The sequence below is a fragment of the Burkholderia sp. SRS-W-2-2016 genome (assembly GCF_001931485.1).
Lineage (GTDB): Bacteria > Pseudomonadota > Gammaproteobacteria > Burkholderiales > Burkholderiaceae > Paraburkholderia.
The window spans coordinates 229,156-310,720 of the sequence record NZ_MSDV01000012.1 but is presented as its reverse complement, the minus strand read 5'-3'; the positions used below and the strand labels follow the sequence as shown (position 1 = coordinate 310,720).

Here is an 81,565-nt window from a genome sequence, read left to right as displayed (position 1 = left end):
CGGTCAAAATTGCCGCGCCGCGGGGATGTCGCCGCACGCCGGGCACTGGCTGGTTCGATGCGGCATGCGCGGCTGGCCGTTGTTCGGGTAAAATACCGCGCTTTTCAACGCGCATGGCTGTCCGGCCGGACGGATATGCGCGATGGGCAAGAAACGTCGGCAAGCTTCGCCCGACCGGTCTGAGCCGGCACGCGGCGATTCGCGAGTGCGCGCGGAACGCGCCAGCCGCGCATGCCGCATCGAACCAGCCAGTGCCCGGCGTGCGGCGACATCCCCGCGGCGCGGCAATTTTGACCGCCTAGAATAGCGACCGTCGGCCCCCGGCCGGCCCTCGTCGAGTCGAAGCATCACGACGATCAGTTTGATCCAGGAGAATCATGAAGAAGTTCGCACTGTGCGTGGCTTTGGCCGTCATGGCCACCGGCGCGATGGCGAAAGAATGGAAAACCGTGCGCATCGGGGTCGACGCCAGTTACCCGCCGTTCGAATCGAAAGCGCCGAGCGGCGAGATCGTCGGCTTCGACGCCGATCTGACTCGCGCGCTGTGCGCGAAGATGAACGTCAAGTGCGTGTGGATCGAGTCGGATCTCGACGGCATCATTCCGGCGTTGAAGGGCAAGAAATTCGACGCGATCATCTCCTCCCTGACCGTCACCGACAAGCGCCGCGAACAGATCGACTTCTCCGACAAGCTGTTCGACGCGCCCGCGCGCATGATCGCGAAGGCCGGCTCGCCGCTGCTGCCCACCGCCGAATCGCTGAAAGGCAAGCGCGTCGGCGTCGAGCAGGGTTCGACCCAGGAACACTACGCGAAGGTCTGGTGGGAGCCGAAGGGCGTGACCATCGTGTCGTATCAGAATCAGGATCAGGTGTACGCGGATCTCGCGTCGGGGCGCCTCGACGCCGCGCTGCAGGATCAGTTGCAGGCCGACGCCGGCTTCCTGCGGACCCCGCGCGGCAAGGGCTTCGCGTGGGCAGGCCCGGCCGTGCAGGATCCGAAGACGATCGGCGAAGGCACCGCGATCGGCCTGCGCAAGAGCGATACCGATCTGAAGGCGATGTTCAACCGCGCGCTCGCCGAGGTTCATCAGGACGGCACGTTCAGGAAGATCGAGAAGCAGTACTTCGACGTCGACATCTATCCTGAACGCCAGACCAGGGCGAAGTAAGTCAGGTAACACCGGGCCGGCGCAAACCGGCGCAAGCAGCAGTGGTTGTGGCAGTCGCAGCACCCGGCAGTAGATTCACAATAATTCGAGACCACAGTCCACGAGACGAAAGTCCAAACGCGCGCTGCGGGACCGGCAACGTTCCCGCGGCGATGATTTGCACAGCGGCATGCTGTGCGCCGCCAGGCACCGCGAGCCGAACGCTCGCGGCTAAACGCGGCGCAACACGGGCCGCGTCTTTCGCGGTGCGCGAACAGCGCATCGTCAAGGACTACCTATGTTCCTTCAAGGCTACGGCCCGCTGCTTCTCAGCGGCACCTGGGCAACCGTCAAGCTGGCGGTGCTGTCGCTGGTGCTCGCCTTCGTGCTGGGCCTGCTCGGCGCGGCGGCGAAACTGTCGAAAAACCGCGTCTCCAACGGCGTCGGCACCGTCTACACGACACTCGTGCGCGGCGTGCCCGACCTGGTGCTGATGCTGCTGCTGTTCTACAGCATCCAGATCTGGCTGAACAACCTGACCGACGCGCTCGGCTGGGATCAGATCGATATCGATCCGTTCGTGGCCGGTGTCGCGGTGCTCGGTTTCATCTACGGCGCGTATTTCACCGAGACCTTCCGCGGCGCGTTCCTCGCGGTGCCGCGCGGCCAGCTCGAAGCGGGCGCGGCCTATGGGATGACCAACTGGCAGGTGTTCACGCGCATCATGTTCCCGCAGATGATGCGCTTCGCGCTGCCCGGCATCGGCAACAACTGGCAGGTGATGGTGAAAGCGACCGCGCTGGTGTCGATCATCGGTCTGGCCGACGTCGTCAAGGCCTCGCAGGATGCCGGCAAGGGCACGCTGCGGTTCTTCTTCTTCACGCTGCTGGCCGGCGCGATCTATCTCGTCATCACCACAGTGTCGAACTTCGTGCTGATGTACCTCGAAAAGCGTTATTCGACCGGCGTGCGAAAGGCGGATCTATGATTGAGATCATTCAGCAGTACTGGCGCAACTATCTGTTCACCGACGGCTATCGCTTCACCGGCGTCGCGATCACGATGTGGCTGCTGGTGGTGTCGATCGGCCTGGGCTTCTGTCTGTCGATACCGCTCGCGGTCGCGCGGGTGTCGAAGAAGAAATGGCTGTCGCGGCTCGTCTGGCTCTATACGTATATCTTCCGCGGCACCCCGCTCTACGTGCAGCTGCTGCTGTGCTACACGGGCCTCTACAGCCTCGAGATGATCCGCAACAACGAGCTGACCAACGCGTTCTTCCGCGACGGCATGCACTGCACGCTGCTCGCGTTCACGCTCAATACCTGCGCGTACACCACCGAGATTTTCGCCGGCGCGATCAAGGCGACGCCATACGGCGAGATCGAAGCGGCGCGCGCGTACGGGATGTCGTCGTTCACGCTGTACCGGCGCGTGATTCTGCCGTCGGCATTGCGCCGCGCACTGCCCTACTACAGCAACGAAGTGATCCTGATGCTGCACGCGACCACCGTCGCGTTCACGGCCACCGTGCCGGACATCCTGAAGATCGCGCGCGACGTGAACTCGGCCACGTACCAATCGTTCAACGCGTTCGGCATCGCCGCGCTGCTGTATCTGTGCATTTCTTTCGCGCTGGTGTGGCTGTTCCGCCGCGCCGAGCGCCGCTGGCTCGCTTATCTGCGACCGCAAGGCAAGTAACCCGGACCACACGCCTCGCGGGCGTGCCAGCCGATCAAGGATCGTGATGAATTCCATGAAGCAGAAGCTCGTCGTCGACGACCTTCATAAAAAGTACGGCGATAACGAAGTCCTCAAGGGCGTGTCGCTGAAAGCCAATGCCGGCGACGTGATCAGCGTGATCGGTTCGTCCGGCTCGGGCAAGAGCACGATGCTCCGCTGCATCAACTTTCTCGAACAGCCGAACGCCGGGCGTATCTTCGTCGACGGCGAGGAAGTGCGGACCCAGACGGCGAAAGACGGCGCGCTGCGCGTGTCGGACCCGAAGCAGTTGCAGCGCGTGCGCACCAAGCTCGCGATGGTGTTCCAGCACTTCAATCTGTGGTCGCACATGACGGTGCTCGAAAACATCGTCGAGGCACCGGTTCACGTGCTCGGTCTGAAGCGCAAGGAAGCGGAAGACCGCGCGCGCGAATATCTGGAGAAGGTCGGTCTCGCGCCGCGCCTCGAAAAGCAGTACCCGTCGCATCTGTCGGGCGGCCAGCAGCAGCGTGTCGCGATTGCGCGCGCACTGGCGATGCATCCCGACGTGATGCTGTTCGACGAACCGACTTCCGCGCTCGACCCGGAACTCGTCGGTGAAGTGCTGAAGGTGATGCAAAAGCTCGCCGAAGAAGGCCGCACGATGATCGTCGTGACCCACGAAATGGGTTTTGCGCGCAACGTGTCGAACCACGTGATGTTTCTGCACCAGGGCCGCGTCGAGGAAGAAGGCCATCCCGACGAAGTATTCCGCAATACGAAGAGCGAACGCCTGAAGCAGTTTTTGTCGGGCAGTCTCAAATAATAAAATTACCGCCCGGTCAGTTAATATTTGGCCGCGTCGAAAATGTAGTCAATGTAGTTTTACAAGGCGCTTACGAGCGCCTTTTTTATTGTCCCGCCGCCTCTCCTCGCGCTGTCACGAAACGCGCCAAAGCCCCCTAAAAGCCCCTCCAGACGGGCTTTTCACCCTCTTTTACGCCCTAACCCGCCGCTTTTGAATCGTCAATAGTGGCAATCCTTAATACGACCCCTTACAGGCCCTGAATCCCTTGTCGGACAAGGCGTTGCGCGATTTTCCGGGGGACCGCGGCGGGTCCCGGCGCACATTGGTATTGCAATTTGGCGACACCGAGTGGAAGGGCTACCAATTTCTTCTCCCAGTTAAAGTTATTTTTGATAAATTGGTAACCAAAGTAGCAAAACAAAGTTGATTAAAAGTAGTTTCACTTCAAAGCAACGAGGAGAACCGGTCGGCGAGGGATCGGCAAGACGCGGGGAAAGCGCAACGCTACGCGTCACGGCAGGAGACCCTATCCACCCGCCAACTCTCCCTTGGTACCGCTTTCTGTTCGGTGCAGATCGCGTCCGAACACCACTCGCAGTACTGGGTTTCACTTTTTGACAGGGTATGGAGGAGAAGATGAAGAAAGCATTGCTCGCCGCTGCGCTGATGTCCGCCGGCGTTGTTGCACACGCTCAAAGCAGCGTGACGCTGTACGGCCGTCTGGATGCGGGCCTCGAGTACATGTCGGGCGTTCCGACCAACCCCAACGCGGCCGGCTCGGCCACCAACTCGGGCAACCGCTTCAAGGCTGAAAGCGGCGACTGGGGCACCAGCCTGTGGGGCTTGAAGGGTGTCGAAGACATCGGCGCCGGCAACAAGGTGCTGTTCCAGTTGGAAGGCTCGTTCAACACGATGACGGGCCAGGGCCCGGGCGGCGGCGGTCTCTTCAATCGTTGGGCAACGGTCGGTCTGTCGAACGCACAGTACGGTACGTTCACGATGGGCCGCATGCTCTTCATCTCGAACGGCGTGTGGGACTTCGACCCGTTCGGTCAATCGTCGTGGTCGTCGGCATCGCTCGTGCGTGGCCGCAACTGGCCGCAGTCGAGCAACAACTTCGCGTACCAGTCGCCGAAGATCGCAGGCTTTGACTTCTACGGTCAATACGCGCTGTCGAACGCGACGAGCTGGAACGGCAACGGCACGACCGCACAAGGTCGCGAAGCCGGCGCTCAGGTCACCTACACGAACTCGCTGTTCCAGATCCGCGGTCTGTACGACGAAATCCGCAACCCGACGACCGGCGGTCTGTGGGGCGGCAATGTCGCCAACGGCGGCGTCAATACGGCTAACACCGGCAACGGCGTGTTCTCGGCATCGCGCGAGTACTCGGCTCTCGTGAACGTGTTCCTCGGCCAGTTCAAGATCCAGGCGGCTTACCAGGCAGTCCGTTCGGCAGGCGCAACCGGCGGCGTCTACGGTCAGCCGACCACGCTCGATCACGAATGGGGCGGTGTGACGTGGCAGGCAACGCCGGCTGCTGCACTGATCGCGGCGGTCTACCACGTGAACGGCAACAACGGCGCGGGCAATGCGACGATCTACACGGTTGGCGGTTCGTACAACCTGTCGAAGCGCACGCTGCTCGACCTGCAGGCAGCGACCGTGCGTAACAGCCGTGCCGCGAACTTCGGTCTGAACGCGAACAACGCCGGCAATGGCGTCGCAACGGACAACCCGCTGCAAGGCCGTCAGCAAACCGGCGTGTACGCTGGTATCCAGCACTCGTTCTAAGCGGGTGTTCCCCGAGGGCGTGACCCTCGGGGCGTAATACAGAATTCTCCAAGAGAATCTTTTTCACGCTGCTGCGAGAGGCGCGTATCGGTGCAATATCCGCAAGGGTATTGCACCGTTTTTTATTGGGCGTGCAGTTTCTCGATGCACGTCGCGCACCGTTGCGGTGCGCTGCCCTTCTCCGATCCGCTTAAACCGCGGCTTCGTTCTCTTCGCCGGTGCGAATCCGGATCACGCGCTCGACGTCCGCGACGAAAATCTTGCCGTCGCCGATCTTGCCGGTGCGCGCCGCGCCGATGATCGCGTCGATCACCTGATCGCATTGATTGTCCGCGACCACCACTTCGATCTTCACCTTCGGCAGAAAGTCGACCACGTATTCCGCACCACGATAGAGCTCGGTATGCCCTTTCTGGCGGCCGAAGCCTTTGACTTCGGTTACGGTCAGGCCGGTGAGGCCGACTTCCGCGAGCGCCTCGCGCACTTCGTCGAGTTTGAACGGTTTGATGACTGCGGTGATGCGCTTCATGGCGAACCTCTTCTCGTGATTGGGGAGAGTGAAAGGGAAATGGATGATTTTTATTCTACGCCGCACCGGCTGCATTGCGGCAACCGGGCGGACTTGCGGGTTACGGCTCGAAGCGGCGCCGCATGAATCGATACATCACGCGGCGCATCGCGGCAACTATTTCGCCGCCGTGTCTCACTCCACCGGCTCGGTATAGCGCGACGTAATCGGATAACGCCAGTCGCGACCGAACGCGCGATGCGTGACGCGAATGCCGATCGGCGCCTGGCGACGCTTGTACTCGTTGATCTTGATCAGACGCGTGACGCGCTTCACGTCGTCGACCGCGTAGCCGGCCGCGATGATTTCCGCGAGCGAGCGATCCTCTTCCATGTACATGCGCATGATCGCGTCGAGCACGTCGTATTCGGGCAGGCTGTCCTGATCGGTCTGGTTCTCGCGCAACTCCGCCGACGGCGCGCGCGTCAGAATCCGATCGGGGATCGGGTCGCGCGTCGCGAACGTGGTGGCTGCGTTGCGGTAGTGGCACAGCCGGTACACCAGTGTTTTGGCAATGTCCTTGATCACCGCGAAGCCGCCGGCCATATCGCCATACAGCGTGCAGTAGCCGACCGCCATCTCGCTCTTGTTGCCAGTGGTCAGCACGATCGAGCCGAACTTGTTCGACAGCGCCATCAGCAGCGTGCCGCGAATACGCGCCTGGATGTTCTCCTCCGTCGCGTCTTCCGCGCGGCCCGCGAACTCTTGCGCGAGCGAGCCGCGGAACGCGTCGAACATCGGCGCGATCGCGATTTCGTCGTAGCGCACGCCGACGCGGCGCGCCATCTCGGCGGCGTCGGTGGTGGAGATATCGGCGGTATAGCGCGACGGCATCATCACCGCGCGCACCTTGTCGGCGCCGAGCGCATCGCAAGCCACAGCCAGAACAAGCGCGGAATCCACGCCGCCCGACAAACCGATCAACGCGCCGGGGAAACCGTTCTTGCCGATGTAGTCGCGCACGCCCATTACGAGCGCCGCGTACACCTGCGCTTCGATCGACTGCTCCGGCGCGATCTCGGCCGCCAGCGGCTTGCCGTTTTCGAACTCGACGATCGCCGTGGTTTCCTCGAACTGCGCGAGCTTCGCGACCAGTTCACCCTGTGCATCGAGCACGAAGGAGCCGCCGTCGAACACCAGTTCGTCCTGGCCGCCGACCATGTTCACATAGACCATCGGAATGCCGGTCTCGCGAATCCGCGCGCGCAGGATGTCGAAGCGCACCGCTTCCTTGTTCAGGTGATACGGCGAGCCGTTCGGAATCAGCAGTACTTGCGCGCCGGCCGCCTTCGCCATCTGCGCGGCCGACGCATGCCATGCGTCCTCGCAGATCACCACGCCGTATTTGATGCCGTCGAGTTCGAACACGAACGGCTGCGGGTCCGCCGCGAAGTAGCGCTTCTCGTCGAACACTTCGGTATTGGGCAGATCCTGCTTGCGATAGGTACCTTTCACTTCGCCGTCGACGATCAGCGACGCCGCGTTGAACGTATCGACCGGCGGCACGCCGCGCTCGATCGGCGCGTTTGCATTACCATTGCCGTTCGCCGACGCGTGCGCGACGTCGCGCAGCGGATGACCGACGATCACATGCAACCCGCTAAACGGCTTCAATTGCGCGGCGAGATCGGCCAGCGCCGCGGCGCTCGCGGTGTAGAACGCGGGACGCAGCAGCAGATCTTCGGGCGGATAACCCGATAGCGCGAGTTCAGGCGCGATCAGCAGCTTCGCACCATCGTTGTGCGCGGCACGCGCGGCGGCGACGATCTTCGCGACGTTGCCGGCGAAATCGCCGACGGTGACATTGATTTGAGCAAGAGCGATTCGGGTCTTCATGGCAGGATCGACAGGCAAGCCTCAATGGCTCGCGGATACCGCGGCTGGGATGGCGCGACGGAATTGGACAAACCGGATAAACGAACTTAACGAATGACGCGGCCACATGTTGTTGATAGCCGCGTCGTTCATTGCAAACAATCATTCAGATTGAACCAGCAACGCATCGATTATCGCACGGGCATTCTGGCCTCGCCGTCCGAGGTGGACGCCGCCGAGTGGAACGCACTGCTCGCCGCGCAGGCGCAGCCGACGCCGTTTTTGCGGCACGAGTTTCTGAGCGCGCTCGCCGCGACCCAGTGCGCGGTCCCCGACACCGGCTGGGCGACGCAGTTCGTCACGCTGACCGACGCGCGCACCGGCAAGCTCGCGGCGGCCGCGCCCGTTTATCTGAAGGGACACTCGTACGGCGAGTACGTGTTCGACTGGGCGTGGGCCGATGCATATAAACGCAACGGCCTGCCCTACTATCCGAAGCTGTTGTGCGCGGTGCCGTTTACGCCGGTACAGGGCAATCGTTTATTGTCGACTAACGAACATGCACTGCGCCATCTCGCGGCCACGTTGATGGCATTCGCCGAGCAGGCCGAAGTGTCGTCGCTGCACGTACTGTTTCCGACTCAAACGGAAGCAGAGGCGCTGACCGACATCGGCATGATGCAGCGCGAAGGCGTGCAGTTTCACTGGCTCAACGACGGCTATCGAAACTTCGACGACTTTCTCTCCACGCTCGAACAGAAGAAGCGCAAGAACATTCGCGCCGAACGTCGCAAGGTCCACGATGCCGGCATTACGATGCGGCGCATTCGCGGCGAAGACATTACCGATGCCGAGTGGCGTTTCTTCAGCAAGTGCTATCGGCAGACTTACCGCGAGCATTTTTCGAGTCCGTATCTGAACCTCGATTTCTTCCGGATGATCGGCGCGTCGATGCCGGAGAACCTGCTGCTCGTGATCGCCGAATACGAGGGCAAGCCGATCGCGAGTTCACTGGTCGTCTATCAGCGCGACGAGAAAAACGGCGGCACGCTGTATGGCCGCTACTGGGGCGCACTCGAACACGTGCCGTGTCTGCACTTCGAAACCGCTTACTATCAGCCGCTCGAATTCTGCATCGAGGAAAAGCTCGGCGCATTCGAAGGCGGCGCTCAGGGCGAGCACAAGATGGCGCGCGGTTTTCTGCCCACTGTGACGCGCTCGACGCACTGGCTCGCGCATCCGGCCTTCGCCGATGCGGTCGGCCATTTCCTCGACAACGAAAAGAACAGCATCCACGCGTACGTGGACGAGCTGCGCGAACACAATCCGTTCAAAGGCTAGAAGCGCGGTTATGGCGTGGTTTCTTTATCTGCTCGAATGCTCGGACGGCAGCGTCTATACCGGTATCGCGACCGATGTCGCCGCGCGTTTCGATAAACACGTGAGCGGCACCGGCGCGCGTTATACGCGTTCGCGCAAACCGGTGCGGGTGTTGGCGTCGTTCGAGCTGGCGGACCGGTCGAGCGCGTCGAAGGCCGAGTACTGGGTCAAGCGGCTCACGCCCGCGGATAAGTGGGCGTTGGCGGCAGGGGTGTTTTCGTTGGAGTCGGTGTTGCCGGTGGTGGCTGCGCTCGATGCCGATGCTGAAGCCGAAGCAGATACCGATGCCGAAGCCGGCGACAAACCCGCCTCGCCCTAACCCCGCGCCTCACGCATCCGCTCCGTCAACAGCCGATGCATACGCGCCAGCTCACCAACCACATCCGCTTCCAGCGACGTCAACTGCTCGCGCGCCGGCAACTCCAGCCGCATCGTCACCAGCGTCCGGTTCAACGCGGCCTCGATCGCCTCGCTCATCGCCGCGACCCATGTGTCGAGTTCCGAATGCATGTCGCGCCGATTCGCGCTTAGCCGCAATTGCGTCGCGGTCCCGGCCATTCTGCGCAACAGGCTCAGCACCGTCAGCGTCACCGTATCGGCCATCGAGTCTTCGAGTTTTTCCAGCCGCACGCGACCGAGCGCTTCTTCCGCGTTGTTGCTGGTGAGCCCCGCCGCGCGCCGCAACTGTTCGATCTCCTTGCTATCGTGCCGGGGTGCATCGAGCGATGCCCGCAGATACGCGAGATTCGCGCGCACCGCGTTGCCGAGATAGACGCGCAGATCGAGTTTCTCGCGCGTCGGCCATAGAACGAATGTTGCGACTAACGCGAGCACGCAGCCCAGCACGTTGTTGCCGAGCCGCGTCAGCGCGAACGAGAATTCGTTGGCGCCCGGCGTCGCGAAGTCGGCGACCAGCACGAAGGCGGGAGTCAGGAACAGCACGAACAGGCTATAGCTGACCGGCCGCAATGCCATCGTCGCCATCACCAGCGGAAACACCGCGAGCGAAATGCCGAGCGGCGAATGAATCGCGTAGCCGATCGCCGCCGCCAGCACGCCGCCGACGATACTGCCCGCCGCCCGCTCGATACTGCGCGGCCACGTCGCCGCAATCGACGGCTGCAAAATCAGCAGCGTCGCCATCGTCGCCCAGTAGCCGAACGGCAGACCGAGCGCCTGAATCACGACGAAGCCAGCAGTGGTCGTCACGCCGACGCGCGCCGCATGCCGCAAGCCGACCGATTGCCACGACAGATTCGCCTTCAGCGTCGACCACGCGCGCGTCGCATACCGCGCAACGCACGCACTCCATGTTTCGGCGTGCACCTCGCGCGGCGCGAAATCGACCAGCTCGAAACCGGATTGCAGCTTCACCGGTTCGAGCAATGCGCTTTCGAGCCGATGCGCGAAACGGCGCAAACGCTCCTGCAAATCCGCGAGACGTTCCCAACGCGCGTCGCCGGCCGCCGTGCCGATATCGCTGAGTACTTCGCCGATCGCACCCAGCAAACGCGCAGTGCGTTGCGAACGATGCGGCTCCGCCGGCACTTTCTCCGCCGCGCCGGAAACCGCGATCAGATACGCAAACAAAGCCTCGCCGTCGGTCAGCAAGCCGAGCAGCGTATCGTACGCGGCCGCGCCGCCCGCTTTCGACGCGGGCACGTTGGCGAGCGCATCGCGTGAACGTTCGATCGCCGCGCGCGCATCGGCGCGAAACTGCGCGGCATGCGTGGCCCACTCGCGCGGCGCCGCGCGTTGTTCGACGAGGCGCGCGCTATCGAACGCGACATCGGCAAGACGCAGATACACCGCGCGCAACGACGCGCGGCTCGCGGCAAACGGATGAATACGCCATACCGTCAGACTCAACACGATCGCGAACAGACAGCCGATCAGATAGACGCCGAGAAACGCGAGGCCGGAGCGGATGTCGTGCATCGGCCGGTCGACCATCACCACGCACGCGGTCGCAGCAAGGATCGTCACCTGCGAGGTGGCCGCGCCCCAGATGCGGCCAAACGCGCCGAGCGTCGTGAAGGCGAGCACCGCAAGCGCGGCGAACGCGGCGCTCTGCGCGGACGCGAACGACGCAATGCCGCCGCATAGCGTGGACAGCAGCGCGAAGCCCATCATCGACATGAAGCGCGCGCGATTCGAACCGGCCGCATCGGCGAGGCAGGTCCAGAACGCGCCGATCGCGGCCCACGCGAACACCGGATCGTGCAGCAGATTGCCGAGCGCGAGCATCGCCGTCGATGCGCACGCGGCCCGCAAGCCCTCGGACAGATTCGCCTCGCTCGCCGCGAACGACACCATCCACACCGGCCGTTTGCGATAGATCGCGGTGACGACCGAATGCAGCCGGGTCGACCAGCGCGACGAGTTCGAGTGGGACTTGCTGCGGTTCATCATCCGGTGCGTGAGTTAGGAGTGAGTGGGTGCGAGCTTGTGCGGCGAATGATAAGGGTTAATACCTAAATATAAAAATGCGTTCGATGCATCCGGCCGATGCGTTCCAGTTATGCACCCGAACCCATAAAAAAACCGCGCGGTCCTTGCGGACTCACGCGGTTTTTTTTCGTGCGCATTGGCATGCTGCACAGGCCGTGCGGGCTCACCCGCGACGCGCTGACTCTTACTTCTTGTAGTTCGCGACGCCTTCGGTGATTTCCTTGTGAGCGGCATCGATACCTGCCCAACCTTCGACCTTCACCCACTTGCCCTTCTCGAGCGCCTTGTACTGCTCGAAGAAGTGCTTGATCTGGTCCTTCAGGTAAGCGGGAACGTCGTCGACCGACTTCAGGTCCGCCGTCATCGGGCAGATCTTGTCGTGCGCGACTGCGATCAGCTTCGCGTCGACGCCCGATTCGTCAGTCATTTGCAGCATGCCGAGCGCGCGGGCGCGGACCACCGAGCCTGCCAGCAGCGGGAACGGCGTGATCACCAGCACGTCGACCGGATCGCCGTCGCCCGACAGCGTCTGCGGAATGAAGCCGTAGTTAGCCGGATAGCGCATGCCGGTGCCGATGAAACGGTCGACGACGAGCAGGCCCAGATCCTTGTCCGCTTCGTACTTCACCGGATCGCTTTGCGCCGGGATTTCGATGATGACGTTGAAATCTTGCGGAAGGTCTTTGCCTGCGGGAACGTGATTGAAGCTCATGAGCACTCTCTGAACTGGATGGAAGTCGGAATGCGGCGTACGGCGCGCGGGTTTGTGGCGCAGCGCACCGCACAGTGCGGAATGCGCCATTATAGCCAATCGGCGGGTGGCATCCCGCGCGGGATCGGCGCGATAATCGACCAGCGTGTCCCGTTTCCGCGTGGGACCTTGAGTTGAAAGTGCTTTGGTTGTGGTTTGACTGCTTTGCCTGTCGTCCCGGTTTGTGAACAGCGCGCAGCTGAACTGCGGCTGCGCGTCAACTGAAGGAGCATGCATGGAAGAAGCCCGGCATTTCATCGGCGGCGAGTGGTGCGCCGCTTCTGGCGGCGAAACGATTGCCGTACTCGATCCGTCGGACGGCCAGCCGTTCACGGGCATCGCGCGCGGCACCGCGGCCGACATCGACGCGGCCGTGCACGCGGCGCGCCGCGCGTTCGAAGGCCCGTGGGGCGCGCTGAGCGCCGCCGAACGCGGCCGCATTCTGTACCGGCTGTCGATGCTGGTCGCCACGCGCCAGGAAGAGCTCGCGCAGCTCGAAGCGCGCGACACCGGCAAGCCGCTCAAACAGGCGCGCGCCGACGCCGCCGCCCTCGTCCGCTATTTCGAGTTCTACGCCGGCGCGGCCGACAAGCTGCACGGCGAAACCCTCCCCTATCAGGCCGGCTATACGGTGCTGACGATTCGCGAGCCGCACGGCGTGACCGGCCACATCGTGCCGTGGAATTACCCGATGCAGATTTTCGGGCGCAGCGTCGGCGCGGCGCTCGCGACCGGCAACGCGTGCGTGGTCAAACCGGCCGAGGACGCATGCCTGTCGGTGCTGCGGGTCGCCGAACTCGCGGCCGAAGCCGGCTTGCCGGCCGGCGCGCTGAACATCGTGACCGGTTACGGACACGATGCGGGCGCCGCGCTCGCGCGTCATCCGGGCATCGATCACATCTCGTTCACCGGCTCGCCCGAAACCGGCAAGCTGGTCACGCAGATGGCCGCCGAAAACCACGTGCCGGTCACGCTCGAACTGGGCGGCAAGTCCCCGCAAATCGTCTTCGCCGACGCCGATCTCGATGCCGCGCTGCCCGTACTCATTTCCGCGATCGTGCAGAACGCCGGTCAAACCTGCTCGGCCGGCAGCCGCGTGCTGATCGAGCGATCGATTTACGAGCCGCTGCTCGACCGGCTCTCCAGTGCGTTCCAGGCGCTGCGCGTGGGACCGTCGCAAGCCGATCTCGACTGCGGTCCGCTGATCAGCGCGAAGCAGCAGCAACGCGTGTGGGACTTTCTCTCCGATGCGCAGCACGACGGCGTGGCGATGGCCGCGCAAGGCGAAGTGATCGCCGAAGCACCGGAAAGCGGCTTCTATCAGGCCCCCACTCTGCTGCGCGACGTGCCCGCCAGCCACCGCCTCGCGCGCGATGAAGTGTTCGGCCCGGTGCTCGCCGCGATGCCGTTCAGCGACGAAGCCGAAGCGCTCGCGCTCGCGAACGGCACGCAGTTCGGCCTCGTCGCGGGGATCTGGACACGCGATGGCGCGCGCCAGATGCGGCTCGCGCGACGCGTGCGCTCCGGTCAGGTGTTCATCAACAACTATGGCGCGGGTGGCGGCGTCGAGTTGCCGTTCGGCGGGGTCAAGCATTCGGGACATGGCCGCGAAAAAGGCTTCGAAGCGCTGTATGGCTTCACCGTGTTGAAGACGATTGCGATCCGGCACGGCTAGCGAGCCGCGCGGCGGACGCATCGCCGAGCATCGTTCGATCCATCACATGTACATGTGCATCACGGATGCATCACTAATAACGGAGACATCATGCGGTTGACAGGTAAAACGGCCATTGTCACGGGCGGCGGTTCGGGTTTCGGCGAAGGCATCGCGAAGACCTTTGCGCGCGAAGGCGCGAACGTCGTGGTCAACGACCTCAACGGGCCGGCGGCGGAACGCGTCGCGAGCGAGATCGCGCTGGCGGGCGGCAAGGCGATCGCGGTGGCCGGCAACATCGCGCAACGCGACGACTGGCGCACGCTGCGCGATGCGGCGATCGAGGACTTCGGCAGCGTGCAGATCGTCGTCAATAACGCGGGCACCACGCATCGCAACAAGCCGGTGCTCGACGTGACCGAGGCCGAGTTCGACCGCGTCTATGCGGTCAATGTGAAGAGCATTTACTGGAGCGTGCAGGAGTTCGTGCCGTATTTCCGCGAGCAAGGCGGCGGCAGCTTCATCAATATCGCGTCGACGGCGGGCGTGCGGCCGCGCCCGGGCCTCGTTTGGTACAACGGCAGCAAGGGCGCGGTGATCGTCGCGAGCAAGTCGCTCGCCGTCGAACTCGGGCCGGACCGGATTCGCGTGAATTGCGTGAATCCGGTGATCGGCGAGACCGCGCTGCTCTCCGAGTTCATGGGCGTCGAGGACACGCCGCAGAACCGGCAGAAGTTTCTGGCCGGCATTCCGCTCGGACGCTTTTCGACGCCGCAGGATATTGCGAACGCGGCGCTGTATCTGGCTTCCGATGAAGCGGAGTTCATCACCGGCGTGTGCCTCGAAGTGGATGGCGGGCGCTGCGTGTAGCGGTTCTTTCTGCAGGTGTTTCTGGTAGCGGCGCGGCCTACCCGGCCCGCGTCGCGATCAGTATGAAGTTAGTGTTTTCCCCCAATATCGATTCGTCGTGCAAATGATCCAACGCGGATAGAATCGATCGATGGCGGTACTTCAATTCCACAAGAAAAGAGGAGACACCCGATGGCCAGTCCAGCAAATCCGCTTCATCCCGGCGCAGGCGCGCCGCCTTCCACTTTTGAAGAGGCGACCTATCGCAAGGTCACGTGGCGGCTCGCGCCGCTGTTGATGATCTGCTATATCGTCGCGTATCTGGACCGCGTGAACGTCGGCTTCGCGAAGCTCGGGATGAGTACCGACCTCGGCTTGAGCGATGCGGTGTACGGGTTTGGCGCGGGGATTTTCTTTGTCGGGTATTTCATCTTCGAGATCCCCAGCAATGTGATCTTGCATAGGGTCGGCGCGCGGGTGTGGATCGCGCGGATCATGGTGTCGTGGGGCGTGATCTCGATGCTGACGATGTTCGTCACTACGCCGACGATGTTCTATGTGATGCGGTTTTTGCTCGGGCTCGCCGAGGCCGGGTTCTTTCCTGGGATTATTCTTTATCTGACCTACTGGTATCCGGCGCATCGGCGCGGACGGATGACTACCTGGTTCATGACCGCGATTGCGCTTTCGGGTGTGATTGGCGGGCCGGTTTCGGGGTTCATTCTCAAGAACTTTAATGGCACCAATGGGTGGCATGGATGGCAGTGGCTGTTTCTGCTCGAAGGGATTCCTTCGGTGCTGGTCGGGATCGTCGTGTTCGTGATGCTCGATGATCGGATTGCCAAGGCCAAGTGGTTGACCGATGAGGAGAAGCGGTTGCTCGAGAGTCAGGTTTCCGCTGAAGAGGCGACCAAGCACGATATGCCGATTCGGGAAGTACTCACTAGTGGGCGGGTGCTGATGCTTAGCCTGACTTACTTCTCGTTTGTGATGGGGCTTTATGGGGTTAGCTTCTGGTTGCCGACCATCATTAAATCTACTGGGGTTACCGATGCGTTTTTGATCGGGTTGCTCTCGGCTGTGCCGTTTGCTGCTGCGGTTGTGGCGATGGTGTTTGTGGCTCGGAGTGCGGATCGGACGAGGGAAAGGCGGTGGCATATTGCTTTGCCTGCGTTTTTGGGCGCGGTTGGGTTGGTGCTTTCCGTTGTCTGGACGCATAACACTCTGCTTGCTATGGCCGGGCTCACGCTTGCGACTATGGGGATTCTTACTACTCTTCCGTTGTTCTGGAGTTTGCCTACTGCGATTCTTGCTGGGACCGGGGCTGCTGCGGGGATTGCGATGATTAATTCTATTGGGAATCTTGCCGGGTTTCTTAGTCCTTATGCTGTGGGGTGGCTGAAGCAGGCTACTTCGGCTAATGATTCGGGGATGTATATGCTTGCTGCGTTTTTGGTGTTGGGGGGGTTGTTGGCGATTAGTGTGCCGGCGCGGATGGTTAATAAATAAAACAGTCTTTTGATCTGCATGCCCTAACGTTAGCTTCTCGTTAGGGCGTGAGCATCGCTGGATCAAGGACTTCCCCCTTGAATATGCCTTTCACATAATCTGCGTTGACGCGCAACGACTGTTCGTTGCTTTTCCGTCATTCGCACCAGCGCCAATATCTGACAGACTCCTCTAATTCATCAAATGGGCCGTACCAGCGCATAACGAAACAATTAGCATCATCGACAGTCCATCGCATGCACGCAGCGGCCGATAAATGAAGCTCGCCCGAGTTATTTTGGCCGAACTCATGAGAATCAAACGCCTTCGGCCGCTCAAACGACTTTCACTGAACCGCATCTCGCCAGCAGTACTTCCTTATTCTCTCTCGATCCGGGTGATTCGCCCTAGCGCCCGCAAGGTTTACCGATTACATTAGGCACGCGGCTTAGAACCAGAAACTTTTACTACGCCGCGCAGTGCCTGCATTCATCAGCGCCACCTACCCAACCATACCGATTAAAACTGAGAGACAAGTGGAAAATTTAATTCTTGACGCCATTAAAAATAAACAACTTATAGAGTTTCATTATAGAAATCTTCCTCGGATTGCCGAGCCACATGTATATGGCATCAAAAACGGGGTGTTGCAAATTCTCTGCTATCAAACGGGAGGACAAAGTAGCAACGGTGGAATCCCTGATTGGCGGCGTTTCGACCTTGACCAAATGTCACGGCTCACGATCCTCGCTCATAACTTTCCAGGGTGTCGTCCCATACCGTCCGGAAAGCATAGCGCTTGGGATTCACGTTTAGCCGTCGTTGGTTAGACCTTTCGCGAGGCGCTTAACGGCCTACAAAGCGCGATAGAACTGAAAGTTCATAAGCTGCCACGTCGCATCGTTATTCAACGGTGTAATGCGCCGCCGCGTAACTGCTCTCGAGGTTAGGCGTACAGTAGGGCCGCGAGAAGAGAGCAATAGCAAATCTGGCGGAACATGCAGGTTCGTGCCCAAAAGTTTGGGAATCAGTTGTATGGAACGGATCCGGGTAGCGGCTTCACGCTCGCTGCGGATGTTGTGGACATCGCTAACTCCTGTGCATTGCAGTTGATATGTCTGTTTACCGGTCGTTCGCCGGGAGCCAAAGACGAACGACCGCCACCAAAGTCACGACTGCGCTTTCCACCACTTCACCCTTCGGTGCGCTCGGCTTCTGCGTCAGCGTCCACTATGGATCGTTTCGCTGCGAAACTGTCAGCTAATCCTTGATACCGCCAACCAAAGTTCATCTTTAGATTGTGTCATTTGATTCATAAGCGCCCGGACTCGCGGAGTCAGACTTCGATTAGGCAAAAATAACTGATCACTCGTACCTTTGAACCGAGAGCAAAATTTTTGTTGAATTAACGAATTTATGACTTTCTCACAGATTTTCTTCGTGGCAGAGTCGCCATACCCCTTGTACATACTGCTTTCCTTTCGCCCTGCTCCTGGCTGAAGAAAGAGTTTGCGGAGACTGCTTAACAAAAATGTCTGAGCAACTGTAAGCCCAGCATGCCGAATTGCTGCGAGCGTGTTGATCGCTTGATACTGCCCCACCAGTGGATTAACGATCCACTCCGGCAAGTGCTCTTGGGAAGCCACGCCGTCAAGCCTATCGATAACAGAATCAACGACTTTGACGCCGGTCGGCGCCGCGTCCGTCACATCAAGATCGCCGATGTAGCAATCCAGCAACTCAAAATTGATAACATTTTGATTGGAGAATGAAACACTTCTAAATCTCCCTTGTGTCAATTGCAATCCACCAAGATCAGAAACTCCGCTTTCAGTCAAAAATAACGCCGAAACAAAATCAGAGACCAGAACTTTATTATTTATATCTTTATGTCTTTTAATAAATGCGATAAATCCCGGAACTTGCTTAATACTCTCAACCCTAGCACCGAGATAGAACGATCCAAACGATTCGATCGGATGCCTCCACTCCATCTTCAAAACGGCCTGATCCCCGCTCTGATAGATAGCCAATACGTCCTCAGCTTTCAGTCCATCCAATATATATGAATCGACAAACTGCCGATCAAGGCTCTCAGCACCGACTCGGCTCAGTCCGGGTAAGCGTTGAAGTATGATGGCCGACTCGTCGGTAGGCGGACGCCCCGTAACGGACTCAAACGCTTCATTGATATCCTTGATCGCAACGGGGCCAAGAGCGCTTGACGTCATGCGAGAAAGTCTGCCGATTCGTGAATAAAGAGCCCTAATAATTGTCGGATCGAGTATCGGGTTGATGTTTGCTTCGCGCTCACAAAACGTAGTCAATAGCATGTCCCAAAAATCAATCTGACCCGTGCTTGTCGAAAACAGCGCGTCAATAGATTCAGGTTCCATGTCACGAATGATGGTTCCTATGAGCGGCTTTTTCGGAACCCAAGACGGCAAGTCAACGATAGGGCGCCCGACCATCTCTGTAAATTGGTTAGGATCAAGCTCTTGATTACAGCGCAGTACAAGCACATCCTTCGATCCGAGCCCGAGACACTCAATCATTTCGGCATCGTCGTTGAAGTAGTGCTCACGTCCGGTAATCAGCGCTCCACCTTCGGTCCTTTGAATTATTTCTTTAATTCCAACGAGCGACTGCTTCCGGATTTCTTTCAATTTCGTCGGATCGTCACTCCACGTCTGCGCACCGATCTCATCAAATCCGTCGAGTAGATAAACGATCCCCTTAGAAAAGGCTGTTTTGAGCATATCTTCAACCAAATCACCTAAACCCAAATCCGTGAAATGGCGAGTTATAACCTCAGTCGCACGCTTCAGCCCCCAATTTTCTCGCAAATTGATAGCTAACGGATACCGATAGTGAGTCGGACGTGTTTCATTGACGTATCCAAAAATTTCCTTTACGCACCGGCTTTTACCAGATCCATAATCACCTATCAAAACAACCGTTTTCCCTTTAACTATCTCCCCAGCAATTTTTTCAACGCTATACGGATGACCATCATCTGAAAAATAATCTACCGAAACGTATTTTTTTTGATCTGGTTTCCCCGAATATAAATCTACAGCGGACCCGAAAGCATGTGTTTTTCTCGCAGTCACATACTTGTCGTGGCCAAGTAAAAAATTGAAATACTGCTCCATCGAAAAGACTGAAACAAAATTCTCTTTACCGGTTGCGATAAGCGGGGGCGTAGGCGCGCCCAACGTTACGAAGAAACATCGGGGGAAAATATTTCTTTGAAAAAAATATGGCCTTATCGAATTGAACTTTGCGAGATCTACTCGAAGCTTTTCCACCGTGTCGCTTTTACTTATCTCAACAATCACAGCACTTCCGTCATCCAAGCGTATTACACAATCGCACTTCACACCTGCAATATCTTCGGCACGTGCCGGCGCACCAAATTTTACCTCCGAAATCATTCGAACCAAACGTTCAAGGTCTTGCCAAGCCATCCCTGAATTCTCGCCTTTCAACGGCTGGCGTTTTTTCTTTTCTTGTTTCATTCCGGATCCGTAAAAATTTTTTCGATAAAAATTCGCGTGGGAACATGTATCGTAACTAAGCCGTTATTCTCGCAACAATGACGCCGTTCGATTCACTGAACCTAGTTCTGTTACAGCCTGCTCACTCTAGGGCCACTTTCCGTTCGGGGAAGATGCGAAGTTCAGGCAGAGCAACTGCAACCGACTCAGAGGACGAATAGAGAGGCTACCTGTTATGCGATCTATCGTGAGCAATTCCTCGATGACTCCGCTCTGTTCAGCGTTTTCTTTTAATGGGCTGCCTACCGCGTTCCTATCCGCTTTGCCCGATAGTCCCCGCACCTCGCCTTACGGCCGCAGCGAGCTAAACTTAATAGCCATCCAGCTGAATTTCGTGGTTATTTTTTAGTCGCAATCTGCCACAACAATCACGCCAATGCGCAAGTCGTTGTTATTTATAAATAAATCCAACTTTTTTCGTGATCAGCATCGTTCGGTTCAACGCACCGAAAATCTACCCTAGGTCCTTCACTACCATTCAAGCTGAAACACATTAACAAATTAGAATTGAGTGAACACTCGAAAAAGACGAAACGCCGACGATATCGACTAGTCGACCGCAACAAGGTCGCGAACTGCATCAATCATTCAAATCGCATATATTGTCGGCCTGATTCGCGTTCCAAGCCGAGTAGAAATTAATCACCGCAGATGGTGATGGAGAATGCAAAAACGGCGCCAATGACATCGTTTTGCATAGCAGCCCAAAGCCGACCGCATTGGCTTTCAATGTTCTAACGGCTAACAGCCAGAGCAGCTCCCATGCCGTCGGCCTTAATCATATAAAACGCGTCGAAAGGCGGTTCTGCATCTTGGGGATCAAAGCCACCCGCAGATTCGCGCGCAGTCAGCCGGATCGTTGATTCCGAGTCGGCTTCAGTTGTAATCGGTATACGCCGCCGTCTATCTTTAAGGTCCCTCATGGCATCCACAGCGTTCCGCACAAAGTTCATGCTGACTCGCTGAGCCTGCATCCGCACGGCCGGCAGCAGGAAAAGCGTCCGCCAACTCCGTGTGCAACATGACCCGCGCATGTTCGAGGTCACTCCGCATCAGTGTAATGACCTCTTGTGCCGCGCCGCTCAAATCAACCGGTTCGATTCTGACGATCCGCTTGCCGAAGAGCGCGCACAATCGAGAGATGACGTCGGCGGCTCGCTTGCCGTCGCGAATCGTACGTCAAGGTGCTTTCCCGTGCCCCCGATATCGGGTGGCTCAGCAGCCAACATGGGAGGGCACTTGCTGGCATTGGTGACGATCCGCGTTAGCGACGGTTGACTTGATGGACGATCGGCGTTGTCAACGCGCTCAGGCTCATGACCCTTGCGACGTGCACTAGCTCCGAACGCGCCTTCTCGCGAGCCTCTTCCGCGAGCAATGCTTCGCGCGTCACAACTCACCCTCGGCGCGTTTGAGATCGTTAATGCCGATATTGATTCCGTACGTTCCCAGCATCGGAATACTGCGTTTGGACGTTTGATGATCTGCGTAAGCGATAAAGCAGATCGGTCAGGGCCAACGCGGAATTGTCGTCCCGCCGGTAGATCCCCCAAACATCAGGGATACTCACTCGCGCCCGACTTACTGCTTTGCGGAAGAAGCAGCATACCGGCTGTTAGCAACCCTACAGTCACGCGCGACGAAAGATACCTACGCCAAAGCGCTATCCCATATTCGACAACCACAAACTCAAGTCCGCAGCTCGACTGACGATTGCATCCGACTTCGCTCTCGGTACATCGCTGACCCAGCAACCGAATGGATGCAACGTTTAGCCATATTTTTAGCCCACTTACGCTCGCTGATTTCTCGTTCAGCTTCTCGAAATGACTTAGCACGTTTGCATTCGCCGAACCGTCGATACCACGCGGCTTCTACCGAGATATCTAATAAATAGTTAAGAGTCGCACCGCAACACCAGCTCTGCGAAAACAGCGAACTTTGACTTTCTACTCCTCATCTCTTTTATCGACTACCGCTCCCCCGTCACTCGACAATGACCCGGCGAGTGAAACATCGTTGGCGCAGCAATCGCGCATGCCCATACATCAGCAACCGATCATCGATGCCACGACGTACCTCACCCGCATCGCTATTCGGAGGCTCAATGTCGGACATGTTTGTGAAGATCGATGGAATCGCAGGCGAATCCAAGGACGAATTCCATCCAAACGAAATCGAAGTCAGTAGCTGGCGCTGGAAGATGGAACAGCTATCGTCCCTGTTGACCGGGGCCAGCACGGGCGCCGCCAAAGAAACGGTTGTCGATCTCCAGTTCGTTCATCAGATCGACCGCTCCAGCCCGGACCTGATGCGTTATTGCCTGACCGGCAGTGTTATTCATGACATGGGGATTGAGCGGAAAGAAGCTCCGGGGACGCCGCGAATCACAAGCCGGTCGCAAAGCTGCGTGGACACCATTTCAAGCGCGGCGATCACGCGCTTCGGGACCGAAGGGGATCTTGCACAGTGAACCGAACACCAAATTATTTCGCGTTAGTACTCGGGCTATGCCTTTTATTGATCACTGCTTTTGCCGCCGATGAAGCGATCGAGTTCTACAAGTCATCGGCAGTGACGGAAGGTCAAATAGTTCGACTCGAATTCGGCGGACATCATCCGCTAGTGGCGTTCGATGCAACTGACGGAAAGCGCTACGAAGCGTCAACGAACACCTGGCGCTCCGTTGAAGTCGGTCAACTGGTCCCCGTTCGCTATAGGCCAGACAACCCGAGACGTTCGGCCAAGCTCGATCGATTTGTCGATCTATGGAAACCCACAATGTTCCTCGCATTGCTGACGTCTCTTTGCGTTATCGGAGGTCTCAGCGGAAAGCCGTTTAAAGGAGGTCGCTACTAATGATTCTGAGAGAAAGCCAGTGGGAGTTCGTCACAAGCGCAGGAGCCGGAATCGGCTTCGACTCTTTTACCGCGGATGCGGGCATGTTCGTTGTGCGCAACCGCGCAGGGCTTAAACATCAATACAAGTACAGCGGGTTTGGACCGGGTTTTACCAGTACGTTGACATCGTTGCTGCGCATTCCAAAGTTCGCGTTACCCAAAATTGTCGTGCAGAAAGGCGAGTTGGGTGGCGCGGGTGCCACGTCCGACTTTGATGCCGCCGGCAAGCTGTATTTGACGAGCTCGTTCAAAGGCGCAGATATAGAGAACCCTAAGAGTCTCGAAGGCGGAACCATGTACCTGGAGGGCGCAGCCGGGTATTTGTTCGGTGGAACCGGCTCGTTCATGCTGCTGGGTGTCAACCGGTACCTGCTTATGTTTGGAATAGTTCGACCGGAATTCATAGGAAGAGCAATCCAGAGCGCGGCCGCTGCCCTGGTAATGGCATCAGATAACGCGGGACTACAGAACAGCATTGGCTTCAGTTTCAAGGTGGGGCAAATCGCCTACAGCGGCTTGTATCCCGACGACCCCGGCCAATAGCTCAGAGCCGACACGCACACTGCTCGTCGCCCCTCACTCCACCCGCCCCCAAAACCCAGCAATCCTCTCCCACATCACCACCGGATTCGAATACATCGGAAAATGCCCGCAATTCGGGATCTCGGCCAGCTCTACACCCTGTTCGCGAATATGGCTAAGGTACGAAAGCGAAGCATTCTGCTCGCCGTACATAAACATCCGCGGAAACGGTAAGCCAAGAAATTTCGTCATCAGATCGCCGTGATCCGACAGCTCGACCATCGAGCGAAAAATCCCGCCGACAGCTTCGGCACGCACCTTGTGCGACAGACTCGCCGCATAAAGCGCGCTCGCATAAGCCGGCGCGAACCGTGCCCGCTCGATAAAGTCACGGAAAAACGCTCGCGCATCATCGCGCGGATAGTCAACGATCTGGCGACTAAGAAAACAATCCTCCGGCGCGATATTGCCTTCAATGTCGACAAAGCTGATCACCCGCTGCGGATAGTTGTGCGCAAGCATCAGCGCCGTCAAACCGCCCATCGAATGCCCGACCAGATGAAAGCGCTCGAACCCGACCCGATCGAGTACCGCAAGCGCCGTTTCCATCAAAAACGGAATGCTGATCTTCGACATATCCGCACAATGCGTCTCGCCGCAACCCGGCGCGTCATACGCGACGAACGGATGACCGGCGAATTGCGCATGGCGGACGATATCGGCGTAGTCCTCCTTGGTCGATCCGAATCCATGCAGGAACACGATCGGCGCCTTGTCGCCGTCGCGATGGATCGCCGCCACGTCCAGCGCGGTGCCATCGATGGAAAACTCGAACTGCGCGCGGTTAAATTCTGCAGGCATCTTCTCTACTCTTCGAATAAGAATCGCGTCGCGCGAATCCCGATGCAATAACCACGCTCGAGACCGACCAGCGACGCAAAGTGTTCAACTCGTCAGCGTACGGCAAAAATCGCCGATCGCCGTACACGCGCGCGTCAACGACGCGTCATCGAGAGCATACGCAATGCGGATATAAGGACCGAGACCGAACGCGCTGCCATGCACGGTCGCGACGCCCATTTCGTCGAGCAACGCATTGACCACCGCTTCGTCGTCAACAAGAAGCGTCCCGGCCCGCGTCGTCTTGCCGATCAGCCCTTCACACGACGCAAACGCATAGAACGCCCCCTGCGGCACCGCGCAATGCAGGCCCGGCGCCTGATTGATCTGCGCGACCACCAGATCGCGGCGGCGCTGGAATGCGTCGCGCGAATGCCGGATAAAGTCCTGCGGTCCCGTCAACGCCGCGAGTGCCGCGTACTGCGAAATCGTCGACGCGCCGGACGTTTGCTGTCCCTGCAACTTCTCCATCGCTTCGATCAGCCAACCGGGGCCCGTGCCAAAGCCGATGCGCCAACCCGTCATCGCGTATGCCTTCGACACACCGTTCATCGTCAGCACGCGCTCTCGCAAACGCGGCTCGACCTGCGCAATCGTGAAGAACTGCAGATCATCGAAGATCAAATGTTCATAGATGTCATCCGACAGCACCAGCACTCGCGGATGCGCAAGCAGTACTTCAGCCAGCGCCTGTAATTCCGCGCGGCTGTAGACCGCGCCGGTCGGATTCGACGGCGAGTTCAGAATCACCCAGCGCGTGTTCGACGTAATCGTGGCCTGCAATGCATCGGCCGTCAGTTTGAAATCGCTGCCCGCACCGCACGGAACGATCACCGATTGCGCGCCGCATAGCTGCACGATCTCCGGATAGCTGACCCAGTATGGCGCCGGAACGATCACCTCGTCGCCTTCGTTCAGCGTCGCAGCCAGCGCGTTGAAGATCACCTGCTTGCCGCCGCTGCAAACGAGCGTGTCGCGCCAGTCGACGTCGAGACCGTTTTCGCGCTGGAATTTCGCGGCAATCGCTTCTCGCAATGCACGCAGTCCGGCCACCTGCGTATAACGCGTATGGCCCGCACGGATCGCGGCGATGCCGGCTTCGCGAATATGCTCCGGCGTGTCGAAGTCCGGCTCGCCCGCACTCAGCGAGATTACCGCGGCACCGCTCGCGCGCCGTGCGGCGACGCGATCCATCACCCTGTATGTCGCTGACGGGCGCGCCCCGGCGAGAAAGCGGTTCAGACCTTCAGCCAACCCGCTCATTGCTCCGCCCTCCACTTCGTGAGCCCCATCAGTTCCAGCGTGCTGCGGCCCGCGCGCAGAGCGTCCATCATCGTCGCCTCCTTGTCGGCGCGTGCCTGACCCTGAGCCAAAGTTCGTGCGACGTGCGCGGCTGGAATCACGAGCACGCCATCGTCGTCGGCAACCACTAAATCCCCGACCGCCACCGGCGTGCCCGCGAAACTGATCGGCCGGCCGACCGATGGCGAACTCGCTTTGATCGTGCCGCGCATGCTGATGCCGCGCGTGAACACCGGAAAGCGTCGCGCGGTCAGCGCCGCGATATCGCGCACGCCACCGTCGATAACCAGACCGACGACGCCCGCCGCTTCGGCCGCCACGGTCAGCACCTCGCCCCAGTAGCCGGCGACGAAACCGCCGGCCGAGATCACCAGCACGCTGCCGCGCGGCACCTTTTCCATCGCGATGTGGATCGACAGGTTATCGCCCGGCGCGCATTCGAGCGGATACGCCGGACCGGCGACCGACACGCCCGCCCACACGGTGCGAATCGCGGCATCGACGGCGCTGGTCGGCAGCCCCGCTGCTTCATACAACGTGGACGTGCCGAGCCGGCACGCTTGCGCGATTACAGATGAATCGTAGGAATCCGTAGCGGTCATCGTTTAGCCCCGGCTTTGCAGCGTGTGATAACCCAACGCGGCACGCGCGTCGCCCAACGACTTGCCCAGCGCGATCTGTTCGCGGATGCGCGACTCGACTTCCTCGATCCCGCGCGCGGTCTCGGCCACTTCGCGGGCCCGCGCGCGTGGCACGATGACGACACCGTTCGCGTCCGCCACCACGATATCGCGCGCAGCCACGCGTACCGCGCCAATCGCGACCGTCGTGTTCACCGCCTCGACCTGCACGCGGTCCTTGCCCGTGCGCATGAAGCGACCCGCCGTGAATAGCGGATAGTTGTCGCCGAGCGCCCGGTTCACGTCGCGACAGACGCCGTCGATCACCGTGCCGGCAATGCCGCGCAGCCCCGCGTACTGGGTCATGATGTCTCCCCACACCGTGCAGTCGGTGCGGCCGTCGTTGTCGATTACGACGATGTCGCCCGGCGCGACGTTATCGATAAAGTCGCCGACCGTGCCGGGCGGATCGCTCGCCGGCACGTATTTGACGGTGAACGCGGGACCGACCACCACGGTCGTGTAATTAGCCAACGGCATGATGCCAAGCGCCTGACCGTGCAGACCGAGCCGGTCCAGCGCATCGGAAACGCCCGGCGTGTCCAGGCCGGCGAACAGCGCGACCAGTTGCCGATCTTCGGCGCTCATGTACTTCGGATTCGACATCTCAATCACTCCACCAAAAGTTCTCGGCTCAACGGACCGCAATGGCCTCGAATTCCTTGTCATGCATGACCTCGGCAACGGAGCGCCCGGCGCGCACCGCAGCGACCATGCCTTCCTGACGTCGCGCGATCCGCTCGCCGAGCGTCAACACTTCGTCTATCCGGGCCACCGGCACGAACACCGTGCCGCAGCGATCGGCAATCACGTAGTCGTCCTCATGTACGGTGACGCCAGCCATCACGACCGGTTTGCCCGAGTCGATCTGGATCACACGGTTGCGTGCGCTGATCATCGTCACGCCGCGACCGAACACCGGATAGCCGATCGACTCGCTGCCTTCGATATCGCGACTCAGCCCATCGATAACCGAGCCGCGAATCTGCTTCGCGGTGGCCGCATTGGCGAGAATGTCGCCCCAGCACGAAATGCCCTCGGCGCCGCCGGCGATCACCAGCACGCGGTCGTCGCTGGTCACCGCATCGACCACCGGCGAAATCAGATGCACGGTCGGCTTCGCATCGGTTTTCGGTCCGAGCTGGATCGTGCTCGCGCGGCCGACGATCTTCGGGCACTCCCATAACGGACGCAGTCCGTAGGTCGCGCCGGGCAATGCGAGAAAGTCGAGCGCGTCGGAGACCGTGTTGGTGTCCAGCGACGCGAGGCGGTCGAGTATCGAAGTCGGGTTCATTACGCGGGTGTCCTGTGGAAAGTGCGACAATCCTCGCGTCACCGGTCTGATATGTAAATTCGTCATTTCGTATCTCGTTGATACGATTTACGGAACAGGCCTTCTCATCGCTCCACGACTCTCTCCCGAGGCCAGGCACGCCCATGAGCAATACGATCGACTTCAGGCTGATCCGCCAGTTATGGATGTTTCTCGCGGTCGCCGAGGAACAGCACTACGGTCGCGCGGCGAAGCGGCTGAACATGTCGCAGCCGCCGCTGACCGAGCAGATCAAGGTGCTCGAACAATCGCTGAAGCTGCAGCTCTTTCATCGCTCGCGCCAGGGCACGCAACTGAGCCCCGCGGGCGCGGCGATCCTGCCCGCTGTCCGGCAATTCGCGGGACAGGTCGAGCAACTCGAACGCGTGATCCGGGAAGTCGCGGCCGGCCAGTCGGGCGTATTGCACGTCGGCGCGATCACCTCCGCGATGCTGGACACGGTGCCGTCGGTACTCGAAGCACTCAAGCGCGCTCACCCGCATCTGACCGTATTCGTGCGCGAGATCGACAGCGCCGAGGCCGTCCCCGCGCTGGAAACCGGCGAGCTGGATCTGGCGTTCGTGCGTGTCGACGGCGAGGTCGGCGGCGGCATCGCCACGATGCCGCTCGCCGAGGACCGGTTGGCGGTCGCGCTGCCGCGCGATCATCCGCTCGCCGCGCAAACTAAAGTGCGTTTGCAGTCGCTCGCGAACGAGCAGTTGGTGATGTCGTCACGCAAGGTCAGTCCGGTTTATTTCGACCTGCTAACGTCGGTGTGCCGCGCTCATGGATTGACGCCGCGTGTGACTCACGAAGTACGTTCGGTGACGTCGCAGATTGCATATGTGGGCTGCGGACAGGGCGTGGCGCTGGTGCCGGCGTCGATACGCAAGCTCGCGCCCGAGAACGTGGTCGTGCGTCCGCTGAAAGAAAAGGTGATGGTCGTGACGGCGGCCCTGTTATGGAATACCCGACGTCATCACCCAATGGTCGATGAAGCCGTATCCTGGCTGGAAAACAGCCGCAAGAAAAAAGCGCCGCGCGAAACGGGCTTGAATTAGACTTGCTCGACATGACCCGTGAGCGCATTGCCGGCCACGAGGTCATGCACGCTCGCCGCATTGGCGAGACGAAAATCCAGTAAGGGAGTGAGAGCCATGAGTGAACCTTGCATTATTTCCGTCGCCATCACCGGCTCGGTTCCGCGCAAGAAGGACAATCCGGCTGTACCGGTGACGATCGCGGAGCAGATCGAAAGCACCCATGAAGCGTACGAAGCCGGCGCATCGCTCGTTCATCTGCACGTGCGCGACGCACAGGAAAACTCCAGTTCCGACCGCTCGAGTTTCGCCGCTTTGCAGGAAGGCATCCGCAAGCACTGCCCCGACATCATCATCCAGTTCTCGACCGGCGGCCGTGGCCGTTCTTTCGAGCAACGCGGCGCGATGCTCGACCTGCGCCCGGATATGGCATCGCTCGCAACCGGCTCGGTCAACTTCCCGACGACCGTCTATGAGAACCCGCCCGACTTCGTGCGTACGCTTGCGCAAACGATGCTCGACTACGACGTCAAACCCGAAATCGAAATCTTCGATCTGGCGATGTTGTACAGCACCGTCGATCTCGTTCAGCAGGGACTGCTGAAATCGCCGGTACACGTGCAGTTCGTGATGGGTGTGAAGAATGCGCTGCCCGCGCGCCGTGAGATTCTCGAATTCGAGGTCAAGCAACTGAAGGCGCTGCTGCCCGATGCGACGTGGACCGCCGCGGGTATCGGCCGCCATCAGTTGGAACTCAATCACTGGACGCTCGAAATGGGCGGCCACTGCCGCACCGGTCTCGAAGACAACGTGCGCTGGGACAAGGACACGCTGGCGAAAAGCAATGCGCAACTGGTCGAGCGGGTCGCGAAGTTGTGCGGCGACTACGGCCGGCCGGTCGCGACCGCTGCGCAGGCGCGTGAAATGCTGAATCTTCCGGCCGTCTGATCCGGCGCGAAAACTGCCGCATTCGCCGCCGCACTACCCGCCGCATTCGCCGCCGCGCACAACGGCGGCGCCACGCTTTTCCTATGACGATCCCGATCGGGCAGATTCGAGTCGCCCGGTCAGGATCGCTCCCCGCGAATCCCGCTCAGTACTTGATGTCCCGTGCCGTCTGCCGGCCGCCCTGTTTCGTATTTCGCTTATCCTGGCGGCATTGAGCATTGCTGCTCTGATTAGCGGCGCGGCAATCCTGCTTGGTGTGGCGTGCGCCCTGGCGCGTTTCCTGCCGTACGTCTCGTCCGGCACGGCGTTGCTGGGCCTGTTCCGTGGACCATGCGTGAGCGGAAGCAAGCGCCAGAAAAACCGCAACCAGGCCGGTTGCGAACCCGCGAATTGCGTTGTTTGCTGTAGACATCGCACGGACCTCGTTTCGGAAAGTGACCACTTCATGCATCACTTCGAGCATCGTTCCTCGTCCTGAATCAACACAATCGGACCAAGGTCCTACCCATCGCAGCGATTGACTGTATAAGCCGCTTCAATCATTTCGCAGCGCACCCGGCACTTTGCTTAGCGTCCGCTTAACGCCTAAAACAAAGAATGTCCGGCAGTGTTCTTCCCGGCCGGATGAAAACGGCAGTGGAGGCGCAAATGAGCTATCAACTGATGGGCAGCATCCTCGAAGTGTGCGAATGCAAAGTGCTATGTCCGTGCTGGATCGGAGAAGATCCCGATAACGGCGTCTGTCGCAGCGCGCTCGCTTACCACTACGAAAAAGGCGCGATCGACGGCATCGACGTGTCCGGTCTCACCGTCGCATTCGCGGCGTTCATTCCCGGCAATGTACTGAAAGGCGGCTGGCGCGTCGCGATGTTCGTCGACGAACGCGCGAGCGACGCGCAATTCGATGCGATCGTCGTCGTGCATAGCGGCGAGCACGGCGGACCGCTCGCGGATCTCGTGCAGTTGATCGGTGAAGTCGTGTCGGTGGAACGCGCGGCGATCGAATATACGGTGGTCGACGGCAAGGGCAGGATGAAAGTCGGCGAAGCGATCGACGCCGAACTGGAGCCCTATCGCGGTCCGACCGGCGAGCCGACCAAACTGGTCGAAAGCATCTTCTCGACGATACCGGGGTCCCCTGCATTCGTTGGCAAAGCGAACTATTTCCGGCTGCGGCACGACAAGCTCGATCTCGACCTGTCGTTGAGCGGACATAACGCCATTCAGGGTTCGTTCAGCTTCGCGTCGTGAAAGTACTTGCACGCTCGCGGTTGTTCGCGCCGCTGTTCGTCGCATTGACGGCCAGCGCGTGGGCCGCGCTATGGCTGTGGGACGCCGGACCGTATGCGCGCTATCTGCGTCACGCGAGCTGGACCGAGTTGCCGCTGATCGGCGCGCTATGCCGCGACGCACCCGGCGCCGGCCTCACGCTCGCGGCGTTGCTGCACAGCGCGGCGTGGCTGCTGATGATCGCGGCGATGATGTTGCCGACCGCTTTCCCGCTGTTCGATACATTCGCGCGCATGACGAGCGCGCGCGAGAACTCGCGCGCGTTGATGCTTTTGTTGATCGCCGGTTACGCGAGTGCATGGGTGTTGTTCGGCCTCGTCGCGCACGGCTTCGACGCGACGCTCCATCGGTTCGCGGATCGATCGCCGGCCTTGCTCGCGAACGGCTGGCTGATCGGCGCGGCGATCGTCGCGCTGGCGGGCGCCTATCAGTTCAGCCGCCTCAAGCAGCGCTGTCTCGACAAATGCCGCTCGCCGCTGATGTTCATCGCCGAACATTGGCGAGGCAGGAGCGCGCGCCGCGAGAGCTTTCTGCTCGGCGTGAGTCACGGGGTGTTTTGTATCGGCTGCTGCTGGGCGCTGATGCTGGTGATGTTCGCGGTCGGTACCGGCAGCGTCGGCTGGATGCTGGCGCTGGGCGCGATCATGGCGATCGAGAAGAATTTCCGCTGGGGCCGCGCGATCGGCACGCCGCTCGGCGTTGCGTTGCTGGCGTGGTCGGCATGGATCGTTGTGCAGAATGCTGGGATCGCGTGACGTCAGTCGTCGCCGGGCGCCCCGCTCCGGTCCGCCGCCGGCATCCGGCGATAGATAGTATTCCTCGACACCCCCAGCGCGCGCGCCGCCGCCGATACATTCCCGCCGAAACGCGCCAGCGTCGCCGCGACCACGGAAGCCGCGACATCGTGCAAGCGCGCGCCGTCGTTCGCAGACGCATCGCCGGCGGCATGAGCAGGAGCACGCACATCCGCCACCGGAACGGCCGAGCCAACCGAATCGGCGAGCACACCGTCTTCCGCGCAATAACCACCTACCGCCCGGACATCGTCGAGAAAATCGTCCGGCAGGTGCTCGCAACGAATCTGCGCATCGTCGTCGACCATCGCGGCCGCGGTGCGCAGCAGATTCGCCAGTTGCCGGAAATTGCCGGGCCACGTATAGCGTGCGAACAGCGCCATTACATCGAGCGCGACAGTCAGCGGCTGGCGGCTTCCACTCGCGAGCGTTTCCCGTTGCAGGATCTTCTCGACCACCACCGCGACATCGCTTCTCTCACGCAGCGACGGCAGACGCACGGTGAGCCCATTGAGCCGGTAGTACAGATCCTCGCGGAACTGGTTCTGCGCGATCATCTCGCGCAGATTGCGGTGCGTCGCGCAAATGATCGCGACATCGACCGGCACCGCGCGCGATGCGCCGAGCGGCGTCACGAGCCGCTCCTGCAATACGCGCAGCAGTCGCACTTGCAGCGCGTACGGCATGTCGCCGATCTCGTCGAGAAATAGCGTGCCGCCATTCGCCTGCATCAGCTTGCCGAGCGAGCCTTTGCGACGCGCGCCGGTAAAGGCGCCCTCCTCATAACCGAACAGCTCGCATTCGATCAGCGTCTCCGGAATGGACGCGCAGTTGACCGCGACGAACGGCCCGTCGGCGCGCGGCGAATCGTTGTGGATCGCCTGCGCGAGCAGTTCCTTGCCGGTGCCGGTCTCGCCGGCAATCAGAATCGGAATGTCCTTGCCGAGTACTTTGCGGACTTTCGCGAGCAGCGCGCTCACGCGTGCGTCGCCGGTGTCGAGATCGGCGAGCGTTGAAAGTCCCTCCGCCTGCGCCGCATTCGTGCGCGCGGGTTGCGGCGCGGTACGCGGTGCATCGAGCGAATCGCCCGCTTGCGCCAGCGACGCCCGCCGGAACTGCGCACGCGCGCACACCACCGCGCCGTTATACAGATTCAGCGTCAGATGCGGCGCGCTGCGATGCATCGAGCGATCGATCAGTTGTGCATAGGTAATCTGGAACAGCGACGCGAGCGTATGCGTGCGCAGCGCGGCGAGCGACATGCCGAGCTGAAACTGCGCGCTGCGATTCGCGGACAGAAATCGGCCATCGTGCGTAAAAGCGATGATCCCTTCCATCAGCGTGCCAATGAACTCGGGGCGCCCGTGAAAAGACACCTGCAGCACGTCATTGAAAGTTGTCGAGAACAGATGGTTTTCGATCATCTGCACCGACATCTTCGCGAGCGCCATCGTGTGCTGGTGATAGCTGCGGTAGTCGCCGGTCACGTCGAGCACGCCGATCAGATCGCCGTACGGATCGAGAATCGGCACACTCGAACAGGTCAGGAAGCGGTTCGCCGCCAGATAGTGCTGATCGCCATGCACGACCATCGCGCAACCCTCGGCGAGCGATGTGCCGATCGCGTTGGTACCCTGGCGATCCTCAGCCCAGTTCGCGCCGGGCCGCAGCGCGACTTTTTCCGCGCGATGCAGGAAATCGTCGTCGCCGATCGAATGCAGGATCAGCCCTTCGGCATTGGTCAGCACGATCATGCTTTGCGTGTTGACGATCTGCTCGTGCAGCGTTTCCATCACCGGCATCGCATGGCCGCAAAGCACCTGGTTCTGTTCGCGCTTCAGCGCGAGACCGCTGTCGGAGAGGATGTCGTAATCGGGCCGCAGCGTGGCGTGCAGGCCGAACGTCGCGGAGCGTTCGTGTGACTTCAGGATTGCCGGCGCCGGCGAACCATTGGACCGGTTGGCCGCCGCAAGGGTGACCGGCTGAACGTCGTCGCGCATCGTCTCCTCCAGAATGGGTCCGGCTCGGGCCGGACGCTTCGATAGGTGTGCACAGGATACTCTGTTTGCCGCCCTGCCCCGCTTCACGTCAGGCGACCGGCGCGCATCGCTGGATCGTTTCTGAACAGCGCTGCCCGCCCGACTGTTGCGAAACGGAACACTCCCGCATGCGCAACACCTCCCGACAACGGAAATTTCGCACTTCGATGCATTGGTACGGTTCGTGCCTTATAGGCCGCGGGTAGAGCAACGACCCTACAACAGTCGTCCCAGACAGAATCCGACTCACGAACCGGAGACACGTGATGAACCCGTTTGACCTGAAAGCCCTCGGCCTCGACATCGAATATCCGTACCGGCAGCGTTATGAGAACTACATCGGCGGCAAGTGGGTGGCGCCGGTCAGTGGCGACTATTTCGACAACGTATCGCCGATCAACGGCCAGCCGTTTTGCAGCGTGCCGCGCTCGAACGCCGCCGATATCGATCTCGCGATCGACGCCGCGCACGCGGCGCGCCGCAAATGGAGCAAGACCTCAGTAGCGGAACGCGCAAATCTTCTGCTCGCGGTCGCCGAACGGATGGAAAAGAATCTGAAGCTGCTCGCGGTCGCCGAGACGATCGACAACGGCAAACCGCTGCGCGAAACGATGGCCGCAGATCTGCCGCTCGCGGTCGATCATTTCCGCTATTTCGCCGGCTGCATCCGCGCGCAGGAAGGCGGCATCTCCGAGATCGACGACAACACCGTCGCCTATCACTTCCACGAAGCGGTCGGCGTAGTCGGCCAGATCATTCCGTGGAATTTCCCGCTGCTGATGGCCGCATGGAAGCTCGCGCCCGCGCTCGCGGCCGGCTGCTGCGTGGTGATGAAGCCCGCGGAACAGACGCCCGCGTCGGTACTGGTGCTGATGGAATTGATCGGCGATCTGTTCCCTGCGGGCGTGATCAATATCGTCAACGGCTTCGGCAAGGAAGCGGGCGAAGCGCTCGCCACCAGCAAGCGCATCGCGAAGATCGCGTTTACCGGCTCGACGCCGGTCGGCAAACGGATCCTGCACGCGGCGGCGGACAACCTGATTCCGTCGACGGTCGAACTCGGCGGCAAGAGCCCGAACATTTTCTTCGCCGACGTGCTCGATCGCGACGACGCGTTCCTCGACAAGGCGCTCGAAGGTCTCGCGATGTTCGCGCTGAATCAGGGCGAAGTGTGTACGTGCCCGTCGCGGGTGCTGGTGCAGGAATCGATCTATGAGCGTTTCATCGAGAAAGCAGTCGCGCGTGTGGAACGTATCAAGGCCGGCCATCCTTTGAATCTGGACACGATGATCGGCGCGCAGGCCTCGCAGCAGCAACTCGACAAGATCCTGTCGTATATCGACATCGGTCGCGACGAAGGTGCGCGCTGCCTGACCGGCGGCGGACGCGCGACACCGGCGGCCGATCTCGGCACCGGGTTTTACGTGAAACCGACGATGCTGTTCGGCACCAACGAAATGCGCGTGTTCCAGGAGGAAATCTTCGGGCCGGTCGCGTCGGTGATGACGTTCAAGAACGAGCAGGAAGCGATCGATCTGGCGAACGACACGTACTACGGTCTCGGCGCCGGCGTGTGGACGCGCGACGGTACGCGCGCCTACAAGATGGGTCGCGAGATCGAGGCGGGACGGGTGTGGACGAACTGCTATCACCTGTATCCGGCGCACGCGGCGTTCGGTGGTTATAAGCAGTCGGGTATCGGGCGCGAAACGCACAAGATGGCGTTGTCGAACTATCAGCAGACGAAGTGCCTGCTGGTCAGCTATCAGGCGGAGGCGTTGGGGTTCTTCTAAGTAGGGAACGCGCGTCGCCAAAAAGCGACGCGCTTTTGAATGGATCGAGCCACGACGACACCATGGCCCGCGACGCTCAACTGAACAACCGCGGGTCGAGCTTGAAGGGCTCTTTGGAAATCACGCGTACGTTGGCCATTTCCGCGTGCATCGGGTTCAGCAGCAGGTTGGCGTCGCTCGGGCACACGACCGACGGCACCACCATCGCCAGTTGCTCGCCCGCTTCGAGCCAGCGCCGACCAATTTCAGCCACGCTGGGCGGATCGCGCGTTAGATCATCCCAGTCGGACGGCAACTGCGGTTGATAAGCGGCTTCGAATGCCGCATCCGGCACGTCGAGCGTGACGAGAAAAAAGCCCCCGGCGGGAAGCAGTCCGGCCATGTGAACGAGTGCTTCGAGTACCGCGGTCGATGCGTGGCAACAGGTGTACAGCACGCGCATCCCACGCGGATTCCACCTGCCGCCCGCTAACGCCGCACCGTTGCCGCTCAGATCGTCCGCCAGATAGTGCCCGCGCTTTTCCTTCGCCAGCCGGTAGACCCTCATGCGGCGATACCGAAGGTAGCGCGCAGCAGGATATCGCGAACCCGGTCGTAACCGGGCTGGGAATCGAGTACTTCGAGCGGTTTTAACCCGCCGAGCTCGGCGTTGGGCCGTCGCATCCATTCGGCGGCAAGATTCGGGTCCTCGAACACTTCGTGCGCCTGCTCGAAGATGTACAACACGCGGGCTACCCGATCCGATTCCGAGCCGGAAAGCCGCTCCTCCTTCGAGATTTTTCGCAGAATCGTTGAGGATGGCAGACCAAGTCCCGCCAGCAGCGTTTGCAGCGACACCTGCAGCAACTCCTTGGCTATCCGCTCGACGATCATCGCTTGCATCCCGGCGCGAATGATCTGCCGCTGCGCGAGCGGGTCCATTGTCCGGAAGATTTCGAAGTCCTGCGGTTGCGCGCCGAGCCCGTGGCTTTCGACGAACTCACGCGCGGCGCGCGTGGCCGCATGCTTTGCGCGGCCCCCATAGTGAGACTGGGTCGTCATTTACTCACCTCTCATGTGAGAAACCTATATTCCCATATGATAGGTCACTCCCATTTGAAAATCAATGTTGTCTCAAATGAGAGGACAGCAGCCAGATCAACGACCGTCGCCGCTACAAATAAAAAAGGCGCGCCGTCTCGCAACGGCGCGCCTTTCCCACTCCTAACCGGTCATCAGGCTGCCGCGGTCTCCGCGTTCAGCTTCGACACCGCGCCCGTCTTCTCGTCGTAGGTGTAGCCCAGCTTCTCGAGATGAGCGTTGATCGTTTCGACGATCACCTGCTGCTGAGCCGCCTTCTGCAGCAATTCATGCTCCGGTTTGACCAGACCCAGTTCAGCCGAAAGACGGCGGCTCAACGTCGCTTCGCCCGCGCCGCGCGCCATCACGACCATCATCTTTTCGTTCGCCTGCGTCAGTTGCTGCTTCAGCGCATTCGAGTATTCCGACCACTTCTTGACGGTCTCGCGTGCTTCGGCAATCGCGGCCGCATGCGCTTCCGCGTCGCGTGCGATCTGCGCCTTCAATGTCTCGATCTCTTCCGAGTCGGCCGCCGCTGCCGAAGCCGGTGCCGAAGCCTCCGCCGGCTCCGCGCTTTCAACCGGCTCGCTCTCCGCCGAGCTGTCCGCCAGCGCGGCAGCGCGCTGCTGCTCCGCTTCGGCGCGTTCCTGCGCTTCGGTCAGGCTCGCCGACAGCCGCGCGATTTCCGACGCGTCCGCGTTGCGCTCGTCGGTCAGCGTGGTGATCTGCGCCTGCGCGTTCTGCAATTCCAGTGCGGCGGCATCGCGCTCGGCCTGTGCACCCGCAGCCTCTTCCCGCTGCGCCGCGTGCGCGTCCTGCTCTTCCTGCAGCTTCGCGCGAATCGCTTCGAGTTCGCCTTCGAGGCGCGCGACCGCTTCCGCATGCGCCGCTTCCAGCGCCACGCGCTCCGCTTCGCTATCCTGAGTATCGACAACCGCTTCGGCCGACTCGCTCGCCACCTCGTCCGCCACTTGGGCGCCGGTCGCCTCGTGCGACGACGCTTCACGCCGCGCGGTCAGTTCCGACAACGCGCGCTCCAGCTCCGCTTCGAGTTGCGACACGCGCTCCGCCAGTTCCTGCGCGCGCTTTTCCGCTGCGTCGGAGCGTTGTACCGCCTGTGCGATATCTTCCGCGAGACCCGCCATCGCATCGACCTTCTGGTCGTAGGCGGTGCTCATCTGATCCAGTTGCACTTGCAGCGCATCGAGTTCCTGGACCGTCGTCTGCAATTCGGCAAGCGCGTCGTCGCGTTCGGTGCTGGCATCCTCGACGCGCTGGCGCATCGTCGCCAGACGTCGCGCCACGGCCCGTTCGGCTTCGTCCTGCGCCGACGTCCACAACTGATCGAGCGCGCCGCGCATCGTGTCCGCCACCGCCTCCGGCAACGCCGGCCGCTCGACCACTTGCGGCACCCGCGGCGCGCGCGTTTCGCGCCACTTGCGCAATGCCGCCGACACCGCGACCACCGAACCGGTATGCACTTCGTTCCAGATGGCTACGGGAGACACCTTCTGGCCCTCGTCAGCCATCCGGTCTGCGATTTCAGCTACCAGTTCGTCCGTGATCGTGATGTTGCTTTGCATGTCTGCCTCGACAAAGTACGCGTGATGACGAATTCCGTTTCGTCGTTCCGGAGGGAGCCGCGCCGTTGGCGCTCGCCTCGCATAGCTACGCATTGTCGGGTAACCGCCCGGTGGTCAATCGTTCGAAAAGCCGAGGTTACCGGGAGGTATTCAACGGATTGCGCGTCGGCTGGGCGATTTCGCTCGCCGGCACGACCGCAATGTAATGAACGGCGCCGCCACAATGAAAGGAATACGTAAGACACGCGTCGAACCTCGAACCCCAGGCGCGATACGTCTTGTTATAGCCCGGAGGGTCCAAACGGCTTGACACGCACGCTCACTGCCTACACTGCGATTACGCGCGGACGGCGTAAGGGTCGCACTATCGCAATTGTTCCCGCCGGCCGGCTCGCGCGTGTGAATGCCATCTCGTGCTATTCGTAAGGGGAATCATCATGTTGACGTATGTGGTTCTTGCACAATTCACCGACCAGGGCATCCGTACGGTCAAGAACAGTCCGCAGCGGGCCAACCAGGCGGCGGAGCTGGCCAGATCTTTTGGCTGCGAAATGAAGCAGATCTACTGGACGACGGGAGAGTACGACATCGTCACCATCGTCGAAGCCGCCGACGAGGCAAGCCTCATGTCCTTCGGATGCGCGCTCGGCTCCGCGGGCAATATCCGCACGCAAACGCTGCGCGCGTTCACGAAAGACGAATTCGCCGCGATCGTCGGCAAACTCCCATAACATCGGCTAATCACGCGACCGGCGGCCGGTCCACCCTATTTCGTCAGTTGTCCGGATGACCCGCGATATAACTCACGAAGGCGTTATACGGCTGGTTCAGCGTGACGCCGTCGATCATCAATCCGTAAGTCGCGTCACCGCTATCGAGGTCGTAGTACATCGCGGACTGGATGTTCTTCGTCTTGCGCGCCTGATAGTAGCTCGCATAGCGCGAAGTAATGTAATCCGCGCGATATGACTGGCTCTTCTCCGGGCCCGTATTCCACTCGGTAATCAGAAATGGTTTGCCGTAGCGCGCCTTGCAATAGGTCGGCAGATCGAAACCGGGCCCGGAACCGTCGGAGCCGATATTGAAGAGATCGCCATAGACCTCGTAGTTGTGCCACGTGGTGAGATCCCAGCGCACGGTCGGGTGTCCGCTGGTGCCGTCGGGCTGCACGCCATCCCACAACGCGTCGGACGCGGCGACGTCCGCGACGCAGAAGTTGATCCCGCATTGCGCGCTCGGCTGCACCGATTTCACGCCGTCGATCATTCCGCGCATGACCCCGCGCATCAGCGGCCAGTTCGCATTATTGAAGTCGACGAGTTTGGTCCCCGCGGTGGTGGAGTCGCGAATGATGGCCGAATCGCGCGTCAATTCGTTGCCGCACTCGTACATCGTCACGCCGTGCGGCGCGAGCGCCGCGGCGATCGCCGCGCCGTTTTGCTGGCCCCACGTGTAAGCGGCCGATTCGCTCGTGAACAGTACATTGTTGTCGTCGCGGATGCCGAGGTCGATCAGCGCGAACACATTCAGGCCCGCCGGCTGGAACGCCTTCGCGAGGTTGACCACCGCATTGAGCGGCGCGGCATCGTTCGTCACGCCGAGCCGATAAGTGGAACAGCCGAGGTTCCGCATGATCGACACGAGTGCCGTGATCGAGTAGCGGTAGTCGTAATGGCCGTTGATACCGTGGAACGTGCCGCTCGTCGCCGCGACCGGGGTGCGCGGATCGCTGCACGGCAGCCACTGGTCGGAATCGGTGTAGACGTAAAACTGACCGCCGGTCGATTGGTACCAGAGCTTGCCGCCGTACCACAGCAACAGCGCCACATTCGATGTCGTGCCGACCGCCGAGTTGCTGCGAAGCACGACGCCGTTCGCGACGGTCCAGATCGCGCCGACCTTGTCGATGATGTACGACGCGTTCGGAATGGTGGTGCCATCGGCGGACGTGCCGCCGAGCCGCGGATCGTTGGTGGCAAACCAGTTCGAACCGTTCCAGCCGTAGAACTGGCCGCCGGTGCCTTCGTGATAGATCACGCCGCCGTACCAGATCAGCATCGATACGTTGTACGTATTGCCTTCGGCCACGCCGTTGCGGTAGACGGAGCCGTTCACGACCGTCCAGACGGCGCCCTGGTTGTCGGTGATCGACGTTGCCGGCGGGATCATCGTGCCGTCGGGTGATCCGGGCGTTGTGGTGCTTGAACCTGTCTCGTTGGAAGTGCTCGACGAGTCGGAGCCAGTGTTGTCGCTGCCGGTGGCTGGCGTCGTGGACGCGTCGCCGGTCGTTGTTGTGGTTGCTGTTGTCGTCGACGTGCTGCCGCTGGTGGCGCTGCTTGTGTTCGCGACGGACGTGCCGGGTGCTGAAGTAGTTGAGACAGTCGAGCTGGTCGCGCTGGTTGTATTGGCTGCGTTCGTTGTGTTGGTTGAGTTCGTCGCATTGGTCGCGCCGCCGTCGCCGTCCGAACCACCACCGCCGCCACCGCAAGCACTCAGCACGACACTGCCGCCGACAGCAGTCAGCAGGCCGAGAAATTCACGTCGTTTAACCATGACAAGACAATCCAACGCCGGGCACGGCCGGACAAAAAAGCGATAGGGGGATGCGGCAGATGAGCGATCGACGCAGGTCGCCCGGTGGCTTATTCGTTGGAATCCTTATCAATCGACGGCTTGCGTCGATGAAGAAAAGCTTCGCGAATAAAGGGGCTCGGTAAATCTTCCCGTCACGTTCGTTCAGACATTGCAGCGAATGTCTGGATGTCGGCAGCGATCGGTGGTTTGCGTAGGGTTCTTGCGAAATAAAACGGGAGGCCGGCTCAGCGTGGTCACTGCTGACGCGGGATATGGGTTGGCTTGTGCGCAGCGCGCCTGTCGCGCCCCGGGCAGTTCTGTACGCGGTTGCCAGGCTGATTAATCAACGCGATGCTTGCTCTATCTCAAGCAAATCGCTTTAGCAACCAAACTTTTAGGCTGATTTGAGTTGATACTGCGGATGCACTTTCGATACGTTCGTCACTCGCATACTCAAACCATTTCAGGACCGCACTTTGGAGATTGCCGGCGACGTGGAAATCCGCGCTCAATCCAACAGGACGTTCGATATTCATGCTGTGGACCAATGCAGCCGCGCGTATGAACATGCGGACGCCAGCCGGAAACTGATTACTCGCCTGGCTCCTGCTTCTTCTCGCAATGCTGACGACACCGGTTCAGGCGGGAGGCGATGAGATGCAACATCCCATGCAGAAAAAACAGATGACTGCCGCGCAGCAAGTGCAACTACTGCATTTCACCGAGATCGGCCTGAAATGGGTCGCCGGGCAGATCAGTTTCGATGACGTGATGCTGCGCATCGGCAAACCGCAATATCGGTCGCAACAGATGGATCTGAGTCGATACGTGTACGACTACGAAGATGTCATGTCGCTCTACTTCGTCTATAACAAGCGCGGTCCCGTCGACGAGACACCTCACATTGATTCGTTCGTGCTTAAAGTCAGTAATGACGTTCGCACAGACATGCCCTATCAAAGCTTCGAAGGTCTGGGCCTGCATCGTCTGGTTCGAGGTGAATCAATAGACGGCATTCGTACCGAACGAGGCGAGTTTTTCGTACCGGTCGGAGTCGCCGACGCATCGAGGTTCTATGCCGACAATCTATTCGGATTCAACTATCGATTTCCGATGCCGCCCGCCTCGACTTTCGATGTGTACGCGAGTCTCGGCTATCCAGGCGAATGGAGAGCCGAAAGTGCCGGGACAGAGGAGCTTGCGCGCGTCGGAAAGGCCGTTGATTTACGCAAGCTCGGCATCAGCCGTCACTACCTGACGCCCAATGAACTGGACCAACGCCGCCTCGCGAAGCGTCAAAAGTACGGCGCGATGGAACTGCGCAGCGGCATGGTATGTCCGGAAACGGGTATGTGGGAGTGCTGGACGCAAGCCGGCGTGGTAGGCAAAGAATTCGTGCAAGCCGGCAATAGATTCAAACAGGCTCTACACCCCAATGCGCCGGCTGTCGACGCACGCTGGATGTGGTCCGGTGACTTTGCTCAGCAAGAGCAGCGCTAACGCTGGGCTCGCATCGCGATCGGTCGTTGGACAGCGGCACATTCTCGATCTGTATCCTGCCCCTAGCTGCGCCCCGGCAATGCATCCCCCTCCCCACCCACAAACTCATCCACCGCACTACTCACCGTAGGATGAAAGCACCGATCCTCGAGCAGATCGGTCAACTCGAAGCGCCTGAGCTTATCGCGCACCGGATCCTTCATCTCCGCGAAATGCAGCGCAATCCCCTGCTCCGCAAGCGAGCGGGTCAGCTCGCGCAGCATATCGGCGGACGTCACATCCACGCTCGTCACCGGCTCGGCCGCCACCACCACGCGCCGCACCGGCCCCGGCGCGGCGGCGACCGCTTCGCATAAGCGCTCCTGAAACTGCTCGGCATTCGCGAAGAACAGCGGCGCATCCCAGCGAAACAGCACGAGCCCCGGAATCCGTTCCGCGTCCGGATAACGCTGAATGTCGTGATAGCCGCGCAAACCTTCCACACGACCCAGCACCGCGTAATGCGGCCGCCAGCCGTCCCACAGAAATTCGATCACCGCGATCACCACCGCGAAACAAATCCCCGGAATCGCGCCGAAAATGGCGACCCCGGCAAAACAGGCAATCGACAGCCAGAACTCCCATTGCTGAATCCGGTAAATCCGCTTCAGATCGTTGATTTCGAAAAGACCGATAGCCGCCGCAATCACCACCGCCGCCAGCGCGCTATTGGGCAGATACCGCATCAGATTCGGCGCGACCATCAGCAATAGCGCAACCGCAATCGCGCCGACCACGCCCGTCAATTGCGTCTTCGCGCCGGCCGCTTCGGCGACCGGCGTGCGCGACGAACTGCTGCTGATCGGAAAGCCGTGAAAGAGCCCCGCCGCGAGATTGGCCGCGCCGAGCCCGACCATCTCCTGATTCGGATCGACACGACTGCGAAAACGCGCGGCGAAAGTACGCGACAACACGCTGGTATCCGCAAACGAGATCAGCGCGACCGCGCAACCGCCGAGCAGGATCTTGAGCAGATCGGCGTCGCTGACCCACGGTATGGCGAACGTCGGCAGCCCCTGCGGAATCTTGCCCAGTACCTTCACGCCGACGCTGTCCAGATGGAACACGGTCACGCACACCGTCGCGAGAATCACCGCGATCAGAATGCCCGGGATTTTCTCGAAGCGTTTCAGAAACAGAATCAACACGAGACTTCCCGCGCCTACCGCGAAGCTGTACCAGTTCGCCTTGCCGTCGCCGATCGCCTGCGCGAGGCCCATGATGTCGCGCAGCGGTCCCTGCTCTTCCATCGAGATCGCAAACAGCTTCGGCAACTGGCTGATCAGCACCGCGAGCGCAATGCCGTTCATGTAGCCGTAGCGAATCGGCTTCGATAGCAATTCGGTGATGAAGCCCAGTTTCAGCAAGCCCATCACGATGCAGAACAGACCGGAGACGATCGCCATCATGCTGGCCACCGCAATCGCGCGCGCCGGGTCGCCCCCGGCGACCTGCACGACGACGGCGAGAATCGGCGCCGCCAGCGCGGAGTCGGGACCGAGCACCAGAATCCGGCTCGGGCCGAACAGCGCATACGCGAGCAGCGGCACGATCGTCGCGTACAGACCGTACACGCCGGGCACGCCCGACGCGGTCGCATACGCAATACCGACCGGCACCAGCATCGTCGTCAGAACGATGCCGGCCGTCAGGTCGCTCGGCAGCCATGCAAGCTGGTATTGCCTGAATGCGGTCACGCCCGGCAACCAGCGCAGCCAGCGGCGTGCGCCGGGCGCGGTTTGGGGGTCGCGAGGAAGCGGACTGTGCGCGTGCATTTGTCGAATGTTTGTCGTCGAGCACACCGCGACACGCAATGTGTAACGGCGCCGTCATGGACAGCATAGTCCACGCCTTCGAGCAACGACAGCCGATCGTCCGCGCCGCATGCTCATGCACTCAGACGCGCTTGCCGTTGCAAGATCAAATGCCGGAAAGAATTCGCAAAGCGACTTGAGCCGTGAGCGGGTCGACCTGATGGAACGTACGTTACCGCACAGACGAAGACGACATGGCTTGATCAACTCGAATCGCTTCATTCGGTACGGTTTGTCCACACCCGCGACCGATATGCCCTCCTACTCGCGCTGCGACGCGTCAACCGCGGCTCCACGCGCCGATTCGCTGCCGGATTCGCCAGAACAGCCAACCCGTACGTCCCCTCTCGCCTCCTGATCGACGAGGTGCCTCCATGAACTCATATACCGTTGCCGCGGCACTGTTGGCGCTCGCCGGTTGCGCCGCGAACCAGACTACCGTCAGCGATACCTCCGGACAAAACACCAGCAGTTGCAAGCCCACGTCGAACGATGAAATCGCGGCGCTGTTCGAGCGCTGGAATCAGTCGCTGCAAACCGGCGATCCGCAAAAGGTCGTCGCCAATTACGCGGAGCACTCGATTCTTCTGCCGACCATCTCCAACAAACCGCGCCTGACGGTGGCCGACAAGGAAGACTATTTCCATCACTTTCTGCGCGATCGCCCTTCCGGCAAGATCGATTTCCGCTACCTCGAACTCGGCTGCAATTCCGCCGTCGATGCAGGTCTCTACACGTTCACGTTCGCCAGAACGGGCAAGGTCGTAAAGGCGCGCTACACCTACACGTATCGCTGGGACGGCGTGCAATGGCTGATCACCAGCCATCATTCGTCGATGATGCCGGAGAAGCCTCAGAAGCCGGAGAAGCCGGCGAAGCGGTGACGTACAAAGCGGTGACGTAATACGCGCGTCCCGCCGCCCGTCACCGCGCCGCTTCGTTCTGCATCACCACGTTGTCCTGCGCGGTCACCGCGCCCTTCAACGCGGGGATGCAGCGAATCACCAGCTTCTCGAGTTCCACCACGAGGAAAAACACGATGCCGCCACCGAACAGCCACAACCACGCCGACCCCGGCAGCCCTTCCGTATCGAAGATCAGATTGAACGGCAGCGCATAGGTGAACAGCAGTTGCAGCACCACGACCCCGGCGATCCCGTACCACAGGTAGCGATTACCCATATGCGCGCGTACCGACAGCGACGAGTCGATCAGGTAGCGGATATTCAATAGATAGAACACCTGACCAAGCGTGATCGCATTGACGGCCGCCGTGCGCGCCATCTGGTCCGACGCGCCCTGCCCCTTCATCCAGAAGAACGTCGCCAGCGTATAGATCACCAGCGCCGCGCCGACGAACAGGATCCGCCAGATGCCGAAGCGCGTGACGATCGGCCGGTCGACCGAGCGCGGCAAACGGCGCATCACGTCGGTCTCGTGCGGCTCGAACGAAACCGTCAGGCCGAGCGCGACTGAAGTGATCATGTTGACCCACAGAATCTGCGGCGCGGTGATCGGCAGCGTGAACGCGAACAGGATCGCCACCGCGATCACCGCGCCCTGCGCGATATTGGTCGGCAGCATGAACAGCATCGCTTTTTCGATGTTGTTGTAGACCGTGCGCCCTTCCTTCACCGCCGCCGAGATCGACGCGAAGTTGTCGTCGGCGAGAATCATCCCGGCCGCCTCCTTCGTCACTTCGGTGCCCTTAATACCCATCGCCACGCCGATGTCCGCCTTCTTCAGCGCGGGCGCATCGTTGACGCCGTCGCCGGTCATCGCGACCACCTGGCGGTTCGCCTGAATCGCCTTGACGAGCCGCAGTTTGTGCTCGGGACTCGCGCGCGCGAATACGTCGACATCGCGCACGCATTCCTGCAACTGCGCATCGTTCATCGCCTCGATCTCGGTGCCGGCCACCGCCGTCTTGCCGTCGCCGATGCCGAGCATCCGTGCGATCGCCGCCGCGGTGATCTTGTGATCGCCGGTGATCATCGTCACGCGGATGCCGCCGCCGTGGCATTCGCGCACCGCGTCGATCGCCTCCTTGCGCGGCGGGTCCATCAGGCCAACGAGGCCGAGCAGCACGAGATGGCGCGGCAGGTCCTGCGGTCCGAGGCCGCCCGCCGGCAGGCCCGGCTCCGGCAGCCACGCGAGCCCCAGCACGCGCTCGCCTTGCGCGGCGAGCCGGTCTCCCTCGCGCCCGAAATAGCCGCGATCGAGCGGCACCGGACCTTGCGCGCTCTGCTGCCGGTCGCAGTGTTCGAGGATCACTTCCGGCGCGCCCTTCACCAGCAGCATCTCGCCCTCGGACGAGCGGTTCAGCGTCGCCATGAACTTGTGCTCGGACTCGAACGGAATCGCATCGACGCGCGGCGCGGCGCCGGCTTCCGCCGCGCGGTCCATCCCCAGCTTGACCGCGAACGGATAGAGCGCGCCTTCGGTCGGGTCGCCCTCCACTTTCCACTTGCCGTCTTCCTCGAACAGTTCGGCGTCGTTGCACAGCAGCGATACGCGGCCCATCAGCTTCAGCACTTCGGGCGCGGTGTCGAGCGGCTTGCCGTCCGCCCTGACTTCGCCCTCGCATGCATAACCGTCGCCGGTCACGTCGTAGCCGCGCTCCGCGGTCACGACCGACGTCACCATCATCTCCATCAGCGTCAGCGTGCCGGTCTTGTCCGAGCAGATGCGCGACACCGCGCCCAACGTTTCGACCGCGGGCAGCCGCCGGATGATCGCGTTGCGCTGGGCCATCCGCTGCACGCCGATCGCGAGCGTGATCGTGATCAGCGCCGGCAAGCCTTCCGGAATCACCGACACCGCGATCCCGACAATCGCCTGGAACAACTGAACGAAAGTCATGTGGCCGAGCCAGTGTCCCCACGAGAACAGCAGCACGCTGACGCAGGCGATCACGATCGTGATCACGTAGCCGAACTTCTTGATCTGGCGCAGCAGCGGCGTCTCCAGCACGCTGACTTCGGCGAGCATCTGGTTGATGCGGCCGAGTTCGGTCTGACTGCCGGTCGCGACGACGATGCCGCTCGCCCGGCCCGACAGCACCATCGTCCCGCAGAACGCGATGTTCTCGCGATCGCCGACCGTCGCCTTCGCGGCGACCGGCGCAGTGATTTTTTCGGCCGGCACCGATTCGCCGGTGAGCGCCGCTTCCTCGGTGCGCAGATTCTTCGCTTCGACCAGCCGCAGGTCGGCCGGAATCCGGTCGCCCGATTCCAGCAACACGACGTCGCCCGGCACGAGTTCCTCGGCGGGCACCAGCCGGACCGCGCCGCCGCGCAGCACGCGCGCTTCGGCGGACAACATGTTGCGGATCGAATCGAGCGCTTTCTCCGCGCGGCCTTCCTGCAGGAAGCCGAGCAGCGAGTTGAGGATCACCACGGCCAGAATCACCGAGCCGTCGAGCCACAGACCGAGCATCAGTTTGACGAAGCCGGCCACCAGCAGCACGTAGATCAGAATGTTGTTCAGTTGTGCGAGGAATCGCGCAACCGGTCCTTTCTTCTTGCCTTGCGGCAAGCGGTTCGGCCCGTACTTGCCGAGGCGCGCGGTCGCCTCGGTCGCGGCCAGACCCTGCGCGGGGTCGACGTCGAACTGCCGCTCGATCTCGCTCGCCGGTAACGCATGCCACGGCGTCGCGTCGGTTGCAGAAGCTGCCTTCTCAACTGCGCTCATCCTCGTCTCTCCGGTTGCGGTGTTGCGGTTGCGGTTGCCCTTCTTCGGCATTCAGTTCATCGCGCGCCACGGCGAGATCGTCGAGCTGCTGTTGCGTCGCCCGCGGATATTCAAGGTCGAGCTTCTCGACCGCCTCGACGATCGCCGCCGCGACGACCAGGCGCGTGAACGGTTTATTGTCGGCGGGCACGACGAACCACGGCGCCGCCTCGCTGGCGGTCGCGCGAATCGTCTCCTCGTACGCGTGCATGTAGTCGTCCCAGTAACGACGCTCGCGAATGTCCGCGGCGGAAAACTTCCACTGCTTGTCGGGCTTGTCGAGACGTTCCATGAAGCGCTTTTTCTGCTCGCCGCGCGACAGGTTCAGATAGAACTTGAGGATGACCACGCCCTGGCGCGTCAGATAGTCCTCGAAGCGCGCGATGTCGGCGAGCCGCTCCTGCCAGAGATCGGTGCCGGGCCGCGCGGGCGGCAGCTTCTGCGCGTCGAGCAGATGCTGATGCACGCGCACGACCAGCACTTCCTCGTAGTACGAACGATTGAAGATACCGATCTTGCCGCGCCGCGGCGCGTTCACGTGATAACGCCACAGGAAGTCGTGGGCGAGGTCTTCGGCCGACGGCTGCTTGAACGACACGACCTCGCAGCCCTGTGGATTGACGCGCGACATCACGTGCTTGATCGTGCCGTCCTTGCCGGCCGCGTCCATCGCCTGAAACACCAGCAGCACGGACCACGAATCCTGCGCATAGAGAATTTCCTGCTCCATCGCGAGCCACTTCGAGCCGCGCTGCAGCAGTTGCACCGCCTCTTCCTTATGCATCTTGAGTCCCAGCGTATCGCCGGGATCGAAATCCTTCAGGAAGAACTCATCGCCTCGGGTGACGCGAAACGGCTCCGTGTACGGACGCAGCGCATCCAGGATTTCTGTGCGAACCATCGCCCTTCCTCCACGCCATCTGCACTCGATCGCGCGATTCGCGGATTGCCGTCCGGGCCGTTGAAGCATTGCGGAACTGGGGGCCGGTCAGGCAGCATCGCAACCGCAGTCGTATTACTCACAACTTTTGATGATAGATCACGCTTGTGTCGCCGCTATGGATATTTCACGGGGTTTACGGTCGACGGGCGTTGCCGGCGGAAGGAAGGAAGAAAGAACGAGCGCGAAAAAAATGGCCGCAGCATCGGCTGCGGCCATTCTCTGGAGATTGCTAGCGATCCGCGGCGGTTTCAGAACCGCGCGTCGCCTTCAGACGCATCACTAACTGCAAGCCACCATCACGTCACGTTCATCGACAACGCGCTTTCCCGGTAGTGCTGGCTAGCCTTGTCGGTATCGCCGAGCTGCTCATGCAGACGGGCCAGCGCGCGATGCGAACGGATCTTCAGCGTTTCGTTGTCGGCCAGCTTCAGCGCGCGTTCGAGGAACGACTGCGCCTTGCCCCACAACTGCTGATGCAGACACAGGCGGCCCAGCGCGAACATCAGGTCGGCATCTTCCGGCCGGTCCTTCTGCCATGCCTCGGCCTTCTGGATCAGCGGCAGCGCGTCGCCGGCGGCGGTGTCCGGATAGCGTCGCAACAGACGCGCATCCCAGTTCTGCGCCAGCGCTTCCTCGACGATCTTGCGCGCGTCCTGCGGCCGGTTCAGCGCGACCAGCAATTCGGCGGCGACATCGGCCAGACGCGGCGAATGACGCTCGGAAGCGGACAGTGAACTCCACAGTTCGAGCAGCGCGTCCGCGTTGTGACGCCGGTCGCGCAGCAGGTTTTCCGCCGCCTGCTGGCGCAGCCGCACCGCGACCGCCGGGTGAATCGCCTCGCGCTTTTCCAGCATCTTCACGAGCTTCAGCACTTCGCTCCAGTTCTTCAGCTGCTGCTGCGCGCGCAGCGTGATCTGCTGCGCGTGAATCCGGCGCGCGCCCTGCGATTGCATTTCGGTCAACGCAGTCAGCGCGCCGTCGGCGTCGCGGCCATCCGCGCGCATGTCGGCGGTGGCCATCAGGCGCGCGTCCTGCCAGTCGGCGTCGTCGATCTGCGAGAGCCATTCGTCGCGCCGCCCGTATTCATGCATCCGATGCGCGGCGGTGGCCGCGATCAAACCGGCCGCGCCCTTGTTGTCGCCGTTCGCAAGCGCGTTCTTCGCGGCCTTTTCCGCGCGCGAGAAACGCCCCGCGTACAGGTTGCCGATCGCGTCGCGCAGCGCCGCATGCGCCTTCGCCACGCGCTGGCGCGCGCGATACGCGGCGACCCGCTGCGGCATGCGCCAGATGTTGCGGATGATCCGCAGCAGCGCATACAGCACGATGAACAGCACCACCAGCCCGACGACGAACAGATTCAACGACATGTCGACGCGGTACGGCGGATAGATCAGCATGATCTGGCCGGCGTCGAAGCGGCCGCCGACCGCGAGCAGCACCGCGATGGCGAATAGCGCCGCGAGCCAAAGAAGTCCCCGGATCGCCATGATTAACCCCGGTTCCGGTATTGATTGACGGCCTGCAGGCTCGTGTCGAGGTTCGGCAATGCGACCGCGGCCGAACCGGCGTCCACCTGTTTGACCAGATCGATGACCGTCTGCGTGTCTTTCGACGACGCGTCGAAGTAACGCGTCAGCGACGCCTCGGCGGCCTGCAGATCGGACTTCAGCGTGCTCTGGTTGCGCGACAGCAGCGCGAGGCGCGCGGACAGCAGACGCAGCTTCAGGTTCTGCCGCACGAAGTAACCCTGATCGGGCGTGGTCAGCATCGCGTCGGCGTTATCGATCCGGCGCACCTGCACGAGGCTCTTCAACTGATCGCCGATGCCGTGCGTGACTGCGTCGAACCACACTTCCCAGCGCGGCTTGCCGGTCGCGGCGGCGACCTTCGCGGTGTCGGCCCACGAGGCCGCGTGCGGCGTGGCATGCGGGATCGGCGCTTCGCCGGACAGCGGCAGGCTGTCGACGTGGTCGATCGCGTTGTCGAGTTTGATCGCGAGGCCGGTCAGGTCGGTGGACGGCGCGGCCTTCAGTTTGTCGATGTCCAGCGCGATCGCCTTGCGCACCGCGACCGCCTGCGGGCTGTCCGATGCCGCGAGTCGCGTGTCGGCGCTTTGCAGCGCGAACAGCGCGAGCTGGGTGTTGCCGGTCAGTTGCAACTGCTGGCTCGCCGCCGACAGCATCTGGCCGACTTCAGCAAGCGTCCAGTCTTCGCGATTGCGCGCGAGATCCGCGTACTGCTGTTGCAGCGCCTGTTGCGCGGCTTGCGCGTCGGCGAGCTTGCCTTCGAGCTGCGCGACCTGCGAGTCCGATTGATGCACGGTGGCGAGCGCCTGTTCCATCTTGATGCGCAGTTCGTTGGCCTGCGTGTCGTTGGCCTGCTGACGCTGCGTGAGCTGCTGCTCGGTACGCACCACCTTGCGGTTCAGCGCATAGCCGCCCACGCCCGCCGCGCACGCGATCACCACGATGACCAGCCACAGCAGCGGTCCGCTCGCGCTTTTGCGCTTTTGCGCTTCGTACGGCGTGAAGGGTTGATTCGGCGGCAACGGTGCGGTTGCGGACGGCTGGGGTGAGGCGTTCGTGGATGCGTTCGTTTCAGTCATGCGTGATTTAGCCGGTGAATGAGCCGGGTTGGACGATACCGGTGGTACGACGGTCGGCACGGCGGCAACGAGTTCGACGACGGCGCGCACGATCCGCTCGTCGCCCGCGCCGGACACCGTAATCCTATCAAAACCCAATGCCCGCGCGGTCTGCGCGATACGCGGGTGCGGCGTGACGAGCGGCGCGTGTTTCAGTTGCGCGATCTCGCCGGCGGTCAGGTGGTCGTGCGCGAGTTCCTGCAGGTTGCGCACGCCTTCGGAGCTGGTCAGAAGCCACACATGCGGCGCGCCGGCGAGCAGTTCGTGCACGCGCGCCCATGCACCGATCGACGGCTCCGGCACGATCCGCCGGTAGGCGGCGACCGTGTCGACCTCGGCGCCCGCTTCGCGCAGCCGCTCGGCGAGCCATTCGCGGCCGCCGTCGCCGCGCACGATCAGCACGCGCCTGCCTTCGAAGCCGGCCTCGCCGAATGCGGCCTCCAGCGCCGTGTACAGGCTCTCGGAGTCGAAGCTGGTGGATTCGTCGTCAGCGCCGGCGGCCGGGCTGATTACCCGATGTTCGGGCGCGGCGATCCCGTGGCGCTCGAGCGCGCGCACGCTGCCGGGACCGACTACGCCGATCGGCAGCGCATGCGGCCAGATCGCGTCGTGGCGGGCAAACGCGTGATCGACCGCGTTCGGCGACACGAATACGACCAGCGCATAGCGTTCGAGCGACGCGAGCGCGTCGCACAACGGCGCGTCGTCGGCCACCGGGGCGATGTCGATCAACGGGAAGTCGAGGGTTGCGAGGCCGGCCGCTTCGAGCTGTTCGACCAGCTCGCTCGACTGACCCGCCGGCCGTGTGATCACGACCGTGAAGGGCGCCCGGTCCGGGGTGGCGGCGCTCATCACTCGCCGGTCGCCGCGCCGGGCGCGGACGGGGTTGCCGCGCCCGCGGCGGGACCGCTCGCGGTGCTCAGCGCGCGCACGATTTCGAGCGCGCCCTGCTGCACCAGCGCGTCGGCGACCTCCTTGCCCAGCGCGAGCGCGCGCTCGACGTTCGGCGCCGGCGACGACGCCTGCGCGCTCAGCACGCGCTGACCGTCCGGCGTCGCGACGATGCCGCGCAGATGCAGCGCGCCGTCGTGCCACGTGGCGTGCGCGCCGAGCGGCACTTCGCAGCTGCCGCCAAGCGCGCGCGAGACCATCCGCTCGGCTTCGACGGCCGCCGCCGTGTGCGGGTGATGCAGCGGCGCGAGCCACGCGGCGACGTCCGCGCGATCGGCGCGAATTTCGATGCCGAGCGCGCCCTGCCCCGCGGCCGGCAGGCTGTCTTCGGGATCGAGCAGCGCGCGGATTCGCTCGGCCAGACCGAGCCGCTTCAGACCGGCGGCGGCCAGAATGATCGCCGCGTAATCGCCGCGATCGAGCTTGCCGAGCCGGGTATCCAGATTGCCGCGCAACGGCCGCACTTCGAGATGCGGATAACGCATCCGCAGCATCGCTTCGCGGCGCAGGCTCGAGGTGCCGACCACCGCGCCGGCCGGCAGCGCGGCGAGCGACTCGTACTGATTGGAGACCAGCGCGTCGCGCGGGTCCTCGCGTTCCATGATCGCCGACAGCGCGAAGCCTTCCGGCAGTTCCATCGGCACGTCTTTCAGCGAATGCACCGCGAGATGCGCGCGGCCGTCGGCGAGCGCGGCTTCGAGTTCCTTGACGAACAGACCCTTGCCGCCGACCTTCGACAACGTACGGTCCAGAATCTGATCCCCCCGTGTCGTCATTCCGAGGATTTTTACGTCACAAGATGGATATAATTTGTGCAGCGCACATCGCACATGCTCGGCCTGCCACATGGCAAGGCGGCTCTCTCGCGACGCTATGACCAGCGTGTGGGGTGGCGCGGAAAACGTCTCGGTATTCATTGGCTTGCTGCTTGAATTCGGGATGGAATAACAATCAATGTTAGCACGCGCCTTTGCTTGCGCCCTTGTATTGGCGGGGTATGCAAAGGTGCCCGTGCTAAAGCGGTATCGACGGAGGAGACGGGCTTCGCGTCACAGGCGAAGACCCCCAGTCCCGGCTTGCCACGTACGGTCGTTCGCGCACCGCGCGGCGGTTTGCGGGATGATGCAGTGCGGCGTAACGTGCTTTCGCGGCACACTCAACGCATTCGGTGCGGGCCGGTGGCCTCGCCGGCTCCCTTCTCCTCTATCGGTTTCGCGGCATTGCGCGGCCGCTTGCACGCGCGCGGTGCACGGTGCTTCGATCGTTATCCTTGCGGATTGCTTTCGTCTCGCCGCGCCGGCAGTCCCTTCGCAGTCCCGTTGCATGCAGTTCACGTTGCAGTTGCTGGTTGCAGTTCCGCAGTCGCAGTTCATCAATCAACAGGCTTCCCCGAGGAAACCCATCGTGACGTCTTCCGGATCGGCGCGCGCCGCGCGCCGCAACACTGCTTCGCCCACCGCTCGCCCGGCCGACGCCGCGGCATCCGCCGCCCACGCCGACGCTGCCGCCGGCACCGCCTCTGCCGCGCCCGGCACGCCGCCGGCCGCCGCCGACCGCGCGACCACCCGCAGCGGCCAGCGCACGCTCGCCGCCAAGGCCACGAAATCCGCGCAAACCTCGGTGCCCGTCAAGACGGACAAGCCGAAGAAAACCGCCAAAGCCGGCAAGGCCGCGCAAGCCGCCAGCGCCGAAGCCGGCACGGCCAAAGCGCGCAAACCGGCCAAGGCCGCGTCCGCCGCAACGCAAGCGCAGACCCACGCGCTCGCCGGCGAGGCCGCGCCGCCGCGCGCCGTGAAAAAGGCGAAGCTGCAAGCGGTGCCGCAAAACGCCGTCGAGACCGTGCCGGCTAGCGCCGAAGCGGAAGCGGCAACTGAAGCGGCAACCGCATCGCCCCCCGCCCGCACCCGCGAGAACAAGGACCACCCGCTGTTCCAGGACATCCGCTATCTGGGGCGTCTGCTCGGCGACGTGCTGCGCGAGCAGGAAGGCGACGCGGTATTCGACGTGGTCGAGACGATCCGCCAGACCGCGGTGCGCTTCCGTCGCGAGGACGACAGCGCCGCCGCGCAGACGCTCGATAAAAAGCTGCGCTCGCTGACGCCCGAGCAGACGGTCAGCGTGGTGCGCGCGTTCAGCTACTTCTCGCATCTCGCGAATATCGCCGAGGACCGTCACCGCAACCGCCGCCACCGGATTCACGCGCTGGCCGGCTCGGCGTCGCAGCCGGGCACGATCGCCCACGCGCTCGAACGGCTCGCGCAAGCCGGCGCGGCCGCGACCCCGGTGTTGCAGCAGTTCTTCAACGACGCGCTGATCATGCCGGTGCTGACCGCGCACCCGACCGAGGTGCAGCGCAAGAGCATCCTCGATGCGCAGCACGACATCGCGCGTCTGCTCGCCGAGCGCGACCAGCCGCTCACGCATCGCGAGCGCTCGCACAACGAAGCGATGCTGCGCGCGCGCGTCACGTCGCTGTGGCAGACGCGGATGCTGCGCGACGCGCGTCTGACCGTCGCCGATGAAATCGAGAACGCGCTGTCGTACTACCGCAGCACCTTCCTCGAAGAGCTGCCGGCGCTGTACGCGGACATCGAAGAGGCACTGAAGGAGCACGGCCTCGAAGCGCGCCTGCCGCCGTTCTTCCAGATGGGCAGCTGGATCGGCGGCGACCGCGACGGCAATCCGAACGTGACCGCCGAAACGCTCGAAAACGCGATCACCCGCCAGGCCGCGGTGATCTTCGAGCACTACCTGGAACAGGTGCACAAGCTCGGCGCGGAACTGTCGGTGTCGAACCTGCTGGCCGGCGCGAGCGATGCGCTGAAGGAACTCGCGGCGATCTCGCCCGACCAGTCGCCGCACCGCACCGACGAGCCGTACCGCCGCGCGCTGATCGGCATGTACACGCGGCTCGCCGCGAGCGCGCGGGTGCGCCTGGGCGAAGGCAGCGTGCCGCTGCGCAGCGCGGGCCGCGGCGCCGGGCCGATCCGGGCGATTCCGTACGACGACTCGGCCGAGTTCGTGCGCGACCTGCACGTGCTGATGGATTCGCTCGCCGAGCATCACGGAGCGCCGCTCGCCACCCCGCGCCTCGCGCCGCTCGCGCGCGCGGCCGAGGTGTTCGGCTTCCATCTGGCCAGCATCGATCTGCGCCAAAGCTCCGACATTCACGAAGCGGTGATCGCCGAGCTGATGAAGCGCGCCGGCGTCGAAGCCGATTACGCGGCGCTCTCCGAAGCCGACAAGCTGACCGTGCTGCTGCGCGAACTCGCGCAACCGCGGCCGCTGCGGATCCCGTACGCGGAGTACTCGGACCTCGTGAAGAGCGAGCTCGGCGTGCTCGAAGAAGCGCGCGTGACGCGCGAGAAATTCGGCGCGCGCGCGGTGCGCAACTACATCATTTCGCACACGGAGACCGTCAGCGATCTGGTCGAAGTGATGCTGCTGCAGAAGGAAACCGGCTTGCTGCGCGGCCGTCTGGGCGACCCCGACGATCCGGCTCACGCGGGCCTGATGGTGATCCCGCTGTTCGAGACGATCCCCGATCTGCGCAACGCGCCGCACATCATGCGCGATCTGATCGCGCTGCCCGGCGTCGGCGCGCTGATCGAACACCAGGGCAACGAGCAGGAAGTGATGCTCGGCTACTCGGACAGCAACAAGGACGGCGGCTTCCTGACCTCGAACTGGGAGCTGTACCGCGCGGAACTCGCGCTGGTGTCGCTGTTCAACGAGCGCGGCATCACACTGCGGCTGTTCCATGGCCGTGGCGGCACCGTCGGCCGCGGCGGCGGCCCGACCTATCAGGCGATCCTGTCGCAGCCGCCGGGCACCGTCGACGGTCAGATCCGGTTGACCGAACAGGGCGAAGTCATTGCCAGCAAGTTCGCCAATCCGGAGATCGGCCGGCGCAATCTGGAAACGGTCGTCGCCGCGACGCTCGAAGCATCGCTGCTGCCGAACAGCCACTTGCCCGCCGAGCTGCCGCAGTTCGAGGAAACCATGCAGCAGTTGTCGGACGCGGCGATGGCGTCGTATCGCGCGCTGGTCTACGAAACGCCCGGCTTCAAGGAGTATTTCTTCGAGTCGACGCCGATCGCGGAAATCGCCGAGCTGAACATCGGTAGCCGGCCCGCGTCGCGCAAGCTGCAGGATCCGAAGCAGCGCAAGATCGAAGATCTGCGCGCGATTCCGTGGGGCTTCTCGTGGGGTCAATGCCGGCTGCTGCTGACCGGCTGGTATGGCTTCGGCAGCGCGGTCGCCGAACATCTGGACAGCGCGCCGTCCGACGCCGAACGCGGCCGCCGGCTCGCGGCGCTGAAGAAGATGCACAAGAGCTGGCCGTTCTTTGCGAACCTGCTGTCGAACATGGACATGGTGCTCGCGAAGACCGACCTCGCGGTCGCGTCGCGCTACGCGGCGCTCGTCACCGACAAGAAGCTGCGCAAGCACGTGTTCGAGCTGATCGTCGCGGAATGGGAGCGCACCTCGAAGGTGCTGTCGGAGATCACCGGCAAGGGCGAGCGGCTCGCGGAAAACCCGCTGCTCGCGCGTTCGATCAAGAACCGCTTCCCGTATCTCGACCCGCTCAATCACCTGCAGGTCGAACTGCTCAAGCGCTATCGCGCGGGCGATACGAATGCGCGCGTGCGGCGCGGGATTCATTTGAGCATCAACGGGATCGCGGCGGGCTTGCGCAATACCGGTTGAGGTTGAGTTAGCGAGCTCACCTCTGCGGCATCACAGAAACCGGGCGTGGCCAATCAGGGCCGCGCCCGGTTTTTTTATTGCGCGTCGCGTTCGGCGGACCGACCAGCGGGCAAGCGCCGACGCATCGCGCGATTCCTGCCGCTACAATAGAGCCCGCTCATGTACCAGTACCAATCAAGCGATTATTCTGGTATCTCCGTTACCCCTCGCCGCGCCCGCCAGCATGACCACGCCGCCTTCCGCCGACCACCCGCCGCCGCTCGACGCCACCCCGGCCCGCGCGCTCGGCGACTTTATCCGCGCCCATCGCGAGCGGCTCTCGCCGCAGGCGGTCGGTCTGCCGCCGGGGCCGCGCCGCCGCACGCCCGGGCTGCGGCGCGAGGAAGTCGCGCAGCTGTGCGGCGTGAGCCCGACCTGGTACACGTGGATCGAACAGGGCCGGCCGGTGTCGGCCTCGGCCGATGCGCTTGCGCGGATCGCCGTCGCGTTGCAGCTGTCGCGCGCCGAGCGCGCGTATCTGTTCGAACTGGCCGCGCAGCGCGATCCGGCCGAGCCCGACCCGGCCGCCGCCGACGCCCCCGCCACGCTGCTCGAAACCGTGCAACTGGTCAGCACGCCGGCCTATGTGCTCGACCGGCAGTGGAACGCGCTCGCGTGGAACGAGCGCGCGGCCGATCTGTTCGTCGGCTGGCTCGATGGCGCGCACGATCGCAACCTGCTGCGCTATACGTTCACCGAACCGGCCGCGCGGACCTTGATCGTCGATTGGGAAATCCGCGCGCGGCGGCTGGCCGCCGAGTTTCGCGCCGACTCGATCCGCCATCTGAACGACGCGCCGACGCGCGCGCTGATCGACTCGCTGAGCACCGCGAGCGACGAGTTCGCGCGCTTCTGGGCGTCGCAGGATGTCGGCGAGCGCGAGGGCGGCCGGCGCGAATTCGATCATCCGCGCGACGGGCGCATCGTCTACGACCAGATCACCTTCAAGCCCGCGCATCGCGAGGATCTGAAGCTGGTGGTGCTGGTGCGGGAATAAGCGCGCCCGCCGGAGCGCCTTCCGGCGTCTGGAACGCCCCCGCCCGGTGTTAAAATCCCTCTCTTTCTTCGCCGCGGCGACGCCTTTGCACACTGCATGTGCTCTCGCGTCGCCAGCCTTTTCACCGCTCGTTTTTACCGCCCAACACCATGACGTCCCAACTGCACAAAAAAGGCGAAGCCTGGTCGGCTCGCTTCTCGGAGCCGATGTCGGAGCTCGTCAAACGCTACACGTCGTCGGTTTTCTTCGACAAGCGTCTGGCGTTCGTCGACATCGAAGGGTCGCTCGCGCACGCCTCGATGCTGGCCGCGCAAAAGATCATCTCCGCCGACGACCTCGCCGCGATCCAGCGCGGGATGGCGCAGATCAAGGGTGAAATCGAGCGCGGCGAATTCGAGTGGCAGCTCGATCTCGAAGACGTGCACCTGAACATCGAAGCGCGCCTGACCGCGCTGATCGGCGACGCCGGCAAGCGCCTGCACACCGGCCGCTCGCGCAACGACCAGGTCGCGACCGACATCCGTCTGTGGCTGCGCGGCGAGATCGATCGCATCGGCGGCCTGCTGAAGGATCTGCGCGTCGCGCTGCTGGAGATCGCCGAGCAGAACGCATCGACCATCATGCCCGGCTTCACGCACCTGCAGGTCGCGCAGCCGGTCACCTTCGGCCATCACCTGCTCGCGTACGTCGAGATGTTCTCGCGCGACGCCGAACGCATGGTCGACTGCCGCAAGCGCGTGAACCGTCTGCCGCTCGGCGCGGCGGCGCTCGCCGGCACCAGCTATCCGATCGACCGTCACGCGGTCGCGAAGACGCTCGGCTTCGACGGCATCTGCGCGAACTCGCTGGATGCGGTTTCGGATCGCGACTTCGCGATCGAATTCACGGCCGCCTCCGCACTCGTGATGACGCACGTGTCGCGCTTCTCCGAAGAACTGGTGCTGTGGATGAGCCCGCGCGTCGGCTTCATCGATCTGGCCGACCGCTTCTGCACCGGTTCGTCGATCATGCCGCAGAAGAAGAACCCCGACGTGCCCGAACTCGCGCGCGGCAAGACCGGCCGCGTGAACGGCCATCTGATGGCGCTGCTCACGCTGATGAAGGGCCAGCCGCTCGCGTACAACAAGGACAACCAGGAAGATAAGGAGCCGCTGTTCGACACCGTCGATACGGTCGCCGACACGCTGCGCATCTTCGCGGAAATGGTCGCCGGCATCACGGTCAAGCCGCAGGCAATGCGCGACGCCGCGCTGCAAGGCTTCTCGACCGCGACCGATCTGGCCGACTACCTGGTCAAGCGCGGTCTGCCGTTCCGCGACGCGCACGAAGCGGTCGCGCTCGCGGTGCGCGTGTGCGCGGATCGCGGCTGCGATCTCGCCGACCTGACGCTCGACGAAATGCGCGCGGAACTGCCGAACGTCGCGCAGTTGATCGGTGAAGACGTGTTCTCGTATCTGACGCTCGAAGGCTCGGTCGCGAGCCGCAATCATCCGGGCGGCACCGCGCCGGAACAGGTGCTGGCCGCGGTGAAGGCGGCGCGCGCGGCGTTGCAGTGATCTGTATGACGGCGGGCTGTGAGCGCAAGCTTGCGGCTCGTGCGTAGTCCGCTTCGCGGCGGGCAGGAAGAAGCGAACCGGTTGGCGGTTCGCTTTTTTTTCGCCTGTACCGCGCCGTGCAGAAAGCAAAAGAAAGCCCGCTATAAGCGGGCCGAAAAGACTTCCACCGATGCCTCAGGAAGAGGCCAACAGAGTGTAGGCGGGTTTGCGTCGCTAACCAATGCGGTGGAAATTTCCGGCCATTACATCGACGCGCGAAGTGCGGTGCGCGCGCGTGCCAGCGGCAAACGCACACTAACGCTGCGCGCACAGCGGGCGAACGCCAATTGAATCCTGGCGGTTTTTGACTACCATCAAATTACCTCCTTCCGCGCTGTTCCCCGACGATGCTCCCCCGCACTCCTCATCTGCTTCACCGCGTAACCTCATGCATCGCCGCCGCAGCACCCGCCACTTCAGCGCGCCCAGCGAGCATGGCGCGCGTGCTGCTCCTCGCGCTCGCCGTCGCGACGGTGGCCGGCTGCACGATCACGCTGCCCCACCCGCAAACGGTCAGCACGCCGGTCGCCGCGATCAACAGCGCGACGCTCGACGAATACCGCGACGCGGTCGCGCGCCGCATCGTCGAACGCAATCCGTCGTATGTGCTGCAAGGCAAGCCGCAGGCGATGCTGCGCTCGCTGGTAGTGGTGTCGTTCACGGTGGATCGCAACGGTCACGTCGTACAGTCGGCCGTGTATCGCACCAACGGCGACGACGAAGCCGAGGCCACCGCGCTCGCCACGCTGCGCCGCTCGTCGCCGCTGCCGACGCCGCCCGGCAAACTGCTGAACGGCCGCGGTCAACTCGAACTGTTCGAGGACTGGCTGTTCAACGACAACGGCAAATTCCAGCTGCGCGAACTCGCGTCGCCGCAGGCGGAAAACTTCGAGTGAGCATGAGCGGCGCGTGACGTGAAGTGACGTGAAGTGACGTGACGCGTCGCGCCAGCGCTAATGAGCGCGCTCGTTAGTGCACCCATTAGCGCACCCATTAGCGCACTCATTGAAGCCCCACCCCACGCCGCCATTGCTGCATAACAAGCGCGCTCGCTATAATTTTCGGATTCCCTCCGCCGGAGCCCTCCGGCATCGCTCACGCCGCCCGCCTACCCGCCGGCGCGGCGCCCGAGCCGAGTGCAGTGCCGCGGCGCCATCCGCGAGCGGCGCCGCCTCGACACTCAACGAGGACGCCGCCCTCATGCGCGCCGCCTGGCCCACTCGCGCATCGCCGCGACGGCACCAAGCCGGCTCAGCCCCCGCGGCCTCACGACAATTGGAGACCCTGCATGTCCACATCGCCGATTTCCGCGGCACAGCCCGCTAACGGGCGAAACAGCAACGCGCGGATCATCTTCGCGAGCTTCATCGGCACCGCGATCGAGTTCTACGATTTCTACGTCTACGCGACCGCCGCCGCGCTCGTGATCGGACCGGTATTTTTTCCCCACGGCTCGGCTACCGCGCAAGCGTTGTCGGCCTTCGTCACGTTCGGCATCGCGTTCGTCGCGCGGCCGATCGGCTCGTTCCTGTTCGGCCATTTCGGCGACCGCATCGGCCGTAAATCGACGCTGGTCGCATCGCTGCTGGTGATGGGCGTGTCCACCACGCTGATTGGCTTCGTGCCCGGCTACGACTCGATCGGCAGCCTCGCGCCGATCCTGCTGTGCGTGCTGCGCTTCGGCCAGGGCATCGGCCTCGGCGGCGAATGGGGCGGCGCGGCCCTGCTCGCCACCGAAAACGCGCCGGCCGGCAAGCGCGGCTGGTTCGGTATGTTCCCGCAGCTCGGCCCGTCGATCGGCTTTCTCGCGTCCAACGGCCTGTTCTTCGCGCTCGCGGTGTCGCTGTCGGACGAGCAGTTCCGCAGCTGGGGCTGGCGCGTGCCGTTCCTCGTCAGCTCGGTGCTGGTCGCCCTCGGCCTGTACGTGCGTCTGAAAATCGCCGAAACGCCGGCGTTCCAGGCCGCGATCGAACGCAAGGAACGCGTGCGCGTGCCGATCGCGACGCTGTTCTCGCAACACTGGGTGCCGACCGTGCTCGGCGCGCTGTCGATGGTGGTCTGCTACACGCTGTTCTACAACGCGACCACTTTCTCGCTGTCGTACGGCGTCAGCATGCTGCACATCCCGCGCCAGACCTTCCTCGGCCTGCTGTGCATCGCGGTCGTGTTCATGGCGATCGCGACGCCGCTGTCGGCGCGCGCGAGCGACCGCTTCGGCCGCAAGCCGGTGCTGATCGTCGGCATCATCGCGGCGATCCTGTCAGGCTTCACGATGGCGCCGTTGCTCGGCAGCGGCGAGACGCTGCTGGTGCTGCTGTTCCTCGTGATCCAGCTGTTCCTGATGGGCGTGACCTTCGCGCCGATGGGCGCGCTGCTGCCGGAGCTGTTCCCGACCAACGTGCGCTATACCGGCGCCGGTGTCGCGTACAACCTCGGCGGGATTCTGGGCGCGTCGGTGGCGCCGTATATCGCGTCGGTGCTGGCCGCGCACGGCGGGCTGCCGTGGGTCGGCGCGTATGTGTCGACGGCCGCCGCGGTGAGCCTGATCGGCGTGCTGTGCATGCGCGAAACGCGCAATGAAAGCCTGATGAAATGATGCGCTGCGGCGGGATTCGCCCCGGCTCGGCCTGGGTGAATCCCCCGCCTTGCGCGTCCTTTTTGCCTGCCTATACTCCCTGACATAACCCTATAAAAAACAGGGAGATTCGCATGAACGTCCATCTGCATAACGCGGACATCGTGGTGATGATCGCGCTGGCCTTGCTCGGCGCTCTCCTGCTCGCGCTGCGCTTCCGTCCGGCGACGTGGAAAGGGATCGTCGTCGATGCGCTCGTCGCGAACGTCGCGGCGATTGTCGCGGTCGTCGCGTTCGAAATGCTGGTGGCGTAGCGGCGCTCGCTCGCCTGGTACTTCGCTTGGGACTGCGGCCCGAGCCAGATGGTGGCTCAGGCCGCCGCTTGCGTCACGCTCAACGGCTCAACGGTAATAGCCGTGGTGATAGTACGGACCGCCGCCGTAGTAATAGCCCGGCGCCGGCGCGACCACACAGCCGCCGAGCGCCGATGCGAGGACCGTGCCGGCGATCAGAGTCAGGATCAAGCGTTTCATGTTGTTCTCCATCGAGTCAGATTGATTCGAGCCGAAATCCCAGAATGACCCGATTGAACCCGATGCGCGGCGGCGCGAGCGTTGCCATTTGTAAAGGAAGATCACCACTGTGTTACAGGAGCGGCACGCGCGGCGCGGCGTTTCCGGTGGGTGTGGGAGGCGCCGACGGAGCGCGCCGGCATCGCGGAAAAACACCGCCTATACTGCGTTGAACATGCTGTCGCGATGCATGCCCGGCTGGCGGCGCATCGGCGCTCTTTTGAAGTGATGGCGCCCGCGCTGAGTACACGCTGAAGTCGTGGCGACGTGCTTGGGCAATCGCGCCGCGCGGCCTGTGTTGAACGCTTAAGCGTCCAACGAAAAGCGACAGATTTAACAGCCGTGTAATCGATTCACTCGCGATTCACTCGCGATTCATCCGCGATTCACTCGCGCTTTATTTGCGATTTCTCTTCGCCCGACGTTCCCCGACGCGGGCGTTTTTCGAGGCGCGGCCACGCATGCGCCGCCCGTAAGGGCGGCACTGCGCGGCATTGCGCGGCACGCCTCTTTTCTTTGCCGCAAACGATTGCGAGAACGTGGGAATGGAACCGCGTCAGGCCGCGGCGGCCGAGCGCTGCCGTAGCGCGTGCGCCGGGGCGTTCGCGTAGACGTGATCGATCGCTTCGAGCGCCGCGCTGAGCGGCGGCACCGACTGGCCATCGCCGATCGAGACCGACCGATACGGCGCGTCGATGCCGCAATGCGACGGCGAGGTCGCGACGAAGATCATCACGGTGCGCTTCTGCAACGCGTGAGCGAGGTGCACGAAACCGGTATCGGTGCCCACCACCAGCGCGCACGCGTCGATCATCTGCGCGATTTCGGTCACGCTCATGCGTGGCAGCACGGTTGCGCCCGGCACCTCGGCGGCGATCTGTTCGGCCGCCGCGCGCTCGCCGTCCGAACCCCACGGCAGCACCACGCGAAAGCCGCGTTCGGCCAGTTCGCGCCCGAGCGCGCTCCAATGCGCGAGCGGCCACTTCTTGTCGTCCTTCGACGTCGCATGAAAAAACGCCGCGACGGGCGCGACTTCGTTCGGGAACGGCTGGGCGGCCGGTTCCGGCAGGCGCAGGTTGTAGACCGGCGCACCCTCGACCTGATAGCCGAGCGCCTCGCTCGCGCTGATGCGCATGCCGTGCCATGCATCGCACTGCGGACGCGGGCCGAAGCGGCCGGTGTACGCAAACGCGGCGCCACGCTCGCCGAGATCCTGCGACTGATAGCCGATGCGCCGGCGCGAGCGCGCGAGAAACGCGATGATCGCGCTCTTGTAGACGCCGTGAATATCGATGATGTAGTCGTAGCGATACGCGCGCAGCTCGGCGATGGACGCCCAGATGGCTTTCAGGTCGCTCCAGCTGCGCGTCTTCTTGAAGCGGCGCAGCGGCGCGCACAGCACGCGGTCGACGCCCTGGCTCCAGTGCACGAGTTCCGCGAACGCTTCGTCAGCCGCCCAATCGACCTGCACGCCGGGAAACGCCCGCTTGATGTCGGCAACGACCGGCAATGCCTGCACGATGTCGCCGAGTGAAGTGACCTTGACGATCAGGATGCGCTTCATTGAGATTGTTCGTTGTTCGAAGTTCAAATCATTCTAGCCGACGATTCCGCAAGGTTCCGCTAAACGCGGCAATTGATGAGGCCCGCCGTTCCTCACGGCTCGTTACAACAGATCGGTCAGCATAGCTGACAGTTCCCCGCAATCAAATATTTCATAATCCTTTCATGTATCGGGCTCGCGACGCGGGACTTACACTAGTGCCTGTTTGCGCGGGGAACGCACGCGCATTCCAGTTGCGATGCAAACCGAGCGCGCCCTCCGACACCCACTATCCACACAATGTCCCAGCCCTTCGCTTTCGAGTCTTCCATTCTCTTGCGCCGCGCCAGACGGCTGTGGCGGCAATACGGCGTGTTCTGGCTCGGCGCGATCGTCGTCGGTCTGGTCGCGGTGCTGTACGCGCGCCTGATCGACTGGGGCTACGACGCGTTTCGCGATGTGATGCTGCGCTATCGGTGGGCGCCGCTGCTGATCACGCCCGCGGTCGCCGCGCTCGCGGTGTGGCTGACCCGCAGGTTCTTTCGCGGCGCCGAGGGCAGCGGGATACCGCAGGTGATCGCGACGTTGCATTCGAACACCAGCGAATCCGGCAAGCGGCTGCTAACGCTACGGATTCTGCTCGGCAAGATCGGCGTGTCGCTGCTCGGCATTCTCGGCGGCTTCACGATCGGCCGCGAAGGGCCGACCGTGCAGGTCGGCGCGGCGCTGATGTTCAATCTGCGCCGCTTCTATCCGCGCTCGAATGCGTTGATCGAGCGGCAACTGGTGCTGGCCGGCGCCGCGGCCGGTTTGTCGGCGGCGTTCAATACGCCGCTCGCCGGGATCGTATTCGCGATCGAGGAGCTGACGCGCAGCTTCGAGGCGCGCGCGAGCGGCGTGCTGATCACCGCGATCATCATCGCCGGCGTGATCGCGCTCGGGCTGAACGGCAACTACACGTATTTCGGCACGATCCAGATCGGCACGCATTTCCCCGATCTGCTCGCGGTGGCGGTGCTGCTGACCGCGCTCGTCACCGGCATCGCGGGCGGCGCGTTCGGCTGGCTGCTGCTCAATACCGCGCGCTGGCTACCGGCGCCGCTGCGTCAATTGCACGGCGAGCGGCCGGTCGTGTTCGCCGCGCTGTGCGGCTTCGCAATCGCGGTGGTCGGCGTCGCGTCGGGCGGCACCACGTTCGGCAGCGGTTATTCGGAGGCGCGCGGGCTGCTCGACGGCCACGAGCAGCTATCGGTGTTCTATCCGTTTCTGAAGATGATCGCGATGATCGGCTCGTACCTGCCCGGCATTCCGGGCGGCATCTTCGCGCCGTCGCTGTCGATCGGCGCGGGCTTCGGCAATCTGCTGCACATGGTGTTCGGCTCGATGCAACTGCCGATGCTGATCGCGCTCGCGATGGTCGGCTATCTCGCCGCGGTCACGCAGTCGCCGATCACGTCGTTCGTGATCGTGATGGAGATGATCGATGGCCACGCGCTGGTGATTTCGCTGATGGCCACCGCGTTGATTGCGAGCCGCGTGTCGCGGCTGTTCGCGCCGCCGTTGTATGAATCGCTCGCGCAGCGTTATATGGCGCCGCTGCCGCAGCCGGTGCCCGCGCCGGTACCGGAAGTGCCGGAGGTCGAGCCGCTCGAACCGCAAGAGGAAAGCGACGACACCTCGGCGCCGCCGCGCCGCTAACCGGCACGCGACAAACGCGCCGCGCGATGCGCGGCGCACAAAACAAAACGGCCGCGCCAGCGGCGCGACCGTTCCGAAACTCCGACGCTCAGGCCTGCGGAATCTCTATCTTCACTTCGAGCACCTCGAGATCGTCCTGACGCTCGAGGCTCACGCGGATATCGTCATCGGAGATCTTCACGTACTTCGAAATGACGGCCACCAGTTCGCGTTGCAACGCGGGCAGATAATCGGCGGGCGCATGGCCGCCGGCGCGCTCGTGCGCGATGATCAACTGCAGGCGTTCCTTCGCTACCGACGCGGACTTCTTTTTCTCGCCCAGCAAAAACGAGAGAATCGACATTACGTGCGCTCCCCTTACTTGGTGCCGAAGAGGCGCTGCAGCAGCCCGGGCTTCTGATAATCGACAAAGCGAAGCGATTTCTGCTCGCCGAGGAAACGCGACACGACATCCTTATAGGCTTCGGCCACGTCGGTGCCGTCCAGATGCACGGCCGGCAGACCCTGGTTCGATGCGTGCAGCACCGCTTCCGACTCCGGAATCACGCCGATCAGATCGATGCGCAGAATTTCCTGGATGTCGGTGAGCGACAGCATTTCGCCTTCGCTGACGCGCTTCGGGTTGTAGCGGGTGATCAGCAGGTGTTCCTTGATCGGCTCCTTGCCTTCGATCGCGCGCTTGGTCTTCGACGACAGGATGCCGAGAATGCGATCGGAGTCGCGCACCGACGACACTTCCGGGTTCGTCACGATCAGCGCTTCGTCGGCGAAGTGCATGGCCAGCAATGCGCCCGATTCGATACCGGCCGGCGAATCGCAGACGATGTATTCGAAGTCCATCGCGATCAGATCGTTGATGACCTTCTCGACGCCTTCCATCGTCAGCGCGTCTTTATCGCGCGTTTGCGAGGCCGGCAGGATGAACAGGTTCTCGCACTTCTTGTCTTTGATCAGCGCCTGGTTCAGGTTCGCTTCGCCCTGGATCACGTTGATCAGGTCGTACACCACCCGGCGCTCGCAGCCCATGATGAGGTCGAGGTTACGCAGGCCGACGTCGAAGTCGATCACGGCGGTTTTGCTGCCACGCAATGCGAGGGCCGATGCAAAACTCGCGCTCGTGGTCGTCTTGCCCACGCCACCCTTGCCCGAAGTCACCACAATGATTTTTGCCATTACCCTTACCTTGTGTTCGTCAAATGCGTCAATTGATGCGCGACCCGTTTCGCCGCAGCGTCGCGTGCCGCCATCGCCCCGGAGCAGCGCGCGCCATGCGTCGCGTTACGTGAGCCGCAGCGGTTCGATCATCAGTTTTTCTTGTTCGAGCCAGATCTGCACCGGCTTGCCGAGCACGTCGGCCGGCAGCGGGTTCTCAGTGGTTCGATAGATGCCGGCGATCGAAATGAGTTCCGGCTCGAGACAGGTGCAGAAGATGCGCGCGTCGTGATTGCCCTGCACGCCGGCCAATGCGCGGCCGCGCAACGGCGCGTAAATATGGATGTTGCCTTCGGCGATCACCTCGGCGCCGTAGCTGACGAGGCCGAGCACGACCAGATCGCCCTTTGCGTAGATGCGCTGGCCGGAACGCAGCGGCTTTTCGACCACCATCGTTTGCGAGGAGGTGGCGAGGCGCACCGGTTCGGAATCGATCGATGCGGGAGTGCTCGTAGCGGCTGCCGCGGCGGCGCTGGCCGTGGCCGCGCTTGCGGTGGCGTTTGCGTTGGCGTTTGCGGTAGCTTCCGCGTTGCCCGCATTGCCCTTGCCCGCCGCATTCGCTGCCGCCGCGCCGTCTTCATCGGCCTGCTTCACGGCAGCGCCACGGCGGTCGCGCGCTTCGAGCAGCGGCAACGCCGACTCGGCCGCCCATCCCTGCTCCGCATTCGCGACCACGCCGACCGGACGCATCCGCACGCTGTCGAGCAGTTGCGCGATCTCGGCGAGCGGCACGCGCTCATTGGCGGCGAGGCGGCGCACGTCGATCGCGACGACGTCGTTGGCGAAAAACTCGGGGGTCGCCTCGAAGCGCCGGGTCAGTTCGGCACGCATCGCATCGAGGTCGGTCGTTTTGACCACGAACATCAGCGTGTCGACAGAGCCGCTGCGCAGTTCGAAAAAGGGCGATTTCTTGGGCGACATAGCGTTCGGCGAAAAATTTTGCGTATTTTACAGGCGTACGCACGCGCGGCCAGGTTTTTTCCGGCAGAAATCAGCGGTTTTGTGAGCGATCTGTCGACGCGCGTGTAACACGTGCGACGGCGCTGCGCGTGACGGACGGGATGGAGACAGCGGGAGGAGAACGGAACGGCTGCGCAAACAGCGGAAGCGGAGCGGCAACTGCACGGCGCGACGACGAAGCCAATCAGGCCGGGTCCGCGCGCCGCGCGCGAAGCGTTACTCCGCGGGCTCGCCCGAATCGGCCGGCACGTGCCACACCAGCAGAGTTTCGACCTGCTCGGGCGCGCGCTCGACGCGCCGATGTTCGCCGGTCGGGCCGAAGCCGAGCGCTTCGTAAAAGCGCATCGCGTTGCGGTTCGAGTCGGCCACCCATGCGTAGATTTCGGTGGCGCCGGCAGCGGCGAGCCAGTTGCTCGCGGTATCGACCAGCAGCTCGCCGCCGCGCAGATGACGCACCGCGGGCGCCACCCACAGTTCGCCGACGAACGCGCGATGCTCGCCTGCCTCTTCGAGATGCGCCTCGATCAGGCCGGCCGGATGACCTTCGGTGTACAGGATGAAAGTGCCGGCGGTACGCGATACCGCGTGGTCCGCCGCGGTGGCGTCGAAGCTGGCGGCGTCGGCCGACAACGCGTCCTCCAGTGTCGCGCCGAACGCATACGGCGCCTCCCGCAGCGATGCGGTACGGAGTTCGCGAAAAACGGCGCCCTGCTCAGCAGTGATGCGGCGAACGGTCAATGACGGACTCATGCAGACAAAAACCCCTGGAAACCCTAACGCGTAGCTTTAACCGAACCGGCCGGCGAGTCAATTTATTCTTGCTCGAACCGGACGGCCGCGCGAAGTGTTCGCAGCGGGCGCGAATCGGCCGCGCGGCGGCCGTTGCCGTCCGCCTCGGCGCTGACTTCGCGCGCCGCGCCCGTGCGCTTACGGCGCCTCGTAGCCGCCGGTGCCGTCCGGCCACGGCGTCAGCAGTTCGTAGCCGGCGTCGGTGACGGCGACCATGTGCTCCCATTGCGCGGACAGCGAGCGGTCCTTGGTGACCACGGTCCAGCCGTCGCGTTGCACCGAGGTGCCGGCGCGGCCCGCGTTGATCATCGGCTCGATCGTGAAGACCATGCCCGGCTTCAGGCGCACGCCCTGCCCCGGCTGGCCGTAGTGCAGCACCTGCGGGTCCTCGTGATAGACCTTGCCGATGCCGTGCCCGCAGTAGTCGCGCACGATCGAAAAGCCTTCGCGCTGCGCGACCTTCTGGATCGCGTAGCCGACGTCGCCAAGCGTCGCGCCCGGCTTCACCTCGCGGATGCCGGCGAGCATCGCCTCGTAGGTCGTATCGATCAGCTGCCGCGCGAGCGGGCTCGGCTGGCCGACGCAGTACATCCGGCTGGTGTCGCCGAAATAGCCGTCCTTGATGACCGCGACGTCGATGTTGATGATGTCGCCGTCCTTCAGGACCTCGTTGCGATTCGGGATGCCGTGGCACACCACGCTGTTGACCGACGTGCAGACGGTCTTCGGAAAGCCCAGGTAGCCAACGTTTGCCGGGACCGCCTTCTGGGTGTTGACGATGTAGTCGTGGCACAGCGCGTCGAGCTCGTCGGTCGACACGCCGGCCTTGACGTGTTCGCCGATCATTGCCAGTACGTCGGCGGCGAGGCGGCCGCTGATGCGCAGCTTCGCGATATCGTCGGGAGTCTTGTAGGTAATGGCCATGAATTCAGTCGGGGTGAGGCGCGGGGCGAAGCGCGAAACGAGCCGCCCGGTCGAATTCCCGGCGACGCTCAAGCGCCGCCCGGCCGGGCGATTTGGGGCAATTGTACAGAGGATCGCGGCGCCACCCCGTGGAAACCGGCCAAAGCGGGGAAAAGGAGACAGTTGGCGGGTGCCGGGCGGGGAGCCGGGCACTTAGTCTTTCTAACTAAATCCCGAGCCGGGTCAGCGCGTTCGTGCTCGCGCTCTTCGCCATATCGTACGGATCGCGCAGATTGCGCGCGTACTGCTTCGGCGCGAGTCCCGACCAGCGGCGGAACGCGCGGATAAACGCCTTCTCCGACGCATAGCCGACGCTCTCGGCGATCTCGATCAGCCGCCGCCGCGGGTCGCGCAGCGCGCCGCTCGCCAGATACATCCGGTATGAAGTGAGGTGGCCGATCGGCGTTTCGCCGACCAGTTCGACGAAGCGCGCGCTAAAGCGCGAGCGCGACATGCCGGCCGCCGCCGAGAGCGATTCGACGGTCCAGCCGCGCTCCGGCTGCCGGTGCAGCAGCGCGATCGCCTTGCCGACCTGCGGGTCCATCAGCCCGCGCAGCCAGCCGGTGTGATTGACCGCCGAGGCCAGATGCGCGCGCAGCAGCTGCACGAACAGCACGTCGGCGAGCCGCGCGGCGGCGACCGCCCAGCCCGGCTGCGCGGCCATCGATTCGCGGATAAAGGCCATCAGCGTACTGGCGAGCCACGGTCCGACGGCCGGGTCGTTCGCGCGCACGTGGATCAGCGGCGGCAGCACGCTGAACAGCGGACTGCGCATCGCCTCGCGGTAGGTCATGATGCCGGTGTACAGATCGCTGACCGAGCCGCCGCCGCCCGCGGTGAAGTGCAGCGGCGTGTCGAAGCTCGGATGGATCCCCTGGTCGGCCATCAGGTTGTCGAACGGCACCGGCGCGACCTCCGGCGACGACGCCAGCACGTGCTCGTGCCCATGCGGCAGCAGCACGAAGTCGCCGGTCTCGACGCGCACCGGCTCCATCCCTTCGACGATGACGTAGAACGGATCGCCGAACACGGTGCGAAACGCCGCGCCGTCGACCGCCGCTTTCAGGAATGCCCACGGCGCGGTCAACGAGAAATGGCCGGTCACCACCGCGTCCGCGCGCAGATCCGCGAGAGTGTCGCTAAGCAGGTCCACCGCCATTTCCCGTCTACTCCGTGATGTGATTAAAAGCGCTGCTGGATGCCGACCATCACGCCCAGCTGGTTCGCGCCCGGCGTCACCGAGCCGGCCGCCGCCACCGCGTTCGCCGCGAGCGGGCTGTTGAACATGTACGCCAGCGACGAATATACCGTGGTGCGCTTCGATAACAGATAGTTCGCGCGGCCGACCACCATCGTCGAGCTCGACTGCGAACGGGCGACGTAGCGCAGGCCCTGGGCGTCGAACGACAGCGCCGGGGTCACGAAGTAGCTCGCGCCGAGGAAGAACAGATCGGTTTGCTGATGTACAGGCGCCGCCGACGTGTTGCGGCGAATCCAGCCGGCGCCGACCTTGCCGCCCTGATAGGTCAGGTAGCCGTCGACAATCACGCGCTTGTCGGTGTCGTTGCGGCTCGTGAGCGGCGCGCTCGCGCCCGTGCCGCCGTACATCACGTCGTACGAAGCGGCCGCGCCGCCCCAGCCCGCGTCGTACGCGAGCAGCGCGGTGTACTGACGGCACGCGACCGCGTCGCCCGCCACCTGACCGCCGCAGTTGGTCGCCGACGGACCGGCTGGGCCCGCCGCGTCGCGGCCGAAGCTATAGGTGCCGCCGACCGTCACGCCGTGGAATTTGCCGAGATAGCCGACCGCATTATCGCTGCGCGCGTTCGGCAGATAGGAGTCGAAGTTCGCCATCGAATGGATCGACGGGCCGATCACGTCCGCGTTGAGGAACACGTACATCGACATGTTCATCTGGCGGCCGAGGGTCAGCGTGCCGTAGTCGCTGATCACGCCGACATTCGCCTGGCGGCCGAACAGACGGCCGCCGTAGTTCAGGCCGCCGGTCGACGGCGCAAAGCCGTTTTCGAGCACGAAGAAGGTCTTGTAGCCGCCGCCGAGGTCTTCGACGCCGCGCAGGCCGAAGCGCGACGGCACCTCGCCGGTCAGCGTCGGCATGCCGACGAAGCTGCCGCCCTTGGCCGCGTTGTTGTAGTACTCGACGCCGGTATCGACGATACCGTACAGCGTCACACTGCTCTGGCCGAACGCCAGTCCCGCCGTGCCTGCCAGCACGGCTGCCGCGCAGAACTTCTTCATGTGAGTCTCCAACCCGGTTTGAAAGTTGTACTTATTAATTTGGAAGCGAGCCGGACGTTTGTCGGGTCCGGCTTTTTACTGCGGTTTTTTGCGGCTTTGATTTCCGCTGACGATGCTGACGGTGCTGCGCGGTTACCGCGAACGCATGCGCCCGCGGCGTCACATCACCCCGGACGCTCAGTTGGCTCAGTTGCTTTTGCTGCCCGCGAGAATCCACTGCACGACGGTTTGCGCATCGGCGGCGCTGATCCGGTTCGGCGGCATCGGCACCGCGCCCCACACGCCGGAGCTGCCGTTCTGCACGTGCGCGACCAGCGTCGCGAGCGCGCCGGACTTGCCCGCGTAACGGGCGGCGACGTCGCGATACGCGGGACCGACCAGCTTTTTATCTATCGCGTGGCAACCGAAGCACGCGTGCTGTTTGGCGAGGTCCTGGGCGCGCGCGGCATCGACGGCGGGCTCGGCGTGCGCCGCACTTACCGCGGTCGCGGCGAGAACGGCAACGAAAGGAACGATCAGTGGGCGAATCATGGGATCTCTTTTATTCGTAAAGGTGAAGCTGCGACTGGAAACGGTGAAACGGTGAATCTGAAACCGGTGCAACGCGAGTAACGGATCGGCGGCTCACGCGAGCGGCTGTTCGAGCGGCATCGTGCGCAAGCGAACACCGTTCGCCTGGAACAGCGCCTCGGCGACCGCCGGCGCGACCGGCGGCAACACCACCTCGCCGCAACCCTGCGGCGCGCGATCGCTGTCGACGATCACCACCTCGATCTTCGGCATCTGCGCGAGATACAGCAGCGGGTAGTCGGCGAAGTTCTGCTGCTCGACCGCGCGGTCCTTGAAGGTGATCTCACTCTTGAACGTATTGGTCAGCGCGAAGCCGATCCCGCCTTCCATCATCTGGCGGATCAGCATCGGGTTGATCGCGCGCCCGCAGTCGACTGCGCAAACCACCCGTTCGAGCTTCGCGTTGCCGCCCACCAGCCGCAGCTCGGCGATTACCGCGACGTAGGTCGTGAACGCGCCGCCGCGTCCGGTGTAGAGGCAATACGCGAGACCGCGATGCACGCCGGGCGCCGGCTTGCTCGACCAGCCCGCCTTCGCCGCCGCGCGCTCGAGCACCCGCACTGCGAGCGGATCGTCGCGCAGCAGCGTGCGGCGGTACGCTAGCGGATCGATATGGGCGGCATGCGCGAGCTCGTTGATGAAATTCTCGAGAAAGAACACGCTCGACGTGCTGCCGACGCTGCGCATGAAGCTCACCGGAACCGGCTGCGTGACGGTCACCGAATCGACGGTCAGGTTCGGCACGCGATAGCCGAGGTCGTACAGACCGTCGAGCATCGTTTCGTCCCAGCCGCCGGCTTTCTCGTAGAAGTCGCGCTTGATTGCCCAGTACAGCGACTGCCCGACCACGCGCAGATGCATCGCCTGCGGATAGCCGTCCGCGCCGAGCACCGCGCGCATGCGCGCCGACACGCCGGGTCGATAGAAGCCGTGGCGGATGTCGTCCTCGCGCGAGCGGATCACCTTGACCGGACGCCCGACCGCCTTCGACGCCACCGCCGCATGAATCACGAAGTCGGGCACGTACTTGCGCCCGAAGCTGCCGCCGAGGAACGTCGTGTTGACGATCACCTTGTCGGCCGGCATTTTGAAAATCGCGCCGAGCGTCCAGCGCACCTTGTCCTGCCCCTGGATCGGCCCCCACACTTCGATGTCGTGCTCGCGCACGTGCACGGTCGCGTTGACCGGCTCCATCGTCGCGTGAACGATGTACGGCGTGTGGTAGTCGGCTTCGACCACCGTGTGCTGGTGAGCGGGGGCGGCGGCGAACTGCGCGGCGGCGTCGCCGATCCGCGTCGCGACGACCGCCTGCTCCGACATCAGCGCGGCCTTGCGCTGCGCAAGGATCGTCGGGCTGTCAAAGGCGGGCGTGACGGCATCGTCCCATTGCACGTCGAGCGCATCGCAGGCCTTCTTCGCCTGCCAGTAGGTCGCGGCGACCACGATGATCGCGTCTTTCGCCTGCACCACGTCGACCACGCCCGGCATTGCCCGCACCGCGTCGCGATTGCGCACGGCGACCGGTTTGCCGTTCAGCGTCGGCGCCATCTTCAGCGCGCCGTTCAGCATGCCGGGCACGTTCACGTCGACGCCGTATTGCGCGCGGCCGCTGACCTTCAGCGGCGTGTCGAGCTTGCCGAGCGGCTGGCCGATCAGCGTATGCGCGGACTCCGGCTTCAGACGCGGCTGCGGATCGAGCGGCAGCTTCGCGACCGCGTCGAGCAGTTCGCCATAGCCGACCGAGCGGCCCGTCTGCACGTGAATCACGCGGCCGCTCTTCGCGGTGCATTGCGTGGTGCGCACGCCGAGATGCTGCGCGCCGGCCTTCAGGAACGCCGCGCGCGCTTGAGCGCCCGCCGTGCGCAGGCGCGTGTAGAACATCGTCACCGACATCGATGCGCCGACGAACTGCTGCGGCATCTCGTTCGCCGCGGAGATGCGGTACGCGTCGCGGCCGGTGACGAACTCGACGCTGACCTTGCGCCAGTCGGCGTCCATCTCGTCGGCGAGCACCTGCGGCAAGCCGGTGTAGACGCCCTGCCCGACCTCGCATTGCGACAGCCCGATGATCGTGCGGCCGTCGGGATCGACGCGCACCCAGTCGTTGATTTCGTGGAAGCCGTCGGCGCCCGTCGCGCCGTGCGTGCCGGCGGTGGCCGCGGCGCCGGCTGTTTCGGCCGCTTCAGCCGTCGCGCCGTGGGTGCTCCACGCGAGCGGCAGCACGAGGCTGCCGGCGATCGCGAAGCCGCTCGCCGCACCGCGCTTCAGGAACGCGCGCCGGCCGGGATGGCGCGGCTCATCGACGCCGTGCTCGGCCATCTGCGCAGCCGCGCGCTCCGCCACGCGCTCAGGAATTTGCTGCGACATGGACGGCCTCGCGGATACGGTGATAGGTCGCGCAGCGGCACAGGTTGGTCACGCCCTGGTCGATCTGCGCATCGGTCGGATGGGGATGCTGTTTGAGCAGCGCGGCGACCGCCATCACCATCCCCGACTGGCAGTAGCCGCACTGCGGCACGTCCTGCTTGATCCACGCCTGCTGGACCGGATGCGAAATGTCCGCCGACAGCCCTTCGATCGTCGTAATGCTGCGCCCCGCCACCGCCGACACCGGCAGCACGCACGAACGCGTCGCCTCGCCTTCCAGATGCACGGTGCACGCACCGCACGCGCCGATGCCGCAGCCGTACTTGGTGCCGGTGAGCGCCGCGGCGTCGCGGATCACCCACAGCAGCGGCGTGTCGGGATCGCCATCGAAATCGAACGGCTTTCCGTTCAGTGTGAATTGCATGCTCGGTCTCCCTCCAGAAATCGCCGCCCGCTGTGTCCGTCACGCCGGACGCGATGGGTGAAATTCTTGGGGTGGACGAAAAGACCGGCAATGACACCGCCGCCCGAAAAAGTTGCCGTTCGTCTCACTCGTGACTGAAAAGCCACAAAAACGGCCAAAACTCGCGTTTTCCCTGGAAGGCCCATTGGCCATGACAGAGCGTGGCTCCGGGCTAAATACTCCGCGCCGCTATGCCGATATACAGGGACAAATATTCCATTAATGAATATTTGTTCCATATAAGAAACGTTTTTCGCTATTACGGCAACCATGGAGGCGGCCACTTCTCATGAAAAATCTCACGCTCAATGCCCGGATCGCGGCGACGATCGCATTCCTCGCGCTGCTGCTGATCGCGACCGGCGCGATCGGTATCGTTGGCATGGCCGAAAGCAATCGCGCGCAGCGCGACGCGTATGCGGTGCACTACGCGTCGGTGGTCGCGCTGGGCAAGTCGGGCACCGCGATGTCGCGGGCGCGCTTCGGGCTCGACTGGGCGATGGCCAATCCGCACTCGCCGCAACTGGCGATGCAGCTCGAGCGCGCGAACGGTCTGCTCGCGGAATCGGATCGCCGCTGGGGCGAGTTTCGCGCGCTGCCGAAGGCCGGCGAGCTCGCCGCGCTGACCGACGATCTCGACGCGAAGCGCAACGCGGTGCGCCACGACGGCATCGACCGGTTGATCGACGCGATCCGCGGCGGCGACACCGGCTGGATGGACGAGAGCCGCGCGCAGCATCTGATCGCGCTGTACACCGCGATGGACACGAGTCAGGGCAAGCTCGAGAGCTACCTCGATAGCGAGGCGAGCGAAGCCGGCGCGCGCTCCAACGCACTGTTTCACGCGATGCTCGCGACCTGCGCGGCCAGCATCGTGCTCGCGCTGGCGGTCGCGTTCCTGAGCTGGCGCTCGCTGCGTCGCGCGATCATGACGCCGCTCGCGAGCGCGATGCATCAGTTCGATGCGATCGCGGCGGGCGACCTGAGCACGCGCGCCGCCGTGCATGCAAACGATGAGATGGGCACACTGCTGCGCGCGCTGGCGGCGATGCAGGAGCGGCTGCTGGGGACGGTCGCGGCGGTGCGCTCGGGCTCGACCGCTATTGCGTCGGCGACGCAGCAGATCGCCGCCGGCAATCAGGATCTATCGCAACGCACCGAGCAGCAGGCGGCTTCGCTCGGTGAAACCGCGTCGGCGATGGAGCAGCTCACCGCGACCGTGCAACTGAACGCGAGCAACGCCGAGCAGGCGAGCGAACTCGCGCGCGGCGCGTCGAACCTGGCCGCGCATGGGCGCGATGCGGTCGGCAGCATGATCGAAACGATGCGCGCGATCCACACCGGGTCCGCTCAGATGACCGGGATCATCGGCACGATCGAGAGCATCGCGTTTCAGACCAATATCCTGGCGCTCAATGCGGCGGTCGAAGCCGCGCGCGCCGGCGATGAAGGACGCGGCTTCGCGGTGGTGGCCGGCGAAGTGCGCAGTCTCGCGCAACGCTCGGCGGCCGCGGCGCGCGAGATCGGCGCGTTGATCGCGGATTCGACGTCGAGGGTCGAGCGCGGCGCGGGGCTCGTCGAGGACGCGGGCGGCACGATGCAGCAGATCGAGGCGGCGATCACGCGGGTGACGAGCATCGTCAGCGAGATCGCGCAGGCGTCGCGCGAACAGAGCGACGGGATTCAGCAGGTGGGGATCGCGATCACGCAGATGGATGAGGTCACGCAGCAGAATGCGGCGCTGGTCGAGGAGAGTGCGGCGGCGGCCGCGTCGCTGGCGGATCAGGCGCGGGGGTTGAGGGAGGTGATGGAGGGGTTTCGGGTTCAGTGATAGCGGTGCGGCGGGCCAGATAAATTCGAGCTCGCCGCTTCGCGGCTCTTTGCACCCGCAGACCATGAGGCTGGTCCACAACGAGGACCAACGGAATCGATGTACAAGCAACCAGAAACAAAAAAGCCCCGCAATCACTTGCGGGGCTTTTTCATGAATTTGGCGGAAAGGGTGGGATTCGAACCCACGGTACGGGAAAACCGTACGCCTGATTTCGAGTCAGGTACATTCGACCACTCTGCCACCTTTCCGGGTATTCCAACTTTGCTGCTTTGTCGGATCCAAGCGGGTCGTTGCTTGGGAGAAAAAGATTATAGAACAGTTCGATTCTGTTTTCCAAGCCCCTCGCCGAAAAAACTTTTAAAAATTTTCGAGGGACCGGCAAGCCCGCCGCCGCACCGTCAGACGAACCCGGCGCTGCCGGGCATGCAATCAGTCAGTGCCTGCGCGCGGGCCGGCAACTGTGTCAAGCGGCCGGCACTTCCAGCCGCTCCACCCCACCGAGGTACGGACGCAGCGCCGTCGGCACCGTCACCGAACCATCGGCGTTCTGGAAATTCTCGAGCACGGCGACCAGCGTGCGGCCCACCGCGAGACCCGAACCATTGAGCGTATGCAGCAGCTCCGGCTTGCCCTGCGCGTTGCGATAACGCGCCTGCATCCGTCGCGCCTGGAACGACTCGGTGTTCGAACAGCTCGAAATCTCGCGATAGGTGTTCTGCGCCGGCACCCACACTTCGAGGTCGTAGGTCTTCGCGGCCGAGAAGCCCATATCGCCGGTGCACAGCGTGATCACGCGATACGGCAGCTCCAGCTTCTGCAGGATCGCCTCCGCATGGCCGACCATTTCTTCGAGCGCGTCGTACGACTTTTCCGGCGCGACGATCTGCACCATCTCGACCTTGTCGAACTGATGCTGACGGATCAGACCGCGCGTGTCGCGGCCATACGAACCGGCCTCCGAGCGGAAGCACGGCGAATGCGCGGTCAGCTTGATCGGCAGCTCGCCCGCTTCGACGATGCTCTCGCGCACCGTGTTCGTCAGCGAAATTTCCGACGTCGAAATCAGATACTGCGTGACGGTGTTCTCGTCGCCGCCCTTCTCGACGCGGAACATATCGTCGGCGAATTTCGGCAGTTGGCCGGTGCCGAACAGAATGTCCGGATTGACGATGTACGGCGTGTACACCTCGGTATAGCCGTGCTGCAGCGTGTGCGTGTCGATCATGAACTGCGCGAGCGCACGATGCAGCCGCGCAATCTGCCCGCGCAACAGCGTGAAGCGCGCGCCCGAGAGCTTCGCGCCGGTTTCGAAGTCGAGGCCGAGCGGCGCGCCGACGTCGACGTGATCCTTCACCTCGAAGTCGAACTGACGCGGCGTGCCCCAGCGGCGCACTTCGACGTTGCCGGCTTCGTCGTTGCCGACCGGCACGCTTTCGTGCGCGAGATTCGGCACGCCGAGCAGCAGATCCGACAGACGCTTCTGGATCTCGTCGAGCTTGACCGCCGACGCCTTCATCTCGTCGCCGATACCGCCGACTTCGGCCATCACCGCCGACGTGTCTTCGCCCCGCCCTTTCATCGCGCCGATCTGCTTCGACAGGCTGTTGCGACGCGCCTGCATTTCTTCGGTACGGGTCTGGGTATCGCGGCGTTCCGCTTCGAGCGCGGTGAACGCGGCGACGTCGAGGATATAGCCGCGGTCGGCGAGGCGCTTCGCGACGCCGTCGAGGTCTTTGCGCAGCAACTGTATGTCGAGCATGGGATGGGACGGATGTTCGTTGTATGAAACCGCGATTTTAGCGCACCGGCACGGGCGTCCGGTGCGCCTGTCGGAGCTGCGTACTCACGGGACTACGCGGCGAGAACCAACGCCGCGGCCTTAGCCCTTCTTCGGCTTGTTCTCGCTGCGCCAGCGCGCATCGAGTTCGGCGAGCCGCGCGAGCTTCTCGCCGATCTTGCCTTCGAGCCCGCGCGGGGTCGGCTCGTACCAGTGCGGCTCGCGCATCCCGTCCGGCAGATAGGTCTCGCCGGCCGCGTACGCATCGGGTTCGTCGTGCGCGTAACGGTACTCGTGACCGTAGCCGAGTTCCTTCATCAGCTTGGTCGGCGCGTTGCGCAGATGCACCGGCACCGCGCGCGACTGGTCCTTGCCGACGAAGCGGCGCGCCTCGTTGTACGCGTTGTAGCCGGCGTTCGATTTCGGCGCGATCGCCAGATAGATGATCGCCTGCGCGAGCGCCAGTTCGCCCTCGGGCGTACCGAGGCGCTCGTAGGTCTCGGCGGCATCGAGCGTGATGCGGGCGGCGCGCGGGTCCGCGAGACCGATGTCCTCCCACGCCATCCGCACGATACGTCGCGCGAGATAACGCGGGTCCGCGCCGCCGTCGAGCATCCGGCAGAACCAGTACAGCGCGCCGTCCGGGTTGCTGCCGCGCACCGATTTATGCAGCGCGCTGATCTGGTCGTAGAATGCGTCCCCGCCCTTGTCGAAGCGGCGCAGGTTTTCCGCCAGCGCGCTGCCGAGCAGCGGGCCGTCGATCTCGGTGGTCTTCTGCTGCGCGGCCGCGCGCGCGACGATCTCGAGATTGTTCAGCAGCTTGCGGCCGTCGCCGTCGGCCGAACCGATCAGCGCGTCGCGTGCTTCGTCGGTGAACGTGAGGCCGCCGAGTTCCCGTTGCGCGCGGTCGAGCAGTTCGCGCTGTTCGTCGTCGGTCAGGCTCTTCAGCACGTAGACCGCCGCACGCGACAGCAATGCGCTATTGACCTCGAACGACGGATTCTCGGTCGTCGCGCCGACGAACACGAACAGCCCCGACTCGACGTGCGGCAAGAACGCGTCCTGCTGGCTCTTGTTGAAGCGATGCACCTCGTCGACGAACACCAGCGTCTGATGGCCGTTCGCGCGATGAATCTGCGCGGTCTCGACCGCCTCGCGGATATCCTTCACGCCCGACAGCACCGCCGACAACGCGATGAACTGCGCGTGAAACGCATCGGCCATCAGCCGCGCGAGCGTGGTTTTGCCGACGCCGGGCGGGCCCCACAGGATCATCGAATGGGCTTCGCCGGATTCGAACGCGACCCGCAGCGGCTTGTTCGGGCCGAGCAGATGCGTCTGGCCGATCACTTCGTCGATATTGCGTGGCCGCAGGCGTTCGGCGAGCGGAACATTGGCACGGGTTTCTTCAAACATGACGTTTTGGGGATAATCTCGGCTTTCCGGCTTTTCCGGGCGCTGGCGGACACGGTCCGCCGGGCTCACAAATACGGCTCACCAACGGGATTGACCAACAGGACGAGCAAAGCCCGTGCACGAACGCGAGACCAGACAAGGCTCGCGCGCAGGCGCGGGACAACGTCCTGCATTATGACAGTGACCGCGTTCGCGCGAGAGCCGGCACAGACTCACCGCTACACCAACAGGAACAACCTCAGATGGCTCAAGATTCAGTCGCCGGCGACGCCGGCTCCACCTACGCGCCGCTCACGCCGGTGCCCGAAGCGCGCCGCGCGTTCCGCACCGGCGACGCGTTCGCGCTGTGGTTCTCGCTCGGCATCGGCCTGCTCGTCGCGCAGGCGGGCGCGCTGCTGGTGCCGGGGCTGTCGCTGCCGCACGCGTTGATCGCGATCGTACTCGGCAGCGTGATCGGCGTCGTGCTGCTCGCGCTCGCCGGCGTGATCGGCACCGACACCGGACTCGCGGCGATGTCGTCGCTACGCCCGACGCTCGGCGTGCGCGGCGCATCGGTGCCGGCGGTGCTGAACATGGTCCAGCTGGTCGGCTGGGGCTCGTTCGAAGTGATCGTGATGCGCGATTCCGCCGACGCGCTCGCGAAGCAGGCGTTCGGTCTGTCGATGCCGCTCGTATGGACCGTGATCTTCGGCCTGCTCGCGACGCTGCTCGCGATCAGCGGCCCGCTGTCGTTCGTGCGGCGCTTTCTGCGCAAGTGGGGCATCTGGCTGCTGCTCGCGGGCGCCGCATGGCTCACGTGGAATCTGCTCGCGCGCCACAACCTCGCGGAGATGATGCAGCGTCCCGGCACCGGCGAGATGCCGTTCGGCGGCGCGATCGACCTCGTGGTCGCGATGCCGCTGT

Annotated in this window: 67 protein-coding genes and 1 tRNA gene (1 of these 68 cut by a window edge); 30 read left to right on the top strand and 38 right to left on the bottom strand. The window is 63.1% G+C overall.

The genetic code is table 11. The features are described from left to right. The first annotated feature begins 377 nt into the window (after positions 1-377). The 5 genes from BTH42_RS04305 (at position 378) to BTH42_RS04285 (ending at position 5,448) form a co-directional block, all read left to right on the top strand. Positions 378-1,169, top strand: a complete 792-nt coding sequence (locus tag BTH42_RS04305; protein WP_075296094.1) for an ABC transporter substrate-binding protein — start codon at positions 378-380, stop codon at positions 1,167-1,169. 277 nt (positions 1,170-1,446) lie between these two features. Then, the gene (locus tag BTH42_RS04300; RefSeq protein ID WP_075296092.1) at positions 1,447-2,136 is read left to right on the top strand and encodes an ABC transporter permease; all 690 of its coding nucleotides are present in this window, start codon (positions 1,447-1,449) and stop codon (positions 2,134-2,136) included. Further along, on the top strand, positions 2,133-2,846 hold the full coding sequence (locus tag BTH42_RS04295) for an ABC transporter permease (protein ID WP_075296090.1): 714 nt from the start codon (positions 2,133-2,135) through the stop codon (positions 2,844-2,846). Before BTH42_RS04300 ends, BTH42_RS04295 begins: the two co-directional genes overlap by 4 nt. Before the next feature lie 46 nt (positions 2,847-2,892). After that, positions 2,893-3,672: an ABC transporter ATP-binding protein gene (locus tag BTH42_RS04290; RefSeq protein WP_075296088.1), complete on the top strand. Its 780-nt coding sequence runs from the start codon at positions 2,893-2,895 to the stop codon at positions 3,670-3,672. 618 nt (positions 3,673-4,290) lie between these two features. Next, positions 4,291-5,448, top strand: a complete 1,158-nt coding sequence (locus BTH42_RS04285; RefSeq protein WP_075296086.1) for a porin — start codon at positions 4,291-4,293, stop codon at positions 5,446-5,448. 190 nt (positions 5,449-5,638) lie between these two features. Here BTH42_RS04285 and glnK read toward each other — a convergent pair whose 3' ends face one another. Continuing rightward, positions 5,639-5,977, bottom strand: a complete 339-nt coding sequence (gene glnK / locus BTH42_RS04280) for a P-II family nitrogen regulator (RefSeq protein ID WP_006048444.1) — start codon at positions 5,975-5,977, stop codon at positions 5,639-5,641. 174 nt (positions 5,978-6,151) lie between these two features. Further along, entirely contained in the window at positions 6,152-7,852 is a 1,701-nt protein-coding gene (locus BTH42_RS04275) for an NAD+ synthase (RefSeq protein ID WP_075296084.1), read from the bottom strand. Between the two features lie 150 nt (positions 7,853-8,002). Here BTH42_RS04275 and BTH42_RS04270 point away from each other — a divergent pair, with 150 nt between their 5' ends. Both BTH42_RS04270 and BTH42_RS04265 read left to right on the top strand, forming a co-directional pair. Then, positions 8,003-9,172 carry a GNAT family N-acetyltransferase gene (locus BTH42_RS04270; RefSeq protein ID WP_075296082.1) on the top strand — a complete coding sequence of 390 codons (1,170 nt, stop codon included), beginning with the start codon at positions 8,003-8,005 and terminating at the stop codon, positions 9,170-9,172. 10 nt (positions 9,173-9,182) lie between these two features. Further along, on the top strand, positions 9,183-9,530 hold the full coding sequence (locus tag BTH42_RS04265) for a GIY-YIG nuclease family protein (protein WP_075296080.1): 348 nt from the start codon (positions 9,183-9,185) through the stop codon (positions 9,528-9,530). On the opposite strand, the gene BTH42_RS04260 is transcribed toward BTH42_RS04265, so the two are convergent. Together BTH42_RS04260 and ppa are read right to left on the bottom strand one after the other, a co-directional pair. Then, positions 9,527-11,623 carry an FUSC family protein gene (locus BTH42_RS04260; RefSeq protein WP_075296078.1) on the bottom strand — a complete coding sequence of 699 codons (2,097 nt, stop codon included), beginning with the start codon at positions 11,621-11,623 and terminating at the stop codon, positions 9,527-9,529. The genes BTH42_RS04265 and BTH42_RS04260 overlap by 4 nt on opposite strands. Positions 11,624-11,846: 223 nt before the next feature. Next, the gene (gene ppa, locus BTH42_RS04255) at positions 11,847-12,374 is read right to left on the bottom strand and encodes an inorganic diphosphatase (protein ID WP_075296124.1); all 528 of its coding nucleotides are present in this window, start codon (positions 12,372-12,374) and stop codon (positions 11,847-11,849) included. A gap of 274 nt (positions 12,375-12,648) precedes the next feature. Here ppa and BTH42_RS04250 point away from each other — a divergent pair, with 274 nt between their 5' ends. The 3 genes from BTH42_RS04250 to BTH42_RS04240 all read left to right on the top strand — a co-directional run bounded on the left by BTH42_RS04250 (position 12,649) and on the right by BTH42_RS04240 (position 16,425). Further along, positions 12,649-14,088 carry an aldehyde dehydrogenase family protein gene (locus BTH42_RS04250; protein WP_075296076.1) on the top strand — a complete coding sequence of 480 codons (1,440 nt, stop codon included), beginning with the start codon at positions 12,649-12,651 and terminating at the stop codon, positions 14,086-14,088. Positions 14,089-14,178: 90 nt separating this feature from the next. Then, positions 14,179-14,937, top strand: a complete 759-nt coding sequence (locus tag BTH42_RS04245; RefSeq protein ID WP_075296074.1) for an SDR family oxidoreductase — start codon at positions 14,179-14,181, stop codon at positions 14,935-14,937. Positions 14,938-15,108: 171 nt separating this feature from the next. After that, a complete protein-coding gene (locus tag BTH42_RS04240) occupies positions 15,109-16,425 on the top strand; it encodes an MFS transporter (protein ID WP_075296072.1) in 1,317 nt (438 codons plus the stop codon). 1,235 nt (positions 16,426-17,660) lie between these two features. Here the strand turns inward: BTH42_RS04240 and BTH42_RS04230 are convergent. After that, positions 17,661-19,925: a hypothetical protein gene (locus BTH42_RS04230; protein ID WP_143751967.1), complete on the bottom strand. Its 2,265-nt coding sequence runs from the start codon at positions 19,923-19,925 to the stop codon at positions 17,661-17,663. A gap of 2,146 nt (positions 19,926-22,071) precedes the next feature. Between BTH42_RS04230 and BTH42_RS04220 the strand changes: the two genes are divergently transcribed. From BTH42_RS04220 to BTH42_RS04210, 3 genes are read left to right on the top strand one after another with little or no spacing between them, the layout of a single operon-like run. Continuing rightward, entirely contained in the window at positions 22,072-22,437 is a 366-nt protein-coding gene (locus tag BTH42_RS04220) for a type VI secretion system tube protein Hcp (protein WP_075296064.1), read from the top strand. Beyond that, positions 22,434-22,823 carry a DUF3592 domain-containing protein gene (locus BTH42_RS34655; protein ID WP_178392117.1) on the top strand — a complete coding sequence of 130 codons (390 nt, stop codon included), beginning with the start codon at positions 22,434-22,436 and terminating at the stop codon, positions 22,821-22,823. The genes BTH42_RS04220 and BTH42_RS34655 overlap by 4 nt, the downstream gene beginning before the upstream one ends. After that, a complete protein-coding gene (locus tag BTH42_RS04210) occupies positions 22,823-23,407 on the top strand; it encodes a hypothetical protein (RefSeq protein ID WP_075296060.1) in 585 nt (194 codons plus the stop codon). Before BTH42_RS34655 ends, BTH42_RS04210 begins: the two co-directional genes overlap by 1 nt. Positions 23,408-23,440: 33 nt before the next feature. Here the strand turns inward: BTH42_RS04210 and BTH42_RS04205 are convergent, their stop codons facing one another. From BTH42_RS04205 to BTH42_RS04185, 5 genes are all read right to left on the bottom strand, one after another. Then, positions 23,441-24,247, bottom strand: coding sequence for an alpha/beta fold hydrolase (locus BTH42_RS04205; protein ID WP_075296058.1), 807 nt, complete (start codon positions 24,245-24,247; stop codon positions 23,441-23,443). A gap of 84 nt (positions 24,248-24,331) precedes the next feature. After that, the gene (locus tag BTH42_RS04200) at positions 24,332-25,549 is read right to left on the bottom strand and encodes a pyridoxal phosphate-dependent aminotransferase (RefSeq protein WP_075296056.1); all 1,218 of its coding nucleotides are present in this window, start codon (positions 25,547-25,549) and stop codon (positions 24,332-24,334) included. After that, entirely contained in the window at positions 25,546-26,190 is a 645-nt protein-coding gene (locus BTH42_RS04195; protein WP_075296054.1) for an RraA family protein, read from the bottom strand. The genes BTH42_RS04200 and BTH42_RS04195 overlap by 4 nt, the downstream gene beginning before the upstream one ends. A gap of 3 nt (positions 26,191-26,193) precedes the next feature. Next, positions 26,194-26,856 carry an RraA family protein gene (locus tag BTH42_RS04190; protein WP_075296122.1) on the bottom strand — a complete coding sequence of 221 codons (663 nt, stop codon included), beginning with the start codon at positions 26,854-26,856 and terminating at the stop codon, positions 26,194-26,196. Between the two features lie 46 nt (positions 26,857-26,902). Continuing rightward, positions 26,903-27,562: an RraA family protein gene (locus tag BTH42_RS04185; protein ID WP_075296052.1), complete on the bottom strand. Its 660-nt coding sequence runs from the start codon at positions 27,560-27,562 to the stop codon at positions 26,903-26,905. A gap of 143 nt (positions 27,563-27,705) precedes the next feature. Between BTH42_RS04185 and BTH42_RS04180 the strand changes: the two genes are divergently transcribed. Then, entirely contained in the window at positions 27,706-28,641 is a 936-nt protein-coding gene (locus BTH42_RS04180; RefSeq protein WP_075296050.1) for a LysR family transcriptional regulator, read from the top strand. A 96-nt stretch (positions 28,642-28,737) separates the two neighbouring features. Further along, on the top strand, positions 28,738-29,568 hold the full coding sequence (locus BTH42_RS04175) for a 3-keto-5-aminohexanoate cleavage protein (protein ID WP_075296048.1): 831 nt from the start codon (positions 28,738-28,740) through the stop codon (positions 29,566-29,568). Positions 29,569-29,713: 145 nt separating this feature from the next. Here BTH42_RS04175 and BTH42_RS04170 read toward each other — a convergent pair whose 3' ends face one another. Next, positions 29,714-30,031, bottom strand: a complete 318-nt coding sequence (locus tag BTH42_RS04170) for a hypothetical protein (RefSeq protein ID WP_372237238.1) — start codon at positions 30,029-30,031, stop codon at positions 29,714-29,716. Between the two features lie 185 nt (positions 30,032-30,216). Between BTH42_RS04170 and BTH42_RS04165 the strand changes: the two genes are divergently transcribed. Continuing rightward, positions 30,217-30,819, top strand: coding sequence for a DUF1326 domain-containing protein (locus tag BTH42_RS04165; RefSeq protein ID WP_075296046.1), 603 nt, complete (start codon positions 30,217-30,219; stop codon positions 30,817-30,819). Continuing rightward, complete coding sequence (locus tag BTH42_RS04160; protein ID WP_075296044.1) at positions 30,816-31,613, top strand: DUF2182 domain-containing protein; 798 nt, start codon at positions 30,816-30,818, stop codon at positions 31,611-31,613. The genes BTH42_RS04165 and BTH42_RS04160 overlap by 4 nt, the downstream gene beginning before the upstream one ends. 2 nt (positions 31,614-31,615) lie before the next feature. Here BTH42_RS04160 and BTH42_RS04155 read toward each other — a convergent pair whose 3' ends face one another. Further along, positions 31,616-33,652: a sigma-54-dependent Fis family transcriptional regulator gene (locus BTH42_RS04155; protein ID WP_075296042.1), complete on the bottom strand. Its 2,037-nt coding sequence runs from the start codon at positions 33,650-33,652 to the stop codon at positions 31,616-31,618. Positions 33,653-33,957: 305 nt separating this feature from the next. On the opposite strand from BTH42_RS04155, the gene BTH42_RS04150 reads away from it, so the two are divergent. Further along, entirely contained in the window at positions 33,958-35,484 is a 1,527-nt protein-coding gene (locus tag BTH42_RS04150; RefSeq protein WP_075296040.1) for an aldehyde dehydrogenase family protein, read from the top strand. A gap of 76 nt (positions 35,485-35,560) precedes the next feature. On the opposite strand, the gene BTH42_RS04145 is transcribed toward BTH42_RS04150, so the two are convergent. The 3 genes from BTH42_RS04145 to BTH42_RS04135 form a co-directional block, all read right to left on the bottom strand. Continuing rightward, positions 35,561-36,031 carry an RES family NAD+ phosphorylase gene (locus tag BTH42_RS04145; RefSeq protein ID WP_075296038.1) on the bottom strand — a complete coding sequence of 157 codons (471 nt, stop codon included), beginning with the start codon at positions 36,029-36,031 and terminating at the stop codon, positions 35,561-35,563. After that, positions 36,028-36,525, bottom strand: a complete 498-nt coding sequence (locus BTH42_RS04140) for an antitoxin Xre/MbcA/ParS toxin-binding domain-containing protein (RefSeq protein ID WP_075296036.1) — start codon at positions 36,523-36,525, stop codon at positions 36,028-36,030. The genes BTH42_RS04145 and BTH42_RS04140 overlap by 4 nt, the downstream gene beginning before the upstream one ends. 173 nt (positions 36,526-36,698) lie before the next feature. Beyond that, the gene (locus BTH42_RS04135) at positions 36,699-38,126 is read right to left on the bottom strand and encodes a DNA-binding protein (protein ID WP_075296034.1); all 1,428 of its coding nucleotides are present in this window, start codon (positions 38,124-38,126) and stop codon (positions 36,699-36,701) included. A 437-nt stretch (positions 38,127-38,563) separates the two neighbouring features. Between BTH42_RS04135 and BTH42_RS04130 the strand changes: the two genes are divergently transcribed. Then, positions 38,564-38,857, top strand: coding sequence for a GYD domain-containing protein (locus BTH42_RS04130; protein ID WP_075296033.1), 294 nt, complete (start codon positions 38,564-38,566; stop codon positions 38,855-38,857). A gap of 43 nt (positions 38,858-38,900) precedes the next feature. On the opposite strand, the gene BTH42_RS04125 is transcribed toward BTH42_RS04130, so the two are convergent. Both BTH42_RS04125 and BTH42_RS35345 read right to left on the bottom strand, forming a co-directional pair. Continuing rightward, the gene (locus tag BTH42_RS04125) at positions 38,901-40,679 is read right to left on the bottom strand and encodes a hypothetical protein (protein ID WP_178392116.1); all 1,779 of its coding nucleotides are present in this window, start codon (positions 40,677-40,679) and stop codon (positions 38,901-38,903) included. Between the two features lie 386 nt (positions 40,680-41,065). Beyond that, on the bottom strand, positions 41,066-41,236 hold the full coding sequence (locus BTH42_RS35345; protein WP_178392115.1) for a hypothetical protein: 171 nt from the start codon (positions 41,234-41,236) through the stop codon (positions 41,066-41,068). A gap of 121 nt (positions 41,237-41,357) precedes the next feature. On the opposite strand from BTH42_RS35345, the gene BTH42_RS04120 reads away from it, so the two are divergent. After that, complete coding sequence (locus BTH42_RS04120; RefSeq protein WP_143751964.1) at positions 41,358-42,200, top strand: hypothetical protein; 843 nt, start codon at positions 41,358-41,360, stop codon at positions 42,198-42,200. 62 nt (positions 42,201-42,262) lie between these two features. Here the strand turns inward: BTH42_RS04120 and BTH42_RS04115 are convergent, their stop codons facing one another. After that, the gene (locus BTH42_RS04115; RefSeq protein ID WP_075296027.1) at positions 42,263-44,014 is read right to left on the bottom strand and encodes a SulP family inorganic anion transporter; all 1,752 of its coding nucleotides are present in this window, start codon (positions 44,012-44,014) and stop codon (positions 42,263-42,265) included. Positions 44,015-44,427: 413 nt separating this feature from the next. On the opposite strand from BTH42_RS04115, the gene BTH42_RS04110 reads away from it, so the two are divergent. Then, positions 44,428-44,937 (top strand): DUF4440 domain-containing protein, encoded by a 510-nt coding sequence (locus tag BTH42_RS04110; protein WP_075296025.1) that lies wholly within the window; start codon positions 44,428-44,430, stop codon positions 44,935-44,937. A 40-nt stretch (positions 44,938-44,977) separates the two neighbouring features. Here BTH42_RS04110 and BTH42_RS04105 read toward each other — a convergent pair whose 3' ends face one another. From BTH42_RS04105 to hemC, 5 genes are all read right to left on the bottom strand, one after another. Then, a complete protein-coding gene (locus BTH42_RS04105) occupies positions 44,978-47,746 on the bottom strand; it encodes an HAD-IC family P-type ATPase (RefSeq protein WP_075296023.1) in 2,769 nt (922 codons plus the stop codon). Further along, positions 47,733-48,686, bottom strand: coding sequence for a polyphosphate kinase 2 family protein (locus tag BTH42_RS04100; protein WP_075296021.1), 954 nt, complete (start codon positions 48,684-48,686; stop codon positions 47,733-47,735). The genes BTH42_RS04105 and BTH42_RS04100 overlap by 14 nt, the downstream gene beginning before the upstream one ends. Before the next feature lie 338 nt (positions 48,687-49,024). Then, on the bottom strand, positions 49,025-50,215 hold the full coding sequence (locus BTH42_RS04095) for a heme biosynthesis protein HemY (RefSeq protein ID WP_075296019.1): 1,191 nt from the start codon (positions 50,213-50,215) through the stop codon (positions 49,025-49,027). Positions 50,216-50,217: 2 nt separating this feature from the next. Continuing rightward, on the bottom strand, positions 50,218-52,224 hold the full coding sequence (gene hemDX, locus BTH42_RS04090; RefSeq protein WP_075296017.1) for a fused uroporphyrinogen-III synthase HemD/membrane protein HemX: 2,007 nt from the start codon (positions 52,222-52,224) through the stop codon (positions 50,218-50,220). Further along, on the bottom strand, positions 52,224-53,240 hold the full coding sequence (gene hemC, locus BTH42_RS04085; RefSeq protein ID WP_075296015.1) for a hydroxymethylbilane synthase: 1,017 nt from the start codon (positions 53,238-53,240) through the stop codon (positions 52,224-52,226). Before hemC ends, hemDX begins: the two co-directional genes overlap by 1 nt. 487 nt (positions 53,241-53,727) lie before the next feature. On the opposite strand from hemC, the gene ppc reads away from it, so the two are divergent. The 6 genes from ppc to BTH42_RS04055 all read left to right on the top strand — a co-directional run bounded on the left by ppc (position 53,728) and on the right by BTH42_RS04055 (position 62,553). After that, a complete protein-coding gene (gene ppc / locus BTH42_RS04080) occupies positions 53,728-57,033 on the top strand; it encodes a phosphoenolpyruvate carboxylase (protein ID WP_075296118.1) in 3,306 nt (1,101 codons plus the stop codon). Positions 57,034-57,256: 223 nt separating this feature from the next. Further along, the gene (locus BTH42_RS04075; RefSeq protein WP_075296013.1) at positions 57,257-58,069 is read left to right on the top strand and encodes a helix-turn-helix transcriptional regulator; all 813 of its coding nucleotides are present in this window, start codon (positions 57,257-57,259) and stop codon (positions 58,067-58,069) included. A gap of 149 nt (positions 58,070-58,218) precedes the next feature. Beyond that, positions 58,219-59,625, top strand: coding sequence for an argininosuccinate lyase (gene argH / locus BTH42_RS04070; RefSeq protein ID WP_075296011.1), 1,407 nt, complete (start codon positions 58,219-58,221; stop codon positions 59,623-59,625). Positions 59,626-60,098: 473 nt separating this feature from the next. Further along, positions 60,099-60,560, top strand: a complete 462-nt coding sequence (locus BTH42_RS04065; protein ID WP_256701763.1) for a TonB family protein — start codon at positions 60,099-60,101, stop codon at positions 60,558-60,560. A gap of 392 nt (positions 60,561-60,952) precedes the next feature. Beyond that, positions 60,953-62,260 (top strand): MFS transporter, encoded by a 1,308-nt coding sequence (locus BTH42_RS04060; RefSeq protein WP_075296007.1) that lies wholly within the window; start codon positions 60,953-60,955, stop codon positions 62,258-62,260. A 113-nt stretch (positions 62,261-62,373) separates the two neighbouring features. After that, complete coding sequence (locus BTH42_RS04055; RefSeq protein ID WP_075296005.1) at positions 62,374-62,553, top strand: hypothetical protein; 180 nt, start codon at positions 62,374-62,376, stop codon at positions 62,551-62,553. 87 nt (positions 62,554-62,640) lie between these two features. On the opposite strand, the gene BTH42_RS35880 is transcribed toward BTH42_RS04055, so the two are convergent. Beyond that, the gene (locus tag BTH42_RS35880; RefSeq protein WP_256701762.1) at positions 62,641-62,772 is read right to left on the bottom strand and encodes a hypothetical protein; all 132 of its coding nucleotides are present in this window, start codon (positions 62,770-62,772) and stop codon (positions 62,641-62,643) included. A gap of 595 nt (positions 62,773-63,367) precedes the next feature. After that, positions 63,368-64,375, bottom strand: coding sequence for a lipopolysaccharide heptosyltransferase I (waaC, locus tag BTH42_RS04050; protein ID WP_075296003.1), 1,008 nt, complete (start codon positions 64,373-64,375; stop codon positions 63,368-63,370). A gap of 279 nt (positions 64,376-64,654) precedes the next feature. Between waaC and BTH42_RS04045 the strand changes: the two genes are divergently transcribed. Then, on the top strand, positions 64,655-66,052 hold the full coding sequence (locus tag BTH42_RS04045) for a chloride channel protein (protein ID WP_075296001.1): 1,398 nt from the start codon (positions 64,655-64,657) through the stop codon (positions 66,050-66,052). A gap of 88 nt (positions 66,053-66,140) precedes the next feature. Here the strand turns inward: BTH42_RS04045 and minE are convergent, their stop codons facing one another. From minE to BTH42_RS03995, 10 genes are all read right to left on the bottom strand, one after another. After that, positions 66,141-66,395: a cell division topological specificity factor MinE gene (minE, locus tag BTH42_RS04040; protein ID WP_008922443.1), complete on the bottom strand. Its 255-nt coding sequence runs from the start codon at positions 66,393-66,395 to the stop codon at positions 66,141-66,143. Positions 66,396-66,409: 14 nt separating this feature from the next. Continuing rightward, positions 66,410-67,225, bottom strand: coding sequence for a septum site-determining protein MinD (minD, locus tag BTH42_RS04035; protein ID WP_013088749.1), 816 nt, complete (start codon positions 67,223-67,225; stop codon positions 66,410-66,412). A gap of 105 nt (positions 67,226-67,330) precedes the next feature. Next, the gene (gene minC, locus BTH42_RS04030; protein ID WP_075295999.1) at positions 67,331-68,185 is read right to left on the bottom strand and encodes a septum site-determining protein MinC; all 855 of its coding nucleotides are present in this window, start codon (positions 68,183-68,185) and stop codon (positions 67,331-67,333) included. 255 nt (positions 68,186-68,440) lie between these two features. Next, positions 68,441-68,974 (bottom strand): GNAT family N-acetyltransferase, encoded by a 534-nt coding sequence (locus BTH42_RS04025; RefSeq protein WP_075295997.1) that lies wholly within the window; start codon positions 68,972-68,974, stop codon positions 68,441-68,443. 177 nt (positions 68,975-69,151) lie between these two features. After that, positions 69,152-69,937 (bottom strand): type I methionyl aminopeptidase, encoded by a 786-nt coding sequence (gene map / locus BTH42_RS04020; protein ID WP_075295995.1) that lies wholly within the window; start codon positions 69,935-69,937, stop codon positions 69,152-69,154. A gap of 205 nt (positions 69,938-70,142) precedes the next feature. Next, on the bottom strand, positions 70,143-71,135 hold the full coding sequence (locus BTH42_RS04015; protein ID WP_075295993.1) for an AraC family transcriptional regulator: 993 nt from the start codon (positions 71,133-71,135) through the stop codon (positions 70,143-70,145). A gap of 23 nt (positions 71,136-71,158) precedes the next feature. After that, positions 71,159-72,235: a porin gene (locus tag BTH42_RS04010; RefSeq protein ID WP_075295991.1), complete on the bottom strand. Its 1,077-nt coding sequence runs from the start codon at positions 72,233-72,235 to the stop codon at positions 71,159-71,161. Between the two features lie 186 nt (positions 72,236-72,421). Further along, positions 72,422-72,766 carry a c-type cytochrome gene (locus tag BTH42_RS04005; RefSeq protein WP_075295989.1) on the bottom strand — a complete coding sequence of 115 codons (345 nt, stop codon included), beginning with the start codon at positions 72,764-72,766 and terminating at the stop codon, positions 72,422-72,424. Between the two features lie 93 nt (positions 72,767-72,859). Continuing rightward, on the bottom strand, positions 72,860-75,172 hold the full coding sequence (locus BTH42_RS04000; protein WP_256701760.1) for a xanthine dehydrogenase family protein molybdopterin-binding subunit: 2,313 nt from the start codon (positions 75,170-75,172) through the stop codon (positions 72,860-72,862). Then, entirely contained in the window at positions 75,153-75,596 is a 444-nt protein-coding gene (locus BTH42_RS03995) for a (2Fe-2S)-binding protein (protein WP_075295987.1), read from the bottom strand. The genes BTH42_RS04000 and BTH42_RS03995 overlap by 20 nt, the downstream gene beginning before the upstream one ends. Positions 75,597-75,924: 328 nt before the next feature. Between BTH42_RS03995 and BTH42_RS03990 the strand changes: the two genes are divergently transcribed. Continuing rightward, entirely contained in the window at positions 75,925-77,466 is a 1,542-nt protein-coding gene (locus tag BTH42_RS03990) for a methyl-accepting chemotaxis protein (RefSeq protein WP_075295985.1), read from the top strand. A gap of 160 nt (positions 77,467-77,626) precedes the next feature. Here BTH42_RS03990 and BTH42_RS03985 read toward each other — a convergent pair. The 3 genes from BTH42_RS03985 to BTH42_RS03975 form a co-directional block, all read right to left on the bottom strand. Beyond that, positions 77,627-77,717, bottom strand: a tRNA-Ser gene (locus BTH42_RS03985). Positions 77,718-77,932: 215 nt separating this feature from the next. Further along, a complete protein-coding gene (gene serS, locus BTH42_RS03980) occupies positions 77,933-79,228 on the bottom strand; it encodes a serine--tRNA ligase (protein WP_075295983.1) in 1,296 nt (431 codons plus the stop codon). A gap of 120 nt (positions 79,229-79,348) precedes the next feature. Further along, entirely contained in the window at positions 79,349-80,662 is a 1,314-nt protein-coding gene (locus tag BTH42_RS03975; protein WP_075295981.1) for a replication-associated recombination protein A, read from the bottom strand. A gap of 242 nt (positions 80,663-80,904) precedes the next feature. Here BTH42_RS03975 and cytX point away from each other — a divergent pair, with 242 nt between their 5' ends. Continuing rightward, positions 80,905-81,565, top strand: partial view of a putative hydroxymethylpyrimidine transporter CytX gene (gene cytX, locus BTH42_RS03970; RefSeq protein ID WP_075295979.1) — the 5' portion only. Its footprint extends 656 nt past the window's final position; 661 of the gene's 1,317 nt are visible here — the first part of the coding sequence; its start codon is at positions 80,905-80,907; its stop codon lies beyond the right edge, outside the window.

Excerpts from the sequence above, each read along its gene's own strand:
- minD (WP_013088749.1), bottom strand. The coding sequence starts at position 67,225 with ATGGCAAAAATCATTGTGGTGACTTCGGGCAAGGGTGGCGTGGGCAAG.
- BTH42_RS04205 (WP_075296058.1), bottom strand. The coding sequence starts at position 24,247 with ATGCCTGCAGAATTTAACCGCGCGCAGTTCGAGTTTTCCATCGATGGC.
- BTH42_RS04145 (WP_075296038.1), bottom strand. The coding sequence starts at position 36,031 with ATGAGGGTCTACCGGCTGGCGAAGGAAAAGCGCGGGCACTATCTGGCG.
- waaC (WP_075296003.1), bottom strand. The coding sequence starts at position 64,375 with ATGAAGCGCATCCTGATCGTCAAGGTCACTTCACTCGGCGACATCGTG.
- BTH42_RS04155 (WP_075296042.1), bottom strand. The coding sequence starts at position 33,652 with ATGCGCGACGACGTTCAGCCGGTCACCCTTGCGGCGGCCAACCGGTCC.
- BTH42_RS04230 (WP_143751967.1), bottom strand. The coding sequence starts at position 19,925 with ATGAAACAAGAAAAGAAAAAACGCCAGCCGTTGAAAGGCGAGAATTCA.
- BTH42_RS03975 (WP_075295981.1), bottom strand. The coding sequence starts at position 80,662 with ATGTTTGAAGAAACCCGTGCCAATGTTCCGCTCGCCGAACGCCTGCGG.
- BTH42_RS35880 (WP_256701762.1), bottom strand. The coding sequence starts at position 62,772 with ATGAAACGCTTGATCCTGACTCTGATCGCCGGCACGGTCCTCGCATCG.
- BTH42_RS04125 (WP_178392116.1), bottom strand. The coding sequence starts at position 40,679 with ATGGTTAAACGACGTGAATTTCTCGGCCTGCTGACTGCTGTCGGCGGC.
- BTH42_RS04220 (WP_075296064.1), top strand. The coding sequence starts at position 22,072 with ATGTCGGACATGTTTGTGAAGATCGATGGAATCGCAGGCGAATCCAAG.
- BTH42_RS04130 (WP_075296033.1), top strand. The coding sequence starts at position 38,564 with ATGTTGACGTATGTGGTTCTTGCACAATTCACCGACCAGGGCATCCGT.
- BTH42_RS04250 (WP_075296076.1), top strand. The coding sequence starts at position 12,649 with ATGGAAGAAGCCCGGCATTTCATCGGCGGCGAGTGGTGCGCCGCTTCT.
- BTH42_RS04175 (WP_075296048.1), top strand. The coding sequence starts at position 28,738 with ATGAGTGAACCTTGCATTATTTCCGTCGCCATCACCGGCTCGGTTCCG.
- BTH42_RS04185 (WP_075296052.1), bottom strand. The coding sequence starts at position 27,562 with ATGAACCCGACTTCGATACTCGACCGCCTCGCGTCGCTGGACACCAAC.
- BTH42_RS04010 (WP_075295991.1), bottom strand. The coding sequence starts at position 72,235 with ATGAAGAAGTTCTGCGCGGCAGCCGTGCTGGCAGGCACGGCGGGACTG.
- BTH42_RS04285 (WP_075296086.1), top strand. The coding sequence starts at position 4,291 with ATGAAGAAAGCATTGCTCGCCGCTGCGCTGATGTCCGCCGGCGTTGTT.
- BTH42_RS04075 (WP_075296013.1), top strand. The coding sequence starts at position 57,257 with ATGACCACGCCGCCTTCCGCCGACCACCCGCCGCCGCTCGACGCCACC.
- hemC (WP_075296015.1), bottom strand. The coding sequence starts at position 53,240 with ATGAATACCGAGACGTTTTCCGCGCCACCCCACACGCTGGTCATAGCG.
- BTH42_RS04025 (WP_075295997.1), bottom strand. The coding sequence starts at position 68,974 with ATGAGTCCGTCATTGACCGTTCGCCGCATCACTGCTGAGCAGGGCGCC.
- BTH42_RS04095 (WP_075296019.1), bottom strand. The coding sequence starts at position 50,215 with ATGGCGATCCGGGGACTTCTTTGGCTCGCGGCGCTATTCGCCATCGCG.
- BTH42_RS04190 (WP_075296122.1), bottom strand. The coding sequence starts at position 26,856 with ATGAGCGCCGAAGATCGGCAACTGGTCGCGCTGTTCGCCGGCCTGGAC.
- serS (WP_075295983.1), bottom strand. The coding sequence starts at position 79,228 with ATGCTCGACATACAGTTGCTGCGCAAAGACCTCGACGGCGTCGCGAAG.
- argH (WP_075296011.1), top strand. The coding sequence starts at position 58,219 with ATGACGTCCCAACTGCACAAAAAAGGCGAAGCCTGGTCGGCTCGCTTC.
- BTH42_RS04140 (WP_075296036.1), bottom strand. The coding sequence starts at position 36,525 with ATGACGACCCAGTCTCACTATGGGGGCCGCGCAAAGCATGCGGCCACG.
- BTH42_RS04100 (WP_075296021.1), bottom strand. The coding sequence starts at position 48,686 with ATGGTTCGCACAGAAATCCTGGATGCGCTGCGTCCGTACACGGAGCCG.
- BTH42_RS04000 (WP_256701760.1), bottom strand. The coding sequence starts at position 75,172 with ATGTCGCAGCAAATTCCTGAGCGCGTGGCGGAGCGCGCGGCTGCGCAG.
- BTH42_RS04045 (WP_075296001.1), top strand. The coding sequence starts at position 64,655 with ATGTCCCAGCCCTTCGCTTTCGAGTCTTCCATTCTCTTGCGCCGCGCC.
- BTH42_RS04200 (WP_075296056.1), bottom strand. The coding sequence starts at position 25,549 with ATGAGCGGGTTGGCTGAAGGTCTGAACCGCTTTCTCGCCGGGGCGCGC.
- BTH42_RS04180 (WP_075296050.1), top strand. The coding sequence starts at position 27,706 with ATGAGCAATACGATCGACTTCAGGCTGATCCGCCAGTTATGGATGTTT.
- BTH42_RS04065 (WP_256701763.1), top strand. The coding sequence starts at position 60,099 with ATGGCGCGCGTGCTGCTCCTCGCGCTCGCCGTCGCGACGGTGGCCGGC.
- ppa (WP_075296124.1), bottom strand. The coding sequence starts at position 12,374 with ATGAGCTTCAATCACGTTCCCGCAGGCAAAGACCTTCCGCAAGATTTC.
- BTH42_RS04195 (WP_075296054.1), bottom strand. The coding sequence starts at position 26,190 with ATGACCGCTACGGATTCCTACGATTCATCTGTAATCGCGCAAGCGTGC.
- BTH42_RS04120 (WP_143751964.1), top strand. The coding sequence starts at position 41,358 with ATGCAACATCCCATGCAGAAAAAACAGATGACTGCCGCGCAGCAAGTG.
- BTH42_RS04295 (WP_075296090.1), top strand. The coding sequence starts at position 2,133 with ATGATTGAGATCATTCAGCAGTACTGGCGCAACTATCTGTTCACCGAC.
- BTH42_RS03995 (WP_075295987.1), bottom strand. The coding sequence starts at position 75,596 with ATGCAATTCACACTGAACGGAAAGCCGTTCGATTTCGATGGCGATCCC.
- BTH42_RS04005 (WP_075295989.1), bottom strand. The coding sequence starts at position 72,766 with ATGATTCGCCCACTGATCGTTCCTTTCGTTGCCGTTCTCGCCGCGACC.
- BTH42_RS04170 (WP_372237238.1), bottom strand. The coding sequence starts at position 30,031 with ATGCTCGAAGTGATGCATGAAGTGGTCACTTTCCGAAACGAGGTCCGT.
- BTH42_RS04305 (WP_075296094.1), top strand. The coding sequence starts at position 378 with ATGAAGAAGTTCGCACTGTGCGTGGCTTTGGCCGTCATGGCCACCGGC.
- BTH42_RS04245 (WP_075296074.1), top strand. The coding sequence starts at position 14,179 with ATGCGGTTGACAGGTAAAACGGCCATTGTCACGGGCGGCGGTTCGGGT.
- BTH42_RS04115 (WP_075296027.1), bottom strand. The coding sequence starts at position 44,014 with ATGCACGCGCACAGTCCGCTTCCTCGCGACCCCCAAACCGCGCCCGGC.
- map (WP_075295995.1), bottom strand. The coding sequence starts at position 69,937 with ATGGCCATTACCTACAAGACTCCCGACGATATCGCGAAGCTGCGCATC.
- minE (WP_008922443.1), bottom strand. The coding sequence starts at position 66,395 with ATGTCGATTCTCTCGTTTTTGCTGGGCGAGAAAAAGAAGTCCGCGTCG.
- BTH42_RS04240 (WP_075296072.1), top strand. The coding sequence starts at position 15,109 with ATGGCCAGTCCAGCAAATCCGCTTCATCCCGGCGCAGGCGCGCCGCCT.
- BTH42_RS04165 (WP_075296046.1), top strand. The coding sequence starts at position 30,217 with ATGAGCTATCAACTGATGGGCAGCATCCTCGAAGTGTGCGAATGCAAA.
- glnK (WP_006048444.1), bottom strand. The coding sequence starts at position 5,977 with ATGAAGCGCATCACCGCAGTCATCAAACCGTTCAAACTCGACGAAGTG.
- BTH42_RS04015 (WP_075295993.1), bottom strand. The coding sequence starts at position 71,135 with ATGGCGGTGGACCTGCTTAGCGACACTCTCGCGGATCTGCGCGCGGAC.
- BTH42_RS04260 (WP_075296078.1), bottom strand. The coding sequence starts at position 11,623 with ATGATGAACCGCAGCAAGTCCCACTCGAACTCGTCGCGCTGGTCGACC.
- BTH42_RS03990 (WP_075295985.1), top strand. The coding sequence starts at position 75,925 with ATGAAAAATCTCACGCTCAATGCCCGGATCGCGGCGACGATCGCATTC.
- BTH42_RS04300 (WP_075296092.1), top strand. The coding sequence starts at position 1,447 with ATGTTCCTTCAAGGCTACGGCCCGCTGCTTCTCAGCGGCACCTGGGCA.
- BTH42_RS04275 (WP_075296084.1), bottom strand. The coding sequence starts at position 7,852 with ATGAAGACCCGAATCGCTCTTGCTCAAATCAATGTCACCGTCGGCGAT.
- BTH42_RS04135 (WP_075296034.1), bottom strand. The coding sequence starts at position 38,126 with ATGCAAAGCAACATCACGATCACGGACGAACTGGTAGCTGAAATCGCA.
- BTH42_RS04265 (WP_075296080.1), top strand. The coding sequence starts at position 9,183 with ATGGCGTGGTTTCTTTATCTGCTCGAATGCTCGGACGGCAGCGTCTAT.
- BTH42_RS04150 (WP_075296040.1), top strand. The coding sequence starts at position 33,958 with ATGAACCCGTTTGACCTGAAAGCCCTCGGCCTCGACATCGAATATCCG.
- BTH42_RS04060 (WP_075296007.1), top strand. The coding sequence starts at position 60,953 with ATGTCCACATCGCCGATTTCCGCGGCACAGCCCGCTAACGGGCGAAAC.
- BTH42_RS04210 (WP_075296060.1), top strand. The coding sequence starts at position 22,823 with ATGATTCTGAGAGAAAGCCAGTGGGAGTTCGTCACAAGCGCAGGAGCC.
- BTH42_RS04290 (WP_075296088.1), top strand. The coding sequence starts at position 2,893 with ATGAATTCCATGAAGCAGAAGCTCGTCGTCGACGACCTTCATAAAAAG.
- BTH42_RS04110 (WP_075296025.1), top strand. The coding sequence starts at position 44,428 with ATGAACTCATATACCGTTGCCGCGGCACTGTTGGCGCTCGCCGGTTGC.
- BTH42_RS35345 (WP_178392115.1), bottom strand. The coding sequence starts at position 41,236 with ATGAATATCGAACGTCCTGTTGGATTGAGCGCGGATTTCCACGTCGCC.
- BTH42_RS04105 (WP_075296023.1), bottom strand. The coding sequence starts at position 47,746 with ATGAGCGCAGTTGAGAAGGCAGCTTCTGCAACCGACGCGACGCCGTGG.
- hemDX (WP_075296017.1), bottom strand. The coding sequence starts at position 52,224 with ATGAGCGCCGCCACCCCGGACCGGGCGCCCTTCACGGTCGTGATCACA.
- minC (WP_075295999.1), bottom strand. The coding sequence starts at position 68,185 with ATGTCGCCCAAGAAATCGCCCTTTTTCGAACTGCGCAGCGGCTCTGTC.
- BTH42_RS04055 (WP_075296005.1), top strand. The coding sequence starts at position 62,374 with ATGAACGTCCATCTGCATAACGCGGACATCGTGGTGATGATCGCGCTG.